The sequence below is a fragment of the Pigmentiphaga sp. NML030171 genome (assembly GCF_002188635.1).
Lineage (GTDB): Bacteria > Pseudomonadota > Gammaproteobacteria > Burkholderiales > Burkholderiaceae_B > Pigmentiphaga > Pigmentiphaga daeguensis.
Genome location: NZ_NINX01000019.1, coordinates 1 through 88,483, shown reverse-complemented (window position 1 = coordinate 88,483; position 88,483 = coordinate 1). Strand labels below are relative to the sequence as shown.

General features: G+C 67.9%; 75 protein-coding genes. 32 read left to right on the top strand and 43 right to left on the bottom strand.

Translation table 11 applies throughout. The features are described from left to right. Window positions 1–89: 89 nt before the first annotated feature. Both CDO46_RS05195 and CDO46_RS05190 read right to left on the bottom strand, forming a co-directional pair. Window positions 90–302 carry an NAD(P)-binding protein gene (locus CDO46_RS05195; protein WP_254914554.1) on the bottom strand — a complete coding sequence of 71 codons (213 nt, stop codon included), beginning with the start codon at window positions 300–302 and terminating at the stop codon, window positions 90–92. Window positions 303–327: 25 nt separating this feature from the next. After that, entirely contained in the window at window positions 328–1,377 is a 1,050-nt protein-coding gene (locus CDO46_RS05190) for a cyclase family protein (protein ID WP_087837498.1), read from the bottom strand. 588 nt (window positions 1,378–1,965) lie between these two features. On the opposite strand from CDO46_RS05190, the gene CDO46_RS05185 reads away from it, so the two are divergent. Further along, entirely contained in the window at window positions 1,966–2,334 is a 369-nt protein-coding gene (locus tag CDO46_RS05185) for a MaoC/PaaZ C-terminal domain-containing protein (RefSeq protein WP_087837507.1), read from the top strand. A gap of 12 nt (window positions 2,335–2,346) precedes the next feature. Here CDO46_RS05185 and CDO46_RS05180 read toward each other — a convergent pair whose 3' ends face one another. Further along, the gene (locus tag CDO46_RS05180; RefSeq protein ID WP_087837497.1) at window positions 2,347–3,000 is read right to left on the bottom strand and encodes a TetR/AcrR family transcriptional regulator; all 654 of its coding nucleotides are present in this window, start codon (window positions 2,998–3,000) and stop codon (window positions 2,347–2,349) included. Between the two features lie 164 nt (window positions 3,001–3,164). Here CDO46_RS05180 and CDO46_RS05175 point away from each other — a divergent pair, with 164 nt between their 5' ends. The 8 genes from CDO46_RS05175 (at window position 3,165) to CDO46_RS05140 (ending at window position 11,244) form a co-directional block, all read left to right on the top strand. Then, window positions 3,165–4,301 carry a thiolase family protein gene (locus CDO46_RS05175; RefSeq protein WP_087837496.1) on the top strand — a complete coding sequence of 379 codons (1,137 nt, stop codon included), beginning with the start codon at window positions 3,165–3,167 and terminating at the stop codon, window positions 4,299–4,301. Then, window positions 4,298–4,690 carry a Zn-ribbon domain-containing OB-fold protein gene (locus CDO46_RS05170; protein ID WP_087837495.1) on the top strand — a complete coding sequence of 131 codons (393 nt, stop codon included), beginning with the start codon at window positions 4,298–4,300 and terminating at the stop codon, window positions 4,688–4,690. The genes CDO46_RS05175 and CDO46_RS05170 overlap by 4 nt, the downstream gene beginning before the upstream one ends. Next, entirely contained in the window at window positions 4,687–6,777 is a 2,091-nt protein-coding gene (locus CDO46_RS05165; RefSeq protein ID WP_087837494.1) for an acetate--CoA ligase family protein, read from the top strand. The genes CDO46_RS05170 and CDO46_RS05165 overlap by 4 nt, the downstream gene beginning before the upstream one ends. Window positions 6,778–6,785: 8 nt before the next feature. Then, window positions 6,786–7,499, top strand: coding sequence for an SDR family oxidoreductase (locus CDO46_RS05160; protein WP_087837493.1), 714 nt, complete (start codon window positions 6,786–6,788; stop codon window positions 7,497–7,499). 95 nt (window positions 7,500–7,594) lie between these two features. Continuing rightward, window positions 7,595–8,584, top strand: coding sequence for a tripartite tricarboxylate transporter substrate binding protein (locus CDO46_RS05155; protein ID WP_087837492.1), 990 nt, complete (start codon window positions 7,595–7,597; stop codon window positions 8,582–8,584). Between the two features lie 35 nt (window positions 8,585–8,619). Continuing rightward, window positions 8,620–9,441 carry a crotonase/enoyl-CoA hydratase family protein gene (locus tag CDO46_RS05150; protein ID WP_087837491.1) on the top strand — a complete coding sequence of 274 codons (822 nt, stop codon included), beginning with the start codon at window positions 8,620–8,622 and terminating at the stop codon, window positions 9,439–9,441. 11 nt (window positions 9,442–9,452) lie between these two features. After that, window positions 9,453–10,262: an enoyl-CoA hydratase/isomerase family protein gene (locus CDO46_RS05145; RefSeq protein ID WP_087837506.1), complete on the top strand. Its 810-nt coding sequence runs from the start codon at window positions 9,453–9,455 to the stop codon at window positions 10,260–10,262. Window positions 10,263–10,287: 25 nt separating this feature from the next. Beyond that, a complete protein-coding gene (locus tag CDO46_RS05140) occupies window positions 10,288–11,244 on the top strand; it encodes a nitronate monooxygenase family protein (protein WP_087837490.1) in 957 nt (318 codons plus the stop codon). Window positions 11,245–11,364: 120 nt separating this feature from the next. On the opposite strand, the gene urtE is transcribed toward CDO46_RS05140, so the two are convergent. The 8 genes from urtE to atzF all read right to left on the bottom strand — a co-directional run bounded on the left by urtE (window position 11,365) and on the right by atzF (window position 23,524). Beyond that, window positions 11,365–12,057 carry an urea ABC transporter ATP-binding subunit UrtE gene (gene urtE, locus CDO46_RS05135; RefSeq protein WP_087837489.1) on the bottom strand — a complete coding sequence of 231 codons (693 nt, stop codon included), beginning with the start codon at window positions 12,055–12,057 and terminating at the stop codon, window positions 11,365–11,367. A gap of 18 nt (window positions 12,058–12,075) precedes the next feature. Next, window positions 12,076–12,945, bottom strand: a complete 870-nt coding sequence (urtD, locus tag CDO46_RS05130; protein ID WP_087837505.1) for an urea ABC transporter ATP-binding protein UrtD — start codon at window positions 12,943–12,945, stop codon at window positions 12,076–12,078. A gap of 17 nt (window positions 12,946–12,962) precedes the next feature. Continuing rightward, window positions 12,963–14,105, bottom strand: coding sequence for an urea ABC transporter permease subunit UrtC (urtC, locus tag CDO46_RS05125; RefSeq protein ID WP_243724424.1), 1,143 nt, complete (start codon window positions 14,103–14,105; stop codon window positions 12,963–12,965). A gap of 22 nt (window positions 14,106–14,127) precedes the next feature. Then, window positions 14,128–15,747, bottom strand: a complete 1,620-nt coding sequence (gene urtB, locus CDO46_RS05120) for an urea ABC transporter permease subunit UrtB (protein WP_087837487.1) — start codon at window positions 15,745–15,747, stop codon at window positions 14,128–14,130. 74 nt (window positions 15,748–15,821) lie between these two features. After that, window positions 15,822–17,123 (bottom strand): urea ABC transporter substrate-binding protein, encoded by a 1,302-nt coding sequence (urtA, locus tag CDO46_RS05115; protein ID WP_087837486.1) that lies wholly within the window; start codon window positions 17,121–17,123, stop codon window positions 15,822–15,824. 198 nt (window positions 17,124–17,321) lie between these two features. Beyond that, the gene (locus CDO46_RS05110) at window positions 17,322–18,038 is read right to left on the bottom strand and encodes a GntR family transcriptional regulator (protein WP_087837485.1); all 717 of its coding nucleotides are present in this window, start codon (window positions 18,036–18,038) and stop codon (window positions 17,322–17,324) included. Window positions 18,039–18,070: 32 nt separating this feature from the next. Continuing rightward, the gene (gene uca, locus CDO46_RS05105) at window positions 18,071–21,676 is read right to left on the bottom strand and encodes an urea carboxylase (protein WP_087837484.1); all 3,606 of its coding nucleotides are present in this window, start codon (window positions 21,674–21,676) and stop codon (window positions 18,071–18,073) included. A 12-nt stretch (window positions 21,677–21,688) separates the two neighbouring features. After that, complete coding sequence (atzF, locus tag CDO46_RS05100; RefSeq protein WP_087837483.1) at window positions 21,689–23,524, bottom strand: allophanate hydrolase; 1,836 nt, start codon at window positions 23,522–23,524, stop codon at window positions 21,689–21,691. Between the two features lie 223 nt (window positions 23,525–23,747). On the opposite strand from atzF, the gene CDO46_RS05095 reads away from it, so the two are divergent. Then, window positions 23,748–24,239: a thermonuclease family protein gene (locus tag CDO46_RS05095; RefSeq protein WP_165963052.1), complete on the top strand. Its 492-nt coding sequence runs from the start codon at window positions 23,748–23,750 to the stop codon at window positions 24,237–24,239. On the opposite strand, the gene CDO46_RS05090 is transcribed toward CDO46_RS05095, so the two are convergent. Continuing rightward, on the bottom strand, window positions 24,236–24,736 hold the full coding sequence (locus CDO46_RS05090) for a GNAT family N-acetyltransferase (RefSeq protein WP_087837481.1): 501 nt from the start codon (window positions 24,734–24,736) through the stop codon (window positions 24,236–24,238). The two genes, CDO46_RS05095 and CDO46_RS05090, sit on opposite strands and share 4 nt — an antisense overlap. A 116-nt stretch (window positions 24,737–24,852) precedes the next feature. On the opposite strand from CDO46_RS05090, the gene CDO46_RS05085 reads away from it, so the two are divergent. Next, on the top strand, window positions 24,853–25,320 hold the full coding sequence (locus CDO46_RS05085; protein ID WP_087837480.1) for a MarR family winged helix-turn-helix transcriptional regulator: 468 nt from the start codon (window positions 24,853–24,855) through the stop codon (window positions 25,318–25,320). A 13-nt stretch (window positions 25,321–25,333) separates the two neighbouring features. After that, window positions 25,334–26,563: a multidrug effflux MFS transporter gene (locus tag CDO46_RS05080; protein ID WP_243724410.1), complete on the top strand. Its 1,230-nt coding sequence runs from the start codon at window positions 25,334–25,336 to the stop codon at window positions 26,561–26,563. Here CDO46_RS05080 and CDO46_RS05075 read toward each other — a convergent pair. Further along, window positions 26,542–27,135 carry a TetR/AcrR family transcriptional regulator gene (locus tag CDO46_RS05075; RefSeq protein ID WP_087837479.1) on the bottom strand — a complete coding sequence of 198 codons (594 nt, stop codon included), beginning with the start codon at window positions 27,133–27,135 and terminating at the stop codon, window positions 26,542–26,544. The two genes, CDO46_RS05080 and CDO46_RS05075, sit on opposite strands and share 22 nt — an antisense overlap. A 66-nt stretch (window positions 27,136–27,201) precedes the next feature. Here CDO46_RS05075 and CDO46_RS05070 point away from each other — a divergent pair, with 66 nt between their 5' ends. After that, the gene (locus CDO46_RS05070; protein ID WP_087837478.1) at window positions 27,202–28,680 is read left to right on the top strand and encodes an NAD(P)/FAD-dependent oxidoreductase; all 1,479 of its coding nucleotides are present in this window, start codon (window positions 27,202–27,204) and stop codon (window positions 28,678–28,680) included. Window positions 28,681–28,695: 15 nt separating this feature from the next. On the opposite strand, the gene CDO46_RS05065 is transcribed toward CDO46_RS05070, so the two are convergent. Genes CDO46_RS05065 through CDO46_RS05055 form a run of 3 tightly spaced genes read right to left on the bottom strand, consistent with a single transcriptional unit; the run spans window position 28,696 to window position 31,062 of the window. Beyond that, on the bottom strand, window positions 28,696–29,391 hold the full coding sequence (locus CDO46_RS05065) for a glutamine amidotransferase (protein ID WP_087837477.1): 696 nt from the start codon (window positions 29,389–29,391) through the stop codon (window positions 28,696–28,698). Window positions 29,392–29,413: 22 nt separating this feature from the next. Next, window positions 29,414–30,241 carry a pyridoxine/pyridoxal/pyridoxamine kinase gene (gene pdxK / locus CDO46_RS05060; protein WP_087837476.1) on the bottom strand — a complete coding sequence of 276 codons (828 nt, stop codon included), beginning with the start codon at window positions 30,239–30,241 and terminating at the stop codon, window positions 29,414–29,416. Then, window positions 30,238–31,062 (bottom strand): YggS family pyridoxal phosphate-dependent enzyme, encoded by an 825-nt coding sequence (locus CDO46_RS05055; protein WP_087837475.1) that lies wholly within the window; start codon window positions 31,060–31,062, stop codon window positions 30,238–30,240. The genes pdxK and CDO46_RS05055 overlap by 4 nt, the downstream gene beginning before the upstream one ends. 67 nt (window positions 31,063–31,129) lie before the next feature. Here CDO46_RS05055 and CDO46_RS05050 point away from each other — a divergent pair, with 67 nt between their 5' ends. After that, entirely contained in the window at window positions 31,130–31,696 is a 567-nt protein-coding gene (locus CDO46_RS05050) for a TlpA disulfide reductase family protein (RefSeq protein WP_087837474.1), read from the top strand. Here CDO46_RS05050 and ptsJ read toward each other — a convergent pair. Continuing rightward, window positions 31,693–32,985, bottom strand: coding sequence for a transcriptional regulator PtsJ (ptsJ, locus tag CDO46_RS05045; protein ID WP_087837473.1), 1,293 nt, complete (start codon window positions 32,983–32,985; stop codon window positions 31,693–31,695). The two genes, CDO46_RS05050 and ptsJ, sit on opposite strands and share 4 nt — an antisense overlap. A 64-nt stretch (window positions 32,986–33,049) precedes the next feature. Here ptsJ and CDO46_RS05040 point away from each other — a divergent pair, with 64 nt between their 5' ends. Further along, the gene (locus tag CDO46_RS05040) at window positions 33,050–33,874 is read left to right on the top strand and encodes an aminoglycoside phosphotransferase family protein (protein ID WP_087837472.1); all 825 of its coding nucleotides are present in this window, start codon (window positions 33,050–33,052) and stop codon (window positions 33,872–33,874) included. On the opposite strand, the gene CDO46_RS05035 is transcribed toward CDO46_RS05040, so the two are convergent. After that, on the bottom strand, window positions 33,871–35,100 hold the full coding sequence (locus CDO46_RS05035; protein ID WP_087837471.1) for an MFS transporter: 1,230 nt from the start codon (window positions 35,098–35,100) through the stop codon (window positions 33,871–33,873). The two genes, CDO46_RS05040 and CDO46_RS05035, sit on opposite strands and share 4 nt — an antisense overlap. A 99-nt stretch (window positions 35,101–35,199) precedes the next feature. On the opposite strand from CDO46_RS05035, the gene CDO46_RS05030 reads away from it, so the two are divergent. Next, on the top strand, window positions 35,200–35,649 hold the full coding sequence (locus tag CDO46_RS05030; protein ID WP_087837470.1) for a helix-turn-helix domain-containing protein: 450 nt from the start codon (window positions 35,200–35,202) through the stop codon (window positions 35,647–35,649). Between the two features lie 44 nt (window positions 35,650–35,693). On the opposite strand, the gene CDO46_RS05025 is transcribed toward CDO46_RS05030, so the two are convergent. Continuing rightward, a complete protein-coding gene (locus CDO46_RS05025) occupies window positions 35,694–37,016 on the bottom strand; it encodes an MFS transporter (protein ID WP_087837469.1) in 1,323 nt (440 codons plus the stop codon). Between the two features lie 86 nt (window positions 37,017–37,102). Beyond that, the gene (locus tag CDO46_RS05020) at window positions 37,103–39,046 is read right to left on the bottom strand and encodes a metallophosphoesterase (protein ID WP_087837468.1); all 1,944 of its coding nucleotides are present in this window, start codon (window positions 39,044–39,046) and stop codon (window positions 37,103–37,105) included. 161 nt (window positions 39,047–39,207) lie between these two features. On the opposite strand from CDO46_RS05020, the gene fabG reads away from it, so the two are divergent. From fabG to CDO46_RS05010, 3 genes are all read left to right on the top strand, one after another. Then, entirely contained in the window at window positions 39,208–39,948 is a 741-nt protein-coding gene (fabG, locus tag CDO46_RS05015) for a 3-oxoacyl-ACP reductase FabG (RefSeq protein WP_087837467.1), read from the top strand. Between the two features lie 105 nt (window positions 39,949–40,053). Next, window positions 40,054–40,224, top strand: coding sequence for a hypothetical protein (locus tag CDO46_RS28295; protein ID WP_165963053.1), 171 nt, complete (start codon window positions 40,054–40,056; stop codon window positions 40,222–40,224). A 363-nt stretch (window positions 40,225–40,587) separates the two neighbouring features. After that, on the top strand, window positions 40,588–42,969 hold the full coding sequence (locus tag CDO46_RS05010; protein ID WP_132979195.1) for a hypothetical protein: 2,382 nt from the start codon (window positions 40,588–40,590) through the stop codon (window positions 42,967–42,969). A gap of 19 nt (window positions 42,970–42,988) precedes the next feature. Here CDO46_RS05010 and CDO46_RS05005 read toward each other — a convergent pair whose 3' ends face one another. The 10 genes from CDO46_RS05005 to CDO46_RS04960 all read right to left on the bottom strand — a co-directional run bounded on the left by CDO46_RS05005 (window position 42,989) and on the right by CDO46_RS04960 (window position 56,930). Then, a complete protein-coding gene (locus tag CDO46_RS05005) occupies window positions 42,989–46,654 on the bottom strand; it encodes a hydantoinase B/oxoprolinase family protein (protein ID WP_087837465.1) in 3,666 nt (1,221 codons plus the stop codon). Beyond that, on the bottom strand, window positions 46,651–47,199 hold the full coding sequence (locus CDO46_RS05000; RefSeq protein WP_087837464.1) for a winged helix DNA-binding protein: 549 nt from the start codon (window positions 47,197–47,199) through the stop codon (window positions 46,651–46,653). Before CDO46_RS05000 ends, CDO46_RS05005 begins: the two co-directional genes overlap by 4 nt. Next, window positions 47,189–47,560: a 2Fe-2S iron-sulfur cluster-binding protein gene (locus CDO46_RS04995; RefSeq protein WP_087837463.1), complete on the bottom strand. Its 372-nt coding sequence runs from the start codon at window positions 47,558–47,560 to the stop codon at window positions 47,189–47,191. Before CDO46_RS04995 ends, CDO46_RS05000 begins: the two co-directional genes overlap by 11 nt. Next, window positions 47,557–49,272, bottom strand: a complete 1,716-nt coding sequence (locus CDO46_RS04990) for an FAD-binding protein (protein ID WP_087837462.1) — start codon at window positions 49,270–49,272, stop codon at window positions 47,557–47,559. Before CDO46_RS04990 ends, CDO46_RS04995 begins: the two co-directional genes overlap by 4 nt. A gap of 2 nt (window positions 49,273–49,274) precedes the next feature. Then, window positions 49,275–50,066, bottom strand: coding sequence for an ABC transporter ATP-binding protein (locus CDO46_RS04985; protein WP_207958592.1), 792 nt, complete (start codon window positions 50,064–50,066; stop codon window positions 49,275–49,277). Further along, window positions 50,050–50,910 (bottom strand): ABC transporter ATP-binding protein, encoded by an 861-nt coding sequence (locus tag CDO46_RS04980; RefSeq protein ID WP_087837461.1) that lies wholly within the window; start codon window positions 50,908–50,910, stop codon window positions 50,050–50,052. The genes CDO46_RS04985 and CDO46_RS04980 overlap by 17 nt, the downstream gene beginning before the upstream one ends. A gap of 130 nt (window positions 50,911–51,040) precedes the next feature. Then, on the bottom strand, window positions 51,041–52,921 hold the full coding sequence (locus CDO46_RS04975; RefSeq protein ID WP_087837460.1) for an ABC transporter permease: 1,881 nt from the start codon (window positions 52,919–52,921) through the stop codon (window positions 51,041–51,043). Window positions 52,922–52,997: 76 nt separating this feature from the next. Beyond that, window positions 52,998–54,125 (bottom strand): ABC transporter substrate-binding protein, encoded by a 1,128-nt coding sequence (locus CDO46_RS04970; protein ID WP_165963054.1) that lies wholly within the window; start codon window positions 54,123–54,125, stop codon window positions 52,998–53,000. Between the two features lie 123 nt (window positions 54,126–54,248). Then, window positions 54,249–56,366: a hypothetical protein gene (locus CDO46_RS04965; protein ID WP_087837458.1), complete on the bottom strand. Its 2,118-nt coding sequence runs from the start codon at window positions 56,364–56,366 to the stop codon at window positions 54,249–54,251. A 105-nt stretch (window positions 56,367–56,471) separates the two neighbouring features. Then, on the bottom strand, window positions 56,472–56,930 hold the full coding sequence (locus CDO46_RS04960; RefSeq protein ID WP_087837457.1) for a DUF2501 domain-containing protein: 459 nt from the start codon (window positions 56,928–56,930) through the stop codon (window positions 56,472–56,474). 287 nt (window positions 56,931–57,217) lie between these two features. On the opposite strand from CDO46_RS04960, the gene CDO46_RS04955 reads away from it, so the two are divergent. Both CDO46_RS04955 and CDO46_RS04950 read left to right on the top strand, forming a co-directional pair. After that, on the top strand, window positions 57,218–58,633 hold the full coding sequence (locus CDO46_RS04955; protein ID WP_087837456.1) for an MDR family MFS transporter: 1,416 nt from the start codon (window positions 57,218–57,220) through the stop codon (window positions 58,631–58,633). Between the two features lie 236 nt (window positions 58,634–58,869). Further along, window positions 58,870–59,262, top strand: a complete 393-nt coding sequence (locus tag CDO46_RS04950; RefSeq protein WP_087837455.1) for a DUF4168 domain-containing protein — start codon at window positions 58,870–58,872, stop codon at window positions 59,260–59,262. Window positions 59,263–59,299: 37 nt separating this feature from the next. Here the strand turns inward: CDO46_RS04950 and wrbA are convergent, their stop codons facing one another. The 4 genes from wrbA to CDO46_RS04930 form a co-directional block, all read right to left on the bottom strand. After that, the gene (gene wrbA, locus CDO46_RS04945) at window positions 59,300–59,899 is read right to left on the bottom strand and encodes an NAD(P)H:quinone oxidoreductase (RefSeq protein ID WP_087837454.1); all 600 of its coding nucleotides are present in this window, start codon (window positions 59,897–59,899) and stop codon (window positions 59,300–59,302) included. 97 nt (window positions 59,900–59,996) lie between these two features. Further along, window positions 59,997–60,869, bottom strand: a complete 873-nt coding sequence (locus tag CDO46_RS04940) for a peptidoglycan DD-metalloendopeptidase family protein (protein ID WP_243724411.1) — start codon at window positions 60,867–60,869, stop codon at window positions 59,997–59,999. Between the two features lie 44 nt (window positions 60,870–60,913). Further along, entirely contained in the window at window positions 60,914–61,624 is a 711-nt protein-coding gene (locus CDO46_RS04935; protein WP_087837453.1) for a glutathione S-transferase, read from the bottom strand. Beyond that, window positions 61,621–62,652 carry an NAD(P)-dependent alcohol dehydrogenase gene (locus tag CDO46_RS04930; protein ID WP_087837452.1) on the bottom strand — a complete coding sequence of 344 codons (1,032 nt, stop codon included), beginning with the start codon at window positions 62,650–62,652 and terminating at the stop codon, window positions 61,621–61,623. The genes CDO46_RS04935 and CDO46_RS04930 overlap by 4 nt, the downstream gene beginning before the upstream one ends. A gap of 132 nt (window positions 62,653–62,784) precedes the next feature. Between CDO46_RS04930 and nhaA the strand changes: the two genes are divergently transcribed. Next, window positions 62,785–64,155 (top strand): Na+/H+ antiporter NhaA, encoded by a 1,371-nt coding sequence (gene nhaA / locus CDO46_RS04925; protein WP_087837501.1) that lies wholly within the window; start codon window positions 62,785–62,787, stop codon window positions 64,153–64,155. Window positions 64,156–64,168: 13 nt separating this feature from the next. Here the strand turns inward: nhaA and CDO46_RS04920 are convergent, their stop codons facing one another. Genes CDO46_RS04920 through CDO46_RS04905 form a run of 4 tightly spaced genes read right to left on the bottom strand, consistent with a single transcriptional unit; the run spans window position 64,169 to window position 72,533 of the window. Then, entirely contained in the window at window positions 64,169–66,133 is a 1,965-nt protein-coding gene (locus tag CDO46_RS04920) for an acetyl/propionyl/methylcrotonyl-CoA carboxylase subunit alpha (RefSeq protein ID WP_087837451.1), read from the bottom strand. A gap of 23 nt (window positions 66,134–66,156) precedes the next feature. Then, window positions 66,157–67,758, bottom strand: coding sequence for a carboxyl transferase domain-containing protein (locus tag CDO46_RS04915; RefSeq protein ID WP_087837450.1), 1,602 nt, complete (start codon window positions 67,756–67,758; stop codon window positions 66,157–66,159). 22 nt (window positions 67,759–67,780) lie between these two features. After that, the gene (locus CDO46_RS04910; protein ID WP_303395830.1) at window positions 67,781–68,956 is read right to left on the bottom strand and encodes an isovaleryl-CoA dehydrogenase; all 1,176 of its coding nucleotides are present in this window, start codon (window positions 68,954–68,956) and stop codon (window positions 67,781–67,783) included. Window positions 68,957–68,996: 40 nt separating this feature from the next. Next, window positions 68,997–72,533, bottom strand: a complete 3,537-nt coding sequence (locus CDO46_RS04905) for an indolepyruvate ferredoxin oxidoreductase family protein (RefSeq protein ID WP_087837449.1) — start codon at window positions 72,531–72,533, stop codon at window positions 68,997–68,999. 445 nt (window positions 72,534–72,978) lie between these two features. Here CDO46_RS04905 and CDO46_RS04900 point away from each other — a divergent pair, with 445 nt between their 5' ends. Genes CDO46_RS04900 through CDO46_RS04885 form a run of 4 tightly spaced genes read left to right on the top strand, consistent with a single transcriptional unit; the run spans window position 72,979 to window position 75,805 of the window. Further along, entirely contained in the window at window positions 72,979–73,992 is a 1,014-nt protein-coding gene (locus CDO46_RS04900; RefSeq protein ID WP_087837448.1) for an ABC transporter substrate-binding protein, read from the top strand. A 15-nt stretch (window positions 73,993–74,007) separates the two neighbouring features. After that, a complete protein-coding gene (locus CDO46_RS04895; RefSeq protein ID WP_176400659.1) occupies window positions 74,008–74,775 on the top strand; it encodes an ABC transporter permease in 768 nt (255 codons plus the stop codon). Next, entirely contained in the window at window positions 74,763–75,503 is a 741-nt protein-coding gene (locus CDO46_RS04890; RefSeq protein WP_087837447.1) for an ABC transporter ATP-binding protein, read from the top strand. The genes CDO46_RS04895 and CDO46_RS04890 overlap by 13 nt, the downstream gene beginning before the upstream one ends. A gap of 2 nt (window positions 75,504–75,505) precedes the next feature. Then, window positions 75,506–75,805, top strand: coding sequence for a hypothetical protein (locus CDO46_RS04885; protein ID WP_087837446.1), 300 nt, complete (start codon window positions 75,506–75,508; stop codon window positions 75,803–75,805). 10 nt (window positions 75,806–75,815) lie between these two features. Here CDO46_RS04885 and putA read toward each other — a convergent pair whose 3' ends face one another. The 5 genes from putA to CDO46_RS04860 form a co-directional block, all read right to left on the bottom strand. Next, window positions 75,816–79,559 (bottom strand): trifunctional transcriptional regulator/proline dehydrogenase/L-glutamate gamma-semialdehyde dehydrogenase, encoded by a 3,744-nt coding sequence (gene putA / locus CDO46_RS04880; protein WP_087837445.1) that lies wholly within the window; start codon window positions 79,557–79,559, stop codon window positions 75,816–75,818. Between the two features lie 42 nt (window positions 79,560–79,601). Then, window positions 79,602–80,288 carry a metallophosphoesterase gene (locus tag CDO46_RS04875; protein WP_087837444.1) on the bottom strand — a complete coding sequence of 229 codons (687 nt, stop codon included), beginning with the start codon at window positions 80,286–80,288 and terminating at the stop codon, window positions 79,602–79,604. Window positions 80,289–80,405: 117 nt separating this feature from the next. Then, window positions 80,406–81,110, bottom strand: a complete 705-nt coding sequence (locus CDO46_RS04870) for an MBL fold metallo-hydrolase (RefSeq protein WP_087837443.1) — start codon at window positions 81,108–81,110, stop codon at window positions 80,406–80,408. A gap of 65 nt (window positions 81,111–81,175) precedes the next feature. Next, window positions 81,176–82,063, bottom strand: a complete 888-nt coding sequence (locus CDO46_RS04865; protein ID WP_087837442.1) for an oxygenase MpaB family protein — start codon at window positions 82,061–82,063, stop codon at window positions 81,176–81,178. Then, window positions 82,060–82,971, bottom strand: coding sequence for a LysR substrate-binding domain-containing protein (locus CDO46_RS04860; RefSeq protein ID WP_087837441.1), 912 nt, complete (start codon window positions 82,969–82,971; stop codon window positions 82,060–82,062). Before CDO46_RS04860 ends, CDO46_RS04865 begins: the two co-directional genes overlap by 4 nt. Window positions 82,972–83,087: 116 nt before the next feature. Between CDO46_RS04860 and CDO46_RS04855 the strand changes: the two genes are divergently transcribed. From CDO46_RS04855 to czcI, 6 genes are all read left to right on the top strand, one after another. After that, window positions 83,088–84,083, top strand: coding sequence for a tripartite tricarboxylate transporter substrate binding protein (locus tag CDO46_RS04855; protein ID WP_087837440.1), 996 nt, complete (start codon window positions 83,088–83,090; stop codon window positions 84,081–84,083). A gap of 36 nt (window positions 84,084–84,119) precedes the next feature. Continuing rightward, window positions 84,120–84,881 carry an SDR family NAD(P)-dependent oxidoreductase gene (locus CDO46_RS04850; RefSeq protein WP_087837439.1) on the top strand — a complete coding sequence of 254 codons (762 nt, stop codon included), beginning with the start codon at window positions 84,120–84,122 and terminating at the stop codon, window positions 84,879–84,881. 9 nt (window positions 84,882–84,890) lie between these two features. Further along, window positions 84,891–86,531: a (2,3-dihydroxybenzoyl)adenylate synthase gene (locus CDO46_RS04845; RefSeq protein ID WP_087837438.1), complete on the top strand. Its 1,641-nt coding sequence runs from the start codon at window positions 84,891–84,893 to the stop codon at window positions 86,529–86,531. 18 nt (window positions 86,532–86,549) lie between these two features. Beyond that, entirely contained in the window at window positions 86,550–87,392 is an 843-nt protein-coding gene (locus tag CDO46_RS04840) for an amidohydrolase family protein (RefSeq protein WP_087837437.1), read from the top strand. Between the two features lie 99 nt (window positions 87,393–87,491). After that, the gene (locus CDO46_RS04835; protein WP_087837436.1) at window positions 87,492–87,914 is read left to right on the top strand and encodes a hypothetical protein; all 423 of its coding nucleotides are present in this window, start codon (window positions 87,492–87,494) and stop codon (window positions 87,912–87,914) included. A 101-nt stretch (window positions 87,915–88,015) separates the two neighbouring features. After that, window positions 88,016–88,360, top strand: coding sequence for a cation efflux protein, CzcI family (gene czcI / locus CDO46_RS04830; protein WP_087837435.1), 345 nt, complete (start codon window positions 88,016–88,018; stop codon window positions 88,358–88,360). The last annotated feature ends 123 nt before the right edge of the window (window positions 88,361–88,483 follow it).

Genomic DNA, 88,483 nt, shown 5'->3' with positions numbered 1-88,483 from the left:
CTCGGATCGATCGGTGATATCCCGCCGGCAGAAGCCGAAGAGCGTTACTATCGACAACTCGCGGCATCCGCTGCGGAATCTGTTTTACTTTAACAAAACAGCCTCCGCGATTCCCGGTGTGATTCACTGCGATACGCGGACGACATGCCATTGTCGTTTTTATAGCGCCACATGCCTCCGATATCGGATCCGATCTCGAAGCAATCGAACTCGACACCATGTTCCAGCAAGGCCTTGGCGGTCGTGACTCCGGAGGAGCCGGCGCCGATGATGCAGACGGGGAGAGAAGGTGTTTCTTTCATGGCATTGAAAAGTGGTTGCTGTTGTCTAAACCGTTGCGACAGGTGTGACTGGCGAGGCAATCGCGCCGGGAAGTCGGAGTGGTGGCGCAGTCAAGAGAAATCTGCTGCGCCTACGATCCCGAAGATAAGAGTTCAGCGGTCCCAGATGCCAAAGTTCGCCCAGGTGGACCCCCAGCTTGAACAGGCAATGCTCGTGCAGCGGGAGAGCCGAGCAACAGATCGGTCCGGTTGGTCGGGCCGGGTACGCCTCGACCGCATAGTTGTCGGCGGCGATGGCTGCAACGCCGGAGTCCGTAATCCACCTCAGGAGATCGGGATCGCGGCCATCAAGCACACTACCGGTCGAATCAAGGACGGCTCGATCAGGTTTCTTGTCCATCCGCAAGAGCACGTCCGCAAACCCGGTGTGAAGGCACAGAATGTCCCCCGGCTCCACGATGACGCCTTGCGACACCATTGCCGAGCGCAACTCGCGCCATCCGACGAGCGTTCTGCCGGCGCCGAATTGGCCGTGCAGATCCAGTAGTACCCCCCGCCCCTGCGTCCCTTTTGTGGCCATATGCTCGATGCCCAGGAACGCGGCGCTCGATGTGACTTGTTCCGCATCATTGACGTCGGCCTCCGGTGAAGCGGGATTCGCGCGGACATCGATGTCGGCCCGGAATCCGTTGTAGTACACGGCACGTGGAATGCCGTCGCCAGCGACGTCGAACATCGAGCCCACGTGCGCCAAGCCATCCCACTGGGTCGAATACTGGAGGTACAGGGTTGCGAGGTCATCGCTCAGCACGTCTGTGCGCATCGGCTCGACAGCCTGCATCCTGAAGTTCAAACCCATGTGCCCGTGGCGCTTTGTCGGTCGCAGTACAGGGGGATGGCGATTCGGATTGAGTACATTGCCCCCCGGGAAGTCGAGCGGCAGGCTCAGGCAAAAAGTCCGTCCATCCTTGACTTCCGCCACGGCAGCCAAGGTTCGTTCGGGCGTCAGAAGGTTCAGTCGACCGAGCTGGTCGTCGTCACCAAAGTCGCCCCAGTTGGATCCTTCGGGTCGCTGAACCCAGCGTCTGCTTGTCACGGAAGCCGTCTCCTCAAGGTGATCTCCGCAGCACCATGGTGCCGGGACTTACCGATCAGTATATAAAAGTACTTTTTGGTAGTAAAGATAAATATACTTGTTTGAATAAAAATATACTTCATGGTATGTTTTGGCTGATCTTAAGAGTTCCTTCAATGAAAATTCCCCCCGCCGATCACGCATGCCTGTCCACGTCGGAGCTCACCGACTTCGCCGCAATCGAGGTCGGGCGCTCGTACGGGTGCCATCGACTTGAGCTTTCCGAGTCACTTGTGGACGCTTGGTGCAGCGTCTACGGAATTTGTCGCGAAGGCGGTCGCATGCCCGTGGGGATGACGTCTGTGATATCGATCCGGTCGTTCATGGCGCTCATCCCTTTCCGCCCGCCTGGAGGGATTCACGCTAGCCAGAGATTCGTTATCCGCGAATTGCCTTCTATAGGCGAAGTGCTGCACACCACGCTTGTGTGTGCACGCAAGGCCGAAAGGGGGGGAAGACTGTGGGTCGATCTGGAGATGCAAAGCGCGGGCCAGGATGGGCGGCCTTTGTTTCATGGCACCCATGTTGCACTTTGGGCAAGGTAAGGTCATGGAATACCATTCGCATGACCTGGAGGTCACTCAGGAAGCTGTCGCTCTATATGCCGAGGTAACCGATGACTTCAATCCGATTCACCTGGATTCGGACTTTGCAATGAAGACGGCCATGGGCGGTGTCATTGCCCATGGCACTCTGTCACTTGGCTTGGTTTGGGACGTACTTTCGCGCGTACCCGGTTTTGACGGGGCACACGCTGCTCTGGACATCCGTTTCGTGAGACCCGTGCGACTTGGCAATACCGTTCGCGCCGGTGCAAGAGCCACGGAAAGCGGCGGATTGGAAGTCTGGGTCGAGAACGAACGCGGCGAGCTGGTCATTGCCGGTTCGGCAACGGTACGCCCCGGCGAACAGCAATGAACAAGGCGCCGATTACAAAGCTGCGTTTCCCTGGTAGCCGAGCATGCGTAGCGACAGTACGCAAAGTTCGTCAGCCACGTCCTGGGGGGAAGTGTCTGCCGTTCCCTTGTACCAGCGTCTGACCCACTGCGTCATGCCCATGACGGCCCTGGAAGCCAGCTCGGGGTGGGCGGCCACGAAAGCCCCGGACTTCGCCCCGGCTTCGATGATGGCGGTCAAACGCTTGTGGAACTGCATCTCAAGCGCACGGATGTCGGAAAGCATCTCTTTGGGAAGATGCTTTTCTTCAACCGACATCAAGCTCCAAAGCCCGCGGTTTTCGATATTGCGCAGAGTCGCGATTCGAACGAAATTTACCAGCCTTTGCTCGGGAGGGCCATCGTCGGTCAGAGGGGCATTCAGCATGGAAAGCGAGTCTCGCAATTCGCGATCGCAGATGGCCGCCAACAATGCATGCTTGTTCGGGAAGAACTGATAGATGAACGGCTTGGTCATGCTCATCTGATCAGCGATCGCTTCCATGGTCGTCCCGACAAAACCACGCTCTATGAAGAGCTTGGCTGCAACCTGAAGGATCCTGTCTACCTTCAACGCACGAAGCTCGTCTTTGATCGTCGGCTCAGGTGGAGGTGTTTCCTTCACTCGAGCTTGCTTGCGTGTCGCCATTCATCACTCCCGGAAAAACAAAACAGCATTGACAAATGAATCTACCGGTCGGTAGACTAATATCCTTATTGGTACGTTTGACTGCTAGGCGATGATATCATCGATCGGTATGGTTGGAAATTCTACTGATTGGTATGGGTCGGTCGCTTGCCAAAAGGACATCCATGAGTTGGATTACTGGTGTGGGCATGACCTCATTCGGTCGCCACCAGGACAGCGACACGCTGTCTTTGATGAGCGAGGCCGCCATCGCCGCATTGAAGGATGCCGGCCTGGAGCGCCGACAGATTGATGGGTTGATCTGCGGCTACTCCACGACACATCCGCATTTGATGCTCAGTACGGTATTTGCCGAGCATTTCGGATTGATGCCATCCATTGCGCATGCGATGCAGCTTGGCGGCGCAACCGGCCTGGCGATGCTCATGCTGGCGAGCGAACTGGTCCTGTCCGGTGCCGCAGAGCATGTCCTTGTCGTGGCTGGGGAGAACCGCTTGAGCGGCCAATCCTCTGTCGATACGCTGCGCAGCCTGGCGCAGGTAGGGCACCCGACATACGAGGTACCGCTAGGGCCCACGATACCCGCCTACTACGCACTTGTGGCCTCGCGCTACATGCACAAGTACGGCGTGACCGAGGAGGATCTTGCCGAGCACGCCGTTGTGATGAGGTCACATGCAGTGAATCATCCAGGCGCCCATCACAAGCAATTGATTGGCTTGTCGGATGTGATGAGTTCGCGCGTGATCGCCAGTCCCCTCAAACTGCTCGATTGCTGCCCTGTATCGGATGGTGGTGCCGCATTCGTTGTCAGTAGGGAGCGCACAGGCGACATTGGCGTTCAAGTCATTGGCTGCGCGCAGGCACACACTCATCAGCATGTGTCGGCCGCTCGTGACTTGACGCAATTCGGGGCCTCCAGATCCCTGGAGCAGGCCGTGGCGAAATCCGGCGCAACTGTTGCGGATGCCGATTATTTCGCCATCTACGATAGTTTCACGATCACTCTTACCATCCTGTTGGAAGAGCTGGGTATCGCACCTCGGGGGGAGGCAGGAAAGATGGCTCGGGAGGGATGGTTTGGCCGGGATGGCCGGTTTCCCCTGAATACCCATGGGGGACTGCTCAGCTATGGACACTGTGGATGCGCCGGGGCCATGGCCCATCTTGTCGAAGCCCAGCTGCAGTTGACCGGACGCGCAGAAGGACGGCAGGTAAAAAGCCCGACCGTTGCGTTGCTGCATGGCGATGGGGGGGTTCTCTCTTCGCACGTGACCGCCTTCCTGGAGCGCGTGAGATGAGCGGCCCGCCTATTTCGCATCGAAGCTGGACCAGCGGACACCCGGCACTTTGCTTTCAGACTTGTCCGGTTTGCGGGCATGCCTGGTACTTTCAGCGGCCGTTTTGCCCCGCCTGCGGTGACCTGGCTCCTGAATCCAAGGTCGCTTCCGGTCATGGCAGGCTTTACGCGCTCACTACTGTCGAGCGTGCGCCGGGCGAAAGCTGGCAGTCCATGGCGCCCTACAACATTGTGCTGGTCGACGCGGACGAAGGTTTTCGCGTGATGGGGCATGGGGCCATGGGTCTTCGAATAGGAGACAGGGTGACGGTCGGCTTCATCACCCATGAAAACCAGATGCTTCCATTCTTCGAGGCGTCATCGCTTCCAGCCAAAAAGGAGACGACGTGACAAGCAACAATCTGAGCGCGGCCCTCAATCCAAGGTCAATTGCGATAGTGGGCGCATCACAAAACCCGGACAAGATTGGCGGTCGCCCTGTCGACTATCTTCAGAGGCACGGATTCAAAGGGGGAATCTACCCCATCAATCCCACCCGCCCCGAGGTACAGGGTTTGCGCGCCTATCCATCGCTCGCGGCGCTTCCCGATGTGCCGGACCTGGCGATCATTGCCGTATCGCGCGACGACGCGGTTGACGCCGTCAATCAATGTGCTGCCATTGGCTCGAAGGTCTGTGTGGTGATGGCCTCGGGGTTCGGGGAAGGCCACTCGGAGCAAGGGCGTGAACTCGAGCGGAACATGGTTCGTGTCGCAAGAGAGTCCGGGATGCGCATAGTGGGTCCCAATTGCCAAGGGCTTGCCAACTTCAGCAATGGGGCGCTGGCGACGTTTTCAACGATGATCAAGGAGTGCCCGCCTCAAGACGGCAGCATCGCCATCCTCAGTCAGAGCGGCACACTCGGAATGGCACCGTACGGTCTGTTACGCCGTCGCGGACTTGGTATAAGGCATGCGCACGCAACTGGAAACGATGCTGACGTGACCATAGCGGAATTGGCGGCCGCCGTCGCGGAGGACGAGCAGGTCCGGCTGATGATGCTGTATCTCGAGGGCATGCCCGATCCTCAAAACCTGGCTCGATTGGGGAGAATCGCGCAGGAACGCTGCCTGCCGGTGCTCGCGCTCAAGTCTGGTCGAACGCCCGCAGGCCAGGCTGCGGCATTGTCCCATACGGGCGCGATTGCAAGCGAGGATCGCGTTGTCGATGCGTTCCTGGAGCGCCACGGCATATGGCGGGCGGAAACCATGGAAGAACTGGTGGACGCGGCGGAGATGTATCTCAAGCGCTGGAAGATCAATGGTCGCAAGTTGGTGACGGTCAGTAATTCCGGTGCCGCGGGTGTCCTGGCCACCGATGCCGCAATCTCGCGCGGCATGCAGATGGCCGAGTTCCAGGTTGAGACGCGCGATGGCTTGCGAGCCATCCTGCCTTCGTTTGCGAACATCGGCAATCCTGTCGACATCACCGGCGCGATTCTCAACGACAGTAGCCTGTTCGGAAAGGCCCTGTCCGTCATAGCCAGCGATCCGTCCGCGGACGCATTTCTGGCCGCGTTTCCAGTCTCGGGTGCGGGATACGACGTCGCAAGCTATGCGCAGGCCGCAGCTCTTCTGGAATCCGAGACAGGCAAGCCCGTAGTCGCTGCCTCTCCCCAACCGGATGTCGCGGCATTGTTCCTGGCGCGAGGCATTCCTACGTTCATGTCCGAGAGCAGAGCTGTTGCGGCGCTGGATCAACTTACGGCTCATCATCATCGGCTACAGGCGGCCGCACGGAGCAGGCCCGCTCCTCCGTCGTTGCCACGCGAGAGGCGCTCGAACGCCTCTCGCATGCTGAATGAAGCTGAAAGCCTTGCGCTGGTTGCAAGCAAGGGAGTGCCTGTCGTCAGGCACGTCTTCTGCGCGACCCTGGAGCGGGCCATCCTGGCATTACAAGAGATCGGTTCCTCGGTCGTCGTCAAGGGCTGCTCCAGCACAGTGGCGCACAAGACCGAACTCGGGCTCGTGAAGATCGGCGTGAGTACCGAAGAAGAAATGCGGGTTGCCTATGAAGAGTTCCGCTCCGTTTGCACATCCGGCGGACTTTCTTTTGACGGAATGATCGTCGCCGAGTACTGCAAGGGCATGCGTGAATTGATGATCGGAGCACGCCGGGACCCCGTTTTCGGAGCCGTGGTAGTCATTGGCGATGGCGGAAAGTACGTGGAAGTCCTTGCCGACAACGCAATCCTCCTTGCACCGTTCTCGGCCGATGAGGTCAGGGAACGGCTCGGTCGACTTCGTATCGCTCCGATTCTGCGCGGCGTACGGGGCGAGCCTCCGTTGGACACCCAGGCCTTCAGCGAAGCTGTTCTCGCTGTAGGCAACCTGATGCTGGGTGACGAACGTATCGAGAGTATCGACATCAATCCGGTCATCGTCTCAGCGGAAGGCCTTGGGTGCCGAGCTGTGGACGCCGTTGTCTACACGTTCTGAGGAAAGTCATGCAGAAGAATCATGTGAGGGAGCGAGTCCTGGTCACGGGCGGCGGCTCGGGTATCGGAGCTGCGATCGCGCAGGCCTGCCGCGACCTTGGCCGCGATGTCGTCGTCCTTGACCGCGCTGGCGGAACGATCACCGTCGACCTCTCGGACGCCGCTGACACGGCGAGAGCGCTGTCGCGTGCACTGGAGGATGGTCCTATTACCCGTTTGGTCAACAACGTCGGCATGGTCTGTCCGGCCAGCATCGAAGAACAGACCTTGACCGAATTCGATCTTGCCTACGCGCTGAACCTACGCTGTGCATTCCAGTGCCTGCAAGCCTTGCTGCCGGGGATGAAGGCAGCGCGGTTCGGCCGTGTGGTGAACATCTCATCCAGAGCAGCATTGGGCAAAGAACTGCGTACCGCCTATGCGGCGTCCAAGGCAGGTTTGATCGGTGCCTCACGTGTTTGGGCGCTGGAACTCGGCCGACATGGCATAACCGTGAATGCGGTGGGCCCGGGCCCTATCCGAACCCCCCTCTTTGAGGCAGCCAATCCGACCGATGCTCCCCGGACCCGGGCCATCGTGGAGGCGATACCCGTGCGGCGAATGGGGGAGCCGGAGGATGTTGCCCACACCGTCGAGTATCTGCTGGATGCTCGTAGCGGATTTGTCACCGGTCAAACGATCTACGTGTGCGGGGGCATGACCACGGGGCTCGCGCCGGCTTGAATCCCTGCTGACACAGGGGCTCGAATAAGAATCTTGCCGTTTACCGGAAGGTAAAATAATATACTGGAAAGTATTTAAAGTGGCTGGAGACAGATATGCACACCGGAAAACGCAGTTCAGTTTCCAGGCGCCAGGTGCTGGCAGGCTTCGCCAGCGTTGCGCTTCCTGGCAGTGTTCGGGCAGCGGAGTGGCCGGCCAGACCAATCCGTTGGATCGTTCCTTACGCGGTGGGAGGCCCTTCCGATGCGTTCTCAAGGCCCGTCGCGGCACAACTGGCCGAGGTCCTCAAGCAGCCGGTGGTGGTCGAGAATTTTGGTGGGGCAGGGGGCAATGTGGGCTGCAAGAGAATCGCCGCAGCCGAACCCGACGGCTACACCATTGGTCTTGCGACCACCGGTTCGCACTCCATCAATCCCAGCGTGTATCCAAAGATGCCGTTCGATGCCGTGGCGGATTTCACGCCATTGACATTGGCTTGCCGGTATGCCAACCAACTGATCGTTCGAAGTGACAGCCCCATCCGAAACGTCAAGGACCTCCTGGAGTATGCGAAGCAACATCCGGTCTCATATGGGTCGGCAGGTGTCGGTGCTTCGAATCATTTGTCTGGAGAGATTCTGAGTCACATCGGTCAGGTGCCCATGCTTCATGTTCCATACAGGGGAAATGCGCCGGCACTTGCAGCGCTGCTGGCCGGGGATATCACGTTCATGTTTGACATGCCTACCAACTCGCAGCCACTGGTCTCGGCCGGCAGGGTGCGCCAACTAGCCGTGACGACAGCGAAGCGCTGGCCCTATTTGCCGAACGTGCCAACGATGGAGGAGGCGGGATTCAGCGGATTTACCGAGGCGGGTACGGATCTTTGGTTCGCCGTCGTGGGACCTGCGAAGCTGCCACGGGATATTCGCGAGAAGTTGCATGCCGCCTTGCTGACGAGCCTCAGATCTCCCCAGGTGCGGCAATCTGCGAGTGAACAGCAGTTTGAAATCTGGACCAGCACTCCACAGGAGCTCGCCACCGAGATCAAGGTGGGCATGGATCGCTGGGGCGGCATTGCTCGCGCTGCGGGCATCAAGGTTTGACCCAACACCAATCATCCAACACCAACGGAGTCATCATGGTCCCGGAAAACACCGTCGCACCGCCGGAAGGTTGTGTCGATACACAGGTTCTCGACAATATCCTGCTGATTGGAATCAACCGCCCTGCCAAACGCAATGGAATCACCCCCGTCATGCTCCGCCAGCTTGCGGATGCATACACGCGCCTCGATGACGATCCCGATCTTAGAGTCGGGCTCCTGTACGCGGTTGGCGATCATTTCACGGGAGGTATGGATCTGCCGTCCTTGGCCGAATTCCAGCGCAGGGGCGAGAAGCCGGTTCCACGAGACCAGAATCTGGTGGAGCCTCATGACATGGGGCTGCCCGGTTATCGCAGACGCACCAAGCCGATGGTTGCGGCCGTCAAGGGCATCTGCTTTACCGTTGGCGTGGAACTCATGTTGGCGGCAGATGTCGTCGTGGCAGCGGACAACTGCCGATTTACGCAGATGGAAGTCGGCAGGGGCATCATGGCCGCCGGTGGGGCGACTGTCCGAATGGCAGAGCGTGCGGGCGTGGGCAACGCAATGCTCTTGCTGCTGTCAGGCATTGAGTTCAATAGCGCCGATGCCATGCGAATGAACTTCGTACAGCGCGTGACCCCCGCGGGAGAGGAATTCGCCGAGGCCCTGTCCATTGCGCGTCGCATAGCCTCGCAGGCTCCGCTCGCCGTGATTGCCACGCGGTTGAACGTAAGAAAATCCGTCGAGGAGGGTGCGCTCGCCGCGGTCGGTGAATTCATGGAAGTGCAGAAAAGGCTTTCCGCCACGGAGGACGCCGCGGAGGGACGCCAATCATTCATCGAACGGCGCCCACCGGTCTTCGTCGGCCGATAGGGGGCATGTCCATGGATGGCACCCTATCGTTCCAGGCTATTCGATTCCAGGTGGATGAAGATGGAATCGCCGTCATGACACTCAACCGTCCCCAAGCCAGAAATGCGTTGGACATGACGATGAGAGGCGAGATCGCCGAAGTGGCGGAGCAACTGCGAAGAAGCGAAGACATTCGGGCTTTGATAATCATCGGCGAAGGCGGCAATTTCTGCGCGGGCGGAGATCTGCAGTCTATGGGGGATCAGCGGCCCCCTGCGTCATCCAGGCGTAGGGTGGCGGAACTCAATACGTGGTGCAGCAAGCTCGCGGCCCTTGAGATGCCCGTGATCGCGGCGGTCGATGGCGTAGCGTTCGGAGGTGGATTCAATTTGTGTCTGGCGGCCGACTTCATCATGGCGACGCCTGCCGCGAGGTTCTGCCAGGTTTTTGCCCGGGTGGGCCTGATACCGGATCTGTCCGGGTTGTATCTGCTACCCAGGATGATCGGCCTGCAACGCGCAAAGGAGCTGATCTACAGCGCGAGAACCATCGATGCCGAGGAAGCACGGTCATTGGGCATCGTCTACGGCATCGTTGAGTCGGATGTCTTGCTTGCCCGAGCCGTCGACATGGCGCGGCGCCTGTCACGGGGTTCAAGAACGGCGTTCGGCTTGACCAAGTCGATTCTCAACCGTTCTTTTGAGACCGACCCCAAGACGTTGGCGGACATGGAAACGTTGTCTCAAGCCGTCGCCATGAGCACCGAGGAACACCAAAACGCCGTGGCCCGGTTCCAGGCGAAAGAGCCTCTTGTTTTCGAGCCCATCGGCCGCCCAGTTTGATAGCTACCTTTTTCGAGAAGTTGACATGCGAAAACTACCCTCCCTGTTCGACACGATGACATTGCCGGTGATTGGTTCGCCCATGTTCATCATTAGTAATCCAAAACTCGTCATCGAGCAGTGCAAAGCAGGAATCGTGGGAGCCATGCCTGCACTCAATGCGAGACCGCAAACACTGCTGGATGAGTGGATTTGCGAGATCAAGGAGGTTCTGGCGCTGCACGACAAGACGGCCGAGCAACGCTCGGCGCCTTTCGCCATCAATCTCATCACGCACAAGACCAATAGCAGGCTCGATCATGATCTGGACATCGTGATCAAGCACAAGGTGCCGCTGGTGATCACTTCACTGGGGGCCAGGCCTGAGGTGAACGACGCGATTCACGCATATGGCGGTGTGGTCATGCACGACGTGATCAACAACACCTTTGCGCGCAAGGCGATCGAGAAAGGGGCGGATGGCGTCATTGCCGTCGCGGCCGGCGCAGGAGGCCATGCGGGCATCAAAAGCCCGTTCGCCCTGGTTCAGGAAATCCGCCAGTGGTTCGACGGTCCGCTGGCATTGAGCGGTGCCATGGCGCACGGAGGGGCCGTGCTGGCGGCGCGAGCGATGGGGGCCGATTTTGCGTATATCGGATCGGCGTTCATCGCCACCGAAGAGGCAAACGCTCCACAAGCGTACAAACAGGCGATCGTCGATGGCAGCTCCGACGATGTCGTATATACGAATCTTTTTACCGGCGTGCACGGCAACTACCTGAAGCGCTCGATTCAGAACGCGGGCCTGGACCCGGCGGCCTTGCCCAGCTCCGATGCGCGTGACATGACGTTCGAGAACGGGGAAAGCAAGCCTAAGGCTTGGAAGGACATCTGGGGCGGAGGGCAGGGGATCGGCGGCGTAACCGAGGTGGTTTCCGCATCCGCGCTCGTTCGGCGTTTGCGCGAAGAGTACGAAGCCGCCCGCCGAAGCCTTTGCCATTGAACATGGCGTGAATGCGGCGGCCAGCGCAAGTCCCGGCCGGGGGGGCCGTCCATGAAGGCTGCCCTTGATCGGCGAGGTCGCAGCCTGGGCCGGCGAAACGTATATTGGCATGTGCCGGGTCTAGACCGCGATCATCTCCCGCACCCCTTGCGCATCCATGTCCGCACCCAGCCCATTGGCCACGATTTCCCCCCGGTTCATCACCCAGTACCGGTCCGCGATCGCTTTCGCGAAGTCGTAATACTGCTCGACCAGCAGCACCGTCAGCCCCATTTCGTCGACGAGGCGGCGCAGCGTCCTGCCGATTTCCTGGATGATCGAAGGCTGGATGCCTTCCGTGGGTTCGTCCAGGATCAACAACTGCGGTTCGCTCATCAGGGCTCGGCCGATGGCCAGTTGCTGCTGCTGGCCGCCCGAAAGATCCCCGCCGCGCCGGGCCCGCATGTCCTTGAGTACCGGGAACAGCGCGTAGATGTGCTCGGGCACGCCGGCGGGCGCCTTGCGGCTGGCGGCCCCGACCAGCAGGTTTTCTTCGACCGTCAGGCGAGGGAAGATGTCGCGCCCCTGGGGCACGTAGGCGAGGCCGCGGGCGACGCGTTCGTAGGTGGGCAGTCTGGTGAAGGGTTGGCCGCGCCAGGCGATGGTGCCGCTTTTCGTCGGCACGACGCCCATCAGGCAGCGCAGCAGGGTGGTCTTGCCGACGCCGTTGCGGCCGAGCAGCACGGTCAGCTTGCCGTCGGGCACGGTCATGGAGATGTCGCGCAGGATGTGGCTGCCGCCGTAGAACTGGTTCAATCCTTCAATGTTCAGCATCGTCCGTTCCCCGCAAGTTCAACGTCCCAGATAGGACTCGATGACGGCTTCGTCCCGTTTCACGTGGTCCAGGGAGCCTTCGGCCAGCACGCGGCCTTCGGCCATGACCGTCACGCGGCCGGTTTCGCCGGCCAGCGCGGCGACGAACTCCATGTCGTGTTCGACCACCATCATGGAGCAGGTGCCGCGCAGGCGGTTCAGCAGCACGGCCAGTTCCATGGTTTCGTCGTCGGTCATGCCGGCGGCGGGCTCGTCCAGCAAGAGCAGGGCCGGTTGCTGCATCAGCAGCATGCCGATCTCGAGGCGCTGCTTCTGGCCATGCGAGAGTTCGCCCGCGAGCCGGCGCGCCTCGCTTTCCAGGCGTATCACTTCTAGCGTGTGTTCGATCCGGGCCTGGGCCGCGCGGTCCAGGCGCGCGCGCAGCGACGCCCACCAGCGCTTGTCCGCCTTCATCGCGAGTTCCAGGTTTTCCCAGACCGGGTGCTGTTCGAACACGGTGGGTTTCTGGAACTTGCGTCCGATGCCGGTCTGGGCGATTTGCGGTTCGTTCAGGCGGGTGAGGTCGATGCTCTGGCCCAGGTAGACCTTGCCGGCGTCGGGCGAGGTCTTGCCGGTGATGACGTCCATCATCGTCGTCTTGCCTGCGCCGTTGGGGCCGATCACGCATCGCAATTCCCCGGCGTCGACCGTCAGGGACAGCTTGTTCAACGCCCGGAAGCCGCCGAAGCTGACCGTCACGTCTTCCAGGTAGAGGATGGTGCCATGCGACACGTCGATGGCGTTGGGCCGGACCACGTGCCCCAGGGCGGCGGCCCCGGACAGGGTGGGCTGGTCGAGGCCGTCGCCGAAGCCCGACGCGCTGCGCGGCGGCGTCTTCGCGTGGTCCATGGCAGGATGCGTACCCATCAGTGCGTGCTCCGCTTGAAGACGTTTCCGATCAGGCCCATGATGCCGCGCGGCAGCAGCAGCGGTACCAGTACGAAGATCAGGCCGAGGAAGAACAGCCAGTATTCGGGGAAGTTGGCGGTGAAGAAGCTCTTGGCGCCATTGACGGCGAAGGCGCCGACGATGGGGCCGATCAGGGTGCCGCGCCCGCCGACGGCGACCCAGATCGCCATTTCGATCGAGTTGCCGGGCGACATCTCCCCGGGGTTGATGATGCCGACCTGGGGTACGTACAGTGCGCCCGCGATGCCGCACAGGATGGCCGACACGGTCCACACGAACAGCTTGTAGCCCAGGGGGTTGTAGCCGAGGAACATCAGCCGGGTCTCGCCGTCGCGCACCGCGGTGACGACGCGGCCGAGCTTGGAGGTGACGATGGCGCGCGCGGCGATGAACGCGAGGACGAGCGTGGCGAAGGTCAGCAGGAAGAGCGCGGTACGGGTGCCGGGGTGGGTGATGGCGAAGCCGGCGATGCGCTTGAAGTCGGTGAAGCCGTTGTTGCCGCCGAATCCGGTCTCGTTGCGGTAGAACAGCAGCATCGCGGCGAAGGTCAGGGCCTGGGTAATGATGGACAGGTAGACGCCCTTGACGCGCGAGCGGAACGTGAAGAAGCCGAATATCCAGGCGACGGCCGCGGGCACCAGTACCACCAGCAGCAGGGCGTATCCCAGGTGCTGGGTGCCTTCCCAGTACCAGGGCAGGGCCTGCCAGTTCAGGGACACCATGAAGTCGGGCAGGTCGCTGCCGTACACGCCCTCGTTGCCGATGGAGCGCATCAGGTACATGCCGATCGCGTAGCCACCCAGCGCGAAGAACAGCGCGTGCCCCAGGCTCAATACGCCGCAGTAGCCCCATACCAGGTCCAGCGCGAGCGCTCCGATGGCGTAGCACATGAACTTGCCGGCCAGCGTCATCGCGTAGGCGGACAGGTGGAAGGCGCTCGTCTCGGGCACCACCAGCGCGCCGACCGGCACCCCTATGCCCACCGCGATGCTCAGCGCCAGCAATGCGAGCCAGGCGTTGCGCGAGAGCAGCGCCGGACGCGGCGGCAGGCCCAGCGTCCGTCCGATGTCCTGGCCGGCGGCGGACGGGATCCCCGGCATCGTCGATATCGTGACAGCCATCTCAGGCCTCCGCGCTACGGCCCTTCAGGGCGAACAGGCCCTGCGGGCGTTTCTGGATGAAGAGAACGATCAGCACGAGCACCGCGATCTTGGCGAGCACGGCGCCCCAGAACGGTTCGATCGCCTTGCTGACGAGACCGAGTCCGAAGCCGCCGATCACCGTGCCGGCGATCTGGCCGACCCCGCCCAGCACCACGGCCATGAAGGAGTCGATGATGTAGCTCTGGCCCAGGTCCGGTCCCACGTTGCCGATCTGCGACAGCGCGCAGCCTCCCAGTCCGGCGATGCCGGCGCCGAACGCGAACGCATAGGCGTCCACGCGCGCGGTCCGCACGCCGACGCAGGCGGCCATCCGGCGGTTCTGCGTGACCGCGCGCACGAACAGGCCCAGGCGCGTTCGCGTCAGCACGGCCCAGGCCAGCGCGACCACCGCCAGCGAAAACGCAAGAATCGCGATCCGGTTGTAGGGCAGGATCAGGCTTTGCATGACGGTCACGCCCCCGCTCATCCATGAAGGGTTTTCCACCTGGACGTTCTGTGCGCCGAAGATCATGCGCGTGCCCTGGATCAGGATCAGGCTGATGCCGAAGGTGGTCAGCAGCGTCTCCAGCGGCCGGCCATACAGGTGCTTGAGGACCAGGCGTTCGATGGCCGCGCCGCCGAGCGCCGCCGCCAGGAACGCGACCGGCACCGCCACCAGCGGATACCAGTCGAACGCCGCGGGCGCGTAGCGCTGGAACAGCGTCTGCACGACGTAGGTCGCGTAGGCGCCGATCATCAGGAATTCCCCGTGCGCCATGTTGATGACGCCGATCAGTCCATAGGTGATCGCCAGGCCCAGCGCGGCCAGCAGCAGCACGCTGCCGAGCGACAGGCCGGCGAACAGCGTGCCGGCGATCCGTCCGCGGCGTTCAATGCCGTCCAGCGTGTCGAGCCCTTGCTGGGCGACGGCCCGTACCTGCGGGTCGGGTTCCTGCCATGCGCCGGTCGCCGATTTGGCCGTCAGCGGGCGCAGCAGTTCGTACATGCCCGGATCCTTGCGGGCGGCGACGAGCTTGACCGCTTCGAGCCGGGTCGCGGCATCCGGGGCGTGCAGCGCGGTCATCGACCATAGCGTGTCGAGGCGCTGCTTCAGGGCGGGATCGGCTTCCCGCGCGCGCGCGGCGTCGATCAGGGGCTTCATCGACGGATCCGGATTCTTCAGCAGCGCGTCGATCGCCGCGCCGCGCGCGGCGGCATCGGGCGATGCGAGCTGCAGGCCGGCCAGCGCGCCGGCGACTTTCGCGCGCAGCAGATTGTTCAGCGTGACAGGCTGCGCGCCATCGGCCACGTCCTGGCCGACCGGCCTGCCGGTCGCCGCGTCGCGCGTGGCCGCGTCCGACCGGATCAGCACCTGCCCGGCGTCGGTGGCCAGCGCGTTGTCGTCGGAAAGCGCCTGGAGCAGCGCGAACGAGCTCTCGTCGCGCGTCTCGATCAGTTTGTCGATCGCGGCCAGCTTGGCATCGAAGTCGTCACCGCCCAACGGAGCGATGTCGGCGGCGTCGAGCGCGAAGGCCGCCGGGCCGGGGCACGCGAGCGCCGCCGACACGGCCACGGCGCGCAGGTATTGGCGCAGGTTCATGTGGGGAAGACCGGGTTGGACAAGGACAGGAATCCGTCGGGACACGACAGCCGCGCCGTGTCCCGGCGTCGGGCTCAGGCCAGGCCGGGCTGGCGCGCCAGTGCGGGAAGCGAGCCGACGACATCCGGCTTGCCCTGGTTGCCGGGAATGTAGGGGCTCCACGGCTGCGCGCGCACCGGCGCCTTGGTGCGCCAGACGACGTTGAACTGGCCGTCCGCGCGCACTTCGCCGATCATCACCGGCTTGCGCAGGTGGTGGTTGCCGTCCATCTCCAGCGTGAAGCCCGAGGGCGCGGCGAACTTCTGGCCTATCATCGCGGCGCGCACCTTGTCGACGTCGGTGCTCTTGGCCTTCTCGACCGCCTGTTTCCACATGTGGAGACCGACGTAGGTGGCCTCCATCGGATCGTTGGTCACGCGCTTCGCGCCGCCCGGCAGGTTGTTCTTCTTCACCCAGTCCGCGAACATCTCCTTGAACTTCGTGTTCTCCGGATTGCGCAGCGACATGAAGTAGTTCCACGCGGCCAGGTTGCCGACCAGCGGCTTGGTGTCGATGCCGCGCAGTTCTTCCTCGCCCACCGAGAACGCCACGACGGGCACGTCGGCCGCCTTCAGGCCCTGGTTGCCGAGTTCCTTGTAGAACGGCACGTTCGAGTCGCCGTTGATCGTGGAAATGACGCAGGTCTTGCCGCCACGCGCGAAGGCCTTGATGTTCGCGACGATGGTCTGGTAGTCGCTGTGGCCGAACGGGGTATAGACCTCCTGGATGTCGGCATCCTGCACGCCCTTCGATTGCAGGAAGGCCCGCAGGATCTTGTTGGTGGTGCGCGGGTAGACGTAGTCGGTGCCCAGCAGGAAGAAGCGCTTGGCGCCGCCGCCTTCCGCGCTCATCAGGTATTCGGTCGCGGGGATGGCCTGCTGGTTGGGCGCGGCGCCGGTGTAGAACACGTTGCGCGACATTTCCTCGCCCTCGTACTGCACCGGATAGAAAAGCAGGCCGTTCAGTTCTTCGAACACGGGCAGCACGGACTTGCGCGATACCGACGTCCAGCATCCGAACACGGCGGCGACCTTGTCCTGCGAAATCAACTGGCGCGCCTTTTCCGCGAAGAGCGGCCAGTTCGACGCCGGATCGACCACGACCGGCTCGATCTTCCTGCCCATCACGCCGCCCGCCGCGTTGATCTGGGCGATGGTCATCAGCGCCGTGTCTTTCAGCGACGTTTCCGAGATCGCCATCGTGCCCGACAGCGAATGCAGGATACCCACCTTGATCGGCCCTTTGTTCGCACCTTGCGCGAATGCGGAAGGGAGTCTGCCGGCGATTCCCGCCAGGCCCGCTGCCGATGCGACCTTCAGAAACTCACGCTTTTTCATTGATCGTCCTTGGAAGTGGAAGGTTGTATTTCGTCTTGGATACAAGACTGCATTGAAGATGCAACTTCCGGGCCAGCGGATGAGCCGGCGGCGCCGGAGCAGGGAAGGGGGATTCAGCGGGCTGTTCGCGTCTTGTCGTGATAGATGTCGGTGCGTGGCGGCGCCATGCTGGTGCGCCCCGCACGCATCCCGGGAGCTTCAGGCCTGCTCGCGCGACGCATAGCGTTCGCGGGCGGTCTGCATCATGTACAGCGTGATGCGCTTGACTTCGGCCTGGCTCTCGGCGATATGCGCACGGACCATCTGCCGCGCGAGCGCGGCGTCGTTCTTGCCGATGGCGTCCAGGATGTCCGCGTGCTCCTGGTAGGTGGCGGCCACGCGCGGCGGTTTGGTGAAATCGAGGCGGCGGATGATGCGTATGCGTTCGGCCACGTCCGTATGCATCCGGGCCATCTCGAGGTTGCCGGTCGCGGCGACCAACCCCGCGTGGAAGCCCTCGTCGAGCGCCGCCGCCCTGGCCGGGTCCTGCTCGCGCATTCCGGCTGGCACGCACCAGATCTCCCGCAGCGGATCGAGCTGCGCCGTCTGGCGCCCGGCGACGATACGGTCGATGGCCGTCGTTTCCATCATCACGCGGATCTCGTACAGGTCCTCGAAGTACTTGAAGTCGAAGGTCCGCACCTGCCAGCCGCTCTTGAAGTGCACGTCCACGTAGCCTTCGCGCAACAGCCAGAACAGCGCCTGCCGCACCGGAGTGCGGCTGACCTGCATGCGCGCGGCGACGTCGCCTTCGCTGAACTTGTCGCCGGGCAATAGCCGGAAATCGAAGATGTCCGCCTTCAACCGGGTGTAGATCTGTGTCGCGAGGTTGTTCGCGCCCTGCGCCGGTTCGCCCGGCACGCGGTTGTCCGCCATAAGGAATTCCAGAAACGGTTATGAAGCGGCGGTCATGCCAGCGATACCAGGGGGTCGCCGGCGCTGATCATCATGCCGGGGCGGCAATGCAGGCTCTTGACCAGGCCGTCGTGCGGCGCGGAGATGTGGAATTCCATCTTCATGGCTTCCAGGATCAGCAGCGAGTCTCCCGCCTTCACGGTTGCCCCGGGTTCGACGAGCAGCTTCCAGACGTTGCCCGTGATGTCGGCGGCAACGATCGAGCCCGTCGGATCGTCATGCGCGGTGGTGGCCTCATCCGGGCCGTCGTCCGCGGTGCCAGCCTCGTCGGACTGGGTCGCCCAGCGGGCGACCTCCGCGTCGAACGCCTGCTTCTGGGTGGCCCGGAGCACTTCCAGCTCCGGTTCGATCCGGGCCAGGAAGGCGTTGTACTCACCGAGATCGAAGATCTCTTCCTCGATGCGCACGCCCTGGCGGCCCTCCCGGAAGTCATTGCGCAATCCTTCCAGCTCGCTCTCGGTCACCGGGTAGAAGCGGACCTGGTCGAAGAAGCGCAGCAGCCATGGCTTGCCATCGACGAACGCTTCGTTCTTCAGGAATTTGTTCCAGATGGGCAGCGTTCGTCCCACCAGTTGGTATCCGCCGGGCGAATCCATGCCGTATATGCACATGTACACGCCGCCGATGCCGACCGTTCCTTCGGCCGTGTAGGTTCGCGCGGGGTTGTACTTCGAGGTCAGCAGGCGATGGCGCGGGTCGACCGGTACCGCGCACGGGGCGCCCAGGTAGACGTCGCCCAGGCCAAGCACCATGTAGCTCGTCTGGTAGATCGTATCGTGCACGTCCTGCGTCGAGGCCAGGCCGTTGATGCGCCGGATGAACTCGGTGTTGCTGGGCAGCCAGGGCGCGGTATCGCGCACCGACTGCCGGTAGCGCGCCACGGCGTCCAGCGTCGCCGAGTCCTCGTAGGCCATGGGCAGGTACACCACCCGGCTCGGCACTTTCATCGTCGAAATGCCGGCCAGCGTCGCGTCGGTTGCCGCCAGCGCCTCGACAAGCGCCCGCTGGCCGATGGTCCGGCCGTCGTAGCGCACCTGCAGCGACCGCACGCCCGGCGACAGTTCCAGCACGCCGGGCAGGGCGGCCGCCTTGAGCGCCTCCATCAGCGCATGGACGCGGAATCGCAGGTTCAGGTCGAGCACGTTGTCGCCATACTCGACCAGGATGTACTTGTCGCCGGCCTGGCGGAAAACGGTCTTGGGACGTTCACCCTGCGCGGGCGCCTCGAACAGGATGGGCGAGCCGCGGCGCGTGGAAAATGCCGGCGCATCGATCGATGTCCCGTTCCAGTCGCGGATGAACGCATCCTGCCGCCGCTCCAGCGCGAGCGCCTCGTCGAACGACATCTCGCGAAAGCGGATGCGGTCGCCAGGCTTGACCTGTCCGACTTTCCACAGTTCCGCCTTGGCGATCGTGACCGGGCAGACGAATCCGCCCAGGCTCGGGCCGTCGCGCGTGAGGATAACCGGCATGTCGCCAGTGAAGTTGATGCTGCCGATCGCGTACTCGCAATCGTGGATGTTCGACGGATGCAGGCCGGCTTCCCCTCCGTCCGAGCGCGTCCATTCCGGCTTGGGCCCATTGAGCCGGATGCCCAGGCGGTTCGAGTTGTAATGGACTTCCCACTGGCTGGCGAAGAACGTCTCGATCGATTCCGGCTTGAAGAAATCGGGGGCGCCATGCGGGCCGTACAGCACGCCTATTTCCCATTCCCGCCCGTAGGCGGGCACGAGCGCGGAGGGTAGCGGAGCCGGGGCGTGGATCGGCGCCAGGTCCGCGGTCGCGGGCAGTGCAGGATCGGCAATCGGCAGCACGTCGGCCGGGCGCAGCGTGCGCCCGGCATGTCCGCCAAACTGGCCGAGCGCGAACGTCGCCCGGCTGCCCAGGTACAGCGGCACGTCCAGGCCGTTGCGCACGGCCAGGTAGGTCCGGCAGCCGCTCGTTGCCTTGCCGATCTTCAGCGTCTGGCCGGCCCGGACCGTGACCGGCGCCCAGAATTCGACCGGCGAGCCGTCGAGCCGCGCATCCGTGGGCGCGCCGGTCAGCGCGATCACGGTGTCGCCGTGAAAGCGCAGTGTCGGACCGAGTACCGTGGCCTCGATGCCGGCCGCGTGCTCGTTGTTGCCCACGATGCGGTTGGCCAGACGGAATGCCCAGTCGTCCATCGGACCCGACGGCGGCACGCCGATGTCCCAGTAGCCCACGCGCCCGGGATAGTCCTGGATGGTGGTGTAGGTGCCCGCGTCGATCACCTCCACGGCCGACGGGCGGTAGGCGAAGTCGTCCAGATAGCGGGTCGAGACATCGCCGTCGCGGAACCCGTGGCTCGCGATGACCTTGCGCAGGTAGTCGAGGTTCGTCGCGATGCCCGAGAGGCGGGTCGCGTCGAGCGCGCGCGCCATCGCCGCGATCGCGGCGGGCCGGTCTGCCCCGTGGACGATCAGCTTGGCGATCATCGGATCGTAGTGGGCCGATACCTCGGTGCCAGTCTCCACCCAGCTGTCCACCCGGACGTCGGGCGGAAAGCCGACCTCGGTCAGGGTGCCGGGGCTGGGCGAGAAGTTGCGCAGCGGGTTCTCGGCGTAGATGCGCACCTCGATCGATGCGCCCTGCGGCGTGATCGCCCGGTCCAGGGCGGGGGGAGTGCCGGCCGCCGTCAGGATCATCCATTCGACGAGATCTATGCCGGTCACGCTTTCGGTGATCGCATGTTCGACCTGGAGCCGTGTGTTGACCTCGAGGAAATAGAAGGCCTGCCGCGCGGCGTCGTAGATGAACTCGACCGTGCCGGCCGAGCGGTAGCCCACGGAGCGGCCCAGGTTCTCCGCCGCGGCCAGCAGCCTGCCGCGTACGTCGGGCGGAAGATCCGGCGCGGGCGTTTCCTCGACCACCTTCTGGTTGCGCCGCTGCAGCGAGCAATCGCGCTCGCCCAGCGCGACCACCTTGCCGTTGCCGTCGCCGAAGATCTGCACCTCGACATGGCGTGCGCGGTCGAGGAAGCGTTCGACGAATACGCCGCCGTTCGCGAAGAACGATTGGCCCAGCCGCTGTACGGACTCGAAGGCGGCGACCAGTTCGGCTTCGTCGTTGCAGCGTGTCAGTCCGATTCCCCCGCCCCCTGCCGTGCTTTTGAGCATGACCGGATAGCCGATGACCCGGGCCGCTTTGCGCGCGCTGTCGACATCCGCCAGCAGGCCCGATCCGGGCGTGAGCGGAACGCCCGCCCGCCGGGCCAGCTCGCGCGCCTCGTGCTTGAGGCCGAATTGCTTCATCTGGAGCGCGGTCGGTCCGACGAACGCGATGCCTTCGGCCTCACAGCGCGCGGCGAACTCGGCGTTCTCGGACAGGAAGCCATAACCGGGAATGATGGCCTGCGCGCCGGTCTGCCTGGCCGCCTCGATGATCAGGTCGGCCCGCAAGTAGCTGTCGGCGGCGGTGTCGCCTCCCAGCGGCACGGCCACATCGGCCGTGGCGACGTGCAGGCTGTTGCGGTCCGCGTCGGAGTACACCGCCACGGAGCGGATTTTCATCCGCTTGAGCGTGCGAGCGATGCGGCAAGCGATCTCGCCTCGATTGGCGATCAGTACGGTATCGAACATGTGGGCTCCGGTTCAGGAACGTGACGGCTCGTTGCTGGGGCGCCGACTGTCGAGGTAGCTCGCCCAGCCGCCGAATTCGGTGATGTCGCTGGCGTCGTCCAGCGCATAGGGTTCGCAGATGAAACCCTTGACCTGCCGGCCGTCGGCGAGGGTCAGCGTGCCGATGCCCAGCGGCGCGGGAACGCCGGCGACGAACGAGCCGAATGCCGCCGCGGGTACGTCCCATAGCTCCACCCGTATCGGCGCGCCGTGGTCCGCCCGCACGAGACCGGGCTTTGGCGGCGTCGTGTTGGCCAGCGCATAGAGCCGATAGTTGGCGGCGGTCGTGGTCGATTCGACGAACCGGGCTGCCCGCGACGTCAGTTCGTGGTTCAGCGGCATGCCGCGCAGATGGGCGCCGACTACCGCCACGCGGATGGATTCGCCTGTCGTGTCGAGGTCCGCGGATCCGGCGGCGGGGATCCTGCCAGCGGCAAGCGGCAGCCCCGTTGCGCCTCGCGTCAGGCCGGTCGCTTCGTGCCACGATGCGGCGAAGCCGGCAAGTGCCCGCTCGCGCCAGGCGTCGCCGATCAGGGTGATGCCGAACGGCAGTCCGTCCTCGCGCAGGTTCGCCGGCACCGCGACCGCGCTCCAGTCGAGCAGATTGACGAAATTCGTGTACTTGCCCAGGTTGCTGTTCAAGCGTATCGGATCGGCCAGCAGTTCGGCGATCCGGTAGTGCGTCGGGGCGGTGGGGACCAGCAACGCATCGAACTGCGCCAGCAATGTGTCGGCACGGCGCTTCAGGTCCGCGAGGCGGTAGATGCCGTCGAAGGCATCGGCGGCCGAGAAATCGCGCGCCTTGAAAATGACGTCGCGGACGACGGGATGGATGTCGGTCTCGTGTCCTGCCGCGAAGGCGCGGATGGCCGCATACCGCTCGGCCACCCAGGGGCCGTCGTAGAGCAGGGCGGCCACGTCGTCGAAGACGGAGAAATCGACGGGTACGCATGTCGCGCCGCGCGCTTCGATATGTGCGACCGCGGCCTTGAAAGCCTGGTCGGACAGGTCGTCGCCGAAGAACTCCGGAACCGCCGGAATGGCGAAGCGCGGGGCCGCAGGAAGACGCCATGTCGCCGACCCCGCCGGCGCGGCTCGTGAGAGTCCATCGGCCAGGTCCAGCGATGCGGCGACATCATGGACGCGAACCGCGTCTTCCACCGTCGTCGAGAACACCGACACGCAGTCGAGCGTCCGGCAAGCCGGCACGACGCCGGTGTTGCTGAACGCGCCGCGCGTGGGCTTGAGGCCGACGATGTTGTTCAGCCCCGCAGGCACCCGGCCGGAGCCCGCGGTATCGGTTCCTAGCGAGAACGGAACGATACCCCGTGCGACCACGGAGGCCGAGCCGGAACTCGATCCGCCCGATATGTATTCGGGGTCGAAGGCGTTTTCCGGTATGCCGTAGGGCGATCGTACGCCGACGAGCCCCGTGGCGAACTGGTCGAGATTGGTCTTGCCGATCAATATCGCGCCGGCCTGGGCGAGTCGCGCGATCAGCGTCGCGTTCTGCGCAGGCGTGTAGGCGAACGCCGGGCAGCCCGCGGTGGTCGCGAACCCGACGGCATCGATGTTGTCCTTGGCCGCGAACGGCACGCCGTACAGCGGCAGCTTATCGATGTTTCCGTCGACCGACCGCAGCCGGCTTTCGAGCGCCGCCAACTGGGCCTGGAGCACCTCCGGGCTGGCGATCGAAATCCAGGCCGGATCCGGCCCCGCCAGGGACTCCAGCAGTTCGCCAAGCAGGCGTGCCGGTTGTGCGCCGTCCCGGTATGCGTCGAGCCAGTCGGAAATCGTCCATCCGCGCATCTGGTATTCCCTCTTGTGTACAAGTTTGGAGGGACATATTCAAGAGCCGTGCCAGGCGCGCTGCCATGCGGCTTTAGCCGTGCGGGCGGCGAGATGAGGGGGGATGCTCGGCCGGCCGATGCCTTGCCGCGCACAGGAGTGGCGCGCGATTGCGCTCGACTCAGGGGCGTGCGCCCAGCAATGGTGCGACGGGCCGTGCCGCCGGTGCTGGGATAATGCCGCCATGAAAACCACGATTTCGATGATCCGGTGCCTGGCAGGCATAGCCGCTTTCGCCCTGCCATGCGCCACGTTCGCCCAGGTTTGCACCGTCACGTCCATCCACGATGGCGACACGATGCGCCTGCAATGTCCCCCGCAAAAGAAAAGCACTCCGGTGCGCCTGGAGCGGATCGATGCGCCGGAGATTGGCCAGGCCGGCGGGATCGCCTCGCGCGATTTCCTGAGGGCACTCTGTCCGTTGGGCGCGCAGGCCAGGTTGTCGCGCCATGGCAAGGATCGCTATGGCCGCACGCTGGGCGATGTCGATTGCGGCCATGGCAGCGTGCAGGAAATGATGCTGCGCCATGGGTATGCCTGGGTCTATCCCAAGTTCACCGCGGAACGGGCGCTGGTTGACCTGCAGGGCGAGGCGAGGGCGGGGCGGCGTGGCCTGTGGGCCTTGCCGTCGCCTGTCGCGCCGTGGGAGTACCGTAAGCGGGGCCGCGATCTCTAGGCCGCTACCTCGAAGGCCTGGTGATACGCCACCGTTCCTCCACCCGCCCCGGGCGTGAGCCGGACCGCCTGGAAATATTCCGGCGGCACGCCCGGCAGCACGAAGTCCGGATCGGCCCGGAATCCGAACCGGCCGTAGTATTCCGGTTCGCCCAGCACCACGCATCCGGCCGCATGGCGCTGGCGCAACGCATCGAGCGCATGCGCGACCAGCTGCCCGCCCAGGCCCTTGCCCTGGTGTCCGGGCGCCACGGCGAGCGGACCGAGGCCGTACCAGCCGGGTGTGCCGTCGGAAAGCGCCACGGGAGAGAGGGCCACGTGGCCCACGACCTCGCCATGGGATTCCGCCACGAGCGAAAGGGTCAATGCGCCGGCCTCGCGCAGCGCGTCGACGATCCGTGCCTCGGTGCCGCTCGCATGCGGCGCGGTGGCGAAGGCGCGGGTGATCACGCGGTCGATGGCCGCGATGTCGTGCGGTTGTTCCGGGCGTATCAACATGGGCAGGGGGGGGCAGAGAGGTTGTCATCCGAGCTAGAGAATATAGGGCAATCAAGCAGCGGAGTGTTTGCGTACTTAGGTTGCATGCGAACTAATTTCCTGGGAAAATAGTTCGCATGCAACCTAATTTAAGGACCCCGCCGCAGCTCGACGAACACGTCCGGGCCCGCTTCGGACGGCTGGTCGGCGCGGTCTACCGCAAGTGGCGCAGGGCGGTCGATCAGCATTTCAAGGAAATGGGTCTCTCGGACGCCACGCGCGCGCCGCTGCTGGCCTTGTACGAATCCAGCGAGCCGGTGGTGCGCCAGAAGGACCTGGCGGAGACATTGTCGCTGGAGAAGTCCTCGCTGGTCCGCATCCTGTCGCAGTTGCGCGAGCTGGGCCTGATCGAGTGGGAAACGGCGGAAGAGGATCGCCGCGCGAAGTCCATCCGCCTGACGCGGCAGGGGCGCGCGCTGGCCGAGCGTATCGTGGCCAAGAGCCTGGAGATCGAGGCCAGCCTGCTGGACGACCTGACCGCGCAGGAACTGCGCATCACCCGCCAGGCCCTGGAAAAGATCGCGCGCCGGTTCGATACGCTTTAGACGAAAGACCTCCATGACCCGCGCGCATCCGTCCCCTGCCCCGTCCATCCGGGCGCCCTTGTGGCTCCTGGTGCTGGTGACGCTCAGCGGCACGATGGCCATGCACATCTTCATGCCGGCGCTGCCGCTGGCGGGCGCCGACCTGGGCGCGAGCCCGGCCGGCATGCAGCAGACCATCACGCTGTACGTGGTGGGGCTGGCGTTCGGACAACTGATCTACGGGCCGGTGTCGGACACCATCGGGCGCCGGCCCACGCTGCTGCTGGGCTTGGGCATCTATCTGGTGGCGAGCGTGTTCGCGCTGTTCGCGCCCACGCTCGAATGGCTGCTGGCCGCCCGCCTGGCGCAGGCGCTGGGCGGCGCGGCGGGCATCACGCTGGGGCGCTCCATCGTCCGCGACATCTCCACGCCCGAGCGGGCCACCAAGGACCTGGCGCTGCTTAACCTGTTGACGCTGGTGGGGCCGGGGCTGTCGCCCATCCTGGGCTCGTACCTGGCCGACGGCTTTGGCTGGCGGGCCATCTATGTGTTCCTGGTGTGCATGGCGACCGCGATGGTGCTGTGCGCGTGGCGGCTGCTGCCCGAGACCAACCTGGACCGCTCGCCGCTGGCCTTCGGCAAGATCGCGCGGGACTACGGCCAGTTGGTCGGCAACCGGCGATTCCTGGGGTTCATGGTGGGCGGGGCCTGTTCCAGCACGGCGCTCTATCCCTATCTGGCGACGGCACCCTACATCGTGCACGGGCAGTTGCAGTTGCCGATTTCCCAGATCGGCTGGTTCGCGGCGATCACCATCGTCGGGGCCAGCGTGGGGTCAGCCACGACCCGGCGGCTGGTGGGGCGCTTGAACACGGAGCTGTTTCTCTACATGGGGGCGGGGCTGAGCCTGGCCATGGCCTTGGTGTTCCTGGGCGTGCAGGCCATGGGCTGGCTGAATGTGCCCGTGCTGATCGCCATCACCTTCCTGCTGACGACGGGATGCGGCATGGCCAGTCCGGCAGGGCTGTCGCGCGCGCTGTCCTCGGCACCGGGGCTGACGGGGTCCGCGGCGGGCCTGTACGGGTTCGGGCAGATGGCGGCCGGCGCGCTGGGTACCAAGCTCGTGGGCTACGGCTCGGATCCGGCCATCTCCTGCGCGGTGGTGCAGATCTTCCTGACGGTGGTGGCCCTGGGGGCTTTCCGGATCGCGGTCGGCGCGCGGGGCGGGGACGGCGGCGAGCCTCAGGGGCGCGACGCGCCCTGAAGAAAGAAGTCGAAGGCGCGCGCGAAGGCCTTGCGCAGGGAAACCTTCGGGTCGCCCAGCCAGCTCATCAGCGCCGACAGGTACAGGAAATGCAGGTAGTTGGCCAGGCGTTCAGGAGGTTCGTTGTCGCGGACTTCCCCGGCCTGCTGCGCCGCGTGGATCAGCGCGGTGTACGCGGTGACCATGTCGGACGACGCCTGCTCGCCCGATCCATCGCTTACCTGCTGGAAGCGGAAGCGGATGTAGGGCGCGGCGTACTGCCGATGTTCCTCCCACCATCGGGCCGAGGCGTCCAGGACCACCGGGATGCGGGAGGCGAAGGTCTTGCGCTTCATGACGGCCTGCATCAGCGGCGCCAAGTCGCGCGCCAGGCGCGCATGCATCCATTCGGCAAGCACCGCTTCCTTGACCGCGAAGTGGTTGTATAGCGTTCCCCGCACGACGCCCGCCTCGACGGCGATCTGTTCCATCGTCACGGCCTCGTAGCCGTGGCGTTCGAACAGGTCGCCCGCCACCGTCGCGATATGTTCGCGCGTGCGCTGGCGCTTGGAGGGAAGGGCGGCCGTGATCATGAAAGAATTATACAGTGTAGAATTTTGTACATTGTCTAATTTTTCCGGTCATGGAGGCTAGCTGTCATGGGAAGGTCGATACGGTCGGCGATGGTCGTCGGCGCGGGGCTGTCGGGCCTGGCGGCCAGCGTGGCGCTGGCCCGGCAAGGCGTCGACGTCGTCCTGGCCGAAGCCGGCGAGGAGGTCGGAGGCTGCTGCTCCACCGTCAGCGAACAAGGCTTCACCTTCAACAACGGCGCCGTGTACGTGGCGGTTCCATCATTGCTGAGATCGGGGTTCGCGCGGCTGGGCATGGACGTCGAGCGCGAGATCGAGCTGGCCGCCATCGCGCGGCCGCATGCGACGCACCTGGACGACGGCACGGTGGTGCGGCTGGCGGGCGTGGAGGATTCCCTGGTCGAGGGAGACGCGGCACGGACCGCCATGTTGCGGGATGGACTGGACGCACTGCGGCGCCGCTGGGCGCCGATCTATCGCACGCTGGTCCAGGAAGTGCTGCCGTTCGAGCCGGCCCTGGCAAGGACGCTGGGGCGGCTGTGGCGCTACCTGCCTGCCCTGTCGGGGCGGGCCGATCGTCTCATCGCCGGGCATTTCCCGGATGCCGGGCTGCAGGCCGCCGTCGCATCCACCCTGCTGTACACCGGCATGGGGCCGGAACGGCTTCCCGCCACGCAGATCATCGGGCTGGTGGCCTTGCTGGAAGAGGGCTTCCACCTTCCCCGGGGCGGGATGGGAGCCATCAGCCAGGCGCTGTACCGCGCGGCGCAGCGCCACGGCGTGCGCATCCTGTGCGGCCGGCCGGTGGAACGCATAACGGTGGCCGGCGGCGTGGCGCGCGGTGTCGCGCTGGCGGGCGGGGAACGCATCCAGGCCGATTGCGTGATCGCGGCCTGTTCAGGCTTCGACGTGGTCCACCGCCTGCTGCCCGCCGACGCGGTGCCATGGACGCTGGCGCGGCGCGCGCGGCGTGCGCCGCTATCCCATCGCGCGATATCGATCCAGCTGGGCGGCGCGGTCGCCGAGGGGCCGGGCGCGTTCATCGTCAACCACGTGCCTCTCATGCGCGAGCAGGGCCGGCTGCATGTGATGCCGCCGGACGCGCCGCGCTGGCTGGCCTACACATGCCCCACGCAGGTCCTGCCGGATCTGGCGCCGCCGGGACGCTCCATCCTGGAGTTGTACGCGCCTGTCTCCGGCATCGCCTCGGCCGACGAGTGGACGCCCGACATGACGCGGTCCGCCGTGGACCGCTATCTGGCGGCCATGCGGCAGCGGGTTCCGGGGCTGGAGATCGATGCCGTCCGCGTGCTGGACCCGCGGGACTTCGTCCGCCAGCGGCATTTGTACGAGGGGGCGCTGTATGGCGTGGCGCCCGGCGCCTCGCCCGACCGCTTCTTCCCGCATCGCACGCCGCTGCGCGGCCTGTATCTGGCCGGACAGACCACGTTTCCAGGCTACGGCGTGCCGTCCGCCATCCTGTCGGGCATACAGGCGGCCGAGGCGGCCGAGGCGGCCACGGGCGGAGCCGGGCCGGCGCGGATCTGAAGAGGTGGCCGGGTGTCAGCAGCCGTCCAGCCAGTCGCCGAAGACCTGGCGGGCCACGCGTTCGAGCTCGGCGCCATGGCGCGCCGCGTCCCGCCTGACGGCGGCGACGTCGATCCGGTGCGCCGCCAGCTCGCAGGCGTGGCCGATCAGCCAGCGTTCGATGTGCGTGGCCTGCGCTTCCAGGTGGAACTGCAGGCCCAGCAGGCGAGGCCCCAGGGCAAAGGCCTGGTTGGGAAAGCCGGGCGTTTGCGCCAGCCTGGCGGCGCCGGGCGGGATGTCGAACTGGTCGCCGTGCCAGTGCAGCACGGGCACCGATCCGATGCCGCGTAGAACCGAGGCCTGCCCCTCGTCCGTAAGGGTAAGCGGCGCATAGCCGATTTCGGCGCGCCCGGTGGGCTTGACGTCCGCGCCCAGCGCCTTGGCCATCAGTTGCGCGCCCAGGCAGATACCCAGGGTGGGCCGGTCCTGCTTCAGCCGTTCGGCAATGGCCGCCAGTTCCGCTTCCAGGAAGGGATAGCGGTCCGTGTCGTAGACGCCGATCGGGCCGCCCAGGATCACGACCAGGTCGGCCGCGGCCAGCGGCCCGGGGGCGATCGCATCGACGCCGGCTTCCAGGTAGCGCACGCGGTAGCCGCGCCCGGCCAGCAGCGGGGCCAGCGTGCCCAGGTCTTCGAAGGCGACGTGGCGGACGATCAGGGCTTGGCGGTTCATTGTCGGGGTTCCGGTCCGGCGTTCAGGGGTGGGGCGGCAGCAGCAGTTCGGCGCAGCCGGCGCGTTGCGTTTCCCGCAGCGCGGCCAGGACGTCATCGGCGGCCTGCCGCGCCGCGGCTTCGATAGCCGCGCCTTCCAGCAGGTGCGCGGCCAGCGACGCGGTGAAGAGATCCCCGGTGCCCTTGGGGGTCAGGGCCAGCCGGGGATGGACGATGGTTGCCGTGTCGGTGCGCGTCACGACCAGGATCTTCATGTCGTCCGGCGTCCAGGTCGCGGGCGCCGCGCTGGTGACGACCACCCATTCGGTATCGCCCGCCAGAAGCCGGCGGGCGGCGCGGATGGCGTCGTCGATGCCGTCCACGGGCATGCCCGTCAGCTGCGCGAGTTCGAAGCCGTTGGGCGTCAAGCCGCGGGCCTGGCCGACGAGGTGGTCGCGGTAGGCATCCACCAGCGACGGGTCGACGTAGATGCCATGGTCGTGGTCGCCGATGACGGGATCGACGATCAACATGAGGTCCGGGTGGTCCGGCCGTATCCTTTCCAGCCAGCGGCCGAGCGCCTGGGCCTGCGCGGCGTTGCCCAGGAAACCCACCACCACGGCCCGCAACCGGCGCAGCGCGTCGCGGGCCGTCAGGTCGTCCAGGTAGCCCTGGAACCAGTCCAGCGGCAGGGCGCCGCCGTGCATCGTGGGGTAGTGGGGAGTATTGCTGAGCACGACGGTGGGCACGGCGGCGACGTGCAGGCCGGCGCGGCACAGCCTGGGCACCGCGATCGAGTTGCCGACGTGGCCGTAGACGACCTGGGACATGATGGAGACCACGTCCAGCGGGAGGGGGCCGGGATCGTTCATGATGCAGGCTGCGGGTCGGCGGTGGGCCAGTAGTAGGCGTCCGGCGTGCTGCGGGCGCCGAAGATGGCCTGGCCCACGCGCACCACGGTTGCGCCTTCCTCGATGGCGATCTCGTAGTCGCCCGACATGCCCATGGACAGTTCGTCCAGGCCGATGCCGGCCGGCGCGCCCTGCCGCAGGCGGTCGCGCAGCGTGCGCAGCAGCACGAAGCACCGCCGGACCCGCTCGGCTTCGGCGGAGAACAGGGCGAGCGTCATCAGCCCGCGCACGCGCAGGGCGGAGTAGGCGCGCATCTGGCGCAGGAAGTCCTGGACGTCATCCGGATGCAGGCCGTACTTGCTGGCCTCGCCCGAGGTGTTGACCTGCACGAATACGTCCAGCGCGCGGCCCTCGGCTTGCAGCCGGCGGTCCAGTGCCTCGGCCACCCGCGGGCTGTCCAGCGCCTGGAACTCGGCGGCGAAGCGCGCCACCAGCTTGGCCTTGTTGGTCTGCAGGTGGCCGATGATGGACCACTTCAGGTCGGCCAGATCGGACATCGCTTCCCATTTGCGGGCCGCCTCCTGCAGCTTGTTCTCGCCCAGGAAGCGGCAGCCGGCCTGGTAGGCCAGGCGGATGCGCGCTTCGTCGACGGTCTTGCTGACCGGCAGCAGCCGCACGCCGGCCGGGTCGCGGCCGGCGCGCCGGCATGCCGCGGCGATGCGTTCGCGCACCGCCGCCAGGTTGCGGCGGAAATCCTCGACCGAGGCGGCCTGGGGCCAGCGGCCGTGCTGGTCGTGCTGGGTGGGGGTATCGGCCCGGGGGGCTTCGCTGTCCGCGTTCATGTCCGGCTCATCGGTTTGTCCTATGCCAAAAGAGTATCATGTTCAGGCACGACTACAGGAGTCCGACATGTCCCGACCCAAGCCCCATACCGTGGAAGCGCCGCCGTTGCAGGTGGACGAGTGGCTGAACGTCTCCGCGCCCATCGACCTGGCCGGCCTGCGTGGGAAGGTGGTGCTGCTGTACGCCTTCCAGATGTTGTGCCCGGCCTGCCTGGCGCATGGCCTGCCGCAGGCCGAGCGCGTGCATCGCATGTTCCGCGAGGACGACGTGGCAGTGATCGGACTGCATACGGTGTTCGAGCACCACGACGTGACGGGGCCGGCCGCGCTGCGGGCCTTCACGCAGGAATATCGCTGGAGCTTCCCCATCGGGATCGACCGTCCCGCGCCGGATGGGAACATTCCGATGACGATGCGGGACTACGCCCTGGGCGGCACGCCCAGCGTGGTGCTGCTGGACCGCCGCGGTCACATCCGCCTGCATCACCTGGGCAGCATCGACGACCTGGCCCTGGGCTCGGCCATCGGCCGTCTGCTGGAGGAAGGCGAGGAAGGCGGTGGCGCCGGCACGCCCGCAAGCGGACGGGCCGGCGCGGGATGCGGCCCGGATGCCTGCGTGGCGCCGGCGTCCTAGCCCAGGCAGTGCCGCAGGTCCGAGGCGATCCGCCGGCATTGCGCCGGCTCGATGCCCGACACGGTGATGCGCAGCCCGGGCACGGCTTCGTGCACGCCGAAGGGCTGCCCGTGGCGGACCAGCCAGCCCCGCCGCGCCAGGGCCTGGGCGACCGCCTGGTCGTCGGTGGCCAGCGGCACCCACAGATTGAGTCCGTCCCCGCCTTCCAGGCAGGCGATGCCCCGTTTCCCCAGGGCATCCTCCAGGCGCTTCCTGCGCACGGCATAGTCCTTGCGGGCGCGGGACATCAGCCGGATGGCGTCGGGGCTGCCCAGCGTGGTTTCCGCCATGTCCTGCAGCAGGTGGCTGACCCAGTTCGTGCCCGATGCCAGGCGCAGGCGCAATTGCCGGGAAGTCGCTTCATCGCTGGCCACCAGTGCCATCCGGATATCGGGCCCCAGTGCCTTGGTGAGCGAACGCACCAGGGCCCAGCGCCGCGTGCCCGCGGGCAGCGCGGAGTGATAGGCGGCGGTCGCCAGCAAGGCGAAGTGGTCGTCCAGGATCACGGCGACGTGCGGATGTTTCGCCAGGACGCGCGATAGCGCGCGCGCCCGCCTGGCGCTCAGGTTGCAGCCGGTGGGGTTGTGCGCACGGGGCGTCAGGATGACGGCCCGGACTCCCTTGGCCAGCGCGGCTTCCAGCGCCGGCGCCTGCATGCCCTCGGCGTCGACCGGTACGCCCACCGCCTGCAGGCCGGCCACGCGCAGCAGGTTGATGCTGCTCAGGAAGCAGGGGTTTTCCACCGCGACCTTGTCGCCCGGAACGAGCAGGGCGCCCAGCAGGCGTTCGATGGCGTCGACCGCGCCATGGGCCAAGTCGACCTCGAAGGGAGCCGGGCAGTCCTGGGCGAACCAGGCGCGGGCATGGGCCTCGAGTCCCGCGTTGATCAGCGGTTCGCCGTAGAGCCGGGGCCGGTAGGGCCTGGCGTGCAGCGCCGCGGCCAGGTCCGGCAGCCAGGCCGGGTCGGGGTTGCCGCTGGCCAGGTCCACCAGCGGCGAATCGGGCAGCGCGCCTTCCTGTTCTCCGGGCCCCTGGCCGCGTATGGTGGTGCCGCGCCGGCCCTGGGCGGTGGCGATGCCCGCCGCCACGAGGCGCTTGTACGCGGCGGCCACGGTATTGCGGTTGACGTCCAGCTGCGCCGCCAGCTCGCGCACGGGCGGCAGGCCCTGGCCGGGCAGGAGTTGCTGGGACTGGACTTGCGCGCGAACGCTGTCGAAGATCTCGGCCGCGCTCTTTCCTCGTATTCTCATGTCGTCCTAGGACAATGTCGGTGTGCTAGTTTGACACGTTGTTCCACGTAGAGAGCATTCCTCCATGACTCGCCCCCAAGCTTTCGACGCCTGGCTTGCCCGCTGGAGCCTGGAGCCCGACGGCGATCCGTGCACCACGCATTCGAGCCTCTTGCTGCCGGTGCGGCGCGACGGCAAGGCCGCCATGCTGAAGATCTCCACCGAACCCGAAGAGCGCTGGGGCGCGGGCCTGATGGTGTGGTGGGACGGCGTGGGCGCGGCGCGCGTGCTGGAGCACGAGGGCGACGCGATCCTGCTCGAGCGCGCCCTGGGGACGCGGTCGCTGGCCGGCATGGCGCGGGCGGGGCAGGACGACGAAGCCAGCCGCATCATCTGCCGGACCGTCGCCGCGCTGCATGCCCCGCGCGGCAAACCCGCGCCGGCACTGGTGCCGCTGGCCGAGCGGTTCCGGGCGCTCGAACCGGTGGCGGCCCGCCTGGGCGGCATCCTGACCAGGTCGGCCGGCGCGGCCCGGGCGCTGCTGGCCGAGCCTAGGGACGTCGTGCCGCTGCACGGGGACATCCACCACGGCAACGTCCTGGACTTCGGCGAGCGGGGCTGGCTGGCCATCGATCCGAAACGGCTGGAGGGCGAGCGTGGCTTCGACTATGCCAACCTGTTCTGCAATCCGGACCACGCGATCGCCCTGGCCCCGGGGCGCCTGGCGCGGCAGGCGGACATCGTCGCCCGGGCGGCGGGGCTGGAGCGCCAGCGCCTGCTGCAATGGATCCTGGCCTGGGCCGGCCTGTCCGCCACCTGGCTCATCGAGGACGGCGAGGACGAGCTCGTGGCGCCGACCTTGCGCATCGCGGAGCTGGCGGAGGCCGAGCTCGGTCCGGACCGGCGCTAGCCGGGGGCGGAACCGGCCGTCCGGGCGGTAGCCGCCGCCGGCGTGGCGCGCAGGGTGGCCGCCCAGAAGAGCAGGGCCGCAGCGCCGATGCCCGCGCCCATCAGGCACACGCCGTTCCAGCCCGCGTGGGCATAGACCATGGTCGAGATCGATGAGCCGGCCGCGCTGCCGATGGAGTAGAACACCATGTAGGCGGCGGTCAGGCGATTCTGCGCTTCGGGCCGCACGCGATAGATCATGCCCTGGTTGGTGACGTGCGCCGCCTGCAGCCCGAAGTCGATCACCAGGACGCCCAGGACCAGCCACAGGATGGAATGCGGCAGCATCGAGATCGGCAGCCAGGCGGCCAGCATCAGGGCGAGCGCGATGCCGGTCGTGCGCTGGCCGTGCCCGCGATCGGCCCAGCGGCCGGCGCGCGCGGCGCCCAGCGCGCCGGCGGCCCCGGCCAGTCCGAACAGGCCGACCTCGGTATGGGAGAGCGAGAAGGGTGGCGCGGCGAGCGGCAGCACCATGGGCGCGAGCAGCGTCGTGATGTCGGCGAAGATCAGCATCGCGATGATGGCGCGGATGCGCAAGACCGGTTCTTCCAGGAACAGCGTGAACACCGATGCGATCAGGCGCGGATAGGAAATCCGGGTCCCGGTGCGCCGCTGGCGGGGCAGGGCCTTGTAGAGCAGCCCGGCGATCGCCAGCGTCAGCGCCGCCGACACCAGGTACACCGTCCGCCATCCCGACAGGTCGGTCAGGAGGCCCGCGGCGGTGCGCGCCAACAGTATGCCGAGCACGATGCCGCTGGTGACCACGCCCACGACCTGGCCTCGTTCGGATGGCCGGGCGAGCGTGGCCGCGTAGGCGACCAGCGCCTGGGTGACGACCGCGAGCAGGCCCACGGCCGCCATGGAGGCGAGCAGCATGGCCGCCGTCGATGAGAGTCCTGCGCAGGCCAGGGCCAGCACGGAAAGCAGCGACTGCCCGATGATGAGCATGCGGCGATCGAGCAGGTCGCCCAGCGGCACCAGCAGGACCAGGCCCAGCCCGTACCCGAGCTGGGTCGCGCCCACGATGAGGCCGGCCACCGCGTGCGACAGGCCGAGGTCGTCCGCCATGACGTCCAGCAAGGGGTGGGCGAAATAGGCGTTGGCGACGGCCAGGCCGCTGGCGACCGCGAAAAGCAGCGTGACCGGACGCGTGAGCGGCGATGGCGCCGCGCTTGCTGTAGAACCCATGGTTGAAACTCCCGATAATTTGGTTTCATTACAAAACCGTTCGGGAGGATAAGGGTTTTAGTTTTATAATGCAACCTAATAATCGATGGAGCGCGGACCATGGTCGGACGAAAAAGCCTGAAGGGGGATTACTGCCCCAGCGCCCGGTCGCTGGACGTGATCGGCGACTGGTGGTCGCTGTTGATCGTGCGCGACGCGTTCGATGGCCTGACGCGTTTCAGCGAGTTCCAGAAAAGCCTGGGCATCGCGAAGAACATCCTGACCGAGCGCCTGCGCACCCTGGTGTCGCGCGGCATCCTGGAGGCCGTCCCGGTGGGGGACAGCGGCGCGCGGATGGAGTACCGCCTGACGGCCATGGGCCGGGACCTGTTCCCGGTGATGGTTGCCCTGCGCCAGTTCGGCGAGCGCCATCTGTTCAAGCCGGGCGAAGCGCATTCCGAACTGGTCGACCGCGAGACCGGCCTGCCGGTCCGGCTGGACATCCGTGCGCCGGACGGGCGGTCGGTGGGGCCGGACGACACGGTGCTGCTCAGGGTGCCCGAGGAATAGCGGGCAGGGCGGCGCCGTTCACCCGAACCGCCTGGCGCCCGGCACTAGCGGGAAGACTCGGTGGCCGGCGAGGCCCGCTCATGTGCCGCCCGAGGCGCGGTCTCCGGCATTTGCCGCAGGACGGGCAGCACCGCCAGCGCGACCACCGCGATCATCGCGCCCGGCGCGGCCGTCCAGCCCGTGGCCTGTACCAGCCATTCCGCCAGGAAAGGCGTCATTCCCCCGAACAGCGCGGTGGCCGCGGTCGCGCCCAGCGCGAGTCCGCTCAGCCGGCCTTCGCCCGGGAATTGCTCGGCCGTGGCGGGAGCGCCCACGGCGCTGACGCCGCCGGCGACCAGCGCCAGCGCGACAGCGCCCAGGGCGACCTGGACGGTGGTGCCGTGTGCCATGTAGGTGAACATGAACAGCGGCAGGGCCGCGCCCAGGACGGCGAGCCCGATCAGCATGGGCCGGCGTCCCAGGCGGTCCGACAGTGCGCCGGCCACGGGCGTGGCCGCGATGACCGCCACGGCGGCGACGGTCGATAGCCAGAGCGATTCGGCTTCCCCGCGGCCTCCGTTCGAGGACAGGAAGGCGGGCACGTAGGTGATGCCGACGTAATACGTGATGGAGCCCAGCGCCGAGATCGCGAAGGTCCTCAGCACGGCGGTGCGGTGATGCGTGAGCGTATGCAGGATGGGCGAGGCGGGTATGGTGCGCTGGCGCTGCTGCCTTTCGAAGTCCGGCGACTCCTGCATGGCCGAGCGGGCGATCCAGATGCTGCCCGCCAGGGCAGCGCCGACGAAGAAGGGAATGCGCCATCCCCAGGCGTCGAGCCGGGGGGTATCCAGCAGCGCCACGGTCGCGGCCGACACCGCCACCGCCAGCAGCGCGCCGACTTCGCTGGCGGCCGAGGCGAGCGACGTGACCAAGCCCCGGCGACCGGGAGGCGCGCCTTCCAGCAGGTAAGCCACCACGCTGGTATATTCGCCGCCCACCGAGAAGGCCATCAGGCAGCGCAGGACCAGCAGCAGCACGCCGGCCGTGGCGCCCAGGCTGCCGTAGGCGGGCAGCAGCGCGGTCGCCAGCATGGCGGCCGTCATCAGCGCCATGGACAGCAGCAGCGTACGGCGGCGGCCGTGGCGATCGCCGATGTGGCCGAACACGAGGGCGCCCAGGGGACGCATGAAGTACGAGACGGCGAAGCCGGCCAGCGTGGCCAGCAGGGAGAGCTCGCCGCCGCCGAAGAAGACGCGGGACAGGACCGTCGCGAAGTACAGGTACAGCGTGAAGTCGTACCATTCGACGATCGTCGACAGGGCGGCGATCGTCAGGGATCCGCGCGAGATGACGGGGGCCGGGGTGGGGCCGCTGGCCGCCGCCGGCATGTCAGGAAAGAGGAATCGTGGCCATGTTCCCGGGAATGATATAGGGATGGCCGGCTCCTGAAAACGCCGGACGGCCTTGCTTGAGCCTAGCGCGCCACCACCGCGAACGCCCCTTCCTTGTCGACCCGTGCCCAGTAGGCCGATTTCGTGGCGTCATAGCCCACGGCCACGGCGCACGAGGCATCGACGTCGGCGGGCAGGGCGGTCAAGAACGCGGCCTGGTAGGGCTGCTTGCTGATGCACGCGGCGGAGGCCAGCGCGACCCACTTGCCGTCCGCGTCGCGGCGCGCCAGCGTGGTGGCGGTGGCGTCGGCGCCCGAGGGCAGCGCGAACTCCAGCACATAGGTGTCGCCGCCCTGGTCGGCGCTGAGTTCCCACTGGCGCGTGGCATGCGCCGGCAACTGCACCGGCAGCTTGCCGCTTTCCGAACCGTCGCCGTAGCTGCCCGGCAGGCCGGTGGTGGCCGTGATGTCCTTGGCGCGTCCCCACGGATCGATGTAGGTGCCGGTCTGCCCCGCGATGCCGCTTATCCACAGCACGTCGGACACCGTGTCCTTGCCGCGCTCCTGCCAGTTCAGCGCGACCAGCTTCTTCAGGTCGATGGTGGTCGCGCGGACCTCGATCTCCTCGTCCCCGGTGCCCTCGTTCACCAGCCGCGCACGCTGGCTGTTGTTGAGGTTGCGGCTGAAGCTCTCGTCGCTGATGAACATGTAGCGGTACATCATGGACAGCATCTCCATGTTGCTGCCGGCGTAGGAGTAGCCGGGCGTGGCGCTCATGCCGCGGGTGCGGGTGTCGTAGCGGTTGAAGCTGCGGTTCGTACCGTCCAGCAGGCGCGCGCGATGGCCGCTGGCCGAGGCGCAATAGCTGGTGCGATAGGACGGATCGTAGGCGCTGTTGCGCTGGATGTCGGCGGGCACGCTGCCAGGGAACACCACCTTTTCACAGCGCTGCGTGGAGCGGACGAACCGGTCCAGCAGTTTCCACTGCGGCGTGGCGAGTTCCTTGGGGCCGTCCTCGTTGCGGGTGACGGAATGCGTGGCGAAGTACGAGCGGTAGTCCAGCATGCCGCCCTGGATGGTGAAGATCGAGGCGTTGGCATCGACAAAGCCCGTGTCCTCGTGCTGCACCTTGTGCATCAGCACGCTCTGGATGCGTTCGTGTTCGCCGAAGCGCGTCTCGTAGCCCTTGTAGGCGGCGTCGCCCGAGATGATCTGCTGGAAGCCAAGGTCGGAATCGTCGCGGATGAGGCTGCGGGCATAGTGGTGCTCGTGCCCCGAGACGTAGATCACGTCGTGTTCGGCGAACAGCTTGCGGTATTTGTCGTAGGCTTCGCGGAACTTGGTGTCGTTGACGATGGCCAGGCTGCCGTCGACGATGTTCTCCCGTACCAGGCCGTAGCGGTTGCCGGCGAAGGAGTTGTGGGTCTGGAGGATGATGTGGTCGACCTTGCCTCCGTGTTCCTTGACCATGCCTTCCACGAAGTCGTAGGCCCGTTCCAGCCAGCCGTACGAGATGTTGATGAACAGCACGTTGTCGCGCACCAGCGCGTAGTTCTTGTAGGCCGAGCCGGGCATGTGCCATGCGTCGGTGGGGATGAAGCCTTCCACCGTGTCGTACCAGTCCTGGTCTATGCCCTTGGGGTCGTGGTTGCCCATGATGGGCAGGATGGTCATCCTGCCCTTGTACTGCTCCGCCAGGCCGCGCCACAGCGCGTATTCGGCCGGGGTGCCGTTTTCCACGAGATCGCCCACCGCCAGGACCACGTTGACCCCCGACTTCGCGTACAGGTCCAGGATGGCCTTCATGGGATGCAGGGCGACGCCGGAGTCGCCGCCCTGGGTGTCGGGCAGGATGCCGACGCGCAGCGTGGGCGTGACCGGATCCGTCGGTGTGCTGGGGCCGGTCGGCGTGCCGGGGCCGGTCGAAGCGGAGCCGTCTCCACCGCCGCAGGCGGCCAGCGTGGACAGCACGGCGAGCGCCAGGGCGGCGGCCGCCCCGCGCCCGGTCTTGGCGATACGTATGGACATCGTTTGTTCCCCCGAAAGCGGCGCAGATTAGGGGGTCGATATGACCGCGTCATTGCTGCGGATGCGGGACTCCGCCGGACAGGGTAAAAACACACTGGCGCCGAACCGGTGCCCGGCCCGGCGTTCCGGAAGAGGCCGGATTCCATACAGAGGGGATGTCAGTGAAGCTGAAAGACCGAGTAGCCATCATCACGGGAGCCGCCGCCGGCATCGGGCGGGCCACCGCATGGAAATTCGCCGGCGAGGGCGCCACGGTGATCCTGTGCGACCGGGCGGCCGACGCCGCGCGGGAACAGGCGCGGGCGCTGCAGGAGGCCGGCCACCAGGCCGTGGCCCATGCGCTGGACGTGACCGACCGCGAGGGAATCGACGCGGTCGTCGCAGCCATCAAGTCCAGGTTCCACCGCATAGATATCCTGGTCAACAACGCGGGCATCACGCAGGATGCGCGGCTGGCGCGCATGACCGAACAGCAGTTCGACCAGGTCATCGACGTGAACCTGAAGGGCGTGTTCAATTGCACCCAGGCCGTCGTCGATACCATGCTGGAACAGCAGCGCGGCGTCATCCTGAACGCATCGAGCGTGGTCGGCCTGTACGGGAATTTCGGGCAGACCAACTATGCGGCCAGCAAGTTCGGCGTGATCGGTTTCACCAAGACCTGGGCCCGCGAACTGGGCCCCAAGGGGATACGGGTGAACGCGGTCTGCCCGGGCTTCGTCGAGACCGACATCCTGAAGAGCATGCCCGAGAAGGTGCTGGACGGGTTCCGCACCTCCTGCTGGATGAGGCGGCTGGGAGCGCCGGAGGAAATCGCCAATGTGTACGCCTTCCTGGCTTCCGACGAGGCGAGCTACGTCAATGGCGTGGCGTTGGAGGTGTCGGGGGGGATGTCCGTCTGACCTATGGCCGGCGGTTCATATCACGGCTACATCGTTCGCATAATTGCGAATAAAAGGAGGATGCTGTAACGTGTTTAGCAATTAGAATCAATTGCACATCGTCGTATGAGCTATTACAGCGAGACGGAAAGGCCGCTGCTCAAGCGGTTCCTGCGTGTCCTCGTCGCCTTCCTGGCCGTCTGTTTCCTGAACGCCGCGATCCTCCGCATCGCCTGCCATGCGGGCGGCGTCCCGGAATCCCGGCTGCTGTCCAGCTTCGCCGTGGGGTGCCTGTAAAGGTACGGATCCATCGCGCCGCCGCACGGCGCGCTCATTTGGCCGAGCCGCGTTTTCTTCTCTTGCGTTCCACGCTGTACACCACCAGCAGCGCACAGGCCAGCCAGACCAGCAGGACTTCCAGAAGCATGGATTCCATCCGACATCGAAGTTAGAGCGAATGCTTCTTGATGATAGTGGGCGCTTCCATATTTCGCCAATTGATTAAACGAAACGTGGCAATAGGATTTGGCTTCGTGGCTCGTCCTCATGGCCGCGGATGCCCCATTTGAGTGATGTGATGGTTCTGCCATGACGATATCCTGAGACAAGGGGGACAGTTGCTGCCCGTGCTTGGGATTTTCCTGCTGGCAGAGTCACATCATGGATATCACTTCTTCTTGCCGCTCTCGCATGCTGGGCGGTTTGGTCGCGCTTGCCTGCGCGGGCGGCCTGGCGCCGGCCCGGGCGGCAGATTCCGGCGCGCTGTTCCGCCAGCTCGGCCAGATCATCGAGCAGACCGGCCGGGCCCTCGCCGAGGATCAGCGGCGGCAGGAAGAGGAGGAGCAGCGTGCCGCCGAGAACGCGCGCCGCGAGCAGGAGCTGCAGGCGCAGCGGGAACGCGAGGCGGCGGCCCGGCAGCGGGAGCAGCGGGAAGCGGCCAGGCAGGAACAGGAGCGGGCCCTGCGGGCGCTGGCGCCGCCGCCCGAGTACCAGGACCGCATCGTGATTCACAAAAGCCTGCTCGGCATGCAGGAAACCGGCAACGCGCGGCCGGATTTCGACATCACGGCGCGCACCACCATCAGTATCTCCCCCGACGGCGCCTGGCTGGCCTTCGAGGCAACGGACGGGCGGATCATGCTGCGCGATACGGCATCGGGCAAGGACAGGGTGGTGCCGACCCGCGTGCCGCCCGGCCAGTCTTCCCGCTCGCTGGCCTTCGTCGGCAACGAGGCGCTGCTGGTAAGCGGCCTGAAGAACGGTTCCGAAGTGGTCGACCTGCAAGGCAATTCGCTGCGCACGTTGCCGCCGAGCGCGTACTTTCCGTGGTCGAAGGAGGTGGGCGGCCGCTACATCGTCCAGCACTTGCGGATGAGCGATTCCGACAAGGGACTGCGCTGCCTGGGGGTGAGCTACTACGACGCCAGGGGAGTCGACCTGGGCGGCGTGTCGGTGGACGATGCCGAGGCTTGCGCTGCCCGCATCGACGACAAGGGCCGGCAGGAATTCCTCGCCCACAAGGATGGCGTGGTCAGCTATTACGTCAATGGCGTCAAGACCGGCGAGTTCCGCGGCGACGACCGGCGTCCGGCGGAGCAGTACAAGCGTCTCGGCTATCAATGGATAGGCAACACGCCGTATGCCTACTCCGAGATCGGGGAATGGGATAACCCGTCGCATCGGCTGAGGGTGTGGGACGTGGCCCAGGGGAAGATGCTGTGCGAGCTGCCCGGCCATGTCGCCGGGATACCGTATGCCGACAAGCGGGGCAATATCCTGACGGCACAGCCGCCCGTCAGGGTGAGTCTGCCCGATTGTTCGATGGTGCGCGTCAGCAACGGCAACAAGCGGCTGATGGGCTGGGGGGAGATCGCCTACCTGCACGATGAGCAGACCGGCAAGGTCGACGTCATGGATCCGTCGACGTGGCAGCGCCGCATCACGTTGCAGACGCTGCACCGCAGGTCTCCACAGGACCGGTCGTTCTCCGGCGTGTTCCAGGAGCTGCCGGGCCACCCGGACCAGGTGCTGGTGACGTCGTATGCGACCGAGTCCCAGATACCGGCGCAGTTGTTCGACACGAAGACGGGCCAGTTGCTGCGCACCCTGCCGCCCGGCCGGTTCCAGGCGGGGTACATCATCCAGCAGGACCTGCTGACCGGCCAGTCATTCAGCTGGCGCTCGCGTCTCTGGCGCCTCGCCTACGACGACGGCGCCGGCAAGGCGACCACGGCGTTCCTGGCCGCCTTGAAGAAGGACAAGTTCGAGACCTCGGCCGAGTACCAGAAGCGGCTGGCCACGCTGACCATGCCACATACGATGAAGGTCGCGCTGCGGGACTACGACGCCGACCGGGGCATGTTCATCGGCACCTGGCGCAACGTGCAGGTCTCGGTGCCGCTGCCGCCGGCGCAGGCCCGGCAGTTCGCCGACGCGAAGGAAATGAGCATGACGGGCGACCTGCGCGCGATCGACGAGGATTACCTGGAACTGCGCAACGCCAGCGTGACCACGCCAGGCGGACAGGTGGTGAAGCTGGCGCTGCCGGATGGACCCGCCCCGAAGATCCAGCCGCGGCCCCAGGCCGTGCGCCAGGGGGAAGGGGCCGGCCCGGTGGCCGGCGCGGCGGCCGCGCGTGCCACGGCCGGCGCGCAAGGGGGGCGCTGCACGGGAACCATGGCGCACCTGGCGCCCCAGCTACGCCCCTATACCACGCCCATGCTGGCCGACACCCGCAAGGAAATCCTGGAGATCAACGTGGCGTCGACCCTGGCCAAGGTAAAGGCCGGGGGCGGAACGGCCGCCATGCTGCGCGAGCAGGCGGACCAGTTCGACCGGGCGGCGCGCGACGCGGCCACCACCGCCAACCAGAGCGACGGCGGCGGCAACAGCATCGCCAAGGCCGATGGCGGCACGTTGCCGTTGAACTGGCCGTGCGAGGGGATCCATTCGTCGGCCGTCTGCGGCTACATCATCATGCGCTGGCAGGCGCTCGTGACGAGGGAGTTGGCCAGCATCTACTCGACGTGCCAGGGAGGATGAGGCCGGCGGCCCCTGGCCGTCACGCGGGCCCGTAGCCTCCGCCGCCGGGCGTTTCGATCTCCACCCGGTCGCCCGCCCGCAGTTCGGCCCGATCCGCGTGGTCCAGCGGCTCGATCCGTCCGTCGGCGCGCAGCACGCGAGCCAGTCCGGGCGCGCCGGGTTGCCCGCCGCACAGGCCGAAGGCCGGATGGTGCCAGCCGTTGGCCAGCAGCGATACCGTCATGGGTTCCAGGAACCGCAGCGTGCGCACGCCGCCGTCGCCGCCGCGCCAGCGTCCGTCGCCGCCCGAACCGTGTCGGATCTCGTAGCGTTCCAGCCGCACCGGGAAACGCAGTTCCAGTACCTCCGGATCGGTCAGGCGCGAATTGGTCATGTGAGTCTGCACGACCGATGTGCCATCGAAGCCGCCGGCCAGGCTGCCGTTTTCATCGAAGCGGCCGCCCGCGCCCGAGCCGCCGGAGATGGTTTCGTAGTACTGGTGGCGGGCGTTGCCGAAGGTCAGGTTGTTCATGGTCGGCTGGCTGCTGGCCATGATGCCCAGCGCGCCGTACAGCGCATTGGTCACGCAGGTGGAGGTTTCGACGTTGCCGGCCACCACGGCGGCCGGATAGCGCGGGTTCAGCATCGAACCTTCGGGGACCACGATGGTGAGCGGCTTCAGGCCGCCCGCGTTCATGGGAATGTCCTCGTCCAGCAGCGTGCGGAACACGTACAGCACGGCGGCCGAGGTAACGGCGCGCGGCGCGTTGAAATTGTTGGGCAACTGCCTGGACGTGCCGGTGAAATCCAGCGTGGCACTGCGGGTGGCGTGGTCCACGGTGACCGCCACGCGCACCTGCGCGCCGTTGTCCAGCGATACCGCGAAACTCCCGTCGCGCAGGCGGCTGATGGCCCGGCGCACGGATTCCTCGGCGTTGTCCTGCACGTGGCCCATGTATGCCTGCACGACGTCCAGGCCGAAGTAGCGCACCATGGCCATGAGTTCCTCGCGGCCTTTCTCGTTGGCGGCCACCTGGGCGCGCAAGTCGGCGATGTTCTGGTCGATGTTGCGCGCGGGATGCCGCGCGCCGGCCAGCAACTGCCGCATCTCGGCCTCGCGCAGATGTCCGTCGCGCACCAGCAGGAAGCTGGTGATGAGCACGCCCTCGTCGTCGATGGTGCGCGAGTCGGGCGGCATGGAGCCGGGCGTCAGGCCGCCGATGTCGGCGTGATGGCCGCGCGAGCCCACGTAGAACAGCACGCGGGTGCCGGCCTCGTCGAAGATGGGGGTGATGACCGTGACGTCGGGCAGATGGGTGCCGCCGGCGTAGGGGTCGTTGAGCACGTAGGCGTCGCCGGGCCGCAGCGTGCCCTGGGTACTGTCGATGACGGCCCGGACGCTGGCGCCCATGGACCCCAGGTGCACCGGGATGTGGGGGGCGTTGGCGACGAGGTCGCCCTGTGCGTCGAAGATCGCGCACGAGAAATCCAGGCGTTCCTTGATGTTGACCGAGTGCGCGGTGTTCTGCAGGCGCCAGCCCATCTGCTCGGCGATGGACATGAACAGGTTGTTGAAGATCTCCAGCATCACCGGATCCGCCTCGGTGCCGACGGCGCGGCGCTGGGGCCGGGGCTGGGCGCGTTCGAGCACGATGTCGCCGTTCGCGGTCGCGGTGGCCCGCCAGCCGGGATCGACCACGGTGGTGGCGTTGGCATCGGTGATGATGGCGGGGCCGGCGATGACGTCGCCGGCCCGCAGGTCGGCGGCGGCGTAAAGGGGGCTGTCCTGCCATGCGCCGGCATGGATGGCGACGCTGTCGCGGGCCTGCAGTTGCGTGCCGGCCTCGCGCGCGGGGCGGCCGAACCAGGCGGCGCGCGCGCTCTGGGGGCCTTGCCCGGCGGTGGCCTCGGCCATCACGGAATCGATCACCAGCGCGCGGCCGGGCATCAGGAAGGCGAAGCGCTGGCGATAGGCGCGCTCGAATTCGGCCAGCATGTCCGAGGTCTCGCCCAGCGGCACCGGCAGCGCGGTGTCGGTACCCTCGTAGCGCAGATAGGCTCGCTCGGCGATCCGGATGTCGGCCGCCTCGCAGCCCTGGGCCTGGAGTTCGCCCTTGGCCGCGGCGCCCAGTTCGTCCAGCACCCGGCGCGCCTCGGCGCGGCCGTCGTCGTCGAAGCGGCGCTCCACCGAGCGTTCCCGCACGGCGGTGGCGACGGCCAGGCCCATGCCGTAGGCGGACAGCACGCCGGCCAGCGGATGGATCAGCACGCGCGGCATGGCCAGCGCGTCCGCGACGGCGCAGGCATGCTGGCCGCCCGCGCCGCCGAAGGTGGTCAGGGTGTAGCGGGTGATGTCGTAGCCGCGCTGCACGGAAATCAGCTTGATCGCGTTGGCCATGTTGGTGACCGCGATCTCCAGGAAGCCGTGCGCCAGCGCCTCGGGCGTGGTGGCGCGGCCGGTGCCGCGCTCGACTTCGCCGGCCAGTTCGGCGAAGCGCGCGCGGACCACGTCGGCATCCAGCGGCTGGTCGCCACCGGGACCGAACACGGCGGGAAAGTGCGCAGGCTGGATGCGGCCCAGCATGACGTTGGCGTCGGTGACGGTCAGTGGTCCGCCGCGCCGGTAGCAGGCGGGCCCGGGATCGGCGCCGGCCGATTCGGGGCCCACGCGCAGCCGCGTGCCGTCAAAGCGCAGGATGGATCCGCCGCCGGCGGCCACCGTGTGGATGCTCATCATGGGCGCGCGCAGCCGCACGCCCGCCACCAGCGTGTCGAAGGTACGTTCGTATTCGCCGGCATAGTGGGATACGTCGGTCGAGGTGCCGCCCATGTCGAAGCCGATGATGCGGTCGAAGCCGGCGGCGGCCGACACGCCGGCCATGCCGACGATGCCGCCGGCGGGGCCGGACAGCACGGAGTCCTTGCCCTGGAAGGCGCGGGCGTCGGTCAGGCCGCCGCTCGATTGCATGAACTGCAGGCGCACGCCGGGCAGGGCGGACGATACACGGTCCACGTAGCGGCGCAGCACGGGCGACAGATAGGCGTCGACCACGGTGGTATCGCCGCGCGCGACGAAGCGGATCAGCGGCGAGACGGCGTGCGAGGCGGAGACCTGCGCATAGCCGAGTTCACGCGCGATCGCCGCCAGCCGCAGTTCGTGCGCCGGGTTGCGGTAACCGTGCATGAGCGCGATGGCGATGGACTGGTAGCCCTGCGCCCGGCCTTCGGCCAGGGCCGACCGGGCCTGCGCCTCGTCCAGTTCGGCGACGATGGCGCCGTCGGCGGCCAGGCGCTCATCGATCTCGACCACGAGGCTGGCGAGCTGTTCGGGCAGGACGATCTCGCGGTCGAACAGGCGCGGCCGGTTCTGGTAGGCGATGCGCAAGGCGTCGCGAAAGCCCCGGGTGACGGCCAGCAACACGCGTTCGCCCTTGCGTTCCAGCAGCGCGTTGGTGGCGACCGTGGTGCCCATGCGTACGACCTCGATGCGATCGGCGGGTACCGGTTCGCCGGGAGCCAGCCCCAGCAGGCGTCGTATGCCTTCGACGGCGGCATCGTCGTAGCGTCCGGGGTTCTCGGAAAGCAGCTTGGCCGTCGCCAGCGAGCCGTCGGGGCGGCGTCCGATCACGTCGGTGAAGGTGCCGCCGCGGTCTATCCAGAATTCCCAACGGGCATCGTCGGCGGGGGAAGAGGAGGTTGTATTCATAGCGATGAGGCCGCGCGGGCGGCCTGGTCATAAAGGCCCGACAGCATGCGCAGGCGCCGGGCCACGTCGGACAGGGAGGCGCCGTCGGCCAGTTCGCCTTCGACGCTGGCAAGCAGGCAGCGGCCCCGGACGGCGCGGAAGCGATCGATCAGCGCCGCGCCTTCCCCGGTGGTGGCGTAGAGCACTTCCTTGCCGCTTTTTTCGCCGCGCACCAGGCCCATGCCAGCCAGTTTCTTCAGCGAGTAGTTGATGACGTGCGTGTCTTCGTAGTTCAGGGTGAAGCAGATGTCGGCCAGTTTCTTGCCCCGCTTCCGATGGTGGACGTGGTGCAGCACCAGCACGTCCGTGACCGCGAGGTCGGCCGCGCCGGCCGCCGCCATGCAGCGCACGATCCAGCGGCTGAACGCATTGTGGGCGATGATCAACCCGAACTCGAGCTCGGACAGCTCGGCATGCGGACCCGTGGCCAGGTGCGCCGAGGACAGGATGCGCAGACGTTCGCCGGCCTCGTCCGACGCGTCCGGGCGCCGGCCGTCATTCGTCATCGTCGTCGCCCTCGCCGGCGAACAGGCGTTCCTTGGGCGGCGCGATCTCGGTCACGAGATCGCGTACCAGCGGCTTGTTCGGCAGGGGTTCGACCGTGTGCGAGGTGCCCGGCTCGAGCTTGGCCAGACAGGCGTACACGACCTTGCCGTCCAGGCGCATCATGCATTCCTTGCAGGCATTGGCGTTGATGCAGGCATAGCGGAAAGCCAGCGTATCGTCCTGGTGCGCGCGCACCCAGCGCAGCGCGTCCAGCAGCGACGCGGCAGCCTGGGGAGGTACGTCGTATTCGACGACGCGGGCCTCGGTGCCGGCGCCGGCGCGCTGGATCTTCAGGCGGATGGAGTCGTTGGTCGATGTCATGCGATGTCCTCCTGCGTGGCCTCGAGGCGCTGGACGGGCTGGGTGGCCAGCGTCCATTGGCCGTCGCGCCAGGCGATGGTCTGGTTCAGCGTCCAGGCGTCTTCCTGCCCGGGATGGTCTTCGCGCTGGTGCGCGCCGCGGCTCTCGCGCCGCGCCAGCGCGCAGCGGGTCACGGCCTCGGCCACCAGCAGCATGTTGCGCAGGTCCAGCGTGTCCAGCCGCACCGGGTCCTGCGGCCCGCCGCCCGGCAGGTCGCTGCCGGCCCGTGTCCGCAATGCGTCCAGCCCGTCCAGAGCCTGCCGCAGGCCCGCCTCGGTGCGGAAGGGGCCGACGTGCGCCTGCATGAGCGCCTGCAATTCCTCGATCAGGGACGCGGCATTGAGCGCGTCCGGCTCGCCGTGGCGCGGCGCGAGCCGTTGCAGCCAGGGGCGGGCCAGGGCCTCGAGTGCTTCCAGCGAGGGCGGCTCCGGGCAGTCGGCGGCCGCGGCGCGGCCGGCCCGCAGTCCGAAGGCGATCGCCTCGGTGATGGCGTTGCCCGACAGCCGGTTCGCGCCGTTGGCGCCGCCCACGGCCTCGCCCGCGGCATACAGGCCGGGCACGTCGGTGGCGAGGTCGGTGTTCACCCGGATGCCGCCCATGTGATAGTGGGCGATGGGCGCCACTTCTATCATCTGCTTCGTCAGATCGATGCCGGCCTTGGCCAGCTTGTTGATGATGGGGCCGAACGCCGCGCGCAGCGTGTCTTCCGGCACGTGACGGAAGCTCAGCCACGCGCCGCCGGCCGGCGTGCCGCGGCCGGCCTCGACCTCCTTCAGGATGGCGTAGGTCGCGGCGTCGCGGGTGGTGGTGTAGCCCTGGCCTTCGGCGGCGTTGCCGTAGCGTTCGACGAATTCCTCTCCCTGGTTGTTCAGCAGCTTGCCGCCCAGCTTGTAGCGGAAGGGATCCCACATGATGGGGTCGAAGCCGACCAGGCGCGGCGCCAGGTGGCCGATGGGGAAGAACTGCACGAACTCCATGTCGATCAGCCGGGCGCCCGCGCGCAGGGCCAGCGCGAAACCGTCGCCGCCCATGTTGAGCGAGGCGCTGTTGCGGCGGTACAGGCGCGTCAGGCCGCCGGTGGCGATGATGGTGGCGCCGGCCCGTATCAGGACCGGGTCGCCGGAGCCCAGGTGCAGCGCCACGGCGCCGGTGACGCGGCCGTCCTTGCGCAGCAGTTCCACCACCAGCAGGTCGCCCACGCGCCGCACGCCGGGCTCGCGCGCGGCCTGCGCGCGCAGGGTCTTGGCCACCGCGGGGCCGGTGTTCAGGTAGTCGACGTAGACGCAGCGGGGGCGGTCGTGGCCGGGGGCCCGGGTCTGTGCCATCCGCTCGCCGTCGCGGGCCCAGCCCACGCCCCAGCGGTCCAGCAGGCGGATCGCGTCCACGCCTTCCTCGCACAGCAGCCGGGCCAGGGGTTCGCTGCACAGGCCGCGGCCCGCCGTCAGCGTGTCGCGCAGGTGATGCTGCCAGTGGTCCGGCCCTTGTTCGCCCAGGGCGGCGGCCACGGTCATCTGGGCCATGATGGTGGCGCCGCCGCGCCCGATCAGGCTGCGGTCGGCCAGCAGGGCCCGCTTGCCGGCCTGCGAGGCGGCGATGGCCGCGCTCATGCCGGCACCGCCGGCGCCTATCACCAGCACGTCGGTTTCCAGCGTGTGCAGGGTGGGATGGGACATGTTCATTCTCCGTTGGGGGCCAGCGCCCCCTCCAATTCGCGGGCCGGGGCTTCCGCGCCCAGGTAGGCCTGCTGCACGGCGGGGTCCGCCGCGAGATCGGCGGCATTGCCTTGCAGCACCACGTGGCCGTGCTGCAGCACATAGGCCCGGTCGGCCAGCTCCAGCGCGATGCGGGCGTTCTGTTCCACCAGCAGGATGGTCTGGCCGGACGCCTTCCAGCGGAACAGCACCTCGTAGACCGCATCGACGAATTTCGGCGACAGGCCCATCGACGGCTCGTCGATGCAGACCAGGCGCCCGCGCCGCAGCCACGCCCGGCCCAGGGCCAGCATCTGCTGTTCCCCGCCCGACAGCGTGCCGGCCAGCTGGCCCCGGCGCTCGGCCAGGCGCGGGAAGGCCTGGAACACCTCGTCGAGGTCGGCGGCCACGGCGGACTTGTCGTGGCGCCGCGGGTAGGCCCCCAGCAGCAGGTTTTCGCGCACCGTCATGTCCGGAAACACACGGCGCCCCTCGGGTACGCTGGCCACGCCCAGCCCGATGACCTCGGCGGGCGCCAGGCCCTGGATCTCGCGGCCGTCCAGCAGGACGCGTCCGTTGGACGGGCGGGCCAGGCCCAGCACCGACTTGAGGGTCGTGGACTTGCCCGACGCGTTGCCGCCCAGCACGGAGACCACTTCTCCGGCCTGGACACGCAGGCTGACGCCGAACAGGGCCTGGACGGCGCCGTAGTGCACGTCGACCGCGTCCAGTTGCAGCAGGGGGGAGGAAGAGGGCAGCTCAGCCAAGATGGGCATCCGAGTTGACCGGCCGCCTGCGCGCGCGGCCGAGGTAGGCTTCGACGACTTCGGGATGGTCCAGCGCCTCGGCCGGGGTGCCGGTGGCCAGTATCCGCCCCTGATTGAGGACGATGGCCTGGTCGGCGATGCGCCGGACCAGGGACAGCTTGTGCTCGACGACCAGGATGCCGAGCTGCGGCTGTTCCGCGCGCAGCGCGAGCAACAGATCGGTGAGTTCGGCGGTTTCGCTGGGGTTCATGCCGGCGGCCGGTTCGTCGAACAGCACGAAGCGCGGCCGGGCAGCCAGCACGCGCGCCAGTTCCAGGCGCCGGCGGTTCGCGTACGAAAGACTGTAGGCCGGCTGGTCGCGCCGCGGCCAGAGCCGTTCGCCGAAGCGTTGCAGGGCCGCGCGGGCGCGTTCCTCTGCCTCGGCCCGGCGGCGGCGCCAGACGGGCAGGCCGAGCAGTTCGCCGGCGATCTCAGTCAGCGGATCGACCAGCCGCGCGGACCCCGCGCGGCCGAGCAGCCCGGCCTGGGTGCCCAGCATCACGCTGTCCCATACGCTCAGGGCGGGGAACACGCGCGAGGTCTGGAAGCTGCGGCCCAGGCCCAGCCGGGCGATGTGCTCGGGGGCCAGTCCGTCGATGCGGCGGCCATCCAGGAAGACATGTCCCGACGAAGGTTTCTCGACTCCGCTCAGCAACTGGATCAGGGTCGACTTGCCGGCGCCGTTGGGGCCCACCAGCGCCACGGTCTGGCCCGGGGCGACGGCGAAGCTGACATCGTCCACCGCCTTGACGCCGCGGAAATGGCGGCTCAGGCGCTCCACCCGCAGTCCTCGTTGTTCATCGCGAGTCGTCATATCAGTCGTTCATGGCAAAGAGGAGTCCGTTGCGACGCGTGTTTCGATCGAGGACACAGCGGATCCGGCTTTGCCGGTCCGCCAGTGCCGCCCCCTTGAGGGGGCGCGCGTAGCGCGTAGGGGGTGGGTTTCATCTTGCTCCGAGGAGGCCATGCGGACGCAGGCGCAGCATGATCAGCAGCGCCAGGCCGTAGGCGACCATGCGCCATTCGGCGAAGGGCCGCAGCAGTTCCGGCAGCAGGGTCAGCGCGAAGCCGGCCAGCGCCGCGCCGGTCAGGTTGCCCAGCCCCCCCAGCACCGCGATGGTCAACAGCAGGATGGAGGCGCTGACGGTGAAGCTCTCGGGGCTGACCACGCTCTGCACGTAGGCGAACAGGCCGCCCGCCAGGCCCGCCAGCAGGCCGGAACACGCGAAGCCCACGAGCAGGTAGCGGCGCACCGGCAGTCCGGCGGTATGCGCCGCCAGCCGGTCCTCGCGTATGCCGCGCCAGGCCCGGCCCACGCCGGAGTCCAATAGGCGCTGCGCCAGGAACAGGGCGATCCCGGCCACGGCCGCGACCAGCCAGAACTTGCCGGCCAGGCTCGGCAGCGGCAGTCCGCCCAGCAGCGCCAGCCTGGGCGCCGGGATGCCGATGAACCCCATGGGGCCGCGCGTGACGTCCAGCCAGCTCATGAACACCAGATAGCCGATCTGCCCGACGGCCAGCGTGCCCAGCGCGGCCGTGTGGCCGCTGAGCTTGAGCAGCGGCAGGGCAGCCACCACCGCCACACAGGCGGTGGCCGCGGCGGCGCCGATCAGCGCGGCCTCGGCCGGCCAGCCGGCATTGCGGGCCAGCAGCCCGACCGCGTAGGCGCCCACGCCGTAGAAGGCCGTATGTCCGATGGACAGCACGCCCAGCGCCCCGGAGACCAGCGTGACGCTGGCCACCAGCAGGGCGAAGATCATGGCGTAGACCACGGCCTGCAGAAAATAGGCGTTCTGCGTGAGCGCCGGCAGCAGCGCCAGCACGGCTGCTGCCGCCAGGAAGCCCCAGGGCGGGAGTTCCCAGGCGCGCACGGCGCCGCGCTGGCTGGAGAACGAGGCCAGCACGCTGGTGGTCGGCATGGCGCCCGCCGCGCCGCTGGCGCCGCCCAGCGCGTCCAGGCGACGGTCGCCCAGCAGCCCGTGCGGCCGGAACACCAGGAAGACCAGCACCAGGCAGAACGCCACCAGGTCGCGCGATCCTTCGCCGACGTAGGCGCTGGCCAGCGTCTCGACCACGCCCAGCAGCAGGCCGCCCAGCACCGCTCCCGGCGTGCTGGTAAGCCCGCCCAGCAGCGCCGCGGCGAAGCCCTTCAGGCCGAAGGGCAGCCCCATCTGCGGGAATACGCTCTTGAAATACAGCGCGACCAGCACGCCGCTCAAGGCGCCCAGGGCGCCAGCCAGGGCGAAGGCCAGTTGCCGCACGCTGCCGGTGCGCACGCCCAGTTGTGCCGCCGCGTCGCGATCCTGCGCGGTGGCGCGCAGCGCGCGGCCCCACCACGAGCGCGACAGGAACAGCGTCAGGGCCAGCGTGGCCAGCGCGCCGAAGCCGAAGATCAGCAGGTCGGTGCTGGTGATGTAGGCGTTGCCGAAGTAGTAGGTGGCTTCGTCGAACGACACCGGGAAGGACTGGCTCTCGGGAGACCAGATGATCTCGGCCAGTTGTTCGATGATGAGGCTGATCGCCAGCGTGGACAGCACCGGGGCGATGTACGGCGCGTTCTCCAGCGGCCGCAGCGCCACCCGTTCGAGCAGCATGCCCAGCAGCGCGACGATCAGCACCGAACCGGTGGCCGCGACCGGCAGCGGCAGTTGCAGCACGGCCACGCCGGTGAAGGCGATGAAGGCGCCCAGCATGAACAGCGCGCCCTGCGCGAAATTGATGAGATTGGAGACGCCGAACACCAGCGAGAAGCCGAGCGCGATCAGGGCGTAGACCTGGCCGATGGCCAGGCCGTTCAGAATCTGGCTGGCGAATAATTCGAGCATGGGAATGAGTGCGGTGGCCGGAAAAGGCTGCGCCGGCCGCGCCGTGAGGCGGGCCGGCGGCAGGCGCTGAAGGAAATTACTTGTTCAGTTGGAATTCGCCGTTGCGTATCACCAGGAAAGTGGGCGCCTTGCGGACGTTGCCGTTCTCGTACTTGGTCACGCCGGTGACGCCCTCGTAGGCGGGGCCGCCCGCCAGTTCGTCGCGCACGCTCTGCCCGGTCAGCGGCTTGCCCGATTGCACGACGCGGCGGATGGCGGCCACGCCCACGCCGGCTGCGTCGTAGGCCAGCGCGGCGAACTGGTCGGGCGTACGGTTGTACTTGGCGCGGTAGGCGTCGACGAAGGCCTTCTTGGACGGATCGCCGGCGAAGAAGATGCTGTGGACGACCACGCCCTCGGCGGCCTTGCCCGCCAGTTCGATGAACTTGGGCGAGGTCAGCGGCACGCCGCCGCCCACCGGAATGTCGACGCCGGCTTGGCGCAGCTGCTGGATGAAGATCGAGGCTTCCTGGTAGGGCAGGGCCAGGAAGACGCCGTCGGGCTTGAGCGACTTGATCTTGCTGACCAGCGGCCGGAAGTCCCGGGCGTTGGGCATCACGGCCTCGGTCAGCAGCACCTTGCCGCCGTCCTTCTCGATGGCGGCCGAGGTGGCCTTGACGGTGAACAGGCCCCAGTCGTCCTGCGAGTACGGGATGACGATGCGGTTGGCCTTGAGCTGCTTGTGGATGGTGTCGGCGTTGTACTGGGCCAGCACGTCGTCGGTATTGTTCTGCCGGAACTGATACGGGCTCTGCTTGCTGAAGTCCGGGTGCGACGAGGTGGGGCTGATCTGCGCGATCTTCGCCTCGGTGAAGATGGGCGCCGCCGCCAGCGACGCCGTGGTCGACCAGGAACCGATGGCCAGCACCACGCCGGGCGTGGCCACGATCTTGCGCGCCACGGTGGCGGCTTCCTGCGGCGAATTGCGGTCGTCCTCGACCACCAGCCTGATCGGGCGGCCATTGATGCCGCCGTCGGCATTGACCTTGTCCAGATAGAGCTCGATGGCGTTCTTGAAGCTCGCGCCGTATTCGGCGAAGTTGCCGGACAAGTGGGTGAACAGGCCGACGGTGATCGGCGGTTCCGCGGCCAGGGCGGGGGCGGACAACAGGCCGGAGGCAGCGGTGGCCGCCAGCAGGCGGCGGAAGGGGAGTCGCGTCGGCACGTCGGTTCTCGGGTCGATGGTGGAGGAACGGCTCCGCGGCGGCGCGAAGGCCGGCGGGGCTGTGGATGGAGGTAAACGTTATGCTTTCGTCAATAAAACATCAACGTATTGTTACTAATAAGCTTATATCGCCGGGACCGTATCCAGCAGTCCCGCGCGCCAGGCCAGCCAGGCCAGCGCGACCAGGGCCAGGACGATGGCCAGGCCCCAGGCCTTGCCGTGCCGCTCGGCGAAGGGATCGCGCAGGTTGCGTCCCGCGTCCGGCGGGATGCGCGCCATGCGGGAGAGCGAGCCGCCCAGCTTGACGTTGATCTTCATGCGGCCATTGATGGCCCAGCCGCTGGCGTCCAGCAGCGGGCCCAGGCTGCGCTGGCGCAGCTTGAGCCAGGCGATGAGCACGCTGGGGCCGGAGATGCTCAGGACGATGCCCAGCAGCGCCACCGGTATCCACCAGCCCAGGTCCACGAACTTGGTGAAGACCGCCACCAGGACCGTGCTGATGCTGCCGAGCGCGACGCCCAGCGCGGCCACGGTGCCCACGTCGACCTTGCCCGGCGTGGCTGGCCGTGCCGTCCCGTCCTTCCTGTCGGCGGTGACCAGGTTGGCCGCGAGCGAGCCCAGCTTGCCCTGCGCCGCCTCGTCGCTGGCGGCGGCGCGCCTGGCGACCTGTTCCTCGATCATGCGTACGAACTTCTTGTACGGAGAGAAGAAGGCCTGCGCGATGCTGGTGGGGTTCTCGATGATCTTGACGATGGTGGCGTCCCAGTCGCGGCCCTGGCGGTCGTAGAACACGCCGTTGCGGCCGACGAAAAGAAAGTCCACGTCGCCGGCCGTGACCGCCGCGACGATGGTGATTTTCTCCGCCTGGCGGCGGCAATCGCAGTAGACGAGGTAGGCCTTGGCCAGGCCAGCCAGGGCCGCATGGCGGGCCGCGTCCTCGACGCGCACCGTCAGCTCGCAGCTGCGCGCGTCCAGGTACAGGGTGCCGGCCTGGAAGATCGCGCCTTCGCGGCGGTAGAAGTCCTTGAACGAGACGAAGTTGTCGAGCAGGTGCGCGAGGTCGCGCTGGAAGCGCAGCAGTTTTTCCAGATCGCCCATGCGCGTGGTGCGCGGCTCGATCTTCTCGTCGGCGTCGAGCAGGGATTTGACCGCTGCTTCGGTGCCGTCCTCCAGCATGGCCATGAGGTCGGCCACGGCCACGGCGTCGAGCCGTGTCTGCGGCTTGGCGGCCAGCCAGTTCCGGGCCGGTTCCAGCCGCGCCATCAACTGCCGCCACGCCGGCTCCGGCAGGGTGTCGAGCGGCGTGCCCAGCAGGGGTTCCGCGGCACGGGTACGGAAGGTCTCGAGTGCCTGCGCCCAGGCGGGATTGACGCCGTCGCGCAGCGGCAGCGGACGATCGGCCGCGATGGCCGCCAGCGGCAGGCGGGCGATGTGATCCGAACCCAGGGTCAGCGCCTCGTCGTACAGCTTGCGGTATTCCTCCTGCGAGGGGTTCAGTGCGGAAGCCGCCCGGCGGTCGTAGCCCGCCAGGCGGCAGCGCGCGTAATAGTCCTCGATCTTGGCCTGTACCGCGTTCACGGCCTGGATCGCCGCAGGGGTGTCGTCGCCCAGCGGCACGACGGAGCGGTCTCCCGACACCTTGTCGCGCCATTGGCGGATCGCCGCGGCCTCGGCGAAGAAGGCGTCGGCGCGCGCCCGGTCCGTGCCAGGCTTGCCGTCCAGCCCCTCTACGCCGCCATGGGTCTCCATGATGCGGCGGATCGCGGCGCGGACCGCGGGCGCTTCCGCCGTGTCTTCCGTGATGACGCCATCGCCGTTGAAGCGCATGGCCGCGAGCAGGCGACTGCGATCGGCGACGTCGGCCAGGCCGATGGTATCGCCCGGCTTGCCCAGCAATTGCAGGATGTGGCGGGCTTCCTCGGCCAGTTGTATGCCTGCTTCGCCGTTGGACAGGGCGTCCAGCGCCAGCGTGTCGCCGCCTTGCAGCAGCCGGTCCGGATCACGCAGCCGCTCGCATGTCCACCGGCACGCGGCCAGCAGTTCGGGGGGGCGGATGCGGCCGTCCGCATCGGTATCGATCAGGTCGAGGGTGCGGGGGTCGAACTCGATGCCGCGCGTGGGGCAGGCCAGCGCCACCCATAATTTCTGATCCAGCTGATCGAGATGGCATACATCGGCGCCCGAGCGGATCGATACCTGATCGACGCCGCCCGCGCGGAAGAATTGCCAGGCATGTTCCATTGACGGCCGGCTCCGGGACGAGTCATGCGGGATGGTGCCGCGCCCTCCCGCATTTTTCGTGCCTCGGCGTGAGTCAAGGCATGGAGCAGGCCTTTCGTGCCGGCCCTACAGCAGCGACTGGCCGTATTCCAGCACCTGGTCGCAGACCTTTTCGGTGATCTGCTGCTTGAGCCCGCCGCCTCCCAGCTCCATCTTCTGCCCGCTGTTGCCGCCCAGGATGCCGCTCAGTCCCTCGCGATAGCCGGGATCGGACTGGGCCTGCTGTTCGCCGCCCAGCTTGCCCAGCAGCTTGTCCTTGACGGACGACGCGCCGCCGCCGAGATAATTGTTCTTCGCGCAATAGGTCAGGATGCCCGTGATGTTGCCGGTGCCGACCGAACCCAGCGAGGGCATGGACGCGCCGCCCAGGCCGCCCAGCAGCGATCCTCCGCCGCCCGACGATTGCTGGCCGCCGCCGCCCAGCGCGCCCTTGACGGAATCCAGAAGCTGGGCCTGGGCGGCGGTGGAGGCTCCCAGGAACAGGCCCAGGGCGATGGCGGCAAGACGGGGGGCAGCGGTCGACATGTTTGATCTCCTTGACGGCTTGGATGGTCCGGTGAAGGGCCGGGGCCGCTCGCCGGATGCTGCTCAAGCGTATACCAGGTTGGCGACGCGAACCAATGGCCGATACCGCTGCTGACAACGGGTTGCCGATCACGATCCTGACAAGCGGCTGACATGCCGCATTTCCGGGATCCAGCCTCGTGCTCTACACTCGTCGGGCCCGACCGGGCCACCTCTTACGCAACGGATTCCGCATCGTGTCTTCCGCCGTATCACGTTCCTCGCGCCCCCTCGTCATTGCCTCGGTGATGGCCTCCATGTTCATGATCGCCATCGAGGCCACCATCGTGGCGACCGCCATGCCGCAGATAGCCGGGGACTTGGGCGGACTGAAGCTGTACAGCTGGGTGTTCGCGTCCTTCCTCCTGACCCAGACCGCGATGACCGTGGTGTTCGGCAAGCTTTCCGACATCTATGGCCGCAAGCCGATGATGCTGGCCGGCATCGCCGCGTTCCTGCTGGGCTCGATACTGGCGGGCTTCGCATGGTCCATGCCCTCGATGATCGTCTTCCGGCTCATCCAGGGCATAGGGGCGGGCGCGATACAGCCGGTGGGCATGACCATCGTGGCCGACCTGTATCCGGTGCGCGAGCGCGGCAAGGTCCAGGGATACCTGGCCAGCGTATGGGCGATTTCCGGCGTGCTGGGCCCCATGCTGGGGGCGCTCATCATCCACCAGTTCTCGTGGGCCTGGATCTTCTGGATGAACGTGCCGCTGGGCCTCCTGGCCACGGCGGGCTTCGTGTTCTTCCTGCATGAACAGCGTGAGCGGCGGCCGATGTCCATCGACGTGACCGGCGCCGCGCTGTTCACGGCCACCGTGGCGGCACTGATGATCGCCCTGACCGACGCCGGCGACGGCCAGGCCTCGCGCGCGTGGATGGCGGCCGGCGCCTTCGTCGTCTGCCTGGTCCTGTTCGTGCTGCAGGAGCGGCGCGCCGAGCATCCCGTGGTGTCCTTCGCCTTGTGGAGCCGGCGTCCGGTGGCGGCGGCGAACGTGGCGATGCTGCTGGGAAGCATGGTGATCATGGGGCTGACGACCTTCCTGCCCATGTACGTGCAGAGCGTGCAGCACCGCACGCCGGTGGTGGCGGGGCTGGCGCTGACCATGATCATGGTGGGCTGGCCGCTGGGGTCCACCGTGGCGGCCAAGGCGTTTCCCCGCTACGGCCTGCGCCCCATGCTGCTCCTGGGCAGCATACTGGTGCCGATCGGGGCCTGCGCATTCCTGCTGCTGTCGCCGGACAATTCGCCGGTGCTGGCGGGAGCGGGCTCGCTGATCGTGGGCCTGGGCATGGGCTTCATGGGCGTTTGCTCGCTGGTGCTGATCCAGGAGATCGTGGACGTGTCCGACCGCGGCAGCGCGACCGCCTCCAACATCTTCGCGCGCAACCTGGGCAGCACCCTGGGAGCGACCGCGCTGGGCGCGGTGTTCAACTTCGGACTGGCCCGGGCCACCAGCGATGCGCCCATCTCCTCGGAGCAGCTCAAGCGCGCGCTGGAATCCGCCGGCGCCAATCCCGTCATCCAGGCCGCCATGCAGGACTCCCTGCACATGACGTTCTGGGCGGTGCTGGTCATCTCGTTGCTGGTCATGGCCGCCACGGTCTGGATACCGCCCACTACCGTGGGACGCGCGAGCCGTCCCGCCGCCAAGATGTAAGCGTCGGCATCGCGGCCGGCGGCCCGCATCGGCGCCGGGGGCGTCGGAAGGTGCCGGCCCCAGACCCTGGTGCGGCGGCACCCCGGGGCTCGTCCATGGCAAGGATGACGGCCGCGCGGGGCGTGGATGTTACGGCCTGTGAGGCCCGTGGCGCTTTCTCGCATACATACGGCAACCCGGCGCCCGGCCTGGTTTTGGCAGGATGGTGGCACCAGGAACCCCATTTGGAGATTGCCATGAAACGAAGCTATGTCCCCGCCGTGGGCGCCTGCCTGATCGCGATGGCGTCGGCCGCGATGGCGCAGGCCCCGCAGCAGGCGCCCGCGCCGGATCCCGCGCAGGGCGCGATGCCCACGCAGCCCCAGCCCGCGGCCAATGTGTCGGACGATCAACTGCGCAAGTTCGTGAGCGCCGCGCAGAAGGTGGCCATGATTTCGCAGGAGTACACGCCGCGGCTCAACGCCGCGACGGACGCCGCGTCGCAGCAGCAGGTGCACAAGGAGGCCGATGACAAGATGGTCGACGCCGTGCACCGCGAAGGCCTGACGGTGGACGAGTTCAACGGCATCGGCCAGGCCGTCGAGCAGAATCCCAGCCTGGCCCAGCGCGCCCGCGACATGGCCAAGTAAGGCATCGCGGGCGCATGCCCGCGATGTTCGCGCGCGATCAGCCGAACAGCTTGTTGGCGGTGCGGGCCACCAGTTCGCCCTGGAAGCGCGCGCCGGCGAGGTCTGCCGCCGAGGGCTGGCGCGAGCCGTCGCCTCCCGCGATGGTGGTCGCGCCGTAGGGCGCGCCTCCCACGATCTCGGTCAGGGTCATCTGGCCCTGGTAGCTGTACGGCAGGCCCACCACCACCATGCCGAAATGCAGCAGGTTGGTGATGATGGAGAACAATGTCGTCTCCTGGCCGCCATGCTGCGTGGCGGTGGAGGTGAACGCGGCCCCCACCTTGCCGTTCAGCGCTCCGCGCGCCCACAGGCCGCCGGTCTGGTCCAGGAAGGCCGCCATCTGCGAGGACATGCGCCCGTAGCGCGTGCCGGTGCCGATGACGATGGCGTCGTAGTGCTCGAGATCGGCCACCGTGGCCACGGGAGCCGCCTGGTCCAGCTTGAAGTGGGCATTCTTGGCGACGTCGGGCGGCACGGTTTCCGGCACGCGCTTGATGTCCACCTGGGCGCCCGCGCTGCGCGCGCCCTCGGCGACGGCCTCGGCCATTTTCTCGATGTGGCCGTATGACGAGTAATAGAGAACCAGGACCTTGCTCATGGAACCTCCTTGGACGCGGCGTGGGCGATCCAGGTATTCATCCCATACGCCCGGCCGGCGCGCAAGCGGAAGATGTGTAATGAAGTGTTGCGCCTTCTCAGGGCTTGAAGGCGCCGATGAAGATGGCGGGGTCCACCCGCGCGTCGTTCAGGCTGACGTTCCAGTGCAAGTGGGGACCGGTGGCGCGGCCGGTCGATCCGACTCGTCCGACTTGCTCGCCGCGCGCCACTTCCTGGCCCACGCGCACCCCGATCTCGGACAGATGGCAGAACATGCTGATGAAGCCCTGGCCATGGTCCACGAATACCGTCCTGCCATTGAAGAAGTAGTCGCCCACCAGGACCACGCGTCCCGCGGCGGGAGCCTTGACCGGCGTGCCCGCGGGCACGGCGAAGTCCAGGCCGGAATGGGGGTTGCGGGGTTCGCCGTTGAAGAAGCGTTGCAGGCCGAAGGGGCTGGAAAGCCGGCCGCCGGCAACGGGGCGGTCCAGCATGACGTTGCTGGGGCCCTGGGGGCGGAAGGCGCGGTAGGCGGCCAGTTGTTCGGCGGTTTCCTTCTCGATGCGCGCGAGGTCGGCCGGGTCCGGGTTGACCTGGCGCTTGTTCTTGAGCTTGATGTGCTGGGCGACGTAGGTCTTGCTGCCCACCTGGAAATCCAGCGTGCGCGTTCCCGCTTCCTCCTGCACCGCCAGCCGTTGCGTGCCCGGCCTGGTGCCGAGCGGTATGCCGACGACGGCGATCCACTGCCCGCCGTCGTCGCGCAGCACCATCGTCCTGCGGCCCAGATAGGTGGCCACGGGGGCGGCGGGGCCGTCCCCCAGCGGAATCACGGCCACGCCGCCGGGCACGGGCTTGTTCAGAAGACGGGTGATGAAGCTTTCGGCATGGGCGGGCAAGGCGGCGCACAGGGCGGCCGTCCACAGCAGGCAACGGGCAAGCATGGCGGGCATGGGAAGGGCGGGAGAAGACATCGCCCCAAGCGTACAGGCTGCCGCCGTTTCTCCGCAAACGCGCCTCAATCGCCGTCGAGTTCTCGGTAGTGGCGGAAGATGCCGTCACCCCAGGGCAGGCGCCGTCCACTGCCCAGGTAGGCCTGGAGTTCCGGCAGGCCGCCGACGCGCGCGTGCAGCGCCATCACCCGTGGATGGTCGCGCGCCAGGGTCGTCATGCGCCGGGGGAACGCATACAGCAGGCCATCGACCAGGTGATAGAGCGACAGGTCGGCATAGGTCCAGCGGCCGCCGCCGCCGATCCAGTCGCCACGGCGGGCCAGCACGCGTTCGAAGTAGCCCAGGAACTTGGGCATGCGCTGGGCGCGGAAATCGCTGGCGCGCCGCAGCGCTTCCGCCTTCTGCTCCTCGTAATACAGGCCGGAGGCGATGGGGTGATGGACGTCATGGGCCTCGGCCACCATGTCGGCGATGGTCAGCTGGATCTGGTTGATCCACAGCCGGCCCGCCAGGTCGCTCGGCGCGAGGCCGTGGCGTTCTCCCAGGAAGAGCAGGATGTTGGCCGTTTGCGAGATCGTCATGTCTCCTGCGACCAGGTACGGCGGTGCGAAGGGAGGGCTGTCGCGGTCGGCGCGCATGTCGGCCACCAGGTCCGAAGCATCGACGCCCGGCTCGCGCGCGCATTCCCGGTAGGGGATTCCGCCGGCTTCCAGCGCCAGGCGGACGAACTCGCCGCGTCCGGGTATGCCGTTCCAGTACCAGAACTCGTAGGTCATGCGGGCTCCTTCGTGTCTTGCGCCTGGAACTCCAGGCAGATCTTGCCGAAATGGGCGTGCGCGGCCTCGTGGCGGAAGGCGTCGGCGATCTTCTCGAGGGGGAAGCGACGGTCGATCACGGGATGCAGGCCGATGGCCTCCAGGGCGCGCACCATCTCCTGCTGCTGCCGGCGGCTGCCCACGATCAGGCCTTGCAGGCGAGCCTGCTTGGCCATCAGCGCGGCCGTGGGAATCTCGCCGCTGCCGCCGGTCAGCACGCCGATCAGCGAGATGTGGCCCGCCACGCGCACCGCCTTGATGGATTGCGCCAGCGTACCCGGGCCGCCGACCTCGATGACGTGGTCCACGCCGCCTCCGGTAAGCTTGCGCACCGTGTCGCCCCACTGCGGATCGTCGCGGTAGTTGATGACGTGGTCGGCGCCGAGCGCGCGGGCGCGCGCCAGCTTCTCGTCCGACGACGAGGTGATGATGACGGACGCGCCCATGGCCTTGGCCAGTTGCAGCGCGAAGATCGAGACGCCGCCCGTGCCCAGCGCCAGCACCGTGTCGCCCGCCTTGAGCCGGCCGTCGCCGACCAGCGCGCGCCAGGCGGTCAGTCCGGCCGTGGTCAGCGTGGCCGATTCGGCGTGGTCCAGATGGCGGGGAGCGTGCGTGAACCAGGTCGCCGGGCGGACGATGGCCTCGCGCGCATAGCCGTCCACGCCGTCGCCGGGAACCGTGGAGAAATTGCCCACCCGCGCCTCGCCGTCCAGCCAGTGCGGGAAGAAAGTGGACACCACGTGGTCGCCTTCCGCGAACTCCTCGACCCCCGGGCCCACCTCCTCGACCACGCCGGCGCCGTCCGCCATCGGAATGCGGCCGAAGTAGCGCTCGTCCGTGCGCAGGGCGACGAGGTAGTCGTGGTAGTTCAGGGAACTCGCGTGCAGGCGCACGCGGATCTCCCCGGCCGCCGGGGATCCGGGGTCGGGCAGGTCGACGAACTGGAGATGGTCGAGCCCGCCTGGGGCTCCGAGCACAACGGCTTTCATGAGGGACTCTCCTGGGCAGGATGGATGTGGCGCGTGTTCGTATAAAATAACGCCGGGTGTCCTCGCTGTATACGCGGGGGCAGGTTCTGGGCACCGGTCGGGCCGCCGGTGCGGGATTCTTGGATGATCCAGATGAACCGACACGCCCCTCGCCGGCCCGTTCCGCGCGCCCAGGATCTTGCCGCTCGAGCCCTGCTCGCGGTGGAAAGATTTCTTCACATCGAAGCCGTCAGCGGCATCGTGCTGCTGGCGGCCGCCGCCACCGCCCTGGTCTGGGCCAATTCCTCCTACGCCTCCGTCTACCACGCGCTGTGGCATGCGCCGCTGACTTTCGGCCTGGGCAGCCACGTCGTCTCGCAGTCGCTGCATTTCTGGATCAACGACGCGTTGATGACGGTGTTCTTCCTCGTGGTCGGGATGGAGATACGGCGCGAGATCCACGAGGGCGCGCTGGCCAGCCTGGCCCAGGCGGCGCTGCCGCTGGCGGCCGCCCTGGGCGGCGTGGCGGTGCCCGCGCTGATCTATCTTGCGTTCAACGGCCAGGCGCCGCAAAGCCAGGGCTGGGCCGTGCCCACCGCCACCGACATCGCGTTCGCGGTCGGCGTGCTGGCGCTGCTGGGCCGGTCCATTCCCGCCAGCGTGCGCATCTTCCTGCTGGCGCTGGCGATCATCGACGACATCGTCGCGGTGCTGATCATCGCAATGTTCTATTCCGGCGGGCTGGACCTCAGCGGATTGCTCGTGGCCGCCGTGGGCATCGTGATGGTGCTGGCCCTGCAACGGATGGGCGTGGGGACCGCCTACGCCTACGTGTTGCCCGGCGCGGTGCTGTGGATCGGCCTGTTGCAGACGGGCGCGCATCCCACACTGGCGGGGGTCGTGCTGGGGCTGATGACGCCGGTGCTGCCCGCGCCGCGCCACGAGCATCCGCTGGACATCGTGCGCCGCGCGGCGGATTTCCTGGTGCGCGAGGGCGCCGCCGATACCGGTGGCACGGCGGCGCAGGCGCGGCGGCTGCGATGGGCGCAGCGCGAGCTGGTCGCGCCCGTGACGCGCGTGCAGATGGCCCTGCATCCGTGGGTGGCCTATGTCGTCATGCCCCTGTTCGCCCTGGCCAACGCCGGCGTCACGCTGGACGGCGTGGACCTGTCGGTGTCCTCGTCGCAGGCCGTCATGCTGGGCGTGGCGGCGGCGCTGGTGATCGGCAAGCCGCTGGGCGTCGTCGCTGCCAGCTGGATCGCGGTCCGTCTGGGATGGTGCAGGTTGCCTGCCGGCGCGACATGGGGCGGGGTCGTGCTGGTAGGCTTGCTGGCGGGCATAGGCTTCACGATGTCCATCTTCATCGCCAATCTGGCGTTCGGCGACGAAAGTCTGCTGGGGGCGGCGAAGCTGGGCGTGCTGACGGCATCGGCCGTGGCGGCCACGGCGGGGCTGGCGTGGGGCGCCGTGCTGGCGGCCAGGCAACGGCACAAGGCGGGGCCGCAGGGTGAGGGCGCATCCTGAACCCGGTGGCATGTCAGGTCTCGAAGTCCACCAGTTCGTCGCCGTCGTTCACCGCGTCGCCCACCGCGAAGCGGAAGGCCTTCACCCGCCCGTCCGACGGGGCGCCGATCGTGTGTTCCATCTTCATGGCTTCAAGCACCAGCAGCGGCGTGCCGGCGGTTACCCGTGCGCCGGGTGGCACCAGATGCGCAGCCATCCGGCCCGGCATGGGCGCGGTCAGGGCGCCGCCGGTGTCTGCTCCTTGCTTCCAGGCCAGTAGCGGATCGACCCGTGTGAACGTCCATGCCGAGCCGTCGCAATACACGATGCGGTGGGCCCCGTCCCGGTAGACGTCCGCCCGCAGCGTGCGATCGGGCAGGGCCGCTTCCAGTCGCGGATCTTCCCCGCGCACGCAGACGGAGACCGTCGAGCCGTCCAGCACGGCGATCATTCCTCCGGGCCCGGGCTTGACCGAGACTTCGCGGCGATCGCCGCCGCACGCGAACAGGAATGCCGTGGCGGCGTCGCCATTCAGGCGCCAGCCGTCCGCGCGCCACGGCGAACCGGCCGGCGTCGTGCCGGCGACGTGCCGCATTTCGGCCAGCGCGGCCAGTAGCCACGCTTCCCGGGGCGGCGGTTCGTCGGGCCCGAACAGGCGATCGTGTTCGCGTTCGATCAGGCCGGTGTCCAGGTCCGCCTGTTCGAACGAGGGCGTGGCGACCAGCCGCGACAGGAAGGCGAGATTGGTGGGCAGGCCCACGATGCGGCAGGCGGACAAGGCCTGCCGCATGCGGGCCAGTGCCTCGCGCCGATCGGCGCCATGGACGACGAGCTTGGCGATCATCGGATCGTAGTGCGGGGAGATGGTGTCGCCTTCGTCGACGCCCGCGTCCAGGCGCAGCCAGGGGGCCGCGGGAGGCGGCACGAAGCGCCGCAGCCGCCCCGCCGCGGGCAGGAAGCCTTGATGGGGATCCTCGGCGTAAAGACGCGCTTCCAGCGCATGGCCGGACGGGGCCGTCGGCCGGCGGTCCCGCGGCAGCGGTTCGCCGCTTGCCACGCGCAACTGCCATTCGACCAGGTCGAGCCCGGTGATCATTTCCGTGACCGGATGCTCGACCTGCAGCCGCGTGTTCATTTCCATGAAATAAAAGGCGCCCCCGGGATCGACGATGAACTCCACCGTGCCGGCGCCCACGTAGCCCACGGCGCGCGCGGCGTCGATGGCGGCCCGGCCCATGGCCTCGCGACGCGCGGCGGTCATGCCCGGCGCGGGCGCCTCTTCCAGTACCTTCTGGTGGCGGCGCTGGACCGAGCAGTCGCGCTCGAACAGATGGACCATGTTGCCGTGGCGATCGCCGAAGACCTGGATCTCGATGTGGCGCGGGCGCAGGACGTAGCGTTCGACCAGCATGCGATCGTCGCCGAAGGCCCCCACGGCCTCGCGCTTGCAGGCGGCCAGCGCCGCATCGAAGTCCTCGGCCCGGTCCACGCGGCGCATGCCCTTGCCGCCGCCGCCCGCGCTGGCCTTGATCAGCACCGGATAGCCGATGCGGGCGGCCTCGCGGGCCAGCAGCGCGGGATCCTGGTCGTCGCCGTGATAGCCGGGGGTAAGCGGCACGCCCGCCCTTTCCATCAGGGCCTTGGCGGCGGACTTGGAGCCCATCGCGCGGATCGCGCCGGCGGGCGGCCCGATGAAGACCAGGCCCGCGCGTTCGCAGGCCTCGGCGAACGCCGCGTTCTCGGACAGGAAGCCGTAGCCCGGATGGACGGCCTGCGCGCCGCTGGCCAGCGCGGCCTCGACCAGCGCGTCCGCGCGCAGGTAGGAGTCGCGCGCCGGGGCGGGGCCGATGCGCCGGGCCGCGTCGGCTTGCCGGACGTGCCGCGCGCCGGCATCCGCGTCCGAGTACACCGCGACGGTCGCCACGCCCATCCGCCGGGCCGTGGCCATGATCCGGCAGGCGATTTCTCCGCGATTGGCGATCAGGATCTTGTCGAACACGATGGGGCTTTCCTTGAAGGGCGCTACATCCGGAACAGGCCGAAGCGGGTCGGCTCCATGGGAGCGTTCAATGCCGTCGCCAGCGACAGGCCCAGCACGCGCCGCGTCTGCGCGGGATCGATGATGCCGTCGTCCCATAGCCTGGCCGTGGCGTAATAGGGATGGCCCTGGGTCTCGTACTGGCGGCGGATGGGCGCCTTGAAGGCTTCCTCTGCTTCGTCGCTCCAGGCCTCGCCGCGCGACTGCGCGGTGTCGCGCCGCACCGTGGCCAGGACCGAGGCGGCCTGCTCGCCGCCCATGACGCCGATGCGGGCGTTGGGCCACATCCACAGGAAGCGGGGGCCGTAGGCGCGGCCGCACATGCCGTAGTTGCCCGCGCCGAAGCTGCCGCCGATGATGACGGTCAGCTTGGGTACCCGGGCGGTGGCGACCGCCGTCACCATCTTGGCGCCGTCCTTGGCGATGCCGCCGTTCTCGTATTTGCGCCCCACCATGAAGCCGCTGATGTTCTGCAGGAAGATCAGCGGGATCGACCGCTGGGCGCACAGCTCGATGAAGTGCGCGCCCTTCTGCGCCGATTCCGAGAACAGGATGCCGTTGTTGGCGACGATGCCCACGGGCATGCCGTACAGGCGCGCGAAGCCGGTGAAGAGAGTGGGGCCGTAGCGGGCCTTGAACTCGTCGTAGCGCGATCCGTCCACCAGCCGGGCGACGATCTCGCGCACGTCGCAGGGCTTGCGGACGTCCTGCGGCACGACGCCGAACAGTTCCTCGGGATCGTGCGCGGGCTCGTCGCCGTCGGCCAGCGCGGGTGCGGCGGGGCGGTTCAGATTGCCGACGATGCGGCGGGCCAGGTGCAGCGCGTGGGCGTCGTTCTCGGCCAGGTGGTCGGCCACGCCCGAGACGCGGGTGTGCACGTCGCCGCCGCCCAGGTCCTCGGCGCTGACGATTTCCCCGGTCGCGGCCTTCACCAGCGGCGGTCCGCCCAGAAAGATCGTGCCCTGGTCCCGCACGATCACGGTTTCGTCGCTCATCGCGGGGACGTAGGCGCCGCCGGCGGTGCAGGACCCCATCACGACCGAGATCTGCGCGATGCCCCGGGCCGACATGTTGGCCTGGTTGTAGAAGATGCGGCCGAAGTGCTCGCGGTCGGGAAAGACCTCGTCCTGCAAGGGCAGGTAGGCACCGCCGGAGTCGACCAGGTAGACGCAGGGCAGGTGGTTCGTCTCGGCGATTTCCTGGGCCCGCACGTGTTTCTTCACCGTCATGGGGTAATAGGTGCCGCCCTTGACCGTGGCGTCGTTGGCCACGACCATGCAGGCCACGCCCTGGATGCGGCCGACGCCCGCGATCAGGCCGGCGCACGGGGCCTCGTCGCCGTACAGGCCCAGCGCGGCCAGTTGGCCGATTTCCAGGAAGGGCGAACCGGGGTCCAGCAGCAGGCGGATGCGCTCGCGGGGCAGCAGCTTGCCGCGCGCGGCGTGCCGGGCGCGGGCGGCGTCTCCGCCGCCCAGCGCGGCCCGCGCCACCCGCGCGCGCAGGTCCGCCACGAGGCGGCGCATGGCATCGGCATTGGCCTGGAATTCCGGGGAACGGGTATCCAGCCGGCTGGTGTGGGCATGCATGGCCTGGCTCCTGGGCAAGGGGTCAGCGGGTTTCGGCGAAGAGTTCCCTGCCTATCAGCATGCGCCGGATCTCGCTGGTGCCCGCGCCGATCTCGTACAGCTTGGCGTCGCGCCACAGGCGTCCCGTCGGATAGTCGTTGACGTAGCCGTTGCCTCCCAGCGCCTGGATGGCTTCTCCGGCCATCCAGGTCGCCTTCTCGGCGGCATACAGGATGGCGCCCGCGGCATCCTTGCGCAGCGATCGGCCGTGGCCGGGCCGGTCGCAGCTGCGGGCCACGGCGTAGACGTATGCGCGGCAGGCCTGCCAGGTGGTGTACATGTCGGCCAGCTTTCCCTGCATCAGCTGGAACTCGCCCACGCTCTGTCCGAACTGCTTGCGCTCGTGCACGTAGGGCAGCACGACGTCCATGCAGGCCGCCATGATGCCCAGCGGTCCGCCGGCAAGCACCGCGCGTTCGTAGTCCAGTCCGCTCATCAGCACGCCCACGCCGTTGCCGACGCCGCCCAGCACGTTTTCCTCCGGCACTTCGCAGTCGTCGAAGAACACGGGATAGGTGTTGGAGCCCCGCATGCCGAGCTTGTCGAGCTTCTCGCCGAAGGCCAGGCCGGGGAAGCCTTTCTCGACGATGAAGGCGGTGATGCCGTGCGGCCCGGCGTCGGGGTCGGTCTTGGCGTAGACGATCAGGGTGTCGGCGTCGCCGCCGTTGGTGATCCACATCTTCGAGCCGTTCAGCACGAAGCGCGCGCCCTTGCGCGTGGCACGCAGCCGCATGGACACGACGTCCGAGCCGGATGTCGTCTCGCTCATCGCCAGCGCGCCCACGTGATCCCCGGCGACCAGCGCCGGCAGGTGGCGTGCCTTCTGCTCGGGCGTGCCATGCCGGTGCAACTGGTTGATGCAAAGATTGGAGTGTGCCCCGTAGGACAGGCCCACCGCGGCCGACGCCCGCGACAGCTCTTCCATGGTCACCACGTGCGCGAGGTAGCCCAGCGCGATGCCGCCGTAGTCGTCGCCCACCGTCATGCCGTGCAGCCCGAGGTCGCCCATTTTTTTCCACAGGTCCCGGGGGAACGCGTTGTCCTTGTCGATGGCCGCGGCGCGCGGTTCGATCTCGTTGGAGGCGAAGCTGCGCACGACCTCGCGCAGCATCTCGGTGGTGTCGTTCACGCCGAAGTCCAGGGAAGGCAGCGGGATCATGGAGGTTCTCCGGTTCTTGTCTTGCTGCGGGAAGGATGTGTCAGGCCACGGCGTGGGGGACCCGGCGCTCCTGCGGCGAGGTCGAGCCGGGGGGCTCGGCGTACCGGGCCAGCAGGCGCTCCTGCTTGATGCGGGCAACGCGCGCGTTCTCCTCCTTGACGTGTCCGAAGCCGCGCACTTCCTGCGGAAGCCGGGCCAGTTCGAGCGCCACGGGCAGGCGTTCGGGAGTAAGCGTGGCGGCGATCTCCCGCATCAAGGCCTGGTAGCCGCCGATCGCCGCCCGCTCCGCGCGCCGCTCGGGCAGGTAGCCGAACGGATCGAAAGGCGTGCCGCGCAGCCGGCGCGCCCGGGCCAGCCATTTGTAGGCCGTCAGCACCCATGGGCCGTAGGCCTGCTTCACCAGATGGCCGTGCGCGTCCCGGCGCGCGAACAGAGGCGGCGCCAGGTGGAAGCGCAGGCGGTAGTCGCCTTCGAACTGGCGCGCGACGCGTTCGGCGAAGCCGGTTTCGACGAACAGCCGGGCGACCTCGTACTCGTCCTTGTAGGCCATGAGCTTGTAGAGGCTGGCCGCGACCGTGCGCGCCAGCCGGTTGCCCGAGACCCGTTCCTCTTCCAGGGCGGCGATCTCGCGCACGAAGGTTTCGTAGCGGGCGGCATAGGCGGCGTTCTGGTAGCGGGCGAGCCGCTGCGTGCGGTCGGCCAGCAGGGCATCCAGCGAGTACGGCCGGGGCGGCATCATCACCACCGTGCCGGGCCGCTTGAGCCCGGCGGCGACGCTGGCCGCCGGCAGGTCCAGCGCGGCCTGCCGGCCCCATGCGAACGCGGCCTTGTTCATCTCCACGGCCGTGGCGTTCAGTTCGATCGCCCGCATCAGCGAGTCCTCGCGCAGGGGGATCCAGCCCTTCTGCCATGCATAGCCCAGCATGAAGACGTTGGTGGCGATCGCGTCGCCCAGGAGGCCGGTGGCGATCTCGGTGGCATCCACCGCGTCGGTCTGCCAGGCCGCATCGCGCACGCGTTGCAGCATGGCCTCGGGCGAGGCGTGCCAGTCGGGGTCCTGGGTAAAGGCGCCGGTGGGCGATACGTCCAGGTTCAGCGCCGCGCGGGTGCGGGTCCTGGCCATCATGTCGATGGCGTCCTGGCCGCAGGCGACCATCAGGTCGCAGCCCAGCACGACGTCGGCCTGGCGGGCGGGAACCCGCGTGGCGTGCAGCGCGGCGGGGGTGGCGGCCAGCCGCACGTGCGACATCACCGCGCCGCCTTTCTGCGCCAGCCCGGCCATGTCCAGCACGATGACGCCCTTGCCCTCGAGGTGGGCGGCGATGCCCATCAGCGCGCCTATCGTGACCACGCCGGTGCCGCCCACGCCGGTCACGACGATGTTCCAGGCCTGTTCCAGTCCGGGCAGGTCCGGTGCCGGCAGGTCCCGCGGCGGTGTCACCTGCCGCGCCGCCGGCTTGCGCAGCGCGCCGCCCTCGACCGTGACGAAGCTGGGGCAGAACCCTTTCACGCACGAGAAATCCTTGTTGCACGAACTCTGGTCGATGGTGCGCTTGCGGCCCAGCGGCGTCTCCAGAGGCAGGATGGACACGCAGTTCGACTGCACGCCGCAATCGCCGCACCCCTCGCAGACTTCCTCGTTGATGAGTACGCGGCGCGCAGGGTCGGCCAGCTTGCCGCGCTTGCGGCGGCGGCGCTTCTCGGCGGCGCAGGTCTGCACGTAGACGATGACCGACACGCCGGGTTTCTCGCGCAGTTCGCGCTGGATGTCGTCCATGCGGTCGCGATGGCTGATGGCGATGCCCGCCGGCAGGCCCGGAAGCTCGCGCAGCGCATCCGGTTCGTCGCTCACGAGATGGATGTGGGGCACTCCCTCGGCCACCATCTGCTGCAGGATCTGCGGCACGGTGGGCGCGCCCTCGACAGGCTGGCCGCCGGTCATGGCGACCGCGTCGTTGACGAGGATCTTGTAGGTGATGTTCACGCCGGCCGCGAGCGCGGCCCGGATGGCCAGGGACCCGGAGTGCGTGTAGGTGCCGTCGCCAAGGTTCGCGAAGATATGGGGCGTGTCGGTGAAGAAGGCCTGGCCGATCCAGGTCGCGCCTTCGCCGCCCATCTGCGTGAAGGTCTCGGTATGGCGGTTCATCCACTGCGCCATGTAGTGGCAGCCTATTCCCGCCACCGCGCGCGAGCCCTCGGGAACCCTGGTGGACGTGTTGTGCGGGCAGCCCGAACAGAAGTAGGGCAGCCGCTGCGGCGCGCCGGGAGCCGCGCGGGTGTAGCCCTCCGGCGGCTTGCGCGCGTCCAGGTAGGGCAGCGCGCGGGCGTCCAGGGCCTCGCGGCCGATCACCTTGGCGATGCGCGAGGCGATCACGCCGGCGATGGCGGCCGGCGTCAGCTCGCCGTTGGGCGACAGCAGGATGCCGTCGTGCGGCACGTGCACCCATTCTCCGGTCTCGTCGTATTTGCCGACCACGCGCGGGCGGGCGGAAATGGAGGCGTTGTAGAGATGTTCCTTGATCTGGTATTCGATGATCTGGCGCTTTTCCTCGACCACCAGGATCTCGTCCAGGCCTTCGGCGAACTCGCAGATGCACTCGGGCTCCAGCGGCCAGGACACGCCTATCTTCAGCAGCCGCAACCCCATGGAACGCGCGGCTTCCTCGTCGATGCCCATCATGGCCAGGGCCTCGCGCACGTCCAGGTAGCTCTTGCCGGTGGTCACGATGCCCAGCCTGGCCCGCGGAACGAACCAGTCCTGGCGGTTCAGCCCGTTCTGCCGCACGTACTCCAGCAGCGCGTACAGGCGTTCGCGCTGCAGGCGGTTCTCCTGTTCCAGCGGCGGGTCCGGCCAGCGGATGTGGAAGCCGCCTTCCGGAATGGGATAGGTGTCGGGCACGCGGATGTCGACCGCCATGGGATCGATGTCCATGGAGGTGGACGACTCCACCGTGTCGCTGACGACTTTCAGCCCCACCCAGCATCCGGAGTAGCGCGACATCGCATAGCCGTGCAGGCCGAACTCGATCAGCTCGCGCACGCCCGCCGGATTCAGGACCGGGATCATGGCCGCGATGAACGCGTGTTCGCTCTGGTGGGGCAGGGTGGACGACTTGCAGGCGTGGTCGTCGCCGGCCACCAGCACCACGCCGCCATGGCGCGAGCAGCCCGCGATGTTGCCGTGCTTGAACACGTCGCCGCAGCGGTCCACGCCCGGGCCCTTGCCGTACCACAGCGCGTACACGCCGTCGGCGGTGGCCCGGGCGTCCAGGCTGACCATCTGCGTGCCCCAGACCGCGGTGGCCGCCAGTTCCTCGTTGAGCCCGGGCACGAACTTGATGCGATGGGCCTCCAGGTGCCGGGCGGCCTTCCACATCTCCAGGTCCACCGACCCGAGCGGCGAGCCCCGGTAGCCCGAGACGAAGCCCGCGGTGTTCAGCCCGGCCGCTTCATCGCGCTGCTTCTGCGCCAGCATCAGGCGCACCAGCGCCTGGGTGCCGGTCATGTAGACGCGGCCGCGCGGCCGTGTGTATTTGTCGTCCAGGGTCAGGACGGTCTCGACGGGATGTGCGCTCATGATGCACTCGCTGTCCAGGGTTGGGCGCGCAAGGGGGTAGCGCGGGGCAACCGGCCGCGCGGGGCGGCGGATGGCGTCCGCATGGCGCCTTGAAGGCCCGGTCGGATGGACGGGCCGCGTAACGGCGAAAGGGGTAGGCGGCAGGCTGGAGGAGGCGGCGGCGCGGCCCGGGCCGAAGCATGGTCGCGCGGCCCGGGTGGGCGGGCCGGCAGGAGCATGCGCTGTGCGAGCCTTCGCGTTCATACCATCGGTCGGCGCGGCCTGGCTGGCAGGCCGGCTTTCCTCCTCCCGAGCGGCGCGGGGCCGCATGTAGAAGGTGCGTGATGAGCACAACATACCACGCCGGCAGGGGCTTAAGCTTATTTCTTTTAGTTGTTAAGTCAGTCAAAAACATTTAAATACAATATATAGAATCTGCTCGATATCACTCCGGGTTCTGAACACCATGAAACGTTTCTTCGCATCCGCCGCGCTGGCCGTCGGCCTCGCCTCGGCTTCTCTCCAGACGGCGGCGGCCGCGCCGCTGGAGATCGGCTACCTGCCCATCCTGCCCGACGCGCAGTTGTTCATCGCGCGCGAGCAGGGCACCCTGCCGGCCGACGGCGGTCCGGCCAAGCTGGTCCAGTTCCAGAGCGGACCGGCGCTGGTGCAGGCCCTGCTGGCGGGGCAGCTCGACATCGCCTACGTCGGCATCGGGCCAGCCCTGGTGGCGCGCGGCAAGGGCGCCGACATCAAGGTCGTCGCCTCCAACATCGTCGAACAGGTCAGCTTCGTCGCCATGGGCGATCTCGCCCCCTATTTCGCCTCCGGCGATCCCGCCACGGCCTTCTCCCGCTTCGCCAAGGACAAGGGGCGCCAGCCCGTCATCGCCAGCTATCCCAAGGGCGCGGTGCCCGAGGCCGCCCTGCAATACTGGCTGCGCAATCGCATCAAGGTCGATCCCGCGTCCTTCAAGCTGATCTACCAGGGCGAGGCGCAGATGCAGCAGACCCTGCTGACCGGCGCGGTGGACGGCGCCGTGATCCTCGAACCCACCGTGACCACCGTGCTGACCCGCGCGCCCAAGGCCCGCGTCGTCGCGCGCGGCTCCGACCTGTTCCCGCGCCAGCCCGGCGCGGTACTGCTGGTGCGCGAGAAGCTGATCAGCGAGAAGCCAGAACTGGTGAAGTCGCTGGTGGCCGCCCACGTCGCGGCGACCCGGCTGCTGGATACCGATCCGGCCAAGGCCGCGCCCCTGGTGCAGAAATACGTGGGCGGCGGCCGCCTGCCGGTGGACCTGGTCGAGAAGTCGATCCGCAATTCCAAGGGGCAGTTCGAGGCCGATCCCAATGTCATCGTGCCGGCGACGCTGGTGCTGCAGAAGTTCCAGTCCGAGACCGGCACGCTGGAGGGGCCCGCGGTGGACGTGACCAAGCTGTTCGACACGCGTTTCTATGACGCCGTCGCCGGCAAGCGCTAACCCGGCGCGCCGTCCATGATGGTCAAGAATCCCGGGTGGCCGGTGCGCGCGGCCTACGGCGTGGCGGGCATCGTCGTCTTCGTGCTGTTGTGGAAGGCGGCGGGCGTGTTCCGCTGGGTCAATCCCGGTACGCTGCCCGATCCGTTCGCGCTGCCCGACGCGCTGGCGCAGGAATGGACCTCGGGCCGCCTGCTGCCCGCCGTCGGCTCCAGCCTCATCCATTACTTCTGGGGCCTGGCGCTGGGCACCGTGTCCGGCATCGCCGTCGGCCTGGCCGCTGCGACGATACGGCGCTTCGACCTGTTCCAGGCCTACCTGGCCCGCGTGCTGCGGCCCATTCCGCCGCTGGCCTGGGTGGTGTTCGCCATCGCCTGGTTCAAGGTCAGCCACGCCGGCGCCGCCTTCGTCATCGCCATCGGCGTGTTCTGGGTGAACTACTTCGCCACCTACAGCGCGGTTCGCAACATCGATCCCCGCTTCTATGAACTGGCGCGCAGCTTCGGGCAGGGCAGCTACTGGCGGCGCGCTGTCAGCATCACGCTGCCCGCCATCGCGCCCGGCACGCTGGCGGGCGTGCGCACCGGCATCGGCCAGGCATGGATGACGCTGATCGCGGCCGAACTGCTGGGGGTGCCGGGCATGGGACAGGAAATGAACGCCGCGGCGGGCGTGGGCGCCTACGAGGCGGTCGTCGTCTACATGCTGGCCATATCGCTGGTCTACGCCATTTGCGACCTGGGCTACGGGTGGCTGGAAAAAAGGGTGCTGTCGTGGCGGCCGTAATCGAATTCGATCGTTTCTCGTATACCCATCCCGGCGCGCCCGGGCCCGTCATCCAGGACTTGTCCCTGGACATCGCCAAGGGCGAGTTCCTGGCCGTGGTCGGCGGCTCGGGCGTGGGCAAGTCCACGCTGCTGCGCACCGCCGCCGGCCTGATCGCGCCGTCGGCGGGGCAGATGCACTTCCGCCTGCCGCAGCGCGCGGGCCGGCGCCGCCGGGCCGTGGTGTTCCAGGACGGCCGGCTGCTGCCCTGGCGCACCGTGGCCGGCAATGTGGCCTATGGCCTCGAGACCCTGGACATCGATGCCGACGAAAAGCGCGGCCGGGTGGACGAGGCCCTGCGGATGACGGGGCTGGCCGAGTTCGCCGACCGCTGGCCGCACCAGTTGTCCGGCGGCCAGGCCCAGCGCGTGGGCATCGCGCGCGCGCTCGCGGTCAAGCCCGACATCCTGCTGATGGACGAGCCCTTCAGCGCGGTGGACGCGTTGACCCGCCGCCACCTGCAGGCCGAACTGATGCGGATCTGGCAGTCCACGCACGCGGCGATCATGTTCGTCACCCACGACATCGACGAGGCGGTGTTCCTGGCCGACCGCGTCGTGGTGCTGGGAGGGCGTCCCGCGAACGTGGCCGAGAACCTGGTGATCGACCTGCCCAGGTCGCGCGACCGCGGCCATGCCGACTTCGGCCGCTATGTGGCCCACTTGTCGGCGCAATTGGGAGTGGACTGACCATGCCGGCCCTCAGGCTCGTCATCCATGCGCCCACGCCCGCGGCGCTGGAGCGGGGGCGGCGCAACCTGGCCAACCTGCTCAAGGCCGACGGCCAGGCCCAGGTCGAACTGGTGGCCAACGCGGGCGCCGTCGCGGCCGCCCTGGGCCAGCCCGATGCCACCGACGTCCATCTTCGGCTTTGCGCAAACACGCTGGCGGCCAATGGGCTGGAGGCGCCGGCCGGCATCGCCGTGGTCGAGGCCGCGGTGCTGCACATCGCGCGGCGGCAGGCCGAGGGCTGGGCCTACATGCGCGCCTGAGCCCTCGGCCCTAACCCATCGTCATCAGGCTGGCATTGCCGCCCGCCGCGGCGGTGTTGATGCTGACCGATCGTTCGACCAGCAGACGTTCGAGCGGAATGGCCGCGTCTCCCGGAGCCAGGTCCACTACCGGCACGATCGCGCCCGCGCGGCGGGCAAGCTGGCGCAAGATGGATTTCAGGCGATTGCCCACGGCATGGACGAGGACCGCGTCGAACGACGATGCGGCGGGATCGGCCACGGCCACGTGGCCGGCGACGCCGGCCGGCAGCGACGCGTGCAATGCTGCCGTCTGGTGGCCGGCCTGCCAGAGCGCTTCATTGCCCGTGCCCAGCGCCGCCGCCAGCTGGGCCAGCAGGTCGGAGGTCTCGTCCGCGATGCACAACACTCTGCCGCGCGGACGTAGCGCGTAGACGTCGAGTTGTCCGGTGGGGCCGGGCAGGGTGGCCGCGGCGATCTCGGGCAGCCGCGCGGCGTAGGTCGCGCAGCGGTCGGCCAGCTCCGCCATGCCCTGGTCGCGGGCCCAGTCCCACAGGGCGGCAAGCGGCCGGGCGGGGCGGGTGGGTTGCAGCCAGGCGGGAGCCGGAGGATGCGGGGCCAGCGCGCGTATCGCGATGTCGGGCGGGGCCGAGGACAACAGGCGCGGAAGATACAGCGGCCCGCCCGCCTTGGGGCCGGTGCCCGACATGCCCTCGCCGCCGAAGGGCTGCACGCCGACGACGGCGCCTATCATGTTGCGGTTCACGTAGACGTTGCCCACGCGCGCCCGGTCGAGCACCCGCGCGACCGTGTCGTCGATGCGGGTGTGCAGGCCCAGCGTGAGACCGTAGCCCAGGTCGTTCACCTGTTCCAGCAGGCTGTCGAGATGCCGCCCCGCGAAGCGCACCACGTGAAGTACCGGCCCGAACACCTCGCGGCGCAATTGGTCCGGCCGTTCCAGCTCGATCAGCGTCGGCGCGACGAAACATCCCTGCCGGCATTCTTCCGCGTCCAGGCGGCCCGAGCGGTGGACCGGGCGGCCGGCATCGCGCATGGCCGCGACGTGGCGCTCGATGTCGTCCCGCGCGGCTTCGTCTATGACCGGCCCGGCATCGGTCTCGAGGCGGTCGGGCCGGCCGATGCGGTATTCGTCCATGGCGCCGCGCAACATGGCCAGGATCCGGTCGGCAACGTCCTCCTGCAGGCACAGCAGGCGCAGGGCCGAGCAGCGTTGGCCGGCGCTGTCGAATGCCGATTCCATCACGTCGGCGACCACCTGCTCGGGCAGGGCGGACGAATCGACGATCATGGCGTTCAGTCCGCCGGTCTCGGCGATCAGCGGAATGCTCCTGCCGTCGCTGCCCAGCCGCTCGGCCAGCACGCGCCGCATGTCCCGGGCCACTTCCACCGACCCGGTAAACAGCACGCCCTGCACGCGCGCGTCGGCGACCAGGCCGGCGCCGATGGATGCGCCGCGCCCCGGCAGCATCTGCAGCGCGCCCGGCGGAACGCCCGCCGCGCGCAGGATGCGCACGGCCTCGGCGGCGATCAGGGGAGTCTGTTCCGCCGGCTTGGCCACCACCGTATTGCCGGCCGCCAGCGCGGCCGCCACCTGTCCGGTGAAAATGGACAGCGGGAAGTTCCATGGACTGATGCAGGCCACGATACCCAGCGGCCGGTGAAGGGCGCCGTCGAAGCCGTCGGTGGCGCGCGCGGCGTAGTAGCGCAGGAAGTCGACGGTCTCGCGCACTTCGCCGAAGGCGTTGGGCAAGGTCTTGCCCGCCTCGCGCACCATCAGTGCCGCCAGCGCCTCGCGTTCGTCCTCCATGCCGTCGGCCGCGCGGCGCAGGATGGCCGCGCGCTCGGCGGGGGCCGTGTCGCGCCAGAGGCGTGCGGCATGGCCGGCGCGCACGAGCGCGAGTTCGAGATCGGCGGGCGAGGCTTCCTGCACATGGCCGACCAGATCGCCGCGATGGGCGGGGCTGCGAATCTCGAGGAGGGGCCCGGGCGCGGCCTGGTCGTCCAGCAGGGGGCGGGCCAGCCAGGTGCGTCCGGCCGCGCCCGCCAGCCGATGCGACAGTTGCAACAGGCAGGCTTCGTCGGACCAGTCCAGCCCGCGCGAGTTGACGCGTTCGGCGCCGTACAGGTTCGGCGGCAGGGGAATGCGCGGGTCGGGCGCACCCACGGAGCCGCCCCCGGCGCCGATGTCGCGGGCGGCCGCGACCGGGTCCACGATCACGGCTTCCAGCGGCAGGACGTGATCAGCCACGCGATGGACGAACGAGGTGTTCGCGCCATTCTCGAGCAGCCTCCGCACCAGGTAGGCCAGCAGCGTGTCGTGCGGGCCGACCGGCGCGTAGATGCGGCAGGGACGCCCCAGGCCGCCATCCCGCGCCGCGCCGACGACCTGGTCGTACAGGGGCTCGCCCATGCCGTGCAGGCACTGGAATTCGTATTGTCCGGGGCGGAAGCCTTGCGGCCCGGCCAGATGGTAGACGGCCGCCAGGGTATGGGCGTTGTGGGTCGCGAACTGCGGGAACACCGCGTCGGGCGCCGCCAGCAGCCTGCGCGCGCAGGCGAGATAGGCGATGTCGGTATGGGGCTTGCGCGTAAACACCGGGTAGTCCTGCAGGCCCTGGACCTGGGCGAGCTTGATCTCGCTGTCCCAGTACGCGCCCTTGACCAGGCGCACCATGAGCCGGCGGCCGCCGCGGCGTGCCAGGGTCACCAGGTGTTCGATCAGGCGCAGGCTGCGCTTCTGGTAGGCCTGCACGACGAAGCCCAGGCCGTTCCATCCTTCCAGGTCTGGTTCTCCGCACAGGCGTTCGAGCAGGTCCAGCGACAGATCCAGGCGCGCGGCCTCTTCCGCGTCGATGTTGAGACCCATGCCGTGGCCGCGCGCCGCGCGCGCGAGCGACAGCAGGCGGGGGTAGAGTTCGCCTTGTACCCGTGCCTGTTGGCTGCGTGCGTAGCGCGGGTGCAGGGCCGACAGCTTGATCGAGATGCCGGGGACTTCGTAGGGCGTGCCGTCCCGGCACGAGGCGCCGATGCGGTGGATCGCGTGTTCGTAGGCGGCCGTGTAGCGCAGGGCGTCGGCCTCGGTCATGGCCGCCTCGCCCAGCATGTCATAGGAATGGGTGTAGCCCCGTGCCACCTGGGCGCGCGAGCGGTCCAGCGCCTGTTCCACGGTGCGGCCCGCGACGAACTGGTCGCCCAGCAGGCGCATGGCGGCATCGACTGCCCGCCGTACCAGTGGCTCGCCGCCTTTCTCGACCAGGCCGGCCAGCGCCGCCTGCGGGCCCGATCCCTGGTGGGCGGCATACAGCCGGCCGGTCAGCAGGAGCCCCCAGACGGCGGCATTGACGAACAGCGACGGACTGTGCCCCAGGTGGGCCGACCATCGGCCCTTGCTGATCTTGTCGCGGATGAGCGCGTCCCGGGTGGCGGTGTCCGGTATGCGCAGGACCGACTCCGCCAGGCACATCAGCGCGATGCCTTCCTCGGACGAGAGCGAGAACTCCTGCAGCAGCATCTGCGCCAGCCCTTCGGTCGCCTGGCGTGCCGACTCGTCGCGCAGCGTGGACGCCAGCCGCCACGCGAGATCCATGACCGGTCCGTCGTCGGACGAGGGGCCGATCTCGTCCAGCAGGCGTCCGACCATCTCGTGTTCCGCCCGCCGGTAATCCGAGGTGATGGCCGCGCGTGTTCCGGTCTGCGGGGCGATGCCCGGCGGGAAGGCCTCGAAGGAATAGGGGCAGGGAGTCGTCGACTGCATGGATGCCCTCCTGTCGCCGTACGGCGTCCGGCAGGAACCAGTCTAGCGCATGGCCGGGGCCCGCAGCGTGGCAAGGTCCAGCAGCGTGAAGCGGCCGTCCTGCATCCATCCGCCCGTGTCGATGTGATGGACGTTCCCGAGCACGACGGGATCTTCCACCGGAGTGTGGCCCACCACCAGCGCGCGCAGTCCGGCAACGCCGCCGGCATCTTCGTCTTGCAGCCGGGCGCGCGACCACATCGCGCGGTCCCGCGCCGCGCGCCACAGCCGCAGCGACCAGCACAGCCTGCTCCAGTCCCGCACCGGGCTGTCCGCGTGCAAGATGCCCACGAGCCCCGCCGGCGTCTCGATCTCCCTGGCCAGCGGCAGGCGGGCGAAGGCCTCGGCGTAGATCCGGCGCCGCGCCAGGGGCAGCGTCACGAACCAGGCTCCGCCGTTGGCGATGTAGTTGGTCTGGTCGACGGGGTTGCCCCTGGCGTAGCGTATCGCGATGTCTTCGTGATTGCCGCGTATCGCATGGAACCAGGGCAGGGCCAGCCAGTCCAGCGCCTGCTCGGATTCCGGCCCCCGGTCGACCAGGTCGCCCACGCTGAAAAGCCGGTCGATGGCGGGATCGAAGCCGGCATGGTCCAGCGCGGTCCGCAGCCGCGTGAAATGGCCATGGATGTCCCCGACCGCGAAGTCGCGGCCGTGGCGGTTGAGTTCATGGTGGACGAGCAGCGTGGTCATGGGACTCGATCGGTTGACGTCCCATGATAGGCCTTCATGGATGCCCTGCGGGATGGGCATGGGGGGCACGGCCCCCGGGGCCCTGGATCGCCCGGCTCCGGGACGCCAGCCGGCGGATCAGGCGGCCGGCGCCTGGCCGCAGGCCAGGTTGGCCGGTATGGCGACGTCCATCAGGCGCGGGTTGGGCAGGTTCAGGTTGTCCATGATCTCGACATACTGGGCTTGCGTCTTGCCCGCCAGGCGGGGGTTGTGCCGCTTTTCCTCGCCGATGCTGGAGGCGGTCCAGCCCTTGTAGTCGTGCGCGGGGTAGACCGTGGTGTCGTCGGGCAGCGCGAACAGGCGGTCGACGATGGAGTGCCAGGACAGCCCGGCGTCGCCGGCCTGGAAATCGGTGCGGCCCGTGCTGCGGATCAGCAGTACATCGCCGGTGAAGACGGCACGAGGCGCGGTCGGTTCCAGCACGAAGCTGAAGGATTCGTCGGTGTGTCCGGGGGTATAGAGCGCTTGCAGCGTGATGCCGTCGACACGCAGCAGCTCGCCGTCGCCGACCTGGCGCGAGACGCACTCGGCGCGCGAGCGTTCGCCCATGATGGTGGTGCAGGCGGTGGCGTCGCGCAGGTCGCCCAGCGCGGTGATGTGGTCGGCGTGGGTGTGGGTGTCGATGGCGTGAACCAGGCGCAGGTCCAGTTCGCGGATGGCTTGCAGATAGTGGTCCAGGCGTTCCTTGACCGGATCGATGATCAGCGCCTCGCCCCCGCGGCGGGATGCCAGGAGGTACGTGTAGGTGCTGGAGTCGGCATCGAAGAACTGGCGGAAGATCATATATTTCTTAAAGAAATAAGCAAATTTCTATATGGAATATATGTTAGACATTCGCGTGCCGCCCGTCAAAGCCCGTCGGAGGAGGGAGGAAGCAGTCCCATGCGGCGCTTGGCCCGGTGCGCCGAGCCGTTGCGCACGGCCCAGCGCAGGACCGGCGCGATGCCGCCGATCGCGGCGCCGGCCGCCCGCACGCGCCATGCGGGGCGCCGCAGTTCCAGCATGTCGGCGGCCCAGCCGGGCAGCAAGGCCGTGCCGGCTTCCATCATGAACCGGCTTACCGGCCGCGCCAGCGGGCTGACGGCCGGGGGATGCGACAACAGGATACGGGCGATCTCGCGGGTGCGGTCGTCGCACACCAGTTGTGGCCGCATGCGCGCGAGATAGGCGGCCACTTCGGCGCGTGAACGGGGGACCTCGCGGGCGCCCAGGCGCAGCGCGATCAGCGCGATCTCGTCGTAGTAGCGGTCCTGTTCCGCGCCGGACAGCGTGGGGTCGCGATGGCGCAGGTGCGCCGCCAGGAAGTTGCTGACCTCGGCCACGTGGACCCAGGTCAGCAGGTCGGGGTCGTCGGCCGCGTAGGGACGGCCGTCGGGAGCCGTGCCGCGCACCTGTTCGTGGATGCCGCGCACGCGCGCGATCAGCCGCTCCGCATCCGCCGTGGCGGCATAGGTGGTGCCCGAGATGAACTGGCCGGTCCGGCGCAGGCGTCCCAGCATGTCCTGGCGGAAGTTGGAGTGATCCCATACGCCGGCGAGCGCGAGGGGATGCAGCATCTGCATCAGCAGCGCGGCGATGCCGCCGATGAGCATGGAGGTGAAATCGCCGTGCACCTTCCAGCAGGCCGAGCCGGGGCCGAACAGGCCAGGATCGCCGCGCGGATGCTCGAAGTCGATGCCGCCCAGCGCCAGTCCGGTCAGGCCCAGCACCTGCGCTTCGATGTGCCTGCGTATCATGCGCGGCCCCGCGTGGGCTGAAGGGATGGCGCATTGCGCTGCATGAGATCGCACAAGTGCTCGGCCGCCGGCGTCATGGGCATCTCCGCTCGCCGGATCAGCACGATGTCGGGCGCGGGCAGGCTTTCCCGCACGGCGATCACCTGCAGCGAATCGCGCGTCAGGTCGAATTCCCGCCATTGCACCGGCAGCAGCGCCAGCAGGTCGCTGTTGGCCAGCGCGACCATCATCGACAGCGCGGTGCGGGCCTGGAGCGCCACGCGCGGCGAGGGCAGGCCGTATTCCTGGAACAGCCGCGCCAGGTCGTCCTGATTGTCGTAGTCGGTCGAGGGCAGGGCCCATTCGGCGCCGGCCAGCGCCTTGAGCGAACGCGAGCGCGCCAGCGGATGCCCCTTGCGGCAGACCACGGCGCGGGTATTGGAGAACAGCCGTTCGACGATGAAGCCGGCCGGCACGGTGCCGGGCGCGGCGCCCAGGTAGAAGTCGATGGCGCCGCTGCGCAACTGCGATTCGAGGTCGGGGAACAGTCCTTCGATGAGTTGCAGGTAGACCTGGGGATAGCGCCGCCGGAAGGCGGGCAGGGCGCGGGGCAGCAGGCCCATGTGCGGCATGATGGACAGGCCGGCGATGACCGTGCCGGCGCCCGAACCCTGGGCCTGCGCCAGTTCGTCGCGCGCCCGGCGCAGTTCGTTGACCATGCCGCGCGCGCGTTCGTGGAACAGCCGGCCGAGCGGCGTCAGGACCATGCCGCGCGCCTGGCGCTCGAACAGCGGCGTGCCCAGTTCCTTTTCCAGGCCGCGCACGCTGCGGGTGAGCAGCGGCTGCGCCACGCCCAGCCGGCGGGCGGCGGCGCGCAATCCGCCATGTTCGACGATGGCCACGAGATCCCGCAGTTGATTGAGTTTCATGGATATCAAAATCGAATCACTCATGGGATTTTGACATCTTGTCCGTAGCACCGCCACTTCTCTACAGTCACTTCGCGTTCACCAGAAAAACTTGATAGCACGCGCAGGAGACAAGCATGCAACGCATCATGGCCTTGGGCCGGCACGGCCGGCTGCTGGCATGGGCGGCAGGGTTCGCCGTCGCCCTGTCGTTGATTCAGGATGCACGGGCCCAGACCTGGCCCGTCAAGCCGGTCAGGATGATCGTGCCGTTCCCGCCCGGGGCCGCGCCCGACGTCGTGGCACGGCTGGTCGCGGACCGGCTCTCGCACGCCTGGGGGCAGTCGGTGTATGTCGAGAACAAGCCCGGCGCCGGTGGCATTCCCGGCATGTCGACGCTGGCGCGATCCGCGGCCGACGGCTACACGGTGGGGTTCGTGCCCGCCGCCGCGGCGGTACTCACGCCCTTGCTCTACAAGCAGCCGCAGTATGACGTGGATCGCGACATCGTGCCCGTGGCCGCGGTGGGCACCAGCCCCATGATGGTGGTGGTGCCCGGCACGTCCGCCATCCGTTCGGTGGCCGACCTGGCGAGGGAAGGCAAGGCCAGGCCGGGAACGTTGAATTTCGCGGCGGCACAGGCTGGCTCGGTGCCGCACCTGACCGGCGAGATGCTGGCGCGGGCCGGCGGCTTCCAGCTCTTCACCGTGCCCTATGCGGGGTCGCCCGCCGCCGTCAACGCGGTGCTGGCGGGCGAGGCGGCCTTGACCATCGACGGCATCCCGGCCCTGGTCCAGCACGTCAAGGCCGGCAAGATGCGAGCCCTGGCGGTGACCTCGCCGCAGCGGTTGCCGGGCCTGGAGTCGGTGCCCACGGTGGCCGAGACCCTGCCGGGTTTCGAGTCGCTGGGTTGGTTCGCGCTGTTCGCGCCCACCGGAACGCCCGGCCCGGTCGTCGAACGGATCAATGCCGACATCAATCGCCTGCTGGATGACAAGGAGCTGGTCTCGCGCCTGGCCGACCTGGGCGTCTACCCCATGCATGGCAGCGCGGCCGATCTCCAGGCCTTCGTGCGCGGCCAGCAGGCGGTCTGGAAGAACACGGTGCAGGAACTGGCGATTCAGCCGCAATAGGCCTGGCCGTCCGATCAAACCACGATGGAAATGCAGATGAACGAGAGAAGAAAGGCGCTGGTCACCGGCGGCGCGACCGGTATCGGCCGCAGCGTGGTCCTGGCCCTGGCGCGCGCCGGGTACGACGTGGCGATCAACTACGCATCCAGCGCGAAGGCCGCCGGCGAAGTGGCCAGCGAGGCGGCTGCCCTGGGGGCCCGCACGATGCTGCTCCAGTGCGACGTGGCCGACGATGCCGCGGTGCGCGAGATGATGCGCGCCGTCGGCGACCGGTTCGGCCACCTGGACGCCCTGGTCAACAATGCCGGCACGACGGCGGCCTGGAAGGTCCGCGACCTGGACAGCCTGGACATGGGCGAGTGGGACCGCACCTTCGCCGTGAACGTGCGGGGGCTTTTCCAGGTCACGCGCGCCGCGGTGCCGCTGCTCAGGAAGGGCACGGATCCGGCCATCGTCAACACGGCCAGCATCGTCGGGCTCAGGCCCGGGCCCCAGCCCCTGCCCTATGCCGCCAGCAAGGCGGCGGTCGTGAACCTGACCAAGACCCTCGCCTGGAACCTGGGACCGGATATCCGCGTGAACGCCGTCGCGCCAGGCTGGATGGAAGGCGACTGGATGCAGCGCATGCTGGGAGACCGGTACGACGATCTCATGGGCAAGCGTGCCCGCGCCACGCCGTTGCGCCGTTGCGTGACCGCCGACGACGTGGCCGAGACCATGTTGAACCTGCTGCAATCGAACCGCTTCGTCACCGGCGAGATCGTCGTGATCGATGGCGGCTACACCAGCTCGACCTGAGGAGGCGCCATGCTCGAGGGATTCGTTCCTTTTCCGCCCGAGTTCGCCCGCCGCTACCGCGAGCGCGGCTACTGGCAGGATCGTTCTCTGGCGCAGGAATTCGCGCAGGCGTTCGCGCGCCATGCGGGAAAGGTGGCGCTGGTCGACGGCGACCGCTGCTATACCTACGCCGACCTGGACAGGCTGAGCGACAACCTGGCGTTGCACCTGCTGGCGCTCGGGCTCAAGCCGCTGGATCGCGTCGTGCCCACGCTGCCTAACGTGGCGGAGTTCGTGATCCTGTATTTCGCGCTGCAGAAGATCGGCGCCATTCCCATCGCCGCGCTGGTCACCCATCGCTACCAGGAGATCAGCCAGTTCGTCAGGCTGTCGCAGGCGCGCTGCTGCGTCTATCCCGTGTCGCAGGGCGACTTCGCCTTCGGTCCGGTGGTGGACCGCATCCAGCACGAGAACGACTGCCTGCGGCTGCGGCTGGTGCTGGGCCCGGCGGGCCCGGGAGAGCACTCGCTGCCCGAACTGATCGAGACCCCCGCTCCGGGAGACCGGGCCGCCTTGCGCGACATACGCATCGATCCCGAGGACCCCTGCATCTTCCAGTTGTCGGGCGGCACGACCGGCATCCCCAAGCTGATCCCGCGCACCAACAACGACTACGCCTATAACTCCAAGGTCGCGTCGGAGGTCACGCGGGTGGACGGCGATTCCGTGCTGCTGCTGGTGCTGCCCATCGCGCACAACCTGCCGCTGGCGTGTCCCGGCATACAGGGCTTCCTGCTGAACGGCGCCAAGGTGGTGCTGCACGCGAACACCCGTCCGACCGAGATGTTCGCGCTGATCGAGAAGCACCGCGTGACGCACCTCAAGGTGGTGCCGGCGCTGCTGATCCGCCTGATCAACGATCCGGACATCGGACGCCACGACCTGTCCTCGCTGCGGCTCATCCAGAGCGGTGGGCAGCGCATGCAGCCCGAGGTTCGCTCGCGTACCCGTCGCCTCATTCCGTCCGCGCTGGTGCAGGAGAACTTCGGCATGTCCGAAGGCGTGCTGATGTTCGTGCGCCACGACGATCCCGAGGACGTGATGATGGAAACGTGCGGCCGACCGGTCTGCCCCGACGACGAAATCAAGCTGATCGACGACGAGGGACGCGAGGTCGGACCGGGCGAGGTGGGCGAGCTGTCCTGCCGGGGGCCCTACACGCTGCGCGGCTACTTCGGCGTGCCCGAGTACAACGCGAGGCAGTTCACGCCCGACGGCTTCTACCGGTCCGGCGACCTCATGCGCCAGCACCCCTCGGGCAACTACATCGTCGAGGGCCGCAAGAAGGACCTGATCAACCGCGGCGGCGAGAAGATCAGCGCGGAAGAGATCGAGAACCTGATACTCATGCATCCCGCGGTGCAGAACGTGGCCTGCGTCCCCATGCCGGACCCCGACATGGGCGAGCGCATGTGCGCGTGCGTGGTGCTGCGGGCGGGCGCATCGCTGACGCTGCCCGAGCTGGTGGATTTCCTGAAGGCGCGCGAGATCGCCAAGTTCAAGCTGCCCGAGCGGCTGGAGGTCCTGGACGATTTTCCGGTGTCCACCTTCGGCAAGGTGTCCAAGAAATCCCTGGCCGAGATGGTGGCCTCCAGGGCGGCCGCGGCCTGAGCGAAGGAGAGACGCGAGATGCGCATCATCGATCTGCATTGCTATCCGGGCACCCAGACCTGGATCGACGCCCAGGGTCCGTACGTCGAGGCCCTGGCCACCTACTGGAAGCGGAACTGGGTCGGCAAGCCCGAGGACGAGGTCGTGGCCGAGTTCGCCGCGGCCGGCGTGGATGCCTGCCTGGTCGCGCTGGACCTGGAGACCACCGTGGCCACGCCGCCCTGCACCAACGAGTACGTGCACGGCATGTGGAAACGCCATCCCGGCCGCATCATCCAGTGCTGGGGCGCGCTGGAGCCCGCCAAGGGCGAGATCGCGATACGCCAGGCCCGAACCGCGGTGCGCGAACTGGGCTTCATGGGTTTTCACTTCCACCCCATCATGCAGCACTTCGCGGTCAACGACACGCGCTACTACCCGTTGTTCGAGGAAATCGCCTCGCTGGGCGCGGCCGTGATGATAGACGTCGGCACCACGGGCATGGGGGCCGGCCTGCCGGGAGGAATGGGCGCGCGCATACGCCATGCCCATCCTGCCGCCATCGACGACCTGGCGGCCGATTTCCCCAACCTGAAGATCATCATGGCGCATCCCGGCTGGCCCTGGGTGGACGAGACCACCGCCGTGGCCCTGCACAAGGGGAACGTCTATTGGGAGATGTCGGGTTGGGCGCCCAAGCACTTCCCGGGCAACCTCAAGGTCGACATCCGCGGCCGTCTGCAGGACAAGATCATGTTCGGCAGCGATTACCCCAGCCTGCCCTATGCGCGCATTCTCAAGGAGTGGGAGGAACTGGGCTACAGCGACGCGGTGATGGAGAAAGTCATGCACGCCAATGCGGAGCGCGTGCTGGGCCTCTAGCGCCCATTCCCGGCCTGTGCACGCTTCCTTTCAGCGTGAACAGGCCCTAGGAAGGGCGGGCATGTTTTCTGCTGGAAAAGGGGCTTTCAGGAGAATGACATGACGCATCCCATTACGAGAAAGATCCTGCTTTGCATGGGCATGGCCCTGGCGGCGCCGCTGGCCATGGCCCAGGCGGGACCTGGTGCCGGCGGCAGCCAGAGCGGCAGCAGCAGCCAGAGCGGCGGCAGCAATGCGCCCAGCGGGTCCAGCTCCGACAGCCCGACGCGAGGCAGCGCGAACAGCGGACCGTCGGGATCGTCGGGCAACGCCCAGAGCAGCGGTTCGTCCGCCGGCAAGCAGGGCCAGGGCACCGATGGGGCCGGCTATCCGGGCAGCACCACGCAGGGCGGCGCGCAAAACCAGCCGCCCAACCGTGGAGCCACCGGTTCCGGCGGGCGCGATTCCTCGACGGGCACGCAGTCCCAGGGGACCGGAGACCGTTCCGGCTCGCGCAACAGCGGCAGCCGGCTGCTGCGCTAGGGCTGTTCCCGGCCTGCGCGAGGCTCTTCCCGGCGGGAACAGGCCCGGCCCGCGACAAGCGGCCGCAGGCGTGCAGCGGCGCCAGAGGCTACAATGGCCAGATGCGCCGCCTGTTCATCCTGCTGATGATCGCCTTCCTGCCGTTCCAGTTCACCTGGGCGGCGGCGGCCGCCTATTGCCAGCACGAAACCGGCACGGTGGCCCAGGCCCACTTCGGCCACCACGAACACGTCCACCAGGACACCGGCGACAAGGGCGACGCCAAGAAAGCCGTGCATCCCGATTGTGTGGTCTGCCACATGATCGCGCTGCAGGCCGTCCTGGCCGGCACGCCGGACCTGCCCAAGGCAGGCATCGCCCACGCCCTTTCTCCCGCGTCGCCAGCCTTCCTGGCCGCGGCGCCCGTCTCGCTGCCTGAACGCCCCCAATGGCGTGCGCTCGTCTAGGTCGTGTTAACACTAATGGTGTTAATCATGAAAATTAAGAGATACTTCGGTGATGGAAATCAGCGAAGCCCAATTCAAGCAGATAGAGCATTGCCTTCCTCGCCAGCGGGGCAATGTGAGCAT

Excerpts from the sequence above, each read along its gene's own strand:
- CDO46_RS04895 (WP_176400659.1), top strand. The coding sequence starts at position 74,008 with ATGATGGTCAAGAATCCCGGGTGGCCGGTGCGCGCGGCCTACGGCGTG.
- CDO46_RS04910 (WP_303395830.1), bottom strand. The coding sequence starts at position 68,956 with ATGATCCCGCTGCCTTCCCTGGACTTCGGCGTGAACGACACCACCGAG.
- CDO46_RS04960 (WP_087837457.1), bottom strand. The coding sequence starts at position 56,930 with ATGTCGACCGCTGCCCCCCGTCTTGCCGCCATCGCCCTGGGCCTGTTC.
- CDO46_RS04865 (WP_087837442.1), bottom strand. The coding sequence starts at position 82,063 with ATGATACGCAGGCACATCGAAGCGCAGGTGCTGGGCCTGACCGGACTG.
- CDO46_RS05035 (WP_087837471.1), bottom strand. The coding sequence starts at position 35,100 with ATGGGTTCTACAGCAAGCGCGGCGCCATCGCCGCTCACGCGTCCGGTC.
- CDO46_RS05005 (WP_087837465.1), bottom strand. The coding sequence starts at position 46,654 with ATGAATACAACCTCCTCTTCCCCCGCCGACGATGCCCGTTGGGAATTC.
- CDO46_RS04875 (WP_087837444.1), bottom strand. The coding sequence starts at position 80,288 with ATGACCACGCTGCTCGTCCACCATGAACTCAACCGCCACGGCCGCGAC.
- CDO46_RS05080 (WP_243724410.1), top strand. The coding sequence starts at position 25,334 with ATGACCCGCGCGCATCCGTCCCCTGCCCCGTCCATCCGGGCGCCCTTG.
- CDO46_RS05155 (WP_087837492.1), top strand. The coding sequence starts at position 7,595 with ATGCACACCGGAAAACGCAGTTCAGTTTCCAGGCGCCAGGTGCTGGCA.
- CDO46_RS05160 (WP_087837493.1), top strand. The coding sequence starts at position 6,786 with ATGCAGAAGAATCATGTGAGGGAGCGAGTCCTGGTCACGGGCGGCGGC.
- ptsJ (WP_087837473.1), bottom strand. The coding sequence starts at position 32,985 with ATGAGAATACGAGGAAAGAGCGCGGCCGAGATCTTCGACAGCGTTCGC.
- CDO46_RS04870 (WP_087837443.1), bottom strand. The coding sequence starts at position 81,110 with ATGATCTTCCGCCAGTTCTTCGATGCCGACTCCAGCACCTACACGTAC.
- CDO46_RS04980 (WP_087837461.1), bottom strand. The coding sequence starts at position 50,910 with ATGACGACTCGCGATGAACAACGAGGACTGCGGGTGGAGCGCCTGAGC.
- CDO46_RS04860 (WP_087837441.1), bottom strand. The coding sequence starts at position 82,971 with ATGAAACTCAATCAACTGCGGGATCTCGTGGCCATCGTCGAACATGGC.
- CDO46_RS05065 (WP_087837477.1), bottom strand. The coding sequence starts at position 29,391 with ATGAACCGCCAAGCCCTGATCGTCCGCCACGTCGCCTTCGAAGACCTG.
- CDO46_RS05195 (WP_254914554.1), bottom strand. The coding sequence starts at position 302 with ATGAAAGAAACACCTTCTCTCCCCGTCTGCATCATCGGCGCCGGCTCC.
- CDO46_RS05025 (WP_087837469.1), bottom strand. The coding sequence starts at position 37,016 with ATGCCGGCGGCGGCCAGCGGCCCCACCCCGGCCCCCGTCATCTCGCGC.
- urtE (WP_087837489.1), bottom strand. The coding sequence starts at position 12,057 with ATGCTGAACATTGAAGGATTGAACCAGTTCTACGGCGGCAGCCACATC.
- CDO46_RS05110 (WP_087837485.1), bottom strand. The coding sequence starts at position 18,038 with ATGGCGGACAACCGCGTGCCGGGCGAACCGGCGCAGGGCGCGAACAAC.
- urtB (WP_087837487.1), bottom strand. The coding sequence starts at position 15,747 with ATGAACCTGCGCCAATACCTGCGCGCCGTGGCCGTGTCGGCGGCGCTC.
- pdxK (WP_087837476.1), bottom strand. The coding sequence starts at position 30,241 with ATGAACGATCCCGGCCCCCTCCCGCTGGACGTGGTCTCCATCATGTCC.
- CDO46_RS28295 (WP_165963053.1), top strand. The coding sequence starts at position 40,054 with ATGAGCTATTACAGCGAGACGGAAAGGCCGCTGCTCAAGCGGTTCCTG.
- CDO46_RS05070 (WP_087837478.1), top strand. The coding sequence starts at position 27,202 with ATGGGAAGGTCGATACGGTCGGCGATGGTCGTCGGCGCGGGGCTGTCG.
- CDO46_RS04995 (WP_087837463.1), bottom strand. The coding sequence starts at position 47,560 with ATGACATCGACCAACGACTCCATCCGCCTGAAGATCCAGCGCGCCGGC.
- CDO46_RS05150 (WP_087837491.1), top strand. The coding sequence starts at position 8,620 with ATGGTCCCGGAAAACACCGTCGCACCGCCGGAAGGTTGTGTCGATACA.
- CDO46_RS05075 (WP_087837479.1), bottom strand. The coding sequence starts at position 27,135 with ATGATCACGGCCGCCCTTCCCTCCAAGCGCCAGCGCACGCGCGAACAT.
- CDO46_RS05040 (WP_087837472.1), top strand. The coding sequence starts at position 33,050 with ATGACTCGCCCCCAAGCTTTCGACGCCTGGCTTGCCCGCTGGAGCCTG.
- nhaA (WP_087837501.1), top strand. The coding sequence starts at position 62,785 with ATGAACCGACACGCCCCTCGCCGGCCCGTTCCGCGCGCCCAGGATCTT.
- CDO46_RS05030 (WP_087837470.1), top strand. The coding sequence starts at position 35,200 with ATGGTCGGACGAAAAAGCCTGAAGGGGGATTACTGCCCCAGCGCCCGG.
- CDO46_RS04930 (WP_087837452.1), bottom strand. The coding sequence starts at position 62,652 with ATGAAAGCCGTTGTGCTCGGAGCCCCAGGCGGGCTCGACCATCTCCAG.
- CDO46_RS05140 (WP_087837490.1), top strand. The coding sequence starts at position 10,288 with ATGCGAAAACTACCCTCCCTGTTCGACACGATGACATTGCCGGTGATT.
- CDO46_RS04855 (WP_087837440.1), top strand. The coding sequence starts at position 83,088 with ATGCAACGCATCATGGCCTTGGGCCGGCACGGCCGGCTGCTGGCATGG.
- CDO46_RS04985 (WP_207958592.1), bottom strand. The coding sequence starts at position 50,066 with ATGCCCATCTTGGCTGAGCTGCCCTCTTCCTCCCCCCTGCTGCAACTG.
- CDO46_RS04850 (WP_087837439.1), top strand. The coding sequence starts at position 84,120 with ATGAACGAGAGAAGAAAGGCGCTGGTCACCGGCGGCGCGACCGGTATC.
- CDO46_RS04885 (WP_087837446.1), top strand. The coding sequence starts at position 75,506 with ATGCCGGCCCTCAGGCTCGTCATCCATGCGCCCACGCCCGCGGCGCTG.
- CDO46_RS05010 (WP_132979195.1), top strand. The coding sequence starts at position 40,588 with ATGGATATCACTTCTTCTTGCCGCTCTCGCATGCTGGGCGGTTTGGTC.
- urtD (WP_087837505.1), bottom strand. The coding sequence starts at position 12,945 with ATGGACCACGCGAAGACGCCGCCGCGCAGCGCGTCGGGCTTCGGCGAC.
- CDO46_RS04955 (WP_087837456.1), top strand. The coding sequence starts at position 57,218 with ATGGCCTCCATGTTCATGATCGCCATCGAGGCCACCATCGTGGCGACC.
- wrbA (WP_087837454.1), bottom strand. The coding sequence starts at position 59,899 with ATGAGCAAGGTCCTGGTTCTCTATTACTCGTCATACGGCCACATCGAG.
- putA (WP_087837445.1), bottom strand. The coding sequence starts at position 79,559 with ATGCAGTCGACGACTCCCTGCCCCTATTCCTTCGAGGCCTTCCCGCCG.
- CDO46_RS04835 (WP_087837436.1), top strand. The coding sequence starts at position 87,492 with ATGACGCATCCCATTACGAGAAAGATCCTGCTTTGCATGGGCATGGCC.
- CDO46_RS05170 (WP_087837495.1), top strand. The coding sequence starts at position 4,298 with ATGAGCGGCCCGCCTATTTCGCATCGAAGCTGGACCAGCGGACACCCG.
- CDO46_RS04840 (WP_087837437.1), top strand. The coding sequence starts at position 86,550 with ATGCGCATCATCGATCTGCATTGCTATCCGGGCACCCAGACCTGGATC.
- CDO46_RS04940 (WP_243724411.1), bottom strand. The coding sequence starts at position 60,869 with ATGTCTTCTCCCGCCCTTCCCATGCCCGCCATGCTTGCCCGTTGCCTG.
- CDO46_RS04965 (WP_087837458.1), bottom strand. The coding sequence starts at position 56,366 with ATGGAACATGCCTGGCAATTCTTCCGCGCGGGCGGCGTCGATCAGGTA.
- CDO46_RS04975 (WP_087837460.1), bottom strand. The coding sequence starts at position 52,921 with ATGCTCGAATTATTCGCCAGCCAGATTCTGAACGGCCTGGCCATCGGC.
- CDO46_RS05020 (WP_087837468.1), bottom strand. The coding sequence starts at position 39,046 with ATGTCCATACGTATCGCCAAGACCGGGCGCGGGGCGGCCGCCGCCCTG.
- uca (WP_087837484.1), bottom strand. The coding sequence starts at position 21,676 with ATGTTCGATACCGTACTGATCGCCAATCGAGGCGAGATCGCTTGCCGC.
- CDO46_RS05050 (WP_087837474.1), top strand. The coding sequence starts at position 31,130 with ATGTCCCGACCCAAGCCCCATACCGTGGAAGCGCCGCCGTTGCAGGTG.
- CDO46_RS04905 (WP_087837449.1), bottom strand. The coding sequence starts at position 72,533 with ATGAGCGCACATCCCGTCGAGACCGTCCTGACCCTGGACGACAAATAC.
- CDO46_RS05055 (WP_087837475.1), bottom strand. The coding sequence starts at position 31,062 with ATGAACGCGGACAGCGAAGCCCCCCGGGCCGATACCCCCACCCAGCAC.
- CDO46_RS05180 (WP_087837497.1), bottom strand. The coding sequence starts at position 3,000 with ATGGCGACACGCAAGCAAGCTCGAGTGAAGGAAACACCTCCACCTGAG.
- CDO46_RS05185 (WP_087837507.1), top strand. The coding sequence starts at position 1,966 with ATGGAATACCATTCGCATGACCTGGAGGTCACTCAGGAAGCTGTCGCT.
- CDO46_RS05175 (WP_087837496.1), top strand. The coding sequence starts at position 3,165 with ATGAGTTGGATTACTGGTGTGGGCATGACCTCATTCGGTCGCCACCAG.
- CDO46_RS05085 (WP_087837480.1), top strand. The coding sequence starts at position 24,853 with ATGCAACCTAATTTAAGGACCCCGCCGCAGCTCGACGAACACGTCCGG.
- CDO46_RS05095 (WP_165963052.1), top strand. The coding sequence starts at position 23,748 with ATGAAAACCACGATTTCGATGATCCGGTGCCTGGCAGGCATAGCCGCT.
- CDO46_RS04935 (WP_087837453.1), bottom strand. The coding sequence starts at position 61,624 with ATGACCTACGAGTTCTGGTACTGGAACGGCATACCCGGACGCGGCGAG.
- CDO46_RS04900 (WP_087837448.1), top strand. The coding sequence starts at position 72,979 with ATGAAACGTTTCTTCGCATCCGCCGCGCTGGCCGTCGGCCTCGCCTCG.
- CDO46_RS05000 (WP_087837464.1), bottom strand. The coding sequence starts at position 47,199 with ATGACGAATGACGGCCGGCGCCCGGACGCGTCGGACGAGGCCGGCGAA.
- CDO46_RS05090 (WP_087837481.1), bottom strand. The coding sequence starts at position 24,736 with ATGTTGATACGCCCGGAACAACCGCACGACATCGCGGCCATCGACCGC.
- CDO46_RS04915 (WP_087837450.1), bottom strand. The coding sequence starts at position 67,758 with ATGCATGCCCACACCAGCCGGCTGGATACCCGTTCCCCGGAATTCCAG.
- CDO46_RS04990 (WP_087837462.1), bottom strand. The coding sequence starts at position 49,272 with ATGTCCCATCCCACCCTGCACACGCTGGAAACCGACGTGCTGGTGATA.
- CDO46_RS05145 (WP_087837506.1), top strand. The coding sequence starts at position 9,453 with ATGGATGGCACCCTATCGTTCCAGGCTATTCGATTCCAGGTGGATGAA.
- czcI (WP_087837435.1), top strand. The coding sequence starts at position 88,016 with ATGCGCCGCCTGTTCATCCTGCTGATGATCGCCTTCCTGCCGTTCCAG.
- CDO46_RS04950 (WP_087837455.1), top strand. The coding sequence starts at position 58,870 with ATGAAACGAAGCTATGTCCCCGCCGTGGGCGCCTGCCTGATCGCGATG.
- urtA (WP_087837486.1), bottom strand. The coding sequence starts at position 17,123 with ATGAAAAAGCGTGAGTTTCTGAAGGTCGCATCGGCAGCGGGCCTGGCG.
- CDO46_RS04845 (WP_087837438.1), top strand. The coding sequence starts at position 84,891 with ATGCTCGAGGGATTCGTTCCTTTTCCGCCCGAGTTCGCCCGCCGCTAC.
- urtC (WP_243724424.1), bottom strand. The coding sequence starts at position 14,105 with ATGCCGGGGATCCCGTCCGCCGCCGGCCAGGACATCGGACGGACGCTG.
- atzF (WP_087837483.1), bottom strand. The coding sequence starts at position 23,524 with ATGCGCGGATGGACGATTTCCGACTGGCTCGACGCATACCGGGACGGC.